At 73.3% G+C, this 80,987-nt stretch carries 84 protein-coding genes and 5 tRNA genes (1 of these 89 only partly in view); 55 read left to right on the top strand and 34 right to left on the bottom strand.

Features of this window, described 5'->3' with window-relative positions; translation table 11 throughout:
* Nucleotides 1–234: 234 nt before the first annotated feature.
* The 4 genes from VFG42_RS03585 to VFG42_RS03570 form a co-directional block, all read right to left on the bottom strand.
* Nucleotides 235–1,434: a hypothetical protein gene (locus VFG42_RS03585; RefSeq protein WP_324905328.1), complete on the bottom strand. Its 1,200-nt coding sequence runs from the start codon at nucleotides 1,432–1,434 to the stop codon at nucleotides 235–237.
* 134 nt (nucleotides 1,435–1,568) lie between these two features.
* A tRNA-Pro gene (locus VFG42_RS03580) sits at nucleotides 1,569–1,642 on the bottom strand.
* 19 nt (nucleotides 1,643–1,661) lie between these two features.
* Nucleotides 1,662–1,733, bottom strand: a tRNA-Gly gene (locus VFG42_RS03575).
* Between the two features lie 17 nt (nucleotides 1,734–1,750).
* Entirely contained in the window at nucleotides 1,751–2,572 is an 822-nt protein-coding gene (locus tag VFG42_RS03570; RefSeq protein ID WP_324905326.1) for an SDR family NAD(P)-dependent oxidoreductase, read from the bottom strand.
* A gap of 179 nt (nucleotides 2,573–2,751) precedes the next feature.
* On the opposite strand from VFG42_RS03570, the gene VFG42_RS03565 reads away from it, so the two are divergent.
* Both VFG42_RS03565 and VFG42_RS03560 read left to right on the top strand, forming a co-directional pair.
* A complete protein-coding gene (locus VFG42_RS03565) occupies nucleotides 2,752–4,740 on the top strand; it encodes an ATP-binding protein (protein WP_324905324.1) in 1,989 nt (662 codons plus the stop codon).
* A 57-nt stretch (nucleotides 4,741–4,797) separates the two neighbouring features.
* Nucleotides 4,798–6,021, top strand: a complete 1,224-nt coding sequence (locus tag VFG42_RS03560; protein ID WP_324905323.1) for a class E sortase — start codon at nucleotides 4,798–4,800, stop codon at nucleotides 6,019–6,021.
* Here VFG42_RS03560 and VFG42_RS03555 read toward each other — a convergent pair.
* Complete coding sequence (locus VFG42_RS03555; protein WP_324905320.1) at nucleotides 5,969–6,430, bottom strand: hypothetical protein; 462 nt, start codon at nucleotides 6,428–6,430, stop codon at nucleotides 5,969–5,971. The genes VFG42_RS03560 and VFG42_RS03555 overlap by 53 nt on opposite strands.
* Before the next feature lie 122 nt (nucleotides 6,431–6,552).
* Nucleotides 6,553–7,668 carry a patatin-like phospholipase family protein gene (locus VFG42_RS03550; protein ID WP_324905318.1) on the bottom strand — a complete coding sequence of 372 codons (1,116 nt, stop codon included), beginning with the start codon at nucleotides 7,666–7,668 and terminating at the stop codon, nucleotides 6,553–6,555.
* Nucleotides 7,669–7,793: 125 nt separating this feature from the next.
* Here VFG42_RS03550 and VFG42_RS03545 point away from each other — a divergent pair, with 125 nt between their 5' ends.
* Nucleotides 7,794–8,171 (top strand): hypothetical protein, encoded by a 378-nt coding sequence (locus tag VFG42_RS03545; RefSeq protein WP_324905316.1) that lies wholly within the window; start codon nucleotides 7,794–7,796, stop codon nucleotides 8,169–8,171.
* Between the two features lie 9 nt (nucleotides 8,172–8,180).
* Nucleotides 8,181–8,251, top strand: a tRNA-Trp gene (locus tag VFG42_RS03540).
* A 44-nt stretch (nucleotides 8,252–8,295) separates the two neighbouring features.
* On the opposite strand, the gene VFG42_RS03535 is transcribed toward VFG42_RS03540, so the two are convergent.
* Complete coding sequence (locus tag VFG42_RS03535) at nucleotides 8,296–8,910, bottom strand: response regulator transcription factor (protein ID WP_324905334.1); 615 nt, start codon at nucleotides 8,908–8,910, stop codon at nucleotides 8,296–8,298.
* Nucleotides 8,911–8,971: 61 nt separating this feature from the next.
* On the opposite strand from VFG42_RS03535, the gene VFG42_RS03530 reads away from it, so the two are divergent.
* From VFG42_RS03530 to crcB (VFG42_RS03520), 3 genes are read left to right on the top strand one after another with little or no spacing between them, the layout of a single operon-like run.
* Nucleotides 8,972–9,643 (top strand): sensor histidine kinase, encoded by a 672-nt coding sequence (locus VFG42_RS03530; protein WP_324905314.1) that lies wholly within the window; start codon nucleotides 8,972–8,974, stop codon nucleotides 9,641–9,643.
* Nucleotides 9,644–9,659: 16 nt separating this feature from the next.
* Nucleotides 9,660–10,040, top strand: a complete 381-nt coding sequence (gene crcB, locus VFG42_RS03525) for a fluoride efflux transporter CrcB (RefSeq protein ID WP_324905312.1) — start codon at nucleotides 9,660–9,662, stop codon at nucleotides 10,038–10,040.
* A complete protein-coding gene (gene crcB, locus VFG42_RS03520) occupies nucleotides 10,037–10,381 on the top strand; it encodes a fluoride efflux transporter CrcB (protein ID WP_324905309.1) in 345 nt (114 codons plus the stop codon). Before crcB (VFG42_RS03525) ends, crcB (VFG42_RS03520) begins: the two co-directional genes overlap by 4 nt.
* A gap of 25 nt (nucleotides 10,382–10,406) precedes the next feature.
* Here the strand turns inward: crcB (VFG42_RS03520) and VFG42_RS03515 are convergent, their stop codons facing one another.
* Both VFG42_RS03515 and VFG42_RS03510 read right to left on the bottom strand, forming a co-directional pair.
* A complete protein-coding gene (locus tag VFG42_RS03515; RefSeq protein ID WP_324905307.1) occupies nucleotides 10,407–10,787 on the bottom strand; it encodes a DUF6636 domain-containing protein in 381 nt (126 codons plus the stop codon).
* A 47-nt stretch (nucleotides 10,788–10,834) separates the two neighbouring features.
* A tRNA-Leu gene (locus VFG42_RS03510) sits at nucleotides 10,835–10,917 on the bottom strand.
* A 63-nt stretch (nucleotides 10,918–10,980) separates the two neighbouring features.
* On the opposite strand from VFG42_RS03510, the gene VFG42_RS03505 reads away from it, so the two are divergent.
* Both VFG42_RS03505 and VFG42_RS03500 read left to right on the top strand, forming a co-directional pair.
* A complete protein-coding gene (locus VFG42_RS03505) occupies nucleotides 10,981–11,457 on the top strand; it encodes a hypothetical protein (RefSeq protein WP_324905305.1) in 477 nt (158 codons plus the stop codon).
* A 19-nt stretch (nucleotides 11,458–11,476) separates the two neighbouring features.
* Nucleotides 11,477–11,559 (top strand) — tRNA-Leu (locus VFG42_RS03500).
* Between the two features lie 287 nt (nucleotides 11,560–11,846).
* On the opposite strand, the gene VFG42_RS03495 is transcribed toward VFG42_RS03500, so the two are convergent.
* On the bottom strand, nucleotides 11,847–13,172 hold the full coding sequence (locus VFG42_RS03495; protein ID WP_324905303.1) for a PAS domain-containing protein: 1,326 nt from the start codon (nucleotides 13,170–13,172) through the stop codon (nucleotides 11,847–11,849).
* 69 nt (nucleotides 13,173–13,241) lie between these two features.
* Entirely contained in the window at nucleotides 13,242–14,135 is an 894-nt protein-coding gene (locus tag VFG42_RS03490; RefSeq protein WP_324905301.1) for a phenylalanine 4-monooxygenase, read from the bottom strand.
* 105 nt (nucleotides 14,136–14,240) lie between these two features.
* Between VFG42_RS03490 and VFG42_RS03485 the strand changes: the two genes are divergently transcribed.
* Genes VFG42_RS03485 through VFG42_RS03475 form a run of 3 tightly spaced genes read left to right on the top strand, consistent with a single transcriptional unit; the run spans nucleotide 14,241 to nucleotide 16,179 of the window.
* Nucleotides 14,241–14,711 carry an Lrp/AsnC family transcriptional regulator gene (locus tag VFG42_RS03485; protein WP_324905299.1) on the top strand — a complete coding sequence of 157 codons (471 nt, stop codon included), beginning with the start codon at nucleotides 14,241–14,243 and terminating at the stop codon, nucleotides 14,709–14,711.
* The gene (locus tag VFG42_RS03480) at nucleotides 14,708–15,781 is read left to right on the top strand and encodes a hypothetical protein (protein ID WP_324905296.1); all 1,074 of its coding nucleotides are present in this window, start codon (nucleotides 14,708–14,710) and stop codon (nucleotides 15,779–15,781) included. Before VFG42_RS03485 ends, VFG42_RS03480 begins: the two co-directional genes overlap by 4 nt.
* Complete coding sequence (locus VFG42_RS03475; protein ID WP_324905293.1) at nucleotides 15,778–16,179, top strand: hypothetical protein; 402 nt, start codon at nucleotides 15,778–15,780, stop codon at nucleotides 16,177–16,179. Before VFG42_RS03480 ends, VFG42_RS03475 begins: the two co-directional genes overlap by 4 nt.
* A gap of 13 nt (nucleotides 16,180–16,192) precedes the next feature.
* Here VFG42_RS03475 and VFG42_RS03470 read toward each other — a convergent pair whose 3' ends face one another.
* Both VFG42_RS03470 and VFG42_RS03465 read right to left on the bottom strand, forming a co-directional pair.
* Complete coding sequence (locus VFG42_RS03470; protein WP_324905290.1) at nucleotides 16,193–16,963, bottom strand: inositol monophosphatase family protein; 771 nt, start codon at nucleotides 16,961–16,963, stop codon at nucleotides 16,193–16,195.
* A complete protein-coding gene (locus VFG42_RS03465; protein ID WP_324905288.1) occupies nucleotides 16,960–18,354 on the bottom strand; it encodes an amidase in 1,395 nt (464 codons plus the stop codon). Before VFG42_RS03465 ends, VFG42_RS03470 begins: the two co-directional genes overlap by 4 nt.
* Nucleotides 18,355–18,484: 130 nt before the next feature.
* Here VFG42_RS03465 and VFG42_RS03460 point away from each other — a divergent pair, with 130 nt between their 5' ends.
* The 4 genes from VFG42_RS03460 to VFG42_RS03445 all read left to right on the top strand — a co-directional run bounded on the left by VFG42_RS03460 (nucleotide 18,485) and on the right by VFG42_RS03445 (nucleotide 23,497).
* Entirely contained in the window at nucleotides 18,485–19,114 is a 630-nt protein-coding gene (locus VFG42_RS03460) for a hypothetical protein (RefSeq protein WP_324905286.1), read from the top strand.
* A gap of 25 nt (nucleotides 19,115–19,139) precedes the next feature.
* Nucleotides 19,140–21,119, top strand: a complete 1,980-nt coding sequence (locus VFG42_RS03455; protein ID WP_324905284.1) for an acetoacetate--CoA ligase — start codon at nucleotides 19,140–19,142, stop codon at nucleotides 21,117–21,119.
* A gap of 42 nt (nucleotides 21,120–21,161) precedes the next feature.
* A complete protein-coding gene (locus VFG42_RS03450; RefSeq protein WP_324905282.1) occupies nucleotides 21,162–21,863 on the top strand; it encodes a DUF4389 domain-containing protein in 702 nt (233 codons plus the stop codon).
* Nucleotides 21,864–21,958: 95 nt separating this feature from the next.
* On the top strand, nucleotides 21,959–23,497 hold the full coding sequence (locus tag VFG42_RS03445; protein ID WP_324905280.1) for a hypothetical protein: 1,539 nt from the start codon (nucleotides 21,959–21,961) through the stop codon (nucleotides 23,495–23,497).
* A gap of 11 nt (nucleotides 23,498–23,508) precedes the next feature.
* Here VFG42_RS03445 and soxR read toward each other — a convergent pair whose 3' ends face one another.
* From soxR to VFG42_RS03425, 4 genes are all read right to left on the bottom strand, one after another.
* Complete coding sequence (soxR, locus tag VFG42_RS03440) at nucleotides 23,509–23,949, bottom strand: redox-sensitive transcriptional activator SoxR (protein ID WP_324905278.1); 441 nt, start codon at nucleotides 23,947–23,949, stop codon at nucleotides 23,509–23,511.
* A 33-nt stretch (nucleotides 23,950–23,982) separates the two neighbouring features.
* Nucleotides 23,983–24,954, bottom strand: a complete 972-nt coding sequence (locus VFG42_RS03435; RefSeq protein WP_324905276.1) for a hypothetical protein — start codon at nucleotides 24,952–24,954, stop codon at nucleotides 23,983–23,985.
* Between the two features lie 48 nt (nucleotides 24,955–25,002).
* Nucleotides 25,003–25,839, bottom strand: coding sequence for an aldo/keto reductase (locus VFG42_RS03430; protein ID WP_324905273.1), 837 nt, complete (start codon nucleotides 25,837–25,839; stop codon nucleotides 25,003–25,005).
* 79 nt (nucleotides 25,840–25,918) lie between these two features.
* On the bottom strand, nucleotides 25,919–26,302 hold the full coding sequence (locus tag VFG42_RS03425; protein WP_324905271.1) for a thioesterase family protein: 384 nt from the start codon (nucleotides 26,300–26,302) through the stop codon (nucleotides 25,919–25,921).
* A 27-nt stretch (nucleotides 26,303–26,329) separates the two neighbouring features.
* On the opposite strand from VFG42_RS03425, the gene cofD reads away from it, so the two are divergent.
* Genes cofD through VFG42_RS03390 form a run of 7 tightly spaced genes read left to right on the top strand, consistent with a single transcriptional unit; the run spans nucleotide 26,330 to nucleotide 33,851 of the window.
* Nucleotides 26,330–27,259: a 2-phospho-L-lactate transferase gene (gene cofD, locus VFG42_RS03420; protein ID WP_324905269.1), complete on the top strand. Its 930-nt coding sequence runs from the start codon at nucleotides 26,330–26,332 to the stop codon at nucleotides 27,257–27,259.
* Nucleotides 27,256–27,957, top strand: a complete 702-nt coding sequence (gene cofC, locus VFG42_RS03415; protein ID WP_324905266.1) for a 2-phospho-L-lactate guanylyltransferase — start codon at nucleotides 27,256–27,258, stop codon at nucleotides 27,955–27,957. Before cofD ends, cofC begins: the two co-directional genes overlap by 4 nt.
* Nucleotides 27,954–28,703, top strand: a complete 750-nt coding sequence (gene cofE, locus VFG42_RS03410; RefSeq protein ID WP_324905264.1) for a coenzyme F420-0:L-glutamate ligase — start codon at nucleotides 27,954–27,956, stop codon at nucleotides 28,701–28,703. Before cofC ends, cofE begins: the two co-directional genes overlap by 4 nt.
* Nucleotides 28,704–28,712: 9 nt before the next feature.
* Nucleotides 28,713–31,511 carry an ABC transporter permease gene (locus tag VFG42_RS03405; protein ID WP_324905262.1) on the top strand — a complete coding sequence of 933 codons (2,799 nt, stop codon included), beginning with the start codon at nucleotides 28,713–28,715 and terminating at the stop codon, nucleotides 31,509–31,511.
* A complete protein-coding gene (locus tag VFG42_RS03400) occupies nucleotides 31,508–32,257 on the top strand; it encodes an ABC transporter ATP-binding protein (RefSeq protein ID WP_324905259.1) in 750 nt (249 codons plus the stop codon). Before VFG42_RS03405 ends, VFG42_RS03400 begins: the two co-directional genes overlap by 4 nt.
* Before the next feature lie 8 nt (nucleotides 32,258–32,265).
* Complete coding sequence (locus tag VFG42_RS03395) at nucleotides 32,266–33,318, top strand: serine protease (protein ID WP_324905257.1); 1,053 nt, start codon at nucleotides 32,266–32,268, stop codon at nucleotides 33,316–33,318.
* A 44-nt stretch (nucleotides 33,319–33,362) separates the two neighbouring features.
* Nucleotides 33,363–33,851 (top strand): hypothetical protein, encoded by a 489-nt coding sequence (locus VFG42_RS03390; protein ID WP_324905255.1) that lies wholly within the window; start codon nucleotides 33,363–33,365, stop codon nucleotides 33,849–33,851.
* A 3-nt stretch (nucleotides 33,852–33,854) separates the two neighbouring features.
* Here VFG42_RS03390 and greA read toward each other — a convergent pair whose 3' ends face one another.
* A complete protein-coding gene (greA, locus tag VFG42_RS03385) occupies nucleotides 33,855–34,316 on the bottom strand; it encodes a transcription elongation factor GreA (RefSeq protein WP_324905252.1) in 462 nt (153 codons plus the stop codon).
* 46 nt (nucleotides 34,317–34,362) lie between these two features.
* On the opposite strand from greA, the gene VFG42_RS03380 reads away from it, so the two are divergent.
* Nucleotides 34,363–34,719, top strand: coding sequence for a hypothetical protein (locus VFG42_RS03380; RefSeq protein ID WP_324905250.1), 357 nt, complete (start codon nucleotides 34,363–34,365; stop codon nucleotides 34,717–34,719).
* A gap of 10 nt (nucleotides 34,720–34,729) precedes the next feature.
* On the opposite strand, the gene cofH is transcribed toward VFG42_RS03380, so the two are convergent.
* A complete protein-coding gene (cofH, locus tag VFG42_RS03375) occupies nucleotides 34,730–36,946 on the bottom strand; it encodes a 5-amino-6-(D-ribitylamino)uracil--L-tyrosine 4-hydroxyphenyl transferase CofH (protein ID WP_324905248.1) in 2,217 nt (738 codons plus the stop codon).
* Nucleotides 36,947–36,989: 43 nt separating this feature from the next.
* Between cofH and VFG42_RS03370 the strand changes: the two genes are divergently transcribed.
* On the top strand, nucleotides 36,990–38,000 hold the full coding sequence (locus VFG42_RS03370; RefSeq protein ID WP_324905246.1) for an ABC transporter substrate-binding protein: 1,011 nt from the start codon (nucleotides 36,990–36,992) through the stop codon (nucleotides 37,998–38,000).
* A gap of 44 nt (nucleotides 38,001–38,044) precedes the next feature.
* On the opposite strand, the gene VFG42_RS03365 is transcribed toward VFG42_RS03370, so the two are convergent.
* The 3 genes from VFG42_RS03365 to VFG42_RS03355 are packed head-to-tail and all read right to left on the bottom strand — an operon-like array spanning nucleotide 38,045 to nucleotide 40,430.
* A complete protein-coding gene (locus VFG42_RS03365; RefSeq protein ID WP_324905244.1) occupies nucleotides 38,045–38,407 on the bottom strand; it encodes a hypothetical protein in 363 nt (120 codons plus the stop codon).
* A gap of 17 nt (nucleotides 38,408–38,424) precedes the next feature.
* A complete protein-coding gene (locus VFG42_RS03360) occupies nucleotides 38,425–39,753 on the bottom strand; it encodes an Nramp family divalent metal transporter (protein WP_324905242.1) in 1,329 nt (442 codons plus the stop codon).
* Entirely contained in the window at nucleotides 39,750–40,430 is a 681-nt protein-coding gene (locus tag VFG42_RS03355; protein ID WP_324905240.1) for a metal-dependent transcriptional regulator, read from the bottom strand. Before VFG42_RS03355 ends, VFG42_RS03360 begins: the two co-directional genes overlap by 4 nt.
* Nucleotides 40,431–40,504: 74 nt before the next feature.
* Here VFG42_RS03355 and VFG42_RS03350 point away from each other — a divergent pair, with 74 nt between their 5' ends.
* The 4 genes from VFG42_RS03350 to VFG42_RS03335 all read left to right on the top strand — a co-directional run bounded on the left by VFG42_RS03350 (nucleotide 40,505) and on the right by VFG42_RS03335 (nucleotide 43,897).
* Nucleotides 40,505–41,452 carry a YgfZ/GcvT domain-containing protein gene (locus VFG42_RS03350; protein WP_324905238.1) on the top strand — a complete coding sequence of 316 codons (948 nt, stop codon included), beginning with the start codon at nucleotides 40,505–40,507 and terminating at the stop codon, nucleotides 41,450–41,452.
* Nucleotides 41,453–41,551: 99 nt separating this feature from the next.
* Nucleotides 41,552–42,352, top strand: coding sequence for a hypothetical protein (locus VFG42_RS03345; RefSeq protein WP_324905237.1), 801 nt, complete (start codon nucleotides 41,552–41,554; stop codon nucleotides 42,350–42,352).
* Complete coding sequence (locus VFG42_RS03340; protein WP_324905235.1) at nucleotides 42,349–42,672, top strand: SH3 domain-containing protein; 324 nt, start codon at nucleotides 42,349–42,351, stop codon at nucleotides 42,670–42,672. The genes VFG42_RS03345 and VFG42_RS03340 overlap by 4 nt, the downstream gene beginning before the upstream one ends.
* Nucleotides 42,662–43,897 carry a sigma-70 family RNA polymerase sigma factor gene (locus VFG42_RS03335; RefSeq protein ID WP_324905232.1) on the top strand — a complete coding sequence of 412 codons (1,236 nt, stop codon included), beginning with the start codon at nucleotides 42,662–42,664 and terminating at the stop codon, nucleotides 43,895–43,897. The genes VFG42_RS03340 and VFG42_RS03335 overlap by 11 nt, the downstream gene beginning before the upstream one ends.
* A 374-nt stretch (nucleotides 43,898–44,271) precedes the next feature.
* On the opposite strand, the gene VFG42_RS03330 is transcribed toward VFG42_RS03335, so the two are convergent.
* Nucleotides 44,272–45,978, bottom strand: coding sequence for an exonuclease domain-containing protein (locus tag VFG42_RS03330; RefSeq protein ID WP_324905230.1), 1,707 nt, complete (start codon nucleotides 45,976–45,978; stop codon nucleotides 44,272–44,274).
* 90 nt (nucleotides 45,979–46,068) lie between these two features.
* Here VFG42_RS03330 and VFG42_RS03325 point away from each other — a divergent pair, with 90 nt between their 5' ends.
* From VFG42_RS03325 to VFG42_RS03275, 11 genes are all read left to right on the top strand, one after another.
* Nucleotides 46,069–46,272: a hypothetical protein gene (locus VFG42_RS03325; protein WP_324905228.1), complete on the top strand. Its 204-nt coding sequence runs from the start codon at nucleotides 46,069–46,071 to the stop codon at nucleotides 46,270–46,272.
* A 116-nt stretch (nucleotides 46,273–46,388) separates the two neighbouring features.
* Nucleotides 46,389–46,862, top strand: coding sequence for a hypothetical protein (locus VFG42_RS03320; RefSeq protein ID WP_324905226.1), 474 nt, complete (start codon nucleotides 46,389–46,391; stop codon nucleotides 46,860–46,862).
* Nucleotides 46,863–46,892: 30 nt separating this feature from the next.
* Complete coding sequence (locus VFG42_RS03315; protein WP_324905224.1) at nucleotides 46,893–47,429, top strand: hypothetical protein; 537 nt, start codon at nucleotides 46,893–46,895, stop codon at nucleotides 47,427–47,429.
* 88 nt (nucleotides 47,430–47,517) lie between these two features.
* Nucleotides 47,518–47,991: a MarR family winged helix-turn-helix transcriptional regulator gene (locus tag VFG42_RS03310; RefSeq protein WP_324905222.1), complete on the top strand. Its 474-nt coding sequence runs from the start codon at nucleotides 47,518–47,520 to the stop codon at nucleotides 47,989–47,991.
* Nucleotides 47,988–49,559, top strand: a complete 1,572-nt coding sequence (locus VFG42_RS03305; RefSeq protein ID WP_324905220.1) for an MFS transporter — start codon at nucleotides 47,988–47,990, stop codon at nucleotides 49,557–49,559. The genes VFG42_RS03310 and VFG42_RS03305 overlap by 4 nt, the downstream gene beginning before the upstream one ends.
* Before the next feature lie 61 nt (nucleotides 49,560–49,620).
* Nucleotides 49,621–50,559, top strand: coding sequence for a magnesium transporter CorA family protein (locus VFG42_RS03300; protein ID WP_324905219.1), 939 nt, complete (start codon nucleotides 49,621–49,623; stop codon nucleotides 50,557–50,559).
* 116 nt (nucleotides 50,560–50,675) lie between these two features.
* Nucleotides 50,676–51,929 (top strand): crotonyl-CoA carboxylase/reductase, encoded by a 1,254-nt coding sequence (gene ccrA, locus VFG42_RS03295; protein WP_324905217.1) that lies wholly within the window; start codon nucleotides 50,676–50,678, stop codon nucleotides 51,927–51,929.
* A gap of 13 nt (nucleotides 51,930–51,942) precedes the next feature.
* A complete protein-coding gene (locus VFG42_RS03290; RefSeq protein ID WP_324905215.1) occupies nucleotides 51,943–52,305 on the top strand; it encodes a hypothetical protein in 363 nt (120 codons plus the stop codon).
* 124 nt (nucleotides 52,306–52,429) lie between these two features.
* Nucleotides 52,430–52,966 carry a hypothetical protein gene (locus VFG42_RS03285; RefSeq protein WP_324905213.1) on the top strand — a complete coding sequence of 179 codons (537 nt, stop codon included), beginning with the start codon at nucleotides 52,430–52,432 and terminating at the stop codon, nucleotides 52,964–52,966.
* A 17-nt stretch (nucleotides 52,967–52,983) separates the two neighbouring features.
* Nucleotides 52,984–54,252, top strand: coding sequence for a sensor histidine kinase (locus VFG42_RS03280; protein WP_324905211.1), 1,269 nt, complete (start codon nucleotides 52,984–52,986; stop codon nucleotides 54,250–54,252).
* 16 nt (nucleotides 54,253–54,268) lie between these two features.
* Nucleotides 54,269–54,934 carry a response regulator transcription factor gene (locus VFG42_RS03275; RefSeq protein WP_324905209.1) on the top strand — a complete coding sequence of 222 codons (666 nt, stop codon included), beginning with the start codon at nucleotides 54,269–54,271 and terminating at the stop codon, nucleotides 54,932–54,934.
* Here VFG42_RS03275 and VFG42_RS03270 read toward each other — a convergent pair.
* The 3 genes from VFG42_RS03270 to VFG42_RS03260 form a co-directional block, all read right to left on the bottom strand.
* Nucleotides 54,931–55,707, bottom strand: coding sequence for a SigB/SigF/SigG family RNA polymerase sigma factor (locus VFG42_RS03270; RefSeq protein WP_324905207.1), 777 nt, complete (start codon nucleotides 55,705–55,707; stop codon nucleotides 54,931–54,933). The two genes, VFG42_RS03275 and VFG42_RS03270, sit on opposite strands and share 4 nt — an antisense overlap.
* Nucleotides 55,708–55,783: 76 nt before the next feature.
* Entirely contained in the window at nucleotides 55,784–56,071 is a 288-nt protein-coding gene (locus VFG42_RS03265; protein ID WP_324905205.1) for an ATP-dependent Clp protease adaptor ClpS, read from the bottom strand.
* Entirely contained in the window at nucleotides 56,071–56,916 is an 846-nt protein-coding gene (locus VFG42_RS03260; RefSeq protein ID WP_324905203.1) for an MBL fold metallo-hydrolase, read from the bottom strand. The genes VFG42_RS03265 and VFG42_RS03260 overlap by 1 nt, the downstream gene beginning before the upstream one ends.
* A gap of 353 nt (nucleotides 56,917–57,269) precedes the next feature.
* Between VFG42_RS03260 and VFG42_RS03255 the strand changes: the two genes are divergently transcribed.
* The 7 genes from VFG42_RS03255 to VFG42_RS03225 all read left to right on the top strand — a co-directional run bounded on the left by VFG42_RS03255 (nucleotide 57,270) and on the right by VFG42_RS03225 (nucleotide 63,758).
* Nucleotides 57,270–59,270: a protein meaA gene (locus VFG42_RS03255; RefSeq protein WP_324905201.1), complete on the top strand. Its 2,001-nt coding sequence runs from the start codon at nucleotides 57,270–57,272 to the stop codon at nucleotides 59,268–59,270.
* 125 nt (nucleotides 59,271–59,395) lie between these two features.
* Nucleotides 59,396–60,280, top strand: a complete 885-nt coding sequence (locus tag VFG42_RS03250; protein ID WP_324905200.1) for a GTP-binding protein — start codon at nucleotides 59,396–59,398, stop codon at nucleotides 60,278–60,280.
* Entirely contained in the window at nucleotides 60,277–60,429 is a 153-nt protein-coding gene (locus tag VFG42_RS03245) for a hypothetical protein (RefSeq protein ID WP_324905199.1), read from the top strand. Before VFG42_RS03250 ends, VFG42_RS03245 begins: the two co-directional genes overlap by 4 nt.
* Nucleotides 60,430–60,455: 26 nt before the next feature.
* Complete coding sequence (locus tag VFG42_RS03240; protein ID WP_324905198.1) at nucleotides 60,456–61,229, top strand: LLM class flavin-dependent oxidoreductase; 774 nt, start codon at nucleotides 60,456–60,458, stop codon at nucleotides 61,227–61,229.
* A 10-nt stretch (nucleotides 61,230–61,239) separates the two neighbouring features.
* Entirely contained in the window at nucleotides 61,240–62,130 is an 891-nt protein-coding gene (locus tag VFG42_RS03235) for a DUF72 domain-containing protein (RefSeq protein WP_324905197.1), read from the top strand.
* Nucleotides 62,127–62,696, top strand: a complete 570-nt coding sequence (locus VFG42_RS03230) for a uracil-DNA glycosylase (RefSeq protein WP_324905196.1) — start codon at nucleotides 62,127–62,129, stop codon at nucleotides 62,694–62,696. The genes VFG42_RS03235 and VFG42_RS03230 overlap by 4 nt, the downstream gene beginning before the upstream one ends.
* An 18-nt stretch (nucleotides 62,697–62,714) precedes the next feature.
* Nucleotides 62,715–63,758: an NAD(P)-dependent alcohol dehydrogenase gene (locus VFG42_RS03225; protein ID WP_324905194.1), complete on the top strand. Its 1,044-nt coding sequence runs from the start codon at nucleotides 62,715–62,717 to the stop codon at nucleotides 63,756–63,758.
* A 498-nt stretch (nucleotides 63,759–64,256) separates the two neighbouring features.
* Here the strand turns inward: VFG42_RS03225 and VFG42_RS03220 are convergent, their stop codons facing one another.
* A complete protein-coding gene (locus tag VFG42_RS03220) occupies nucleotides 64,257–64,805 on the bottom strand; it encodes a hypothetical protein (RefSeq protein ID WP_324905192.1) in 549 nt (182 codons plus the stop codon).
* Nucleotides 64,806–64,828: 23 nt separating this feature from the next.
* Here VFG42_RS03220 and moaA point away from each other — a divergent pair, with 23 nt between their 5' ends.
* Entirely contained in the window at nucleotides 64,829–65,824 is a 996-nt protein-coding gene (moaA, locus tag VFG42_RS03215) for a GTP 3',8-cyclase MoaA (RefSeq protein ID WP_324905190.1), read from the top strand.
* Here moaA and VFG42_RS03210 read toward each other — a convergent pair.
* Entirely contained in the window at nucleotides 65,821–65,994 is a 174-nt protein-coding gene (locus tag VFG42_RS03210; RefSeq protein WP_324905188.1) for a hypothetical protein, read from the bottom strand. The two genes, moaA and VFG42_RS03210, sit on opposite strands and share 4 nt — an antisense overlap.
* Nucleotides 65,995–66,110: 116 nt before the next feature.
* Here VFG42_RS03210 and VFG42_RS03205 point away from each other — a divergent pair, with 116 nt between their 5' ends.
* Nucleotides 66,111–66,698 (top strand): PilZ domain-containing protein, encoded by a 588-nt coding sequence (locus tag VFG42_RS03205; protein WP_324905186.1) that lies wholly within the window; start codon nucleotides 66,111–66,113, stop codon nucleotides 66,696–66,698.
* Here the strand turns inward: VFG42_RS03205 and VFG42_RS03200 are convergent.
* Nucleotides 66,676–67,275 (bottom strand): NTP transferase domain-containing protein, encoded by a 600-nt coding sequence (locus VFG42_RS03200; protein ID WP_324905184.1) that lies wholly within the window; start codon nucleotides 67,273–67,275, stop codon nucleotides 66,676–66,678. The genes VFG42_RS03205 and VFG42_RS03200 overlap by 23 nt on opposite strands.
* 59 nt (nucleotides 67,276–67,334) lie before the next feature.
* On the opposite strand from VFG42_RS03200, the gene VFG42_RS03195 reads away from it, so the two are divergent.
* Together VFG42_RS03195 and VFG42_RS03190 are read left to right on the top strand one after the other, a co-directional pair.
* A complete protein-coding gene (locus VFG42_RS03195) occupies nucleotides 67,335–67,886 on the top strand; it encodes a hypothetical protein (RefSeq protein WP_324905182.1) in 552 nt (183 codons plus the stop codon).
* Between the two features lie 81 nt (nucleotides 67,887–67,967).
* Nucleotides 67,968–68,903 (top strand): diguanylate cyclase, encoded by a 936-nt coding sequence (locus tag VFG42_RS03190; RefSeq protein WP_324905180.1) that lies wholly within the window; start codon nucleotides 67,968–67,970, stop codon nucleotides 68,901–68,903.
* Between the two features lie 72 nt (nucleotides 68,904–68,975).
* Here VFG42_RS03190 and VFG42_RS03185 read toward each other — a convergent pair whose 3' ends face one another.
* From VFG42_RS03185 to VFG42_RS03165, 5 genes are all read right to left on the bottom strand, one after another.
* The gene (locus VFG42_RS03185; protein WP_324905178.1) at nucleotides 68,976–69,515 is read right to left on the bottom strand and encodes an NUDIX hydrolase; all 540 of its coding nucleotides are present in this window, start codon (nucleotides 69,513–69,515) and stop codon (nucleotides 68,976–68,978) included.
* Nucleotides 69,512–74,239 carry an NAD-glutamate dehydrogenase gene (locus VFG42_RS03180; protein ID WP_324905176.1) on the bottom strand — a complete coding sequence of 1,576 codons (4,728 nt, stop codon included), beginning with the start codon at nucleotides 74,237–74,239 and terminating at the stop codon, nucleotides 69,512–69,514. The genes VFG42_RS03185 and VFG42_RS03180 overlap by 4 nt, the downstream gene beginning before the upstream one ends.
* Nucleotides 74,240–74,329: 90 nt before the next feature.
* Nucleotides 74,330–76,129, bottom strand: a complete 1,800-nt coding sequence (locus VFG42_RS03175) for a phosphoenolpyruvate carboxykinase (GTP) (protein ID WP_324905174.1) — start codon at nucleotides 76,127–76,129, stop codon at nucleotides 74,330–74,332.
* A 240-nt stretch (nucleotides 76,130–76,369) separates the two neighbouring features.
* Entirely contained in the window at nucleotides 76,370–76,894 is a 525-nt protein-coding gene (locus VFG42_RS03170; protein WP_324905172.1) for a MaoC family dehydratase, read from the bottom strand.
* Nucleotides 76,895–77,509: a biotin transporter BioY gene (locus VFG42_RS03165; protein ID WP_324905170.1), complete on the bottom strand. Its 615-nt coding sequence runs from the start codon at nucleotides 77,507–77,509 to the stop codon at nucleotides 76,895–76,897.
* A gap of 94 nt (nucleotides 77,510–77,603) precedes the next feature.
* Here VFG42_RS03165 and VFG42_RS03160 point away from each other — a divergent pair, with 94 nt between their 5' ends.
* The 4 genes from VFG42_RS03160 to VFG42_RS03145 all read left to right on the top strand — a co-directional run.
* Entirely contained in the window at nucleotides 77,604–78,662 is a 1,059-nt protein-coding gene (locus VFG42_RS03160; RefSeq protein WP_324905168.1) for a CoA ester lyase, read from the top strand.
* A 48-nt stretch (nucleotides 78,663–78,710) separates the two neighbouring features.
* On the top strand, nucleotides 78,711–79,922 hold the full coding sequence (locus tag VFG42_RS03155; RefSeq protein ID WP_324905166.1) for an ATP-grasp domain-containing protein: 1,212 nt from the start codon (nucleotides 78,711–78,713) through the stop codon (nucleotides 79,920–79,922).
* Between the two features lie 115 nt (nucleotides 79,923–80,037).
* On the top strand, nucleotides 80,038–80,964 hold the full coding sequence (locus VFG42_RS03150) for a succinate--CoA ligase subunit alpha (protein ID WP_324905164.1): 927 nt from the start codon (nucleotides 80,038–80,040) through the stop codon (nucleotides 80,962–80,964).
* On the top strand, nucleotides 80,961–80,987 hold the beginning of the coding sequence (locus VFG42_RS03145; protein WP_324905162.1) for a hypothetical protein. Its footprint extends 216 nt past the window's final position; only the first 27 of its 243 coding nucleotides appear in the window; the start codon lies at nucleotides 80,961–80,963; its stop codon lies beyond the right edge, outside the window. Before VFG42_RS03150 ends, VFG42_RS03145 begins: the two co-directional genes overlap by 4 nt.

The raw sequence follows: 80,987 nt of genomic DNA, 5'->3' as shown, positions 1-80,987 counted from the left end.
CGGCGACGGGCGACACAACCCCGCCAGGTCACAAAGACAGGCGCTTTACGAGTCAGCCCGCCGCCCTCCCGGAACCCAACAACCCCAAGCGGACACCACCACCATCCGCATCACCAAGCCTGACACTGAGGCGCTTTTCAGTTAGGGAGATTCCTCTCCGCACCTTGTAGCTGCGAGCGCTCGAATCTCTCCCCTCCTCCCACGTCGATCATCGTCCGGGACCGCCGACCTTCTTCAGGTCCCGAAGATCTCGGACACTGAGCCGAGACCTACTTCGCCAAGCGCCCAGTCCAGCCAGTCACTCTCCGCGTTCGTCAGCAACAGCCACAACTCGACGTGCTCTCGCCCAGCGTCCGTGAAGGGGAGGATCAGCGTCTCGCGCCCGCGACCGGGCGCAATGGCTCGACGGACCGCGATGCCGTCGTGACTTGTGACGATCTCATCGGCTTGGCCGTTGCTCCCACCCGCGGCGGAAGACAGCACCACACCATCCGGAACGTTGGCGCCGAGTTCGTGGGCGAGGGCCGAGGCCATGCTGGGCAGTTTGTCCCCGAGGGCGGCAAGGCCCCACTCCGTCGTCGCCCAGAGGCCGGTCAGGGCGGTCACCCGCAGCCAAGCAGCGCCAGATCCCCTCATCTGATGCGACTTCCTCCCCATCGCACCGACCATGCGCGGAAGGAGACGATCGGCGATGGGAGAGCTGCGGAGTCCGTGCCCCTCCGCCGCATCCCGAGGAACGAGATACAGCTCGATGCCTTCCATCCCGCTCAACTGCCGGCCGGCCGCACCGGACGTTGCGATCCACCCCTCGATCTTCCGCACCTCCTCGTCGGTCGGCATTCGATGCATTTGACCAGCAACCCAGAGGCCACGCGGCAAAGCGGCGAAGTGCAGATGATCGGTGAGCGCGCCGATCGCCTCCCGCTCCTGGCGGGTTCGCTCGCGCTCTCGAAGTGCCTTGGTCTCCACCGCCACGCGTCCGTTCCCTGGGACGTCGAACGCGACGTCGCCGGGCGAGGCGCTCCCAGGCGGTTCTAGACGCAATGGCCAGTCGTGGCGCAGCACGTGCCCGGCCAGCTCGAGCTGGAGTTGGGTGTGCAGCCCGCGAGCAGCTGTCAGATCCCGTCGAAGATCTCGCCGGACGTCGCCCATCCCGTCGAAGTCGGAGAGAAGCTCCAACCGCAGCGCCCACTCAAGCAGTTCGGCCGCGCCGGCCGGATGGGACATGGCATGCACGAGCGCTGCCCAAAGCGGATGCTCCGCGTCACGCTGCGCGACCTGCGCCGCCCAGTCTTCGCCGAGCGTCCTCCGAAGCTGGTCCACCGCCCAGCGGATGGCTGTCGTCCAGGCCTCGGGCCGATCGATGCGGGCGTGCATGTCCGAGATGGCGTCCCAGCTCGGGGGCGGCACCGCCGGTCTTGCCGCGCTGTCCATCGGCGGATGCTCTCCGATTCGGCGGCGGCGCGGCCCCCGTGCGCCCGTCCTCTGCAGAATTTGTTCCGCGAGCGTCGCGGTCGCGCGCGTTCGAGGAACGAAAAAGGCCCGCGTTTGCGGGCCTTTTCTAGTGATCGGGGAGACAGGATTTGAACCTGCGACCGCCCGGCCCCCAGCCGGGTGCGCTACCAGACTGCGCCACTCCCCGTGGCTATGAGTTGGGGTGAAGCGGGCGACGGGACTCGAACCCGCTCCTAGAGCTTGGAAGGCTCCCGTGCAGCCGTTGACACCTCGCCCGCAAGCCCGGTACCGAAGTCTACCGGGACGAAGGGGGCTTGTTCACCCGGACTCGCGTCTCGGTCGGGACGGTGCCGTCGGGGTCGGTGAGGTTCTGGGGTGGCCAGGCGCCGGGCCAGTTGTCGAGCGCGCCGTCCAGCGTCACGACGGTGCCGCTCAGCGCCTCGCCGAGGGGCGACGCGAGCATCGCGACGAGCCAGCCGAACTCGCGCATCTCCCCGAGGCGCTGCAGGGGCACCGAGGCCGCCGCGCCCTTCCAGAGCTGCTCGGGGTACTTCCTCAGCGACTCGGTGTCGAAGCGGCCGATGGCGGTCGCGACGACCGCCACACCGTCCTCCCGGAAGCGCGCCGCCAGCTCGCGCGTCAGCGCCTCGACCGCCGCGCGCGCCGCGCCGGTGTGCGCCATCGCGGGCATCCCGTGGTGCGGCGAGACCGTGACGTTCACCACGACGCCACCGCCGCCCTCCTCGCCCCCGCCCGCCACGAGCGCCGGGACCGCCGCGCCCGTCATGTTCATCGTCCCCTCGACGTTCAGCCGCGTGACCGCGCGCCAGCCCTTGGCCGAGATCGACTCCGCGGGCACGAAGTACTGGCCGCCGGCGTTGTTGACCAACACGTCGAGCCGGCCGTGCCGCTCGACGCACGTCGCGACGATCCGCGCGCAGTCCTCCGCCTCGCGGATGTCCCCGCCGACCCAGGAGCAGGCGTCGCCCACCGACGCGGCGGTCTCCCGAAGCACGTCCTCCCGCCGCCCCGCGATCACGACGCGCGCGCCGCAGGCGATCAGCTCCCGCGCCGCCTCGCGGCCGAGGTTCGTCCCGCCGCCGGTGACGAGCGCCACGCGCCCGTCGAGCAGCCCGTCCCGAAAGATCTTCGAAGAAGCACCAGACCCACCCATAAGGCTGGGAAGTCTAAGGACGACTCCTCATCAGTGGACTGGCATGGCAACCTTCAGGGCGATCGCCAACCGTGTCCAGCACCCTCGCCGAACGTCTCGCCGCCCGGGACGCGCAACGTTTCGTGGGCCGCGAGCGTGAGCTCGCGTTCTTCGACTCCCTGTTGGTCGACGACCCGCCCGCGCAGGTCGTGCTCGTCCACGGCCCCGGCGGGATCGGCAAGTCCACGCTGCTCCGGGAGGTCGCCCGCCGCGCGGCCGGCCGCGGCTACAGCACGCATCTCGTCGAGGGCCGCGACCTCGCGCCCGTGCCCGGCGAGATCGAGTCGGCCCTGGGCGACGTCAGCGCGGTCGCCCAGCCGCTGATCCTCTTCGACACCTACGAGCGCATGGCCGCCGCCGACGGCTGGCTGCGCGCCCGCCTGCTGCCGTCGCTGCCGGCGCGCAGCGTCGTCGTCCTCGCGGGCCGCACCACGCCCGAGCACGCGTGGTTCGAGAACGGCTGGGAGCGCCTGGCCGTCGAGCTCAAGCTGGAGCCGATGCCGCCCGACGCGGCGCTCAGCCTCGTCCGCGCCCACGGCCTGACCGACAGCGACCTCGCCGAGCAGCTCGTCGGCTGGGCGGACGGCTCGCCGCTGGCGCTCGCGCTGGCCGCCGACGCCGCGGTCCGCGACGGCGTCGCCTGGGCGCCGCACAACATCCACGAGCACCCCAACCTGGTCCAGGCGATCCTGCACCGGATCGCCAAGACGGAGCTGGACGGCAACAACCTCGACGTCGCCGCGGTCGCCGCGATCGCGCGCGTGTGCGACGAGGCGATGCTGCGCGACGTCCTGCCCGAGGTCGACGCGACCGCCGCCGACACGTGGCTGCGCGAGCGGACGTTCGCCGAGCCCGTCGCCGGCGGCACGGCGCTGCACGAGATCGTCCGCCAGGCGATGCGCGCCGACCTGCGCTCGCGCGATCCCGAGCGCGATCGCGAGCTGCGCCGCCGCATCGCCGACCATCTCTTCCTGAAGGGCCTGCGGGCCGGGCCGCGCACGGTCGTCGACCTCGCCGAGCTGGTGGAGAACCCGGCGATCCGCTGGGGCTTCGGCGCCGACGGCTCGACGACGCACCGCCCGGACCTGTGGCGCGCCGAGGACGCGGCGGTCGCGCGCGAGAAGTTCCTGTCCAAGCCCTCGGGCGCGGCGTGGTGGGACCTGACCGAGCCGATCCTGGAGCAGGCGCCCGAGCGCGTCGTCACCGTGCGCGACGCGCACGACACGCTGTGCGGCATCGCGATCGCGGTCACGCCCGACAACGCGTCGCCGGTGTGCGAGCAAGATCCTTGCCTCGGTCCTTGGATCGCCCACGCCCGCGCCGCGCACCCCGGCGAGGAGGTGCTGATCTGGCGCGACTCGGTCGACTTCGTCGCCCACGGCGAGATCACCTCACCGGTCCTGTCGATCCTCAACACCGCCGCGATCCTGCGCTCCGGCCTGAACAACCTGCGCTGGTCCTACATCCCGATCGACCCCGCCAACGCCGCCGCGGTCGCCTTCGCGGAGGCCGTCGCCACCACGCACCTGACCGAGCTGGACTGCCACGTCGGGGAGAAGGTCGTGCAGTGCCATCAGATCGACCACTCCGACGCCGGCCTGCTGGCCAGCATGCGCGCCGCGGTCTACGGCGAGCTCGGCCTGGGCGCGCCCGGACCGGTACGGCTCGGCGGCGACCTGGAGGCGCTCGGCGCCGCGATCCTCGCCGCCGAGGAGGCCGCCGCGCCGGTGGCTCCGCGCGCGCCGGTGACGTCCGAGCTCGTCCGCGACGCGCTGCGCAGCCTGCATCAGCCGCTGGAGCTGGCCGCCTCGCCGCTGGCCCGCGGGGCGACGCCGGAGGAGCGCGCGGCGTCGGTGCGCGCGGAGCTGGAGGACGCGGTCACGCACGCGTTCGGCGACTCGCCCGACGAGCAGCTGCTGCGGGCGATCGTGCGCCGCGGCTACCTCGACCCGGACGGCAGCCACGAGCTCGCCGCCGACGAGCTGCACGTCAGCCGCGCCACGTACTTCCGGCGCCTGAAGACGGCGTCCGCGCGCGTCGCGGACTACCTGATCGCCAAGCACTCCCCGTAGACCGTTCGGGCCCGTACACTCAACCGGCGGCCAGGAGGGCCGACCGAGTTGGTGTCGATGACGTGGGACGTCGCACATGCCGAGTGGGCAGGCGGTGGGCCGGGCTATGCGCTCGTCCGCCTGACCGGTGCTGCCCGCGGCCCGGGCCCGTTCGCGCCGCCGACGCTGCTGGTCGCCGACGGCGCGCGCTGGGCGCGGATCGCGCCCGAGCCCGGGACCCGGGCGATCACGGGCGGCGGCGCGCCGTTCGTCGTGGACTTCGCGCTGCCGCTGCACCTGGCGATCGAGGACGGCGCCGACTGGTGGCTGGAGCCGGGGCCGCGGCTGGCGGTCGCCGACCCCGCGCCGGATCCCCGCATCGACCGGATCGCCGCGCGCGTGGCCGAGCTGGCCGGGGAGATCGCGGCGCTCCGGGCGCGGCTCGACGCCGTCGCCGTCGCCGTCCCGCCGGACGGCGGCACCCCGCCGGACGCCCCCGCCCCCGCCGGCACCGCGCCCGTCCCCGTCCCGCCGCGCCGCCACCGCTTGCGCCCGCGCCGCCCCGGGCTGCCCGCGCTCCTGGTCGCCGCCGGCGCGCTGGCCGTCGGCGACGCGGTCGCGACCGTCGTCTGGCAGGAGCCCGTCTCCGCGCTGTGGGCCGCGCGCCAGCAGGACGCGCTGGAAGGCGACCTGCACCGGCTCGACGCGGCCTACGCGTCACCGGCCGCGAGCGCGGCGGCCGCCGCGGCCGCGAGCGGGACCGCCACCCCCCAGAACGACTCGAGCCAGACCGCGCCGCCGCCCTCCCCCGCCGCGCGCATGCGCGCGCTCGCGCACACGCTGGAGACCACGACCAAGTCCGGCCGCCCGCTCGGCGAGCTCCACATCCCGCACCTGGACGACCACTACGTGATCGTCGCCGGGACCGGCGCCTCCAGCCTGCGCAAGGGCCCCGGCCACTACGACGGCACCGCGCTGCCGGGCGAGCCCGGCACGGTCGGCATCGCCGGCCACCGCACGACCTACGGCGCGCCGTTCCGCCACCTCGACGCGCTGCGCCGCGGCGACCCGATCACGATCACCATGCCCTACGGGACGTTCACCTACAAGGTGGAAGGCACGCGGATCGTCACGCCGTCGGACGTGTCCGCGCTGCGCGCCGTCGGCCGCCAGCGTCTGGCGCTGACGGCCTGCCACCCGCTCTACAGCGCCAAGCAGCGGATCGTCGTCACCGCCGCGCTGGTGCGCGCTACGCCGCGCGGCGCTGCCGCCGGCGGTGCAGCGCGAGCCCGGCCAGCATGAGCCCGGCACCGGCGACGCCGACGAAGATCGGCTCCCCGCCGGTGAACGCCAGATGCGTCGGCCCGGGCCGTGTCGCGGTGGCCGTCGACGGCAGCGTGCGCGTCGAGCCGCCGGGCGACGTGCCGTGCGTCCGCTGCGGCTTGGTCCGGTGCGTCGAGGTCGGCGTGCCCGTGCCGGTCTCGGTCGGGGTCGTGGTGACCGTCGGCGTGGTCGACGACGTCGGGGTCGTGTAGGAGGACGTGGGCGTCGTGGACGGCGTCGTCGTCGTGTAGTCGCCGAGCGGGACCGTCGCGTCGGGGTCGCCCGACGGCGTCTGGCCGAAGGCGACGACGGCGACGCTCATCCCGCCCAGGCAGACGCCGAGGGCGACGAGCAGGACCACGACCGTGTGGCGAGACAGGCGCTTCATGACCAGCGGAACTCCCGAATCCGTTCAGGCGCGAGCCTCCCCGGGCTCGCGTCGCGTCAAAAGAGGGTAAACCGGTCCATACCCGCTCATCAAGCGGGCCGACCGCCGCCCTCCCCGATCGTTCAGGCCGCGCGGCGGCCCGCGGCGCCACCGCCACCGCGCCCGCGCCGCGAGCCACCGGCCGCGCGCTGCCGCGCCCGCGGCGCCGCCGTCCCCCGCCGCCGGTTGCGCTCGGGCATCAGCCGGCCGCTGCCGCGCAGCTCGCGCAGCGCCAGCGCGGTCGTCTTGCGCGCCCGCTCCATGACCTCCACGCGCCGTCCGCGCGCCATCAAGTTGAGGCCCATGCCGACCACGTCCTCCTCCGACGGCTGGACGAGCAGGAGCTCGGTCCCCTCGGCGCGCAGCTTGCGCGCCTCGCGTCCCAGCCGCCGTCCCGACAGCCCGCGCACCAGGCCGCCGACGCGCTCGGCCGGCGTTCCGCCCGCCAGCTCGGCCAGCGACGACGTCGGGTTGAGGCAGATCACGAGGTCCAGGTCGCGGCCCGCGAGCAGGTCGAGGTTCGACATCGAGCAGACGCCGCCGTCCACGTAGCGTCGCCCGTCCACCGCGACCGGGTGGTAGAAGCCGGGGATCGCGCACGACGAGGCGACGGCCGGGCCGACGCTCGCGCGCGGCGCGTCCTCGCGGCCGAACGCGACGCGCTCGCCGGTCCGGTAGTCGGCGGCGATCGCCCAGTAGTTGGGGTGGTCGGGCCACTCGCCGGCGACGAAGGTCTCGACGAGGTCGCTGATCGGCCGGGTCGACACGAAGCCGCGCGGCAGCCAGCCCGCGAGCATCGCGCTGGGCGCGTGGCGGCGCGGATGGCGCAGCGTGTTGATCGCCAGCCGCCACGAGCCCGGCCCGATCGGCGGCGGCGCGAGCTGCAGCCTCAGCGCGTCGCCGGTCATCCGCTCGGCGACCTCGTCGAGCTTCTCGGGTCCGCCCACGCGCGCGGCCAGGCGCGCGACGCGCCCGTCGACGTCGTCGACCTCGTCCAGCGTGCGCCCGGAGCTGTAGGCGGCCAGGTACTCGGGAGCGATCCCATCGGCGACCAGCGCGCCGACGACCGATCCGGCCGACGTGCCCACGACGAAGTCCGCCGAGGACGGGTCCCAGCCGGTCTCCGTGGCCAGCGCCTCCAGCGCGCCGATCAGCCACGCCGCGCCGACGACGCCTCCAGCACCCAGGACCAGACCCACCCTCATGTTCATGATCTGTCCACCAAGTTCCCTGCAGAAACCCGATTTCCGGAACCGAGGGGTTCCTGCGCCCCAGGTTCCGGAGCTGCGTGGTCGACGCCGGGACCGGCGATACTCCGTGCCACATGCCCACGCTCGCCATCGAAGGCCCCCGCGTCGTCGTCCACCTCAGCGGCCCCCAGGCCGTCATGGCGCTGGCCCGGCAGGTCTCGGTGCCGACCGCCGCCGTGGCGTCGGTGCAGCTGGTCTCCAACGGGGCCGACGTCGACCTCGGCTGGCGCGTCGGCGGCACGTCGATCCCGCGCCGGCTCTGGTTCGGCCGCTTCCGCCGCCGCGGCAAGGGCCGGACGTTCGCCGCGGTGTACGCCGGTCAGCCCGCGGTCGTCGTGCGGACCGCGCCCGGCGAGGCCGACTGGGACAAGCTCGTGCTGACGCTCGAGGACGCGCGCGACGCGGCCGAGACCATCCGAGCCGCCGCCGGGCTGCCCGCCGTCCTACAATGAGCCCCCGCTGGGGCACTGGTGTAGTGGTAACACGACGGTCTCCAAAACCGTAACTCGAGGTTCGATTCCTCGGTGCCCCGCTGCCGCGGCCGCCGCCCGTCGCGGCCGCCCCCGCGCCGGGGGCCTAGAGCACCAGCTCGCCCCGGCGCAGCGCCACGACGATCGCGTGGGCGCGCGTGCGGGTCCCGAGCTTGCCCATCGCGTTGCGGACGTGCGTGCGGATCGTCGCGACCGACAGCACCAGCTCGGCGGCGATCTCCTCGATCGACCGGCCCTCGGCCAGGTGGGCCAGGATCTCGCGCTCGCGGGCGGTCAGCACGCGCTCGGGCTGCGCCCCGGCGCCGTCGGCGGCCGCCGCGCGCAGGCGATCGCGCACGCCCGGGTCCACGAACGTCCCGCCCGCCGCCACGGCCCGGACGGCGTTGAGCATCGTGCGCGGATCGCTGGTCTTCAGCGTGAAGCCGCGAGCGCCCGAGGCCAGCGCGTCCTCCAGGACCTGCGGGTCCTCCATGCCGGTGTAGAGCAGGACGCCGAAGCGTCCGTCGCGGCGCAGCAGGCGGCGGGTCAGCTCGACGCCGCTGCCGTCCGGGAGGTCGACATCGACCAGCGCGACCGACGGCTGGGCGGCCACGATCGCGTCGTGCCCGGCCTCCGCGGTGCCCGCGCGGCCGACCACGGCGAAGCCCTCCCGCTCGAGCACGAGGCACAGGCCCTCGCGCACGGTCGGGTGATCCTCCACCACCACGATCGATCGACGTGTTTCCGGCACGCCGCTTCACGGTAGTTGACGGCTTGGTCTGATGACGCACGATCCAACCGAAGAACTCGACGCCGTCGCCGCGGCGCTGGCCCACGACCTGCGCGCGCCGCTGCGCGCGATCGACGGCTTCTCACGCATCCTGCTCTCCGAGGAGCGCAACGCCGAGCTGCCCGAGGACACCCGGCGCTACCTGGCGCTGGTGCGCGACGCGGGCACCGAGCTGGCCGAGCTGCTGGACGACCTCGTCGACATCGTCCGGATCGGCCGCAGGACGCCGGCGGTCGAGGAGGACGTCGACGTGGGGCAGCTCAGCCGCGAGCTGATCGAGGCGGTCCTGGCGCCGCGGGCGCAGGGCGTGGCGTGGACGATCGACGACGCGCTGCCGCCGTGCCGCGCCGACCCGGCGCTGCTGCGGCGGCTGCTGGAGGAGCTGCTGGACAACGCCGTGAAGTTCGGCGCGGGACACGTCGAGGTCGGGTGGGACGCCGACGCGAGCGCCTACGTCGTCGCCGACGACGGCATCGGCGTCCTCGGCGAGCTGCCCGCCCAGGCCTACGAGATCTTCGGGCGCCTGCACGCCCGCGACGCCTACCCCGGGACCGGCGCGGGCCTGGCGATCGCGTGCCGGATCGCCGCCCTGCACGGCGGTCGCCTGTGGGTGGCGGGACGCGACGGCGGCGGGGCCTGCGCGCGCTTCACCGTCGGTCGCTGATAGAAGCGGCGGTCGAATGCCGCCCGCGCTCGAGCTCCGCCTGCTCTCCGTCGTATTCTGCGGCGGCTGCGTGGGCACGCTGGCGCGGGCCGGGATGACCGAGGCGATCGCGCCGTCGCCGGGCCACTGGCCGTGGGCGACGTTCGTCGTCAACGTCGTCGGCGCCTTCGTGCTCGGGTGGATCGCGACGCATCGCGGGCCGGCCGACCACGCCCGCCAGCTGATCGGGACCGGGTTCTGCGGGGCGTTGACGACGTTCTCCACCATGCAGCTCGAGGTGTTGCGGATGCTCGACGCCTCGCGCGTGGGCCTGGCGCTGTTGTACGTGTCGGGCAGCGTGGCGGCGGGCCTGACGGCCGCCTACGCGGGCTCGTCCCGCCGGAGGTCGCGCGTGTGAGCGCCGGGACGTGGGTCGCGCTGACGCTGGCCGGCGGCCTGGGCGCGGTGGCGCGCGCGCTGATGACGCACGCGGTCAACACGCACGTCGGGCGGTCCTATCCGTTCGGGACGCTGGCCGTGAACCTCAGCGGCGCGTTCGCGCTGGGCCTGCTGTCGGCCGCCGGGCTGTCCGCCGCCGCGCTGGCGATCTGCGGGACCGGGTTCATGGGCGGCTACACGACGTTCAGCACGTGGATGTACGAGACGCGGCGCGCGACCCGCTCGTACGCGGTCGCCAACGTCGTGGCAAGCGCGATGCTCGGCGTCCTGGCGGTCTGGCTGGGCCGGACGATCGCGTAGGGCCGCGGCGCGGCGCCCGCGAGCGTCAGAACAGCTTCTGCGTCTCGCGCGAGAGGCTGAAGCCGTGGCCGGCCTTCGTCGCGCAGCGCAGGCCGGTCGTCCGCGACGTGCACGTGAACGGGCCGTGGTGCTGGGTCGTGCCGTAGGCGATGACCTTGGCCTTCGGATCGGCGACCGTGTCGCCGACGCACAGCCGCCGCGCACGCCCCTGGGCGTCCAGGCCGAACGCGTCGCCGTAGTCCAGCTCGCAGGACTTCGGCCGCTTCGGCCGATCCGCGACGTCGCGCACGTCGCAACGCAGCGACGCCGGCGACGTCGAGTACGCGCAGGCGATGCCGTGCGACGGCGTCTGGAACGTCGTGATCGACGACGCCATCGTCAGCGCGAGCAGGACCGGCGCGAGCACGCGGCGACCCTAGCGGGAACCGCGCGTCGATCAACCATCCTCTGTGATGCGGGCGGAGGGACTCGAACCCCCACGGCCAGTGGCCACGAGGACCTAAACCTCGCGCGTCTACCAGTTCCGCCACGCCCGCCGGAGCGCGACGACGGCCATGACCGTCGCGCGCGACCGGAAAGGATTGTAAGGTCGACCCGGGATGGAGGAGACGAACGTGATCATCGAGCACCCGAATCGCGAGAAGGCGTCCAGCAGGGCCGCCCGCGCGACGGTGCTGCTGCTGCTCGTCGTCAGCGTCGTGCTGATGGCGATCGTGACCATCGGCGGCTGGTCGGTGCTGGAGAGCGCGAAGTCGATCCAGATCGCCTACATCATCATCTACCTGATCATCGCCTACTACGTGGCGCAGTGGAACCGCGGCGTGCTGCCGATCGCGGCCGCGCTGGCGATCATCCTGGTGATCTTCGCGGCCGTCGCCGTCCCCGGCTGGGTCGACCGCGACGCCAACGGCTTCGCCCAGCCCGCGCTCGACTCCGGCGTCCTGGCGATCGTGACCGCGCTCATCATCCCGGTCCAGATCCTCCTCATCGCCTTCGCGATGCGCGCCTTCAACCAGGCCTGGAACGTCGAGGTCGAGCGCACGCCCGACTCGCGCTCCACCCCTCAGCCCGCCTAGACTCCCTCTTCCTTCACCTGCCCGGGTGGCGGAACGGTAGACGCAGAGGACTCAAAATCCTCCGCCTGCAAGGGCGTGTGGGTTCGAATCCCACCCCGGGTATTGACGCGCCGGCGCCGGCGCGGCGAGCGCCGCCAGGGCGAAGAGTGGGTTGATGATGTGGTCGGTGACGCGTGGCAGGCCGCCCACGCAGGTCGTCCCCGGCGGCCACCAGGAGAGCGTGCCTGGCCCGCTGAAGCCGTGGTCCTGGCACAGGCCCACGCCGGACGAGCCGCGGTGGAGGACGACGAACAGCGGGACGGGATCGTCAGGTAGAGCCCGGCCGCCGCGGCGAAGCGCCTCACGCGCCGGACGCCAACCGGTCGTCGCCCGGCGGGCGGGCCCTACGCCTACGCCCGCGCCAGCGCCAGCACGTGCTCGGCCGCGCCCGTCACCGACGACCGCACCGCCGCGGCGTCCGCGCGCGCGTCCTTGGCGTGCGTCGCGTCGCGCAGGGCGGCAAACGTCTTCAGCTGCTCGCGTGCGTCGGCGACCTGGTGGGCGATGGTGCCGAAGAGGTCGATGATCGCCTCGTCGTGCAGGCGAGCGCCCTCGACGCGGCCGTTGACCTCCAGCGCGCGGACGACGCGCAGATGCGAGTCGACCACCCGCACGCCGGACTCGACGGCCTCCAGGCGGGTGCTGAAGTCGGTGATGCTGACCGCCAGGCGCTCGCCGCCGTCGGCCAGGCCGTCGGCCAGCGCGGTCAGCTCGCCGGCCAGCGACGCCGGCTCGGCGCCGGTGGCCCGCAGGTCGGCCAGGAACGCTCCGACCATCTCGGTCATCAGCTTGCTGGCGGCGATCCGGAAGCCCATCGCGCCGAGCAGCTCCAGCGCGGCGTCCAGGTCGGTCTTCAGCGCCCGGATCGGCGGCTCGGCCTCGTCGGAGCGCCGCCCGAGGATCTCGGCCACCGCGCCCAGCGCCGCGCCCTCCTCCCCCAGCCGCGCGCTCGACAGCACGGCGTTGAGGGCAAACAGCCGGATCTCCTCGGCGAGGTCCAGCACGAACGCCGACTTCTCGCCCAGCGCGGTCGCCAGCTCGCCGTAGCGCTCGAGGTCGGCGACCAGCCGGTCGAGCGCCGCCTCGGCGTCGCGCACGATCGCGTCGGTCTCCCCCGCCGTCCCCAGGGCCGCCGCCCGCGCGGTCACCTCGGCCATCAGCGCCGCGTGCATGAACGCCCGGTAGGACGAGAAGCCGTGCTCGGCCAGCAAGGCCTCCAACTTCTCCACGCCCGCCGCGATCGACGGCTTGCGCCTGCGCACGTCGCCGCCCTCGACCTCGCGCTCGACGCGCGCGACCTCGCGGTAGATCTCCTGGGCGACGGCGAACAGCGGGCTCGTCGGCTTCAGCCGCACGCTCAGGTAGCCGTCCGCGATCGGCACGACGAAGGCCATCACCCAGTAGAAGCCGCCGTCGGCCGAGCGGTTCTTGACGTAGGCGGCGACGCCGCGGCCGGCGTGCAGCGCCTCCCAGAACGTCCGGAACACCGCGCGCGGCATGTCCGGGTGGCGGACCACGTTATGGGCCTTGCCGACCATGTCCTCCAACGGGATCGCCGAGACCCGCGCGAAGACCTCGTTGCCCGAGCGGATCACCCCCTTGGGATCCGTCGTGGAGAAGAACAGCTCGTCGAGCGAGAACGGGCGCTCGTGCCCGGTTACGGCGTGGGACGACATCTCTCCACGCCATCGGCCACCGCCCGCGCGGCTGGAGGCCGGGTGGACGATCGACGCGCGCGCCGGGTGTCAGCGTGCTGCCGCCGCGGCGGCCAGGCGCGCCGGCGTGTCGTCGTCGGCGCTCGCGAAGAACCCGCCGACCACGTCCTCCAACTCGCCCATCGACGCCGCCGCGTAGAGCACCGGCTGGTACTTGGTGATGTCGTACTCGATGGTCACCATCTCGGCCAGGTCCAGCGGCCGGATCCGCATGTGGCGGAACTCCTCGATCTCGCCGTAGGACGACAGGATGCCCGCCCCGTAGGCGCGCAGCTCACCGTCCTCCCGGACCACGCCGAACTCCATGGTGAACCAGAAGACGTCCGCGATCGCCTGCAGCGCCTCGTCGGTCGCCACGCGCTGCGCCGCGCGTCCCGCCTCGCGCTTGATCGCGGCGAAGCGCGGCGACGCCAGCAGGTTCCCGTGCCCGATGACCTCGTGGATGACGTCCGGCTCCGGCGTGTACAGCGGCTCGGACGGATGGCGCACGTACTGCGTCGAGTGGAACACGCCGTCGCCCAAGGACCCGTAGAACTCGCGCAGCGCCACCAGCCCGGGCGCCGGGTGGTAGGCGAAGCCGGTCAGCGGCGCGAGGCCGGCGGTGACCTCGTCGAGCTGCGGCACGCGGTCCTCCGGCAGCCCGAGCGCCGCCTTGGCCCGCAGGAACTCCGAGCACGCGTACCGCTCGTGCTTGGTGTGCAGCTCCCGCGACACCGTCCGCCAGACGGCGTTCTCCTCGTCGTTGTAGGCGATCCGCGGCAGCGGCTCGCCCGGCGTCCAGGCGACCGCCGCGGCGGCGATCTCGTTGCGCCGGGCGCGGTAGCGCTCGTCGTGGAAGCCGGGGTGGTCCTCGCCGAGGTGGACCTCGACGGTCCCGTCCTCCCCGGTCGTCACCGGCGAATACAGCTGGGCCTCTTCGAACATCCTGTCGTCAGTGGACCACCGCGCGCCCGCGCCGGCAAGATCGTCCACCGAGACTGGACAGTTCGTCCTGCTCTGCCCACAAGATGGGCATACTCGCTGGTCAAGATGACCATCGACGCGCTCGACGCCCGCATCATCGAGGTGCTCCGCCAGGAGCCGCGGATCGGCCTGGTGGAGGTCGCCCGCCGGCTGGAGGTCGCGCGCGGCACCGTGCAGGCGCGGCTGGCCAAGCTGCAGGAGCGCGGCGTGATCCGCGGACACGGCCCGGAGATCGACCCGGCGCGCATGGGGTACCCCGTGCTCGCGTTCGTGTTCCTGCAGATCGCGCAGGGGCGGCTGAAGGAGGCCGTCGCGGTGCTGACCTCCACGCCCGAGGTGCTGGAGGCGACGGCCACCAGTGGTCCGTCGGACCTGCTCTGCCGCATCGTCGCGCGCGACACCGAGCACCTCCAGGAGATCGTGAACCGCTTGTTGTCCAACAACGCCATCCGCCGCTCGACGAGCTACATCGCGCTGTCGCAGCCGATCCCGTTCCGCACCGGGCCGCTGGTCGCCGAGGCCGGGAGCGCGGCGTGATCGCGGCGTTCGCCGCGACGCTGGCGCTCGGCCTGGCGTCGCAGCCCGGGACCGCCGCGCACGTGCGCGCCGAGCACGCGACCTGGCGCTATCAGTACCTCACCGGCGGCGTCAACACCGGCCACGGGTGGAGCACGTGGAACCCGGACGGGACGTTCGCGTCGCGGTACGTGCGCGAGTCGCGCGACCACGGCCTGACGCCGGTGCTGACCTACTACCAGCTGTTGCAATCCCACGGCGCGGGCGACGGGCTCGGCGAGGCGGCCAAGGACCTCGCCAACCTGAAGGACAACGCGTTGATGAAGGCCTACTACGACGACCTCGCGCTGGCGCTGCGCCGGGCCGGCGAGGCGGCGGGCGGCAAGACGGTGGTGTTGCACGTCGAGCCCGACCTGTGGGGCTACGTCGAGCAGCGCGCCGGCGATCCGGCGCAGGTCCCGGCGGCCGTGGCGTCGACCGGCGACCCGCGCCTGGCCGGGCTGCCGGACACCGCGGCGGGCTTCGCGCAGGCGATCGTGCGGCTGCGCGACGCGGTGGCGCCGAAGGTGCGGCTGGGGTACCACATGTCCACATGGGGCACGGGCGTCGACCCGGTCCAGCAGAACCCGTCGCCGGGCGAGGTCGACCGGCTGGCGGCGCGCGGCGCGGCGTTCTACCACGCGCTGGGCGCGCGCTTCGACCTCGTGTTCAGCGACCCGTCGGATCGCGACGACGGCTTCGACGCCAAGGTCAACGGCGACCATGGGCGCAGCCGCTGGACGACCGGCGACTACCGGCGCGACGCGCGCTGGCTGGCCGACATGCATCGCGCGACCGGCCGTCCGCTCGTCATGTGGCAGATCCCGCTGGGCAACTCGACGCTGCCGAACGCCTGGGGCCGCTACCGCGACACGCACGTCCAGCGACTGCTCGGCCACGACCCACGCTGGCGCCGCGCCTACCGCGACGCGGGCGTGATCGCCTTCCTCTTCGGCGGCGGCGCGGACGGCACGACGACCGAGCGGACGGACGGCGGCGTGTTCAAGCGGCTGGCCGCGCGGTACTCCCGCGCTAGATTGCGCACCAAATGACCGCCACCATCAAAGGCCCCGCCCGGGCGATCGTCGCCGACAAGAACTACGCGCACCTCTCGGTCCCCCGCGAGGACGGCTCGATCCTCTCCGTCGTGATCTGGTCCGACCTGGACGACGACGGCAACATCTTCGTCAACTCCGCCGAGGGCCGGACCTGGCCGCGCCTCCTGCGCCGGGCCGGCCGCGCGACGCTCTCGTGGGCCAACGCGAGCAACCCCTATGAGTTCGTCTCGGTGACCGCCAAGCTCGTCGGCGACACCCACGACGGCGCCGACGCCGGCATCGACGCCCTGGCCAAGAAGTACATGGGCGTCGACACCTACCCGGGGCACTCCGAGGACGAGCAGCGCGTGCAGTTCACGCTCCAGCCGGAGCGCGTGACGCACAAGAGCTGAGCGCCGCCGCGCCTCAGACCACGATCGTCCGCAGGTCGTCCGCGATCGTCCCGTGCGCGGCAAGCACGCCGGAGGGCAGCTCGCCGACCGGCGCGAGCCGTTCCACGTGCAGCCCGGCCCGCGCGCAGATCAGCTCGCCCGCGGCGATGTCCCAGAGGTTGACGCCGCGCTCGTAGTAGGCGTCGAGGCGGCCCGCGGCGGCCCAGGCGAGGTCGAGCGCCGCGGAGCCGCCGCGGCGGATGTCGCGGGCGGCGGGCAGGACGCGGCCGGCCACCTCGGCCTGGAGGGCGCGGCGCCGGGCGTCGTAGCCGAAGCCGGTGGCGACCAGCGCGTGGGCGAGGTCCTCGGGCGCCGCCGGCGTCAAGTCCACGCCGTTGAGTCGCGCGGGCCCGTCGGCGGTCGCCGTGAACAGCTCGTCGCGGATCGGGTCGAAGACCGCGGCGGCCAGGCCCTCGCAGGCGACGCTCACGCACCACTGGGGCAACCCGTACAGGAAGTTGACCGTGCCGTCGAGCGGGTCGACGATCCAGCGCCGTCCGGAGGTGCCCGGCGTGTCGTCGCCCTCCTCCCCCATGATCGCGTCGTCGGGCGCGCGGCGGCCGAGGATCTCGCGGATCGCGGCCTCGGCGGCCAGGTCGGCGGCGCTGACCACGTCGGTCGACGTCGACTTCGTGGCCAGCACGCGCTCGGAGCCGAAGCGCTCCTTCAGCAGCGCGCCGGCCGTGCGCGCGCACTCGACGGCGACGTCGAGCAGCTCCTCGTGGCTCACGGCCGCGCCGCTCACGCGATCGCCCCCGGCCGACGGTCGATCCACGGGCGCGCGCGCTCCAACTGGGCGGCGAGCGCGACGAGCCGCTCGTCCTCCCCGTGGCGCCCGACCAGCTGCACGCCGACCGGCAGGCCGTCGCGGTCCAGCGTCGCCGGCACCGACGCGGCGGGCTGGCCGGTGATGTTCCAGGCGGGCATCCAGGTCAGGCGCTCGGCCCCGCGCAGCAGGTACGTGCCCGTGCCCCAGCGGCCGACGGCGCCGACGCGGTAGGGCCCGTCGGCGGCCGCGGGCGTCAGCAGGACGTCGACGTCGTCCCACAGGCGGGCCAGGCGCGCGGCCTGGTCGGCCTCCGAGGTCCGCATCCAGCGCACGAGCGCCGCCGGCAGCGCGCGGCCGATCGCCGCGACGTGGCGCGTGCGCGGCTCCAGGCGCTCGGGGTGCGGCATCGCGGCGGCGACGTCGTCGGCCACGCCGCGCGCGATCCGCAGGATCGCCGCCGGCCAGAGCGACGCCGAGTAGTCCGGGTCGCGCTCGACGACCTCGTGGCCGAGGCCGCGCAGCAGCTCCGCCGTGTCCTGGACCGCCTGGCGCTCCTCGCGTCCCAACCGCGGCATCGCGCCCGCCGGCGCCTTCGTGCTGACCGCGATCCGCAGCGGCCCCGGGTCGCCGGACGCGGCGGCCCGCGCGAAGCGGCCGTCGGCGTCGCCGGCCGTCGCGTCCAGGAACAGCGCCGCGTCGGCGACGCGACGCGCCATCGGCCCGTTAACCGACAGGCCCTGCCAGGCGTCGTCGTGCGGGGCGACCGGCACGCGGTCGCGCGTCGGCTTGAGGCCGAACAGGCCGGTCCACGCGCTCGGGTTGCGGATCGATCCAGCGCCGTCGGAGCCCAGCGCGACGCCGCACAGGCCCGCGGCCGTCGCCGCCGCGCTGCCGCCGCTGGAGCCGCCGGGCGTCCGGTTCAGGTCATAGGGGTTGCGCGCCGAGCCGAAGGTGGTGGTGTCGGTCGCGGGCAGCATCGTCAGCTCGGGCACGAGCGTCTTGCCGACGACGATCGCGCCCGCCGCGCGCAGGCGCGCCACGACCTCGGCGTCGCGCGCGACCGGTCCGGCGTGCGCGGCCGTGCCCCACGCGGTCGCCTCGCCCGCGACGTCGACGTCGTCCTTGATCGCGACCGGCACGCCGAGCAGCGGCCGCGTCGCGTCGCCGGCGCCCCGGCGCGCGTCGGCCTGGTCGGCGTCCAGCAGCGCCCGCTCGGCGAGCACCGCCCGGTAGGCGTTGAGCGTCGGGTTGAGGCGGTCGATCCGCGCGAGCGTGGCCTCGACGACCTCGCGCGCGGAGGCCTCTCCGTCGCGGATGAGACGGGCCTGCTCGGCGGCGCCGGCGAGAGCGAGCGTGGTGGCGTCCATGGACGCTGGACGGTATCGGCGCGGCGCCGCGACCGGCGGCGCCTTCGTGGCGCATGCCGACACGAAGGCGCCGCCGGTGGGCGGCCGCGGGGTTCAGGAGAACGCCGAACGCGCCGATGCTTCGCGGACCATGCCCCGCGGACTCCTCGTGCTGGCCGTCCTCGGCGCCTTCGCCGGCGCGGAGACCGCGCAGGCCGTGGCGAGGACGCACGGCAGGCACGCGCCGGCGAAGCGGCGCAAGGCGACGGTGCGCCCGGCGCGCGCGGTCAAGCTCGGCGGCGTCGCGTGGGTCCCGCCCGCGACCGCCGGCGCGTCGCGCCCGCCGCTGGCCGGGACGCCGACCGGCGTCGGCGGCGACACGACGACGACCGACGGCGCCGCCGCGCCCGGCATCCCCGCGCCCGCCACGACCACGACCACGGACGGCGGCGGCGCGCCCGACCCGCCCGCCCAGCAGGCCCTCGGCGTCACCGTCGACGAGCGCACCGGCTACACGATGGTCCTCTCTCGCACGCGCCTGTCCTCCGGCAGCGTGGTCGTCCAGCTCATCAACAACGGCGCCGACGCCCACAACCTCCGGATCGTCCGCACCGACCCGTCCGGCGACCCGCCGACCGACCTGCCCGAGGCGCCCAAGCAGTCTCAGACGTCCAAGGCGCTCACGCTCCAGCCCGGCAGGTACTACCTCTTCTGCACGCTGACCACGCCCAAGAGCCACGAGCAGGCCGGGATGCACGCGACGCTCCGCGTCGACCCGTGAGCTTCGGTGTGCAAGAGTCCCGCTCGTGGCCGAGACGGAGCCGGAGCTGCTGTGGACACCGACCCCTGAGCGGGTCGAAGCGGCGACGCTGACGCGGTTCGCGCGCTGGGTGCAGGCCACGCGCGGCGTCGACGTCGTCGACGCCTACGAGGACCTGCACCGCTGGTCGGTCGACGACCTCGACGGCTTCTGGTCGGCGGTCTGGGAGTTCTTCGACGTCACGGCCTCGACGCCGCCCGAGCGGACCCTCGGCGACCGCTCGATGCCCGGCACCGAGTGGTTCCCCGGCGCGACGCTCTCCTACGCCGAGCACCTCTTCCGCGGCAAGCCCGACTCGGCGCTCGCGCTCCAGCACGCCTCCGAGCTGCGCGAGCTGGACTTCATGACCTGGGGCGAGCTGCGCGACCTCACCGCGCGCATCGCCACCGGCCTGAAGTTCCTCGGCGTCACGCCCGGCGACCGCGTCGTCGGCTACATCCCCAACATCCCCGAGGCGATCGCCGCGTTCCTGGCCTGCGCGTCGCTCGGCGCCACCTGGTCGTCGTCCTCGCCGGACTTCGGCACCCGCAGCGTCGTCGACCGCTTCGCGCAGATCGAGCCGAAGGTCCTGATCGCGGTCGACGGCTACCGCTACGGCGGCAAGGACTTCGACCGCCGCGACGTCGTCGCCCAGCTGCGGCAGGAGATCCCGAGCCTCGAGCACACGGTCCTGCTCGACTACCTCGGCGCCGACGGCGACCCGCCCGCCGGCACCATGCCCTGGCGCGAGCTGATCCGCCAGCAGGAGCCGCTGGAATTCGCCCAGCTGCCGTTCGACCACCCGTTGTGGGTGGTGTACAGCAGCGGCACGACCGGGCTGCCCAAGCCGATCGTCCACGGCCAGGGCGGCGTCCTGCTCGAGCACCTCAAGGTGATGAACCTGCACCTGGACGCCCAGGCGGGCGACCGCGTGTTCTGGTTCACGACGACCGGCTGGATGATGTGGAACTTCCTGGTCGGGGTGCTGTTGACCGAGGCCTCGATCGTGCTCTACGACGGCAACCCGGGGACGCCGACGCTCGACCGCCTCTGGGACCTCGCCGCCGAGGCCGAGATCACGACCTTCGGGACGAGCGCCGCCTTCATCGCCTCGTGCATGAAGGCGGGCATCGATCCGAAGTCCAAGGACCTCAACAAGCTCGAGGCCGTCGGCTCGACCGGCTCGCCGCTGGCGCCCGAGGGCTTCCAGTGGGTCTACGACCACGTCGGCGCCGACACCTGGCTGTTCTCCACCAGCGGCGGGACCGACGTCGTCAGCGCGTTCGTCGGCGGCGTCCCGACGCTGCCGGTGTACCGCGGCGAGCTGCAGGCCCGCGCGCTGGGCGCCGACGTCCAGGCCTGGGATCCGGACGGCCGCCCGTTGACCGGCGCGGTCGGGGAGCTGGTGCTGGCCCAGCCGCTGCCGTCGATGCCGGTGTTCTTCTGGGGCGACGACGAGGAGCAGACGCGCCTGCGCGAGTCCTACTTCGACGTCTACCCCGGCGTCTGGCGCCACGGCGACTGGATCGAGATCACCGAGCGCGGCACGGCCATCATCTACGGCCGCAGCGACTCCACCATCAACCGCGGCGGCATCCGCATGGGCACCAGCGAGATCTACCGCGCGGTGCTGGCCGACGACGCGGTCGTCGACGCGCTCGTGGTCGACATCCCTGACCGCCCCGGCCACCCCGACGGCTGGATGCCGTTGTTCGTGGTCCTGCGCGACGGCGAGGAGCTGACCGACGACCTCGTCGCCCGGATCAAGGCGCGCATCCGCACCGACTGCTCGCCGCGCCACGTGCCCAACGAGGTCCAGCGGATCGCGGAGGTGCCCCGCACGCTCAGCGGCAAGGCGCTGGAGGTCCCGGTCAAGCGCATCCTGATGGGCCGGCCCCCGGAGGAGGCGGCCTCGCGCGACTCGCTGGCCAACCCCGCCGCGCTGGACGTCTTCGTCGCGATGGCTCCCGGGTCAGAGGGCGGTTAGCCGCCCTATCCACCGGCGGAGTTGCCGATTAGGCTCACCGCCGTGACCGATCAGCCCATGTACGACGTCGAGTTCGTCGAGGACCGCAGCCGTCTCTCGACGTTCTTCCGCTACCTGCTCGCCATCCCCCACTTCATCGTGCTGTTCGTGTGGGGGCTGGTCGCCTACATCGCGGTGATCGTCGCGTGGTTCGCGATCGTCCTCACCGGCCAGTACCCCGCCGCCCTCTACTCGTTCGTGTACGGGTTGGCCCGCTACGCGGCGGCGGTCTACGCCTACGTCCACCTGCTGACCGACGAGTACCCGCCGTTCGGGCCGGACGTCGAGAGCTACCCGGCGCAGCTGAAGCTCCCGGACCAGCCGCTGCCCGAGTACGACCGCATCAAGACGCTGTTCCGCATCATCTTGATCATCCCGCCGGCGATCATCGCCTACGCCATGTCGATCGTCGCGGAGATCGGCGCGTTCCTGGCGTGGGTCCTGATCGTCGTCACCGGCAAGCAGAACAAGGGCCTGCAGGACTTCACGCAGCTCGGCCTCAGCTACCAGGTCCGGCTGCTGCCGTACTACATGCTGATGACCGAGACGTGGCCGTCGTTCACCAACCCCGACGGCGACGCGCTGCCGGGCGGCTTCGGCGGCCCCGAGCTGCCGGGCGCGCCGGCCACGTCGCCCGCCCCGCCGGCCGCGCCCGAGGCGCCGCGCGGCGGCGGCCTCAGCGGCGGCGACCCCCTGAACGGCTGACCTGAGCCGCAGGATCGCGTGGAGGTTCGCGCCGCGAACCTCCACAGTGCCTGGCGATCAACAGGTGTTCGAGCGGCCCGACCGACCACCGGGCCATGCTCCTCCCGGCCCCTCGGCAGGTCGCGCTGGCCGCCGCGTTGGCGGCGCTGCCGCTCGTCGCGCCGACCGCGGCGCGCGCCGACCTGCTGACCACGCGCGCCGGGACCGGCACCGCCGGCGCGATCGGCGAGGGCGTCCCCGCGCCCGCCGCGCAGCTCAACGGCCCGCGCGGCCTGGCCCGCATGGGCGACGGCTCGATCCTGATCGCCGACACGCTCGACAACAAGATCCGCAGGATCGCCCCGGACGGCACGATCACGACGGTCGCCGGCAACGGCACGGCGGGCGACGCGGGCGACGCCGGCCCGGCCGGCGCCGCGTTCCTCGACGGCCCGCGCGACGTCGCCCTCGCGCCCGACGGCGTGACGATCTACATCGCCGACACCGGCAACCACCGCATCCGCAAGGTGACGCCCGACGGCTCCATCACCGCGTTCATCGGCTCCGGCGTGGCGGGCGACGCGGGCGACGCGCAGCTCGCCGGCGACGCGCGGCTCGACACGCCGTCCGGGATCGCCGTGGAGCCCGACGGCCGCGTGCTGATCGCCGACACCCTCAACAACCGCGTCCGGGTCTACACGCCGTCCGACGGCAGGATCTGGGCGGCGGCGGGCACCGGCGTCGCGGGCGCGCTCGGCGACGGCGGCGACCCGAAGGTCGCGCAGCTCAACGGGCCGCAGGACGTGAGCGTCACCGCCGACGGCGGCTACCTGATCGCCGACACCACCAACAACAGGATCCGCGGCGTCGACGCCGCGGGCACGACGATCGCGACGGTCGCCGGGACCGGCACCGCGTGCTCGGCGACGCTCGGGTCGTTGTGCGGTGACTACGGCCCGGCGGACGGCGCGGGGCTCACCGCCCCGGCGGCCGTGCGGGCCGACGCGACCGGCACCGGCTTCCTGATCGCCGACACCGGCGACGACCGCGTCCGGCGCGTGTCGGGGACCGGCACGATCACGACGGTCGCGGGCTCCGGCGTCGCGTGCGCGAGCCCGACGCTGCTGTGCGGCGACGCCGGCCCGGCGGCGCTCGCGCTGCTGAGGGCGCCCAGCGGCGTGCTGGAGCAGCCGGACGGGACGTTGTTGGTGGCCGACACCGGCGACCACCGCCTGCGGGCGCGGATCCCGGATCCGCGGGGGCCGGCGGGCGCGGCGGGCGCCGGCGGCCTGGACGGCGCCGCCGGGCTCAGGGGCGCCGACGGCCTGAACGGGCTCGCCGGCCAGGACGGCCCGGTCGGCCCGGTGGCCAAGACGCCGCTGGCGATCGCCTTCGCCTCGGGCAGGCTGACCGGCCGCACGGCGCGGCCGACGGCGCCGCGCGTGGTCCTGACCGCGCCCGCGACCGTGACCGTCCGCGTCAAGCTCGGCACCCGCACCGTCGTCGCCAAGCGCCTCACCTTCCAGACGGCCGGACGCAAGCAGCTCCCGCTCGGGACGCTGAAGGCCGCGACCTACGCGGTGACGACGACCGCCACCGACGGCGCCACCCAGGCCGTCGACCGCGCGGCATTGCGCGTCCTGCCGGGGCGCTGAGGCGCCGGCCGCTACGGCGTCGCCACCCAGAACCGCGGCCCCGACCCCGACCGGCCCGCGCGGTCGTCGGGGTTGGCGAGCTTGCAGCGGTCCAGCGACAGGCAGCCGCACCCGATGCACTCGGTCAGGCCTGCCTTCAGGCGCTCCAGCTCGGAGATCCGCTCGTCGATCCGGTCCGACCAGCCCGCCGACAGCCGCGACCAGTCCGCCCGCGTCGGCGCGCGGTCCGGCGGCAGCTTGCCCAGCTCCACCCCGATCTCCTCCAGCGTCAGCCCGATCTTCTGCGCGAACACGATGAACGCGATCCGCCGCAGCACCGGCCGCGGATACCGCCGATGCCCCGATCCCGCCCGCTCGGACGCGATCAGCCCCCGCTCCTCGTAGAACCTCAGCGCGCTCGCGGCCACCCCGCTCCGCTTCGCGACCTCGCCGATCGGCAGCAGCGTCGACATGACGCTGAACCTTACTTGAGCTTGAAGCCTGCGCTACCGCAGCGGCAGCGGCGGCGGCTCGGGCGCGTCGATGTCCGGCGGCGGCGGGGCGGGCGTCGTCGGACGCAGGCCGACGGCCAGGAGGAACGCGGCGGCGATCGCGAGCGCCAGCGGCCAGCCGACGAGCGTGGCGTGCACGATGCCGGTCGAGGTCAGCGTGGTGAAGAGCACGAGGTTGACGACGCCGAGGTAGGCGGGTCCCGGCTGGCGGTCGACCGAGCTGTAGGCGACGAGGCCGAAGCCGGCGGCGACGATCAGCAGCTCCCAGCCCCAGGGGACGCCGCCGCCCTCGAGCCAGAGCTCGCGCGCGCCGCCGTACGCGTGGCCGGAGAGCGAGACCCAGTCGGTGGCCCAGGCCTGCAGCGAGAACGACAGCGCGATGCCCAGGACGGCCAGCCCGGCGGCGTTCACGAGCGCCACGCCGTGCCGGGGACGGCGGTCGCGGTTGCCGATCGCGGCGACCCCGAAGACGGCCATCTCGGCCAACAGGAGCCAGCGAAACGGCGAGATCGAGTCGGGCGTCGCCACCCAGCCGAGGCCGGTCAGCGCCGCCGACCCCGCGGCGATCGCCCCGACCAGCGTGCACACGGCGCTGTTGTGGCGGACCGAGAACGCGAAGCCCAGCAGCGCGACCGCCAGGAGCACGAGCGTCGCCGCGCGCAGCACCGGCACCACGTCGTTGGCGCCGACGCATCGCACGAGCGCGAGCAGGACGGCCGCCCACAGCGAGATCGTCGCCAGGTACAGCACCGACTGGTAGGCGCGCGGCTGGTCGCCCTCCATCGGCGCCAGCGTCGCCATCGCGCCGACGAACGCGAGCGCGACGGCGCCGTAGGCCAGGTGCACGCCGGGCGCCCACGCCTCCTGGAAGCGGAAGGCCAGCGTCCACACCAGCGTCACGAGCACGACGACGCCCGCGGCGATCACGTCGCCACGGAACGGCTTCGGGGTCAGGAGGGCCAGCACGCGAGGGCCTTCGCCGTGCGCTGGGCGCCTCCTGCCGGGGCTCGACGCCTACCCGAACGTGTCCGGGTCAGGACCGATCCGCTCGCCGCGGTCCAGGGCCTCGATCGCGGACACCTCGTCGCCGGTCAGCGTGAAGCCGAAGACGTCGAAGTTCTCCGCGATCCGCGACGGCGTCACGGACTTCGGGAAGACGACGTTGCCGAGCTGCAGGTGCCAGCGCAGCACGACCTGGCCGGCGGTCACCCCGTGGCGCTCGGCGATCTCGACCAGCGCCGGGTCGTCGAGCACCGCGCCCTGCGCCAGCGGCGACCAGGCCTCGGTGACGACGTTGAGGTCGGCGTGCTCGCGCCGCAGCCCCGGCTGCTGGAGGTAGGGGTGCAGCTCGATCTGGTTGACCACGGGCGCCACGCCGGTCTCGGCGACGATCCGCTCCAGGTGCGCCTGCTGGAAGTTCGACACGCCGATCGAGCGGGTCAGGCCCTCCTGCTGCAGCTCGACCAGCGCCTTCCAGGTCTCGACGTACCGGTCCTTGGACGGGACTGGCCAGTGGATCAGGTAGAGGTCGACGTGCGACATCTCCAGGCGCTCCAGCGACGCGTGCAGCGCGCGCTTGGCCTGGTCGTGTCCGTGGTCGTCGTTGAAGCACTTGGTCGTGATGTACACGTCCTCGCGCGCCAGCCCGGCGGCGCGCACGGCCTGCCCGACCTCGGCCTCGTTGTTGTACGCCTTGGCCGTGTCGATGTGGCGGTACCCCGTCTCCAGCGCGCGCAGCGTCACCTCGACGGTCTCCTCCGGCGGGACCTGGAAGACGCCGAAGCCGAGCTGGGGGATCTGCTCGCCGTCGCGCAGCTGGACGGTGGGAACGGTGGAAGGGGTCGAAGCCATGTCCCTCGCGCTTCCCGGCCACCGCTCGGGCTAACCCCGACCGGGTGCGAGTGCGCGCCCCCTCATCGCTAAGAGATGCTCACGTGTGCTCGGTCGGGGCCGACTGCCGCCCCGGCGCGGGCACCACGCGCCGCTCGTGGGTCCCGACGCCGATCGTGCGGTCGCCGGCCAGGACCTCGACGTCGAAGCGGTACTTGCGCTCGTCGGCGACCTCGCGCAGGACCGCCCGCGCCACGCACGCCGAGCCCTCGAAGGCGGCCGCGACGTGCTTGACGTTCACCTCGAACCCGACGGTCGCGGTCCCCGGCGCGATGTGCAGCAGCGCCAGCGAGGTCGCGGCGTACTCCATCATCGCGATCATCCCCGGCGTCGAGAGGACCGGCGTCGCCAGCGCGCCTCGAACGTCGGTCAATAGCACTCCCTCGGCGACGAACGCGTGCTCGTGGATCTCGGTCGTGCTCACCGGCGGCACGTTATCGTCCGCCGCCGCATGGACTTCGACTCCCGCTCCCCGGTGGTCGTTCTGGCCGGAGGCACCGGTGGCGCGAAGCTCGCCCGCGGGATGGCCGACGTGGCCGGAGACGACCTCGTCGTGATCGCCAACACCGGCGACGACGTCGAGATCTACGGTGCCTACGTGGCGCCCGACCCAGACCTGGTCGCCTTCTGGCTGGCCGACCGCATCGACGAGCGCGGCTGGGGCCTGGAGGACGACACCTTCAACGTCATGGACGGCCTGCGCGAGCTGGGCGTCGACGTGTGGTTCAACCTCGGCGACCGCGACCTCGCCTACGGCGTGCGCCGCGCCGAGCTGCTGGCCGAGGGCGTCCGCTACACCGACGCCGTCGGAGAGCTGACACGCGCGCTCGGCCTTTCGTCCGCCGTCCTGCCGATGGCCGACGCGCCCGTGCGCACCACGATCCGCTCCGGCGACCGCACGCTCGCCTTCCAGGAGTTCATGGTGCGCGAGCGCGCCCAGCCGCCGATCGACGACGTCCGCTACGAGGGCGCCGCGCAGGCGTCGCTGAGCCCCGAGGTCGCCGCGGCGCTGCGCAACGCGCGGGCGATCGTCGTCGGCCCGTCCAACCCGGTGATCTCGATCGGCCCGATCCTCGCCGTGCCCGGCATGGCGGAGGCGCTGCGCGAGTCGCCCGCGCCGGTCGTCGGGGTCTCCCCCGTCGTCGGCGGCCAGATCGTCAAGGGCCCGTCCGCGCCGTTTTTGACCTGGGCGGGCGTGGAGGTCAGCGCCGCCGGCGTGGCCGAGTACTACGGTGACCTGCTGGACGGCATCGTCTGCGACGAGGAGCTTCCGGCCGGCGGGCTGCCGTCGCTGCGCGTCGATACGCTGCTCAACGATGTTGCGCAGCGCCGCCGCGTGGCCACCGACGTGCTGAGCTTCGCCGAGGGGCTGCGCGGATGACGCCGGCCCGTCGCGGCAAGACCGTCGCGGTCCTGCCGGTCAAGCGCTTCGGCGCGGCCAAGCAGCGCCTCGAGGGCGACCTCACCGAGGGCACGCGCCGCGCGCTGGCCGAGGCGATGGTCACCGACGTGCTGATCGCGCTGCGCCGCGCCCAGGAGGTCGACGAGGTGCTGGTCGTCTCCGGCGAGACGATGGCCGTCGCGCTGGCCGGCGGCTACGACGCCGCCGCGGTCGTCGACGACCCCGACGACGCCGGCCACAGCGCGGCCGCGCTGCGCGGCGTCGAGGCCGCGGCCGAGCGCGGCGCCACGCGCGTCGTGCTGGTCCCGGGCGACTGCCCGGCGCTGGACCCGGCCGAGCTGGATCGCCTGCTGGCCTCCGCTCCGGCCGTGGTCGACCCGGGCGCGCCCGAGGTGATCGTCGTGCCCGACCGCCACGGCGACGGCACCAACGCGCTCGTGCTCGCGCCGCCGGACGCGATCCGGCCCGCGTTCGGCCCCGGCTCGCGCGAGCGCCACGAGCGCCTGGCCGCCGAGGCGGGCGCGACCGTGCGCGCGGTCGAGGTCGTGACGCTCGGCCTGGACGTCGACACCGCCGACGACCTCGCCGCGCTGAGCGCGGCGCTGCAGGACGTCCGCGGCGGCGCCTCGCACACGCGCGGGCTGCTCGCGCGCTTCGGGCGGGTCGGCGGACGGTGATCGGCGCCCGCGCGCTCCCCGGGCTTCCCGAGGTCCGCGAGGGCGACGACCTCGCGGCGCTGCTGGCCGCGGCGCGGGGCGACGCCGGCTTCGCCCCGGGAGACGTGCTGGTGGTCGCCCACAAGGTGGTGTCCAAGGCCGAGGGCCGCGTGGTCGCGCTGGACGACGTGACGCCCTCGCCGCGCGCGCTGGAGCTCGCGGCGCGCCTCGGCAAGGACGACCCCCGTCACGTCGAGGTCGTCCTGCGCGAGACCGCCGAGGTCGTCCGCGCCGAGCACGGCGTGCTGATCTCCCGCACCCACCACGGCTTCGTGTGCGCCAACGCCGGCGTCGACGCCTCCAACGCCGCGCGCGGCGACGAGCTGATCCTGCTGCCCGTCGATCCCGACGCGTCGGCCCGCGCGCTGCGCGCCGCCCTGCCCGGCCATCCGGCGGTCGTCGTCGCCGACTCCTTCGGCCGCGCCTGGCGCCACGGCCAGTGCGACGTCGCGGTCGGGATCGCCGGCCTCGCGCCGCTGGAGGACTTCCGCGGCGCCACCGACCGCGCGGGCCGCGAGCTGAAGGCGACGTGGATCGCGATCGCCGACCAGGCCGCCGCGGCCGCCGACCTCGCGCGCGCCGGCAAGGACGCGGGCGAGCCCGCGGTCGTCCTGACCGGTTTGGAACGCCACGTGCTACCCGTCGGCGACGACGGCCCGGGCGTCCAGGCGCTGGTACGGGCCCGGGAGGAAGACCTGTTCGGCTAGGGTGGCCAAGTGCTTCGCCTGGTCGCCGCCGAGCTGCGCCATCGCCGCGGCCGAGCGCTGGCGCTGTTGGCGGGGATCGCGGTGGCGACCGCCGCGTTCACGGTCCTGACCGGCGCCTCGGAGTCCTCGCGCCTGGAGGTCCGCGGGGCCGTCGCCCAGCACTTCCGTGGCACGTATGACCTGCTGGTCCGCCCGCCGCGGACCGTCAACGCGCTGGAGCGCCGGGCGGGGCTGGTGCAGCGCAGCTTCCTGGCCGGCACGTTCGGCGGCATCACGCTCAGCCAGCTCGACACGGTGCGCCACGCGCCCGGCGTCGCGGTCGCCGCGCCGCTGGCCGTGTACGGCTACATCATGCCGACCGCCGAGATCCCGCTGCCGGTGGCCGACGACCTGGAGGTCGACCCGCCCCGCCCGCGCGCGCTGTACCGGATCTCCACGCGCTGGACCGCCGACCGCGGCACCGTCCGGGTCAAGGACCCCGACTCGTCGATCTACGTCACGACCAACACGTTCGCCGCGGCGCCGCCGCGCGCGCCCGGCCAGTCGTCGCGCGTGCGCGCCACCGAGAACTTCGACACGTACGCCAGCGGGCCGGTCTGCCCCACGGCCGCCCACGCCTCGTCGGCCTTCGCGCCGCCGTCGCGCGCCTGGATGTGGTGCTGGTCGACCCGGAGCGGCCTGGCGCGGTTCGACGTCGGCCCCGTCGCGCGGCCCGCCGCCGCGATCGCCGGCCGCGTCGAGTTCCCGTTCCCGCTGCTGGTCGCGGGCATCGATCCCGCCGCCGAGGCGGCGCTGTCGGGCGCCGACCGCGCGACGGTGTCCGGGCGCTACCTGCGCGAGGGCGAGAAGCCGGCGCTGTCCGGCGGCGGCCGCGTCCGGACCGCGCCCGTGCTGATGGCGGCCTCCAGCGGGATCGACCTGCGCGCGGACCTGACCGTGCGCCGGCTGCCGGCGAGCGCCGCCAAGGCCTTCATGAACGCCCGCGACAACGCGACGGCGGCGCGGCGTGCGATCGAGCGCGGGCACGGCACGCGCGTCGTGCTGCGGGCGACGGTGACCGCCGAGGACGCCTACGCCGCGCTGCTGCGCGCGCAGCGCGCCAGGCCCCAGGACGTCAGCGCGCGCTGGATCGCCGGACCGTCCCGCTACGCGCTGGTCGGGCCCGACCGCGTGCGCGCGCTGCCGACCGGGACCGACCGCTACGCCTGGGGCGCCCAGTACAGCGCCAGCGGCGCGGGCACGGGCTTCACGACCGCGCCGGCGACCGGCCACGACGTCGGCTTCCGGCACGACGTCGGCTTCCGGCGCTTCACCGAGCACGTCGTCGGCTTCAGCGACCGCGGCTTCGCGCCGCTGTACGACGTCGTCGGGACGTTCGACCCGGCCCAGCTGGCCGACGCGCTCGACCCCAACGCGGCGCCGCTGAACCCGTTCCACCGCCCGGGCGCGCCCGCCGCCGACCCGGCCGCGGCGCGCTGGCTGCGCGGCGGCACGCTGGCGCCCGACGGCAACATGGCGGGCTACCTGATCCCGCCGCCGGCGCTGCTGACGACGATCGAGGCCGGGAGCGTGTTCGACGACGCGGCGGTCTACGGCCACGAGACCGCCGCGCAGGCGGCCGCGCCGATCAGCGTCATCCGCGTGCGCGTCGGCGGCGTGACCGGGCCGGACCAGGTCTCGCGCGAGCGGCTGCGGGTCGCCGCCGAGACGATCGCCAAGCGCACGGGCCTGCAGGTCGACGTCGTCTCGGGCGCGTCGCCGACCGCGGTCACCGTCGACCTGCCGGCGTCGCGCCTCGGCCGCCCCGCGGTCGCGCTGCGCGAGAGCTGGATGAAGAAGGGCGTGGCGACGGTGATCATGGACGCGGTCGACCGCAAGTCCTTGATCCTGTTCCTGTTGGTGTTGGTCGTCTGCGCGCTGTTCTGCGTCAACGCGACCGCGGCTGCAGTGCGCACGCGCGCGACCGAGTTGGGGGTGTTGGCCTGCGTCGGCTGGCGCCGCCGCCAGCTGTTCGCCTACATGCTGACCGAGGTCGGGCTGGTCGGCGTCGCGGCGGGCGTGGCCGGGACGCTCGTGGCGCTGCCAACGGGCGCGCTGCTCGGCCTGCCGGTGTCGGGCGCGCGGGCACTCCTGGCGGTCCCCGGCGCGACCGCGCTGGCGCTGCTGGCCGCGGCGGTCCCGGCGGCGCGGGCCGCGCGCAGCGACCCGCTGGCCGCGGTGCGTCCGGCGGTCCGCCCGCCGCGCTCGGCGCGCGGCGTCCGCAGCGTGCGCGGGCTGGCCGTGCGCAACCTGCTGCGCGTGCCGGGCCGGACCGTGCTCGGCGTGGTCTCGCTGGCCGTCGGCGTGGCGGCCCTGACCGCGCTGCTGGCGGTGACGACGTCGTTCCGCGGCGCGGTCGTCGGGACCGTGCTCGGCGACGCGGTCGCCGTGCAGGTGCGCACGGCCGATTACGTGGCGGCCGCCGCGACGCTCGTGCTCGGCGGGCTGGCGTGCGCCGATGTGCTGTACCTCAACTTGCGAGACCGCAGCGCGGAGATCGCGACGTTGCGCGCGACCGGCTGGCGCGAGCGCCAGCTCACGCGGTTGATCGCCGTCGAGGGCGCCGGCCTCGGCGTGCTGGGCGGCGTGCTCGGCGCGGCGGCCGGCCTCGGCGCGGCCGCGTGGTTCGCCGGCCGGCTGACGGGCGGGATGGCCGCGGCCGCCGCCGGCGCCGCGCTGCTGGCCGTGCTGATCGCGGTCCTCGCCTCCCTCCCGCCCGCCGCGCGGCTGCGGCGCCTGCCCACCGCGACCCTGTTGGCCGAGGAATGACCGCGACCGCGCCCCAGACCACCGGATCCCGCGTCCTGCTCGAGGACGTCCGCAAGACCTACAAGCTGGACGACGGCGCCGCGCTGACCGCCGCGGACGGCGTCTCGCTGGAGGTCGAGCCGGGGGCGTTGGTGGCCTTGACCGGGCCGTCGGGCTCGGGCAAGTCCACCATGCTGCATCTGGTCGGCGGGGTCGACGACGCCGACGGCGGCCGGATCGTCGTCGACGACCGCGAGGTGACCGCGCTGCGCGGCGACGCGCTGGCCGAGCACCGCCGCCACGTCGGCTTCGTCTTCCAGCGCTTCAACCTGCTCGGCGCGCTGACCGCACGCGACAACGTGCTCGCGCCGGTCGTCCCGTTCAAGACGGGCTTCGACCGCGTCGCCCGCGCCGACGCGCTGCTGGAGGCCGTCGGCCTCGCCGGCCGCGAGCGCTCGTTGCCGTCGCGGATGTCGGGCGGCCAGCAGCAGCGCGTGGCGATCGCCCGCGCGCTGATCTGGGAGCCCGGGCTGCTGCTGGCCGACGAGCCGACCGGCAACCTCGACTCGCGCACCGGCGCGGCGATCCTCGACCTGCTGCTGGACCTGCGCGCCCAGCGCGGGACGACGATCCTGCTGGCCACCCACGACCCGGTGGTCGCGTCGCGCTGCGACCGGCTCGTGCGCCTCCAGGACGGGCGCGTGACCGACGACGTCGACCTGCGCGGTGGCGGCGTGGACGTCGCGGCGTTGCTGGCTGGGCGATGATGGCGCGTGTGCTCCGCCTCCCCGCCGCCGCCGCGGCCGTCGCCCTCGGCCTGGCCGCCGCGGCCCCGCCGGCGGGCGCGATCTTCCATGGTGCGCCCGTGGCGGCCGCCGACGCGCCGTGGTCGGTCGCGCTGACCGGGATGTCGCTGGCCTGCGGCGGCGCGCTGATCGCGCCCGACCGCGTGCTCACGGCCGCGCACTGCGTGCAGGGCGCCAACCCGGACAAGCTGCGCGTCCGGCTCGGCGGCGACCGCTGGCCGACGGGACGCAAGCTCGCCTGGCGCGGCGCGTTCTTCCCGAAGGCCTACAGGATCGTGCCCTCGCCGGAGGCGCCCGGCGACCTGTCGCGCTCGGCGACGTTCGCCGACGTCGCGGTCATCGTCCTGCGCGACCGCGTGACGGACGTCGCGCCGCTGCCCCTGGCGACCGACGCCGCGCGGCCGGGCGAGGCCGCGCGCACGGTCGGCCGCGGGCGCACCGGCCCGCGTCCGGCACCGACGAGCGAGAGGCCGCGGGCCGCCGACCAGCAGGTCCTCGACCCGGCGGAATGCACCAAGGCCTACGGGTCGCTCTTCGCGGGCGGCGATCAGCTCTGCACCGAGGACCTCACGGCGACCGCCGCCCAGGCCTGCGCCGGCGACTCCGGCTCGCCCGTGCTCGTCCAGCGCGACGGCGCGCCCGCCGTCGCCGGCGTCGTCGCGTGGGGCAACGAGACCCAGGGCGACGACTGCGGCGACGGCCTGCCCGACGTCTCGGCGCGCGTCGCCGCCCACGCATCGCTGATCACCGGCGCCGCGCCCGCCCGGTTGGCGCCCCACGCCCGGCGCCGCGTGCGCGTCCGCCGCGCCGGCCACACGCTGCGCTGCGTCGTCGGCGCCTGGACGCCCTCCGACGCGACGTTCTCGATCCGCTGGTGGCGACGGACCGACCAGGCCCGCGTCATCACCGTCGGCGGCACCCGCCGCACGCGCCGCGCCTCGCCGACCGCCAAGCTCGGCTGCTCGGTCACCGCCCGCACCGCCGGCGGCTGGGCGACCGAGGACTCCTACAACCTGCTCTAGCGCTCAGGCTCCTCGCGTGGAAGGATGCGCAGCGGATTCGACCGATGCGCCGCCGCCTCCACACCACGCTGGTCTACTTCGGGCTCGCCGAGGATCCGGACCTCGACGCCCGGCTCCGCGAGCGCGAGCTGTCCGGCGCCTGGGAGATCGTGGGCGGCGTGGGCGGCGTCGCGCTCCCGATGCTCGCGGTGGCGGCCCTCTGGGCGCTGGCGAGGCTCGTCGGCGTCGACACCGGCCTGACCGAGCTGGCGATCGCCGAGGGCCTGCTCGTGCTCCTCTTCGCGATGGCCCAGCTGCTCGGCGACGAGCAGACGTCGGAGCGGCGCGCGCGGCGCTCGCCGTGGCGCGAGTGGGGCGAGCACCTGAGCGGGATCGTCGTCCTCTGGTCCCTCGTCTTCCTCGCCGTCGCCCTGCTCGGCCACCGCCCCACCGCCGAGAGCCTCGGCGCGATCGGCTTGTGGTGCGCGAGCATCACGGTCGTCGACGCCGTCCGCTTCGCCTGGCGCGCGCTGCGCGGCGCGCGGACGAGCTAGCTGCTAGCCCAGCGACTCGACCTTCAGGTCCCGCGTGCCCGAGGGCGTCGAGACCTGCACCACGTCGCCCGGCGCCGAGCCGATCAGGGCCTTGGCGACCGGCGACTCGGCGGAGAGCTTGCCGGTCTTCAGGTCGGCCTCGGTCGGGCCCACGATCGTGTAGGAGTTGGTGCGGCCGGAGGTGACGTCGGTGACGTTGACGGTCGCCCCGAAGGTGACGACGGTCGCGTCGGCGTCGGACTCGACGACGGTCGCGTTGCGCAGGCGCTCGGTGAGACGGGCGATCTTCGTCTCGAGGTGCGCCTGGTCCTCCTTGGCGGCGTGGTACTCCGCGTTCTCGGAGAGGTCGCCGAGCTCGCGCGCGACGAGGATGCGCTGCGCGATCGCACGACGGCCCTCGCCCTCGAGCTCCTCCAGCTCGTTCTTCAGCTGTGCCAATCCCTCGCGGGTGATCGCTTCGGCCATCCGGACAACCTATCGCGGACGCGTCAGCAGCTACCGTCCAGGGCGTATGGGCCGTTCCCGTCGTCGTGCGCGCGCCGCTGGCGCGCCCGTCACCTCCCCCGCTCCCGCCACCGTCGACCCGCGCGTGCTGCGCAAGACGCTCGGCGCCTACCTCGCGGGCGCGGTCGTCCTGGCGGTCCTCGTGCTGCTCGGGATCCTCATCCTGCAGGGCACGCTCGGCCCGTGGGTGGTCCTCGTCGCCGACGCGATCGCGGGCTTCGCGCTCTACCGATGGGCCCAGACGCGCCTGGCCGACCTGCCGCTGTCCGACGAGGACCGGATCATGCAGACGCTCGCCGGCGGCCTGCTCGCCATGGTCTTCCTGTTCGCCGCGGTCGCCGCGGTCGTGATCACCGTCAGCTAGCGGCGCGCGCCTACGCCACGCGCGCGGCGCCCAGCGGGTGCTCGTGGAGGATGTCGTACAACGTGCTCCGCTCCGCCGCCGGGCGCCCCGCGGCGTGCGCGGCGGCGATCAGCTCCGGGGGGTCGAGCTTGACGCCGTGGTAGCTGCCGGCCAGGCGGCTGATCGACTCTTCCATGAGGGTGCCGCCGAGGTCGTTGACGCCCCAGCGCAGGGCCTCGGTGGCGGCGTCCAGGCCCATCTTGACCCAGGAGGCCTGCACGTTGGTGATGGTCTTGCCCAGCGCCAGGCGGAAGACGGCGGTGTGCTTGAGGTTCTCCTCGCGGGAGATCTCCTCCACGCCGTGCGTGCGGCCCAGCAGGGTCATGAACGGGATGAACGACAGCGGGACGAACTCGGTGATCCCGCCGGTGCGCTCTTGCAGCTCGCGGATCACCGTCAGGTGCTGGGCCAGCTCCCACGGCTCCTCGATGTGCCCGAACATCACCGTGCTCGTGGAACGCAGCCCGGCGCGGTGGCTGGCCTCGATGACCTCGACCCAGCGGGCCACCGGCAGCTTGTTGGGGCTGATGCGCTCGCGCACCCCGTCGTGCAGCACTTCGGCCGCCGTGCCGGGGGTGGAGCCCAGCCCGGCGTCGCGCAGGGCGGCGAAGATCTCGCTCAGCGGCGCTCCGGAGATGTCCTGCATGTGGGCGATCTCCATCGGCGAATAGGCATGCAGGTGCAGGTGCGAGGCCTCGTCCTTGGCCACGCGCAACCACTTCAGGTACTCCTCGAAGTCCCAGTCCGGGTGGATGCCCGACTGCATGCACAACTCGGTCGCCCCGTAGTCCACCGCCTCCCGCACGCGCCGGCGGAACTCCTCCTCGGAGTGCTGATAGGCATCGGGCGAGCGCTTGCCTTGGCCGAACCCGCAGAACGCGCAGCCGACCGTGCACACGTTGCTCACGTTGATGTTGCGGTTGACCACAAAGGTCACCGTGTCGCCCGCCAGCTCGGCGCGCAGCTCGTCGGCCGCGGCGCGCATCTCCTCGATCGCGCCCGCGTCCGTGGTCGCGAACATCGCCGTCAGCTCCTCCAACGACAACGCCTCGCCGGAGCGGGCGCGCGCCGTCGCCGGGCCGACCAAGTCGTTGTTGATGACAAACGGCGCCTCGGTCCGCCCCGAGCCCCGCCGCGGGATGAACGACCAGTACTTGACCGTGATCGTGTCCAACACCGCCCGCGAGACCCAATCGGCATCGATGTACTTGCCGTAGACGCACAGGCGCTCGGTCAGCGCGACGCCATCGGCCGCCAGGCGCTTGCGCACCTGATGCGGCGACGGGAACGGATGCTCCGGAGAGATGTGGTCGCCGTTGGCCGACAGCCCACCGAGATCGGTCGCGCCCGCCGCCACCAGCTCCGGCCAATGCTCCGACAGGTTCGGCGGGACCTGGATGCCGACGTCGGGCATCAGCTCGCGCGCGACGCGGATGACGTCGACGATGTCCTCCAGCGAGACGGGAGTCGCCCAGTCGGGCACGCCGTGGACGGGCACGTCACGCAACCCGGTGCGCCAGAAGCGCTCCGCGGCATCCGAAGCGATGTCGGCGGGCTCCTCGCCGTAGTACTTCCGGTGGGGGACGAAGTTCTGGAGGATGACCTCCTGCAGGTGCCCGTGCTCGGCGTGCACCTCCGCCAACGCGCGCAGCGCGTCGTGGCGATCCTCGCGCGTCTCGCCGATCCCCAACAGGATCCCGCTCGTGAACGGGATCTTCAGCTCGCCCGCCCAGCGGATCGTCTGCAGGCGCAACGCCGGGTCCTTGGTCGGCGACCCCTGATGAGCGACGAGGTCGTCCCGGGTCGACTCCACCATCAACCCCTGCGACGCCGTCACCTCACGCAACCGCCCAAGCTCCTCACGCGTCACCGCGCCGAGGTTCGTGTGCGGCAACAACCCACGCTCCAACGCCCGCTCGCAACACCACACCACGTAGGCGACGAAATCCTCGAAGCCCAACTCCGCCAACCGCGCCCGAACCCCCGCATGATGCCCCGGGTCGTCGCCGGTCAGGATCAACAGCTCCTTCACCGACCGCTTCGACGCCCGATCCAGCAGCGCGATGACCTCATCGGGCGTGTGCAGATGGGTCTGGTGCGTCTGGAAGGCGCAGTACTTGCAATGCGAGACACACGTCCGCGACAGCGACAGGGTCACGTTGCGCGAGAAGGTCACACGACGACGCACCTGCCTGATCCTACGACGCGGCCGTCGCTACCCTCCCGCGCCGATGTCGCGCCGCCCCCTCGTCCCCATCCTGCTGACCGCCTTGCTCGCGCTCGTCGCGGGCGGCTGCGGCACCTCGAACCCCAGCGACAGCCGTCCCGATCAGGACGCCAAGCTGCTGCTGGACTTCTCGCCCAACGCGGTCCATGCGGGCATCTACCTCGCGATCCAGCGCGGCTACGACGACGCCGAGGGCGTCCATCTCGACGTCCAGCCGCCCGGCCAGTCGACCGACGGGATCAAGGCGGTGCTGTCCGGCCAGGAGGACATGGCGCTGGTCGACATCCACGACCTGGCGATCGCGCAGGGCAAGGGCAAGGACGTGGTCGGCGTGATGGCGATGGTCCAGACGCCGTTGGCCGCCGTGCTCGCGCAGCCCGACGTGCGGCGCCCGCGCGACCTCGAGGGCCGCAAGGTCGGCGTGACCGGCCTGCCCTCCGACGACGCCGTGCTGGCCTCGATCGTCAAGGGCGACGGCGGCGACCCCGCCAAGGTCAAGAAGGTGACCGTCGGCTTCAACGCCGTCCAGGCGCTGCTGAGCCGCAAGGTCAGCGGGGCGACCGCCTTCTGGAACGTCGAGGGCGTCGCGCTGAAGGAGAAGCGCCCCGGCATGAGGTCGTTCCAGGTCGACGACTACGGCGCGCCCTCCTACCCCGAGCTGGTCCTCGTGACCTCCCGGGAGACGTTGGAGACCAACGCCCCCGTCGTCCGCGCCACGATCCGCGCCCTGCGTCGCGGCTACGAAGGCGCGATCAACGACCCCGAGTCGGCCGTGAGCGCCCTCACCGACGCCGACCCGACGCTCAAGCGCGACCTGACCTCCAAGGAGCTCGACGCGGTCTCGCCCTCCTTCACCGCCGGCGCCGACTTCTACGGCCAGCTTCAGCCCTCCGTCCTGGCCCGGTGGGCGACCTGGGAGCAGCGGTTCGGGATCGTCACGGCCAAGCCGGACATCGCGAAGATGTTCGACACCTCGATCGCCAAGACCGGGCTGAAGCAGGACCCGGACGCGTAGGGGGCGTCCGGCGCGGGCCTCGCGGGGCCGTCGGGAGCCGCGCGCTACTGCGAGCGGATGCGCTGGAACTCCTGGCGCACCGACTCGGGCCGACCCCACATCTGGACGACCTCGACGCGACCGGAGCGGACCTCGCGGACGGCGATCTCGCCGTCGAGGCCGGCCTGGTCGAGGAGCTTGAGGGCGCCGTGGACGGCGGGGGCGGCGGAGGCGTGGCCGAAGCGGTGGGCCACGAGGATGCGCCAGTGCCAGTCGTGCTTGGAGTAGGGCTGGGCGTTGACCGTCGCGAGGTAGACGGCGGCGTCGACGTAGCGCTCCTCGTCGAAGATCCGGACGTCGATCTCCAGATCGGTCCAGTCGTCCGGCAGGGAGGCGAGAACTTCGTTGAAGGTGTCGGCGAGGCCCATGGTGCCCTGCAATGTAGCTAGAACGACACCAGGCCGAAGGCGTCCAACAACAGGAGCACGTTCAGCACGCTGATGATCGCCGCGACGATGCCCGCGACCGCCGTCGTCAGCGGCCGGTTGACCAGCGCGCCCATCACGTCCTTGCGGCGCGTGAGCAGCACGAGCGGGATCAGCGCGAACGGGATCCCGAACGACAGCACGACCTGGGAGATCACCAAGGCCTTGGTCGGGTCGACGCCGATCGCCAGCACGACCAGCGCGGGCGCCATCGTCACCGTGCGCCGCAGCGCCAGCGGGATCGTCCGCGCGATGAAGCCCTGCATGACGACCTGGCCGGCGTAGGTGCCGACCGACGACGAGGCGAAGCCGGCGGCCAGCAGCGCCAGCGCGAAGGCGATCGCGGCCGACGGCCCGACCAGCTGCTTGAACCCGGCGTGGGCCTTCTCGATCGTGTCGACGTCGCCACCGCCGTGGCCGAAGAACAGCGACGCGGCGATCACCAGCATCGACATGTTGATCAACCCGGCGAGCGTCATCGCGATCGTGACGTCCACGCGGTTGAAGCGCAGCAGCACGCGCTTCTCCGCGTCGTCCTTGGCCGGCACCCGGTTCTGGGTCAGCGCCGAGTGCAGGTAGATGACGTGCGGCATGACCGTCGCGCCGAGGATGCCGACGGCCAGCAGCAGCGAGTCGGAGCCGTCGAACTTCGGGACGAAGCCCTTGGCCGCCTCCCCCGCGTCGAAGCCGATCTTCAACGTGTCGTACAGGAAGCCGAGCAGGATGACCGCGAGGAAGCCCATGATCGCGGTCTCGAAGCGCCGGTAGCCCTTGGACTGCAGCCCGAGGATCGCGAACGCCGCGACCGCGGTGATCAGGCCCGCGGGCAGCAGCGGGATGTCGAACAGCAGGTTCAGCGCGATCGCCGCGCCGACGAACTCCGCGAGGTCGGTGGCCATCGCGATCAGCTCGGCCTGGATCCAGAGCCCGTAGGTGACCGGGCGCGGGAAGTGCTCGCGCGCCAGCTCGGGCAGGTTGCGCCCGGTCGCGATGCCGACCTTCGCCGAGAGGTTCTGGATCAGCATGGCCATCAGGTTGGCCCCCAACAGCACCCACAACAGCAGGTACCCGTACTTGGAGCCGCCCGCGATGTTGGTGGCGAAGTTGCCCGGGTCGACGTAGGCGATGCAGGCGACGAACGCGGGACCCAGCAGCGCGAGGCGCGCGGCCAGGCCGCGGCGCGTGGTCAGCCGGTGGCGGTCGGCACGGCGCAGCGCCTGCGGCGTCGGGAGCGCGGCGGCGTCCGCGCCGCCGCCGAGGCCCTCGCCGCCGGGCGGCGGAGCCGTCACGCGCCCACCTCCACGCGCATCGCCGCGGCCAGCCGGCCGCCGAGCGGATGGACCTCGTCGGAGTCGCCGAAGCGGGCGAAGACCGGCCCGCCGAAGGGCTGCTTGTCGATGATCGCGAACGTCTCCCCCGGCGAGATCCCACGGGCGCCGAGGTAGCGGAGCATCTCGGGGTCGGAGTCCGACACGCGCACGAAGCGTCCGGTGTCCCCGACCGTCAGCGTGTCCATGCCGACGGTGGCGAGCTCGACGATCCGCAGGTCCGCGTCCGGGATCGGGTCGCCGTGCGGGTCGTGCGTGGGATGCCCGAGCTTGGCGGCGATCAGCTCCTCCAGCTCCTCGGACAGCACGTGCTCGAGCACCTCGGCCTCGTCGTGGACGCGGTCCCACGGCACGCCGAGCTCCTCGGCCAGGTAGCGCTCCAGCAGGCGGTGGTGGCGCAGGACCTCCAACGCGACGCTGAGCCCGCGCTCGGTCAGCACGACGCCCCGGTAGGGCACGTGCTCGACCAGGCCGAGGCCGTCGAGCTTCTTGACCATCGACGACGCGGATGCCGCCGAGACGCCCATGCGCTCGGCCAGGGCGTTGGTGGAGACCGCGCTGCCCTTCTCGCAGCGCTGCTCCAGCGAGTAGATGGCCTTGGCGTAGTCCTGGACGGCGGAAGAGACTTCGAGCGTCATCGTGAAACAGAGTTTAGCCAAGACTGAAAAAGTCTTCAACGGACGTCCGACCGGCGCCTCGTATGCTCGGAGCCATGGCCACCGTCGATGCCCTCCGAGCCGGCTACGACGCCTGCGTCGCCGGCGCCGCGCTGGTCGACCGCTCCGAGGCCGGCAAGCTGCTGCTGACCGGCCCCCAGGCCCGCGAGTTCCTCGACGGCCAGGTCTCCAACGACATCGCCAAGCTCGACGCCGGGCACGGCCGCTACGCGACGTTGTTGACCAACAAGGGCCGGATGCTCGCCGACCTGCGCGCGCTGGCCCTCCAGGACGACGCGCTCCTGCTCGTCACCGAGCGCCCCGCGCTCCAGGCGCTGTTCGACCAGATCCGGCGCGGGCTGATCGGCTGGCAGGCGCAGCTGCACAAGCGCACGCTCCAGCTCGCGCTCTTCTCGCTGATCGGGCCGAAGGCCGAGGACGTCGCGCGCGCGGCGGGCCTGCCGATCCCGGGCGCCGAGGAGCACGACGTCGTCGCCTATGACGGCGACGGCGCGGTCGTGCGCACCGACCTCGGCCTCGACGTCCTGCCCACCGCCGAGCACGCCGACGCCACGCGCGACGCGCTGCTGGCCGCCGGCGCGGTCGCGACCTCCGAGGACGCCGCGGAGATCGTCCGCGTCGAGTCCGGCCGCCCGCGCTTCGGCCGCGACGCCGACGAGAGCGCGATGCCCGAGGAGGCCGGCATCGTCGACCGCGCGGTCTCGTTCCAGAAGGGCTGCTACGTCGGCCAGGAGACCGTCGCGCGCCTGCACTGGAAGGGCAAGCCGAACCGCCACCTGCGCGGCCTGCGCGCCGACGCGCCGCTGACGCCCGGGACGCCCGTGCTGCTCGGCGACCGCGAGATCGGCCGCGTCGGCACCGCCGTCGTCTCCCCGCGCCTGGGCCCCATCGCCCTGGCGATCCTGCGCCGCGAGGCCGAGCCGGGCGGGACCGTCCGCGCCGGCGACGCCGACGTGCGGGTCGTCGCCCTGCCGTTCGCCTGACCGACGTTTCTCCCACCAGGGGCAAAACGCCCGCCGTGAGCCTCCGGTCTCCATCGGTGAAGCACCTGCTCACAAACCAACACGGAGGTGTCGCACACGATGCAGCGCAAGGGATGGTCGGCCGGAGCGGTCGCGGCGGTGGCCGCGCTGGGCCTCGCGGCAGGCAGCGGGACGGCGTTCGCCGCCGACAACGGCGTGCCGGCGGGCAAGGCCGAGCACGCGGTCTGGGATCTCGACGTCACCGGGACCTACACGGTCGCCGGCGCGGTCCCGACCCACCAGCGCGAGGAGCGCTGGGTGACCGCCGACGCCGGCCACACGGTGGTGACCGACGTGGCGAGCGGCACGATGTCCAGCGAGGCGTTCCAGGACGCGACCGGCATCTTCAACTACAACGCCGGCATCGACACGGTGTTCTCGTCCGGGCCGCAGCCCGAGTGGCTGTCGATCTGGTCGCGGGCCGTCGAGGCGCAGTTCGAGCGCTACAAGCTCAACAACGGCCGCCTCAAGAAGGCCGGGCTGACGACCTTCCAGGGCAAGACCGTCCTGCGGCTGAAGTCGCCGGGCGACGTCTCGGGCGACGAGCCGGGCGACAAGGTCCGCCTCGACGACCTGGTCGATCCCGACACGCTCGCGCCGCTGCGCAGGATCACCGACGTGACGACCGCCGGGGGCAAGACGCTGCACCAGGTCTCCACGCAGGTCTCCTTCGAGGTCGTCGACACGGCGAGCCTCCCGCCGCAGGCGCTGCGCTTCGGCGACCACCCGGGTGCCAAGCACTCCGGCGGCGCGGCGAGCGCGACCAAGAACAAGGCCAAGACCAAGGCCAAGGTCAAGGTCAAGAAGAAGACCAAGGCCAAGCACAAGGCCGCGACCCGCAAGGCGAGCAGCCGGCGATGACCACCGCGGCCCGGGCGGGCGGCGCTTCGCGCGCCGCCCGCCGCCGCCGGCTCGCCACGGCCGCCGCGGGGCTCCTCGCGGCGGCGGTGCTCGTCGCGCCCGCGGGCGCCCAGGCGCGTGGCGGCGGCCCCGCGCCCGTCCGGGTCTGCGCGGAGCGGGCGATCGTGCGCGAGACGCCGGGCGGCCTGGTCATCGGCGTGCTCGAGGAGGGCGACCCGGTGCGGGTGCTCAAGCGCAGCCGCGATCGCGTCTGGGTGCGCGTCGCCAACAACCTGCCGGCCGTCGGCTGGATCAAGGCCAAGGCGATCCGTGGCCGCTGACGCCCACCCCACCCCTGCGCCGGGCGGCCGGCGGCTGCGCGGCGTCGACGACGAGCGCCTCGTCGCGCTCGTCCGCGACGGCCGCGACGACGCGTTCGTCGAGCTCTGCCGCCGCCACGAGCCGCGGCTGCGCCGGCTGGCGACCCGCATCCTCAAGGACCCGCACCTGGCCGAGGACATCGTCCAGGAGGGCCTGTGGCGCGCCCACCGCGCGCTGCTGCGCGACCGCCGCGAGGTCCGCCTCAAGCCCTGGCTGGCCCAGATCGTGCGCAACTGCGCGCTGGACGAGCTCGGCCGCCGCCCGCAGGTCCTCGTCGAGCTGCACGACGAGCACGCCGCGCGTGACGCCGACCCGCACGACACGCTCGGGCGGCGCGCCGACGCCCGGCAGCTGCTCGCCGACCTCACCACGCTGCCGCCCGCCCAGCGCCACGCGCTCGTCCGGCGCGAGCTCGACGGCGTGCCGCACGAGCAGATCGCCGCCGAGCTGGACATCACCGCGGGCGCGTCGCGGAACCTCGTCCATCGCGCGCGCACGAACCTGACGCGGCTCTCGCACGCCCGCGAGGCGGCGTGCGTCTCCGTCCAGCGCGACCTGCTCGCCGCCCACGACGAGCGCCGCCGCGCGTCGGTGGCGACCTACCGCCACCTCGCGGGCTGCCCGAGCTGCCGCGCCTACCGGCGCCGCCTGCACGTCTGCCGCCAGGTGATGGCCGCGACGCTCCTGCCTCCGGGCCTGCTCGTCGGCGCGGCGCTGGCGGTCAAGGCGGGGGTCTTGGGCGTCCTGCCGGGCGCGGGCGCGGGCGCCGGCGTCTCGGCCAAGCCCGCCGCGCTGGCGGCCGCCACCGCGCTGGTGGCGGGCGGCGCCGCGACGCTCGGCGCCGTCCACGTCGCGATGCCCGGCGACCGCAGCCCGCTCGCCGTCCAGAGCGCGGCGATCCCCGGCCACCGCGTCGAGCGCGGCCAGCCCCTGCCCGCCGCGACCGCCGTCGTCAGCCACCGGCTCGAGGCGGGCGCGACCGTGCCGCGCCAGATCCGCCTGCGCTGCCCGGCGGGCATGGTCGCCGCGGGCCTGATCCCGAACCCCGACACCCGGCTCTCCCGCGCCTACGACCCGTCCAGCCACCCCGGCGACCGCGTGGTGACGATCAACCTCCGCGCGGCGAAGCCGCTGCGCACCGCGGCCACGATCGCGACCGTCTGCCGCACGCACGTCGGGCCCTGAGGCAGGCGAGCGCGCCGGCCCCTGGCGCGAGGCGGTCGCGTCCGTCCGAGCGACCGGCCTCGCGCCAGCGACCGGAGCGCTGCCGCCGGACCGCGCGCCCAGCCCCTCAGCCGCTGCTGGGCGCGCGTCCTGCGACCGGCGTGACGAACCCCTTGCGGGAGGTCCCTCTCGTCGTTTCCGCTCGCGGCGATCCTTGCCGCGTCAACCGACACGCCGTCGCCCCGAGGCTCCGGCAGCACGGCTGCAACTTCCTTGGCAGATCTTGCACAACTTCTTGCGGCTGCGCGCTCGAACATACGCTGACCCGTCCCCCAGATCGGGGGAGTCGACCTGTCCGGACGCGGACGGCCGGTACGGGGCCGAAGCGCGTGATGCTAGCCCGCGGCCAGCGCGCGGCCCACGAACCTCTCGACCCGCGCACGCCCCGTCTCGCCGCTCAACGGCAGCTCCAGCGACGGATGGCCGGCCAGCCACGTCGTGGCGATCCGCAGCGCGGCGACCTCGTCGGGCGTCGCGGTCGCCGTCGCGCCGCGACCGTCGCCTCCGCGCAGCGCCGCCTCGGTACGCGCCCACACGTCGTCGGGCGACGTCAGCGGCGCCCAGCCGGCCACGCGCCCGCCGACCAGCCAGAGCGCGTCGAAGACCGCGCGCTCCGGGTGCGAGGCCAGCACGAGCCGCGGCCGCGCGTGCGTCGCCGACACCGCGTCGCCCAACCGCTCCAACAACACCGCGATCCGCGCGCGGCGGCGGCGCAGCCACGCCGCGCGCTCGAAGCGCTCCTCCGCGGCGGCCGCGCGCATCTCGGCGTCCAGGTGCGACAACAACGCCGGACGGCCGGACGACGCGTCGTCGGCCGTGAACAGCGCCAGCGCCGCGTCCAGCCGCCGCCGGTAGGCGTTGGGGTCCAGGTCGCCCAGGCACGGCGACAGGCAGCGCCCCATCTGCCCGTAGGCGCTCGGGAACTCGCGCCGCTTCATCCCGCGCCCGCAGTGGCGCAGCGCGAACAGCGACTGCAGCTGCTCCATCAGCTCCAGCGCCGCGAACCGGCCGCGCAGCGGCCCCACGTTGACCGCCAGCCCGGGCGCCGGCTCCGGGGCCACCTCCAGGACCGGGAACGCGATGTCCAGGCGGCAGCGCAGGTACACCCACGTGTCCTCGTGCTTCATCCGCTCGTTGCCCGGCGGGCGCAGCTCGCGGATCAGCTCGTGCTCGCGCAGCAAGGCCCCCAACTCGGACCGCGTCTCCTCCCAGTCGACCGTCTCGGCCTGCGCGACCCAGCCGGTGTCGGGCGACGACGGCCGGAAGTGCGCCTTGGCCCGCGCGCGGATGTCCACCGACTTGCCCACGTACAGCGGCTGGCCGGCGGAGTTGCGGAAGATGTAGACGCCCGGCTCGGACGGCAGCGCCGAGCAGTCGACCTTGCGCCGCCGCGTCCCGAGCATCGACACGCCGCCGTCGGTCCGCCCGCCCCGCGACGTCCGCCGCCGCCTGGATCGCAGCAGCGACAGCGCGCCCGCGACCGACCCCGCGTGCGCGCACAGCCGCGGGAACAGCGCGCAGAACACGCGCGCGCACGTCTCGGCGTCGGCCAGCGCGCGGTGCGTCGTCTCGACCTCGATGCCCAGCGACTCGGCCAGCGGCGCGAGCTTGCGCTGCCGGGCCAGCGGGTGCAGCTGGCGCGCCAGCGCGACCGTGCACAGCGTCGGCGGATCCGGCCACGCCGCGCCCGCGCGCGTGAAGGCCTGCGCGAGCACGCGGCGGTCGAACGACGCGTTGTGGGCCACCAGCACGCGCCCCTCCATCTGCTCGGCCAGCTCGGGCAGCGTCGCCTCCGCGGGCGGCGCCGCGTCGACCATGTCCTGCGTGACGCCGGTGAAGCGCTGGATCCCGCGCGACAGCGGCATCCGCACCGGCACGAGCGTCTCCCAGCGGTCGTGCAGCTCGCCGCCGCCGACGAGCACCGCGCCGATCTCGGTCACCTCGCAGCGGTCGCCGCCCAACCCGTTGGTCTCGGTGTCGACCACGAGGAACTCCGTCGTGGCGAGCGGGGCGTCGAGCAGCGATGAGGCGGTGGCGAGCATGCGAACGTGTGTTTGTACTCCGGCCCCCGGACGCCACGGATCCGACCTTGCGCGACGGTGTGACCGCCGATGCGGCTACCGTCACAGGGCATGACCACGTACGCCCCGCACGACGCGACCCTGGACGAGCGCACCCGCACGGCCTGGGGCGCCTACCGCGACGAGCTCGCGGACCTCAGCGGCAAGGCGTACGACGAGGCCGAGAACACGGCCTGGGAGCGCCTCCAGGAGACCCTCCGAGACATCGAGGGTGACCGCGCCGCGCTGCACATCGGTGGAGACACCGAACACTAAGATCCTCCCTGACCAACCGGACGATGGCGCGAAGCGCGCCGACCGGCTAGGGTTCCGCGCGGGTTGCTCGTTCACCGGCCTTCGGGCGAGGGTACGGACGACGATCCGGGTCGAGGATGAGGAGCCATAGGCCACCACTGCTGAGCGGGACCGGACGCCGTGCGTCGGCGCTGACCTGCGCGTTGATCGCCGCGGGCGCCCTCGCGTCGTGCGGCAACGGCGGTCGCGACAAGTACGCCAACGCGCAGCGGCCCCCGCGCCCGATCGTGATCTCGGCGTCGATCAACGACAGGTCGATCGTCGTCTCCCCGCGCAAGTTCGGCGCGGGCCCGATCACGCTGATCATCTCCAACCAGTCGGCCGCCTCCCAGCAGGTGACGCTGGAGACCGAGGACGATCCCGGCGGGTCGAGCCCGGGCGAGAAGGCGATCGAGACCGGCCCGATCAACCCGCGCGAGACCGCGTCGGTGAAGGGCAGCGTCAACCAGGGCACCTACACCCTCCACGTCGGCGGCGACGACATCCACGCCGCCCGCGTCGTCGTCGGCAAGGAACGGCCGTCGGCGCAGAACGACCTGCTCCAGCCGTAGCGGTCGCGACGGCGTGCGAGGATGTCGGCCGTGCGCCTCCTCGCCGTCCCGCTGACCCTCGCCGTCGCGCTCGCCGGCACCGCGGCCGCGCCCCTGGCCGGCGCCGCGCCGACCGACTCGCAGAAGGTCTTCACGCAGAAGCTGCTCGACGACGCCAAGACGAGCGCGGGCGTCAAGAAGATGCTCACCGACAAGACCGCGATCGTCGATCCGCGGTCGGGCTTCGTGGACGTCACCGGCGACGGCCGCCAGGACGCGGTCATCCTCGTCTCGACCGGCGGCGCGGCCGGCAACGTCGCGCTCTACGTCTTCTCCACCCACGGCCAGGCGACCGGCGACACCGACAGCTCGACGTCGCTGAAGGTCGTCTTCCGCCTCCAGTCGCTCTACGACGCGTCGCTGCGCATCAACGGCACGACGATCTCGGTGCTGGAGCCGCGCTGGTCCAAGGGCGACGACCTCTGCTGCCCCAAGAAGCTGCGCGAGCGCGACTACGCCTTCGACGCCAAGGCGCTGACGTTCCGGCGCGTGGCCGACAAGGACACGCCGTTCACGAGCGGCAAGTAGGCGCGGCCGCGGGCCGCGCCGCACCGGTCACATAGCCGGCGCAAATCTTTGCTTGCGCAACGGCTGCACATCGGCAACACTTGCTTTCGTGCACGCAAGCGATGCGTCGACGGAAGCGACCCGGGAGGCGACCCCCGCCGCCCTGGCGGCCGAGCTGCTGGACCTGTGGCGCGTGATCCTCAAGGGCTCCACGCGCGACCTGTACAAGCTGCTGGCCGAGATCGACCTGTCGATGACGCAGCTGAAGCTGCTGCACGTCCTCGTCGAGTGCGAGACCGAGATCTCGGTCAAGGAGCTCGCCGAGGCGATGAGCATGTCCCTCCCCAACGCCTCCCGGACCGTCGACGGCCTGCTCCAGCGCGGGCTCGTCGAGCGCCGGGAGGACGAGCACGACCGGCGGATCAAGCGCGTGGGCGCCACCGAGAAGACCCGCGTGCTGGTCGATCGCGTCGACACCGCGCGGCTCCAGGGCCTCGAGTGCTGGGCCGCCGACCTCTCCCCCGTCCAGCGGCGCAGGCTGCTGGACGCCCTCTCCGACCTCCCCAAGGAGCGCTCTCAGTGACCTCCCGTTCCGCGCTGCGCACACGCTTCGTGAACGAGGACAACCGCCGCTGGTGGACCCTCGCCGCGATGTGCTTCGCCCTGTTCATGATCATGTTGGACAACACGGTCGTGAACGTCGCCCTGCCGTCGATCCAGAAGGACCTCGGCGCCTCGATCTCCGGCCTCGAGTGGACCGTCAACGCCTACACCCTGACGTTCGCCGTGCTGCTGGTCACCGGCGGCCGCCTCGGCGACCTCTTCGGCCGCCGCCGGATGTTCCTCTTCGGCGTCGTCGCGTTCGCGGCGTCCAGCGCGATGATCGCGCTCGCCCAGTCCGACGCGTGGCTCGTCACGTTCCGCGCCGCCCAGGGCATCGGCGCGGCGTTCATGATGCCCGCGACGCTGAGCATCATCACCAACGCGTTCCCGCCCCAGGAGCGCGGCAAGGCGATCGGCACCTGGGCCGGCGTCTCCGCGCTGGCGCTGGCGATCGGCCCGGTCGTCGGCGGATTCCTGGTGGAGAACGTCTCCTGGCAGTCGATCTTCCTGCTGAACCTGCCGGTCGCCGCCGTCGCGGTCGTCGTGACGCTGTTCGCCACGCACGAGTCGCGCGACGAGACCGCGCCGCCGTCGATCGACTACGCGGGCGTGTCGACGATCACGGTCGGCCTCGCGGCGCTCGTGCTGGCGCTCGTGCAGGGCAACGCGTGGGGCTGGGGCTCGGCGCGCATCCTCGTGCTGCTGGCCGTCGCCGTCGTCGGCCTGGCCGCGTTCGCCGTCGCCGAGACGCGCGTCGCCACCCCGATGGTCGACTTCAAGTTCTTCCGGTCGCGGTCGTTCGCGGGCGCCAACGTGGTGGCCTTCATCATCAGCTTCGCGATGCTCGCGACGTTCTTCTTCTTCGCGCTGTACCTGCAGAACGTCCGTGGCTACTCGCCGCTGCAGACCGGCGTCCGGTTCCTGCCGACGACCGTGGTCATCATCTTCGTCGGGCCGATCGCCGGCCGGCTGAGCGACAAGATCGGGCCGCGCCCGCTGATGACGATCGGCCTGCTGCTCAACGCGATCAGCCTGTTCTGGCAGGGCCACGTGCAGGCCGACACGTCCTACGGCTTCCTCGTCGGCGCGTTCGTGCTGATGGGCTTCGGGATGGGCCTGGTCATGTCCCCCATGTCGACCGCCGCGATGAACGCGGTGGACCGCACGAAGGCCGGCGTCGCCTCCGGCGTGCTCTCGATGAGCCGCATGGTCGGCGGCACGTTCGGCGTCGCGGCGATGGGCGCGCTGATCAGCGGCCTGGGCCGGCACAAGCTCGACGAGTCGCTGCCGCATCTGCCCGCGGGCGCGCGCGAGAAGCTCGCCGACGGCCTCGGCGCCGGCGGCGGCGCCCACGGCGCGGGCGGCCAGGTCCACGACGCGGTCACCAACGCGTTCCTGTACGCGTTGAACGACTCGCTGCGCCTGGCGGCGGTCGTCTCCGCGCTCGGCGCGCTGCTGGCCTGGCTGCTGATCGAGCCGGGCGCCCCGGCGGCCCAGGCGACCGACGAGGCCGAGGTCGCCGCGGCGGCCGAGGCGATCGCGGCCTGAGCCCGAACGCCGGGCGGGCGTCCGACGCGTTCCGACCTGCACGGCGGGGAACATCCTCGCCGTGCAGATCCTCCACGAGGTCGAAGATCCGCGGATTCCCGAGCTGCTCGCTCGGGACGAGTTCTTCTGGCTGAAGCTCCAAGGCTGCTCCGACGCGCAGATCGCGGAGATGGGCCAGAAGTTCGGGCTGCACCCGCTCGCCATAGAGGACAGCCAGGAGTTCGGCCAGCGTCCCAAGCTCGACGACTACGACACGACCGCGCTGCTCGTGTTCTACGGCGTCGACCCCGACGGGACGCCGGTGGAGGTCCACATGCACGTCTCCGGGTCGTGGATGATCACGATCCACGAGCGCGACCACCAGCTGTTCAAGCACGCCGAGGAGCGCATCCACCGCGAGCCCCCGAAGACCGAGGAGGAGGCGATCTACCGCGTCGTCGACGCGCTGACCGACTCGTTCTTCCCGGTCCTCGACGGCATCGACGAGCGCATCGACGACCTGATGGACCAGATGCTCGAACGGCCGCGCCAGGACCAGCGTCAGGACCTGTTCCACCTGCGCCGCCGGCTGATCGAGCTGCGCCGGGTCGCCGCGCCGCAGCGCGACATCCTCGCCCGCGGCGGCGACGTCCTCGGCCGGCTGCCGGGCCTGGAGGCCGACCACGCGCGCGACTGGTTCCGCGACGTCTACGACCACCTCGTGCGCATCGCCGAGCTGATCGACTCCTACCGCGACCTGCTCAGCGGCGCGCTGGACCTCTACCTCAGCACGGTCTCCAACCGCCTCAACGCGATCTCCACCCAGCTGACGATCGTCGCCTCGATCTTCCTGCCGCTGTCGTTCATCACGGGGTTCTTCGGCCAGAACTTCGGCACGCTCACGCGCCACATCGACACCGCCGCGGCGTTCTACGGCTACGGCGTCGGCTCGATGGTCCTCTCGGCGGTGGTGCTGCTGTGGTACTTCAAGCGCCACGGCTTCCTGAACACCGACGACTGAGCGTGGGCCGTTTCGGCGTCACCGGGCCAACGGTTTAACCCGATCTGGCGTAATCTCCCGCCCCCGCAGCACCCCCGAGACCGTACCCCGACTTCCCAAAGGGTCTGAGCGAGAACATGGCCGTTGATGTGACGCAGGTCGCCACCGTCGACACCGAGCCCGGCACGCTGCCGGAGAAGATGACCGCGTGGGTCATCCGCCAGGAGCGCGAGGGCGAGCCGGTAGACGCGTTCCAGCTCGAGGAGATCGAGGTACCCGAGCCCGCCGCGTTCGAGGTGATCGTGCGCGTCATGGCCGCCGGCGTCAACTACAACAACGTCTGGGCGGCGCTCGGCAAGCCGATCTCGGTCATGAAGTACGGCGACCACCCCGAGTACGGCCACCACATCGGCGGCTCGGACGCCTCCGGCGTCGTCTGGAAGGTCGGCCCCGGCGTCACGCGCTGGAAGGTCGGCGACGAGGTCGTCATCCACTGCAACCAGGCCTCCTACGAGGACCCCGAGGTCCACGGCCTGGACCCGATGGCCGCGCCGTCGCAGCGGATCTGGGGCTACGAGACGACGTGGGGCTCGTTCGCGCAGTTCACGAAGGTCCAGGCGCAGCAGCTGCTGCCCAAGCCGGAGAACCTCACGTGGGAGGAGGCCGCCTCCTACGGCCTGACGTACTTCACCGCGTGGCGCATGCTGATGACGCGCTGCAACCTGCAGGCGGGCCAGAAGGTCCTGATCTGGGGCGCCGCCGGCGGCCTGGGCGTCTTCGCCGTGCAGATCTGCAAGGCCGCGGGCGCGGAGTGCGTGGGCGTCGTCAACTCCGACGAGAAGGGCAAGCTCGTCATGGAGCTCGGCGCCACGGGCTACATCAACCGCAACGACTTCAGCGGCATGATGCGCAAGGGCGGCGAGACGCCCGAGGAGGAGAAGGCGCGCTTCAAGGAGTCGCGTCGCTTCGGCAAGGCGGTCGAGGAGATCCTCGGCACCGCGCCCGACATCGTCTTCGAGCACGTCGGCACCGCGACGTTCCCGACGTCGGTCCTCACGGTCAAGCCGTTCGGCAAGGTCGTCATCTGCGCGGGCACCACGGGCTTCAACCTCGACTTCGACGTCCGCTACCTGTGGATGAAGCAGAAGGAGATCATCGGCTCGCACTTCGCCAACGCGTACGAGTGCCTGAAGGCCAACGAGCTGATCGAGTCGGGCGCCATCCGACCGGTGTTGTGGCGTACCCTGGGGTTCGATGGCGTCGCCGAGGCCCACCAGCTGATGAAGGACAACAAGCACGCGGGCAAGATCTCCATCTTGGTCGGCGCCGAGAAGGAGGGCCTGGGCAAGACCGCCGAGGGCCCCGGAGCGATCTACGCGGAGGTGGGCTAAGCCCATGGCAGGTGTGGTTCACGTCCCCTGGTACGCCACGGTGTTCCGCGGGGACAAGCTGGAAGCGGCGCTGCAGGAGATCGCCCCGTTGGCGCTGCGGTACGGCGCCACGTGGTACGCGGTCCACCGCAACCGCGACGATCCCTACAAGCTGCTGCAGATGGCGGCGTTCGAGTCCAAGCAGGACTGGGAGCGCTACTGGAACGGCCCGGACATGATCCGCTTCCGCGCGGTCAACCAGGCGCTGTACCAGGTGCCGCTGCTCTACTCCTGGGGCGACATCACGGTCGAGGGCTCGCTGGCCACCGAGGGTGGCGTCACCCACGCGGGGCTCCAAGCCACCACCGCGGGCTCCGGCACCGGCGAGATGAACTGACGAGAAGCCGCCCTCCGGGGCGGCTTCTCCCGTTCGGGTGGACCCTGGGCCTCAACCCGGGATCCACCCGAAGATCAACCCTGGCGCCGATGTGCGGCGCGTGGCCCGGCGGCAAGCTGGGTCCATGACCACCTTCGACTACGCCATCGACATCGCGCTGATCGCGATCGTCCTCCTCCAGATCAAGGAAGCCCCCGTCACGCTGCGGGGCCTGCTGCGTCCGCTGGCGCTGATCGGCGTCTCGGTCGCCCACTACCTGACGTCGGTCCCGACCGCCGGCAACGACCTCGTCCTGGAGCTGTCGCTCCTGGGCGCGGGCCTGTCGATCGGCGTCGCCTCGGGCCTCGTCGCCCACATGCGCCGCTCGGAGACCGGTGACGCGCTCGTCCGCGCCGGGTGGGCGTCGGCCGCCTTCTGGGTCCTGGGCATGGGCGCCCGGATGGCCTTCATCTACGCGATGACCCACGGCTGGCGCGCGCCGGTGGCGACGTTCTCGATGCACCACGCGATCACCAGCGACCAGGCCTGGGTCGTGGCGCTCCTGCTGATGGCCGTCGCCGAGGCCGTCGGCCGGATCGCGGTCATCCAGACGCGCGCCCGGCGGATCCGTCGCGGCGGCGCCGCCACGGTCGGCGCGACCGCCGCCCCGGTGGCCGCGTGATGGATGATGCGGGGGCGATGCCCAGCCCCCGCCTGCAGCAGGCGCGTGCCGACGCCGACGCCCGCGCTGACCAGCGCGGGCGTCGCCTGCGTCCGATCGCGTGGGCGCTGGTCGCGCTGACGGTCGCGGCGAGCCTGTCCGGCGACGACGGGCCCGCGCTCCACGGACGCGGGCTCGGCGTCCTGGCGGCGCTCGTGGTCATCGCGGCGGCGCTGTACGACGCGGGCGGCCCGGGCCGCCCGCCGCGGCGCGTCGTGCTCGACGGGCTCGCGTTGGTCGTCGGCGGCGTCGCGCTGAGCGCGCTGCGCGGCGGCGACTCGACCTCGATCGTCTCGACGATCGGCGTGTTCCTGGTGGCCTATCGCCTGCCCGCCGACGTCGCGCCGTGGGCGTCCGGGGCGCTGAGCGTGGCGATCGCCGTGGCGGCGCTCGTGCTCGACCCGACCGACGCCGGCAGCGCCGCCGCGCTGTTGATGCTCTGCGCGCTGCTGGCGGTGGTCGCGCTGGCGATGCGCCGCGCCAACGAGAGCCAGGACCGCGCCGAGGAGCTGCTGGCCGAGCTGCGGGACGCGCGCGACGAGGTCGCCCGCACCGCGGCGCTGGAGGAGCGCGCGCGGATCGCCGGTGAGCTGCACGACATCCTCGCCCACTCGCTGTCGGGCGCCGCGCTGCAGCTGCAGGGCGCGCGGCGGCTGCTGGAGCGGTCGACCGAGCCGGGTGACCCCGCGACCGCCGCGGTCGCGCGCGCGGCCGAGCTGGTCCGCGACGGCCTCGGCGACGCGCGCGCGGCGGTCGCGGCGCTGCGCGGCGACGAGGGCGAGGGCGACGCGCCGCCGACCGGCGGCTCCGCGGGTCCACGGCATGCCGGGGGCGCGGACCGCCCCCAGGCGGCCGTCGACCAGCTCGGCGAGCTGGTCGCGCGGGCGCGACGCGACCTCGGCCTCGACGCGTCCCTGCGGACGACCGGCGCGGCGGCGGCGCTCCCGCCGGAGGCCGGCGCCGCGCTCTACCGCGGCGTGCAGGAGGCGCTGACCAACGCGGCGCGCCACGCGCCGGGGGCGCGCGTCGAGGTCGATCTGGAGTACAAGGACGACATGGTGGTGTTGACGATCGCCGACGACGGCCCCACGGCGGGCGCCGGAGCGGACCTCTCGCACGTGGGCGGCGGCGCGGGGCTGGGCGCGATGCGCGAGCGCGTGGAGCGCGCGGGCGGGCGCGTGACCGCCGTCGGGCCGCGCGACGACGGGCATCCCGGCTGGCGCGTGGCGCTGGAGATCGACCGGTGATCCGGGAGATCGACCGGTGATCCGCGTCGTGCTGGCCGACGACCAGCGGATCGTCCGCGAGGGCCTGGCGCTGGTGATCGGGACGCTGGACGGCGTCGAGCTGGTCGGGACCGCGGCCGACGGCGCCGAGGCGGTGGCGGCCGCGCTGGAGCACGCGCCCGACGTGCTGGTGATGGACCTGCGGATGCCGGTCATGGACGGCACGGCGGCCACGCGCGCGATCCGCGAGCAGGCGCCGGCCGTGCGCGTGCTGGTGCTGACGACCTACGCCGACGACGCGTCGCTGCTGCCCGCGCTGCAGGCCGGCGCGCTCGGCTACCTGACCAAGGACGCCAGCGCCGAGGACATCGAGGCGGCGATCCGCGCGGTCCACGAGGGCCGCACGCACCTGGACCCGGCGGTCCAGCAGCGGCTGGTGGAGCTGGCGACGGTGGGCGCGGGCGCCGACGCCGGGTCGGGCGCGGGCGCGCCGCCCGCGGAGGGCCTCGACGACCTCACGCCGCGCGAGGTCGAGGTCCTGCGCCTCATCGCCGCGGGCCGCAACAACGCCGAGATCGCCGACGACCTCGTGCTCTCGGCCGCGACCGTCAAGACCCACATCAACCGGATCTTCGCCAAGACCGGCGCGCGCGACCGCGCGCAGGCGATCCGCTACGCCTTGGACCGCGGCCTGGCCGGCTAGTTGTTCGCCGCGGGCGACTTGTCGATGTCCAGGCGCAGCTTGGCGATCGACTGGCGGATGATCCGCGACACCTGCATCTGCGAGACGCCGATGCGCGAGGAGATCTCGGTCTGGGTGAGGTCCTCGGCGAAGCGTAGGCGCAGGACCTCGCGGTCGCGCGTGGAGAGGACCTCCATGGCCTCGTCGAGCAGGACGCGCATCTCGGCGCGCTCGAGCTCGACGTCGCGGCCGCCGATCGAGTCCGCGAGCGTCATGTCCTCCCCCGTCGGCTCGTCCAGCGAGCGCGTGCGGCGGGCGCCGACGGACTGGATCGTCGCCAGGACCTCCTCGAACGGCGCGTCGATCGCGTCGGCCAGCTCCTGGACGGTCGGCGAGCGACCGAGCGCGCCGGTCAGCTCGTCGCGCTTCTTGGCGACCTCGAGCTGCAGCTCCTGCAGGCCGCGCGGGACGCGCATCGCCCACGTGCGGTCGCGGAAGTGGCGCTTGATCTCGCCGAGGACCGTCGGGGTCGCGTAGGAGCTGAAGCGCACGTCGCGCGTCAGGTCGAAGCCCTCGATGGCCTTCATGATCCCGACGCAGGCGACCTGGACGAGGTCGTCCATCGGCTCGCCGCGGCCCGCATAGCGCCCGGCCAGCGCGCGGGCCAACGGCAGCATCTCCTCCGCGAGCTGGTCGCGTGCCCGGGTGTCGCCGCCGTGGTGGTAGCGCCGAAGCAGCTCCTGCTCGCGTGCGGCCCGAGCGGCCGTTTCGATGTGCCCCCCTGGCTCGGCCATCCACCACAGAGGGTATAGGGCCCGCGGTCAGGGGGCAGACGGTTGGGCGCCTTATGACACCCAACCGGCGCCGGTGCTAGGACTGCTCGAGCGGGGCCATCGTCAGGCCCGCGTCCCGCAGCTGGCTCCAGTAGTGCTCGGCCAGCTCCTTGTGGCCGCTCCAGACCACGGCCAGGCCGGACGCGTGGATGCGATCGGCGATCGCGAAGCCCTTGTTGACGTCGATGCCCGGGATGAACCGCGCGAGCGTCGTGGCGACGTGCTCGAACGTGTTGTGGTCGTCGTTGCGGACGATCACCCGCCAGGCGCCCCCCAGCGCGCCGTCGGGTCCCGCGGTTCTCGGTAGCTCGATGGTCTGGCTCATTACGAGGCGGCAGTATCGCGCTTTTTCCAGTAGCGGGCCAGCCCGCCGTAGAGCGTCTCGGGCGGCATCGCCTTCAAATAGCCCTGCTCATGGTCGGATCCGGCCAACGCGGCCCGGATCTCGGCCTCGAAGCCCGCCGCGTCCGTCCGGTGGGCGACCTCGGCCCAGCGGTCCAGCTCCTCGTGGAGGGCCTGGAGATGCTCGGCGACGTCGGCGTCGAACGTGCCGAAGTGCGTGATCGCCAGCGCCGACGGCTCCCACGCCGCGATCCGGTCGATCGACGCGTGCCAGGCCTCGACGTCGATGTCCGGCGGCGGGGTCGGCGGCAGGATCGGGCCGTCGCCGATGCGCACGCCCGCGACGTCGCCGGACAGCACGATGCCGGAGTCCCGGTGGCGGTAGGCGGCGTGGTGGATCGCGTGCCCGGGCGTCCAGGCCCACTCGAACGGGCCGGCCTCGCCGCCCTCGCCCTCGAGGATCCGCACGTTGGCCTCGGGCACTGGGACGATCCGGCCCCACAGGCGCTCCATCGCGTCGCCGTAGATGCGCGTGGCCGAGGCGACCAGGCGGCTGGGATCGATCACGTGCTTGGCGCCGTTGGCGTGCACCCAGACCTCCAGGTCCGGCCACTTCTCCACCAGCGCGCCCGCCCCGCCCGCGTGATCGAGGTGGATGTGCGTCAGCAGCACCCCCTCCGGCCGCTCGTCGCCGAGCTGCTCCAGGAGCGTGCCGACGGACGAGTCCGGACCGGGATCGACGACGTACCCGTCGACCACATGGGTGCAGACGGCCTGCTCGGCGCCCTGGAAGTGGACGTCGATCTCACGATGCGTGGGGCTGGACACGGGTCGGGACGCTATCGAGCGGGCCTCGGACGACGGACGCCGATCGGAACGATGTCCGCGCGGAGCCGCCGCATTTGTCCGCCATCTCGCGCGACTCTCCGCGCAGCTCAAGGCCTGGCGTCACGGCACCGCAAGCCCCCACTGGGGACATACCGTCACCGATACCGACCGCGAGGACGGCGTCAACCACACGCCTCGCCCGGCGTGGAGGCCGGTCAGGTCTTCGACCGCGTGCAATTGCCGCTGAAGACGCTCAAGCGGTTCGTGACCAGCTACATCGCCTGGCGGAAACGGCACGGCATCTCGGTCGGCCAGTAGCCCACATGGGTGCATCCGCAAGTACGATTCCGCTCATGGATCACCGTCTGCCGGAGCGCGATCGACCCTGGATGATGCGGACCTACGCGGGTCACTCGACCGCGAAGGCGTCCAACGAGCTGTACCGCTCGAACCTGGCGAAGGGCCAGACGGGCCTGTCGATCGCGTTCGACCTGCCGACGCAGACCGGCTACGACCCCGACCACGAGCTGGCCAAGGGCGAGGTCGGCAAGGTCGGCGTGCCGGTCGCCCACAAGGGCGACATGCACCAGCTGCTGGACGGGATCCCGCTCGGCGAGATGAACACGTCGATGACGATCAACGCGACGGCGGCCTGGCTGCTGGCGCTGTACATCGGCACGGCGGAGGAGAACGGCGTCGACCAGGCCCAGCTCCAGGGCACGACGCAGAACGACATCATCAAGGAGTTCCTGGCGCGCGGGACCTACGCGTTCCCGCCCGGTCCCTCGATGCGGCTGATCGCCGACATGGTGGCCTACACGGTCACCGAGGTCCCGAAGTGGAACCCCATCAACATCTGCTCCTACCACCTGCAGGAGGCGGGCGCGACGCCGGTCCAGGAGATCGCCTACGCGATGTCCAACGCGATCGCGGTGCTCGACGCGGTCCGCGAGCGGGTGCCCGAGGACCGGATGGGCAAGGTCTTCCAGCGCATCTCGTTCTTCGTCAACGCGGGCGTCCGCTTCATCGAGGAGCACGCCAAGCTGCGCGCGATGTCGGTCCTCTGGGAGGAGCTGGGCCGCACGCGCTACGGCGTCACCGACGAGAAGCAGCTGCGCTTCCGCTACGGCGTCCAGGTCAACTCGCTCGGGCTCACCGAGTCGCAGCCGGAGAACAACGTCCAGCGGATCGTGTTGGAGGCCTTGGCCGTCACGATGGGCCGCAACGCGCGCGCCCGCGCCGTCCAGCTGCCCGCGTGGAACGAGGCGCTCGGCCTGCCGCGCCCGTGGGACCAGCAGTGGTCGCTGCGCATCCAGCAGGTGATGGCCTTCGAGACCGACCTGCTCGAGTACCCCGACATCTTCGAGGGCTCGAAGGTCATGGACGGCCTCGTGGAGGAGCTGCTGGAGGGCGCGCGCGCCGAGATGGCGGTCGTCGACGAGCACGGCGGCGCGGTCAAGGCGGTGGACTACATGAAGTCCTCGCTGGTCGACTCCCACCGCGAGCGCATCCGCCGCATCGAGAGCGGCGAGCAGATCGTCGTCGGCCTCAACAAGTTCACGGAGACCAACCCCTCGCCGCTGATCGACGAGGAGGGCGGGATCATGACCGTCGACCCCGAGGTCGAGGCCCAGCAGCGCGAGGCGGTCAAGGCGTGGCGCGCCGGGCGCGACGACGACGCGGTCGAGGCGGCGCTGGCCGAGCTGCGCCGCGTCGCGGGCTCCGACGAGAACATCATGCCCGCGACGATCGCCGCCGCGAAGGCCGGCGTGACGACCGGCGAGTGGGCCGCGGCGCTGCGCGAGTCCTTCGGCGAGTTCCGCGCCCCGACCGGCGTCGGCGAGGCGGCCGCGGGCTCCCGCGACGAGGAGGACCTCGCCGCGCTGCGCGAGGAGGTCGAGCGCGTCGCCGACGCGATCGGGCGCCGCCCGAAGATCCTGGTCGGCAAGCCCGGCCTGGACGGCCACTCCAACGGCGCCGAGCAGATCGCCGTCCGCGCCCGCGACATCGGGTTCGACGTGGTCTACGAGGGCATCCGCCTGACGCCGTCGCAGATCGCGGCGAGCGCCGAGCAGGAGGGCGTCCACGTGATCGGGCTGTCGATCCTGAGCGGCTCGCACAAGGAGCTGATCCCCGACGTCGTCCAGGCGCTGCGCGGCCGCGGCGTCGACGCGCCGGTCGTCGTCGGCGGGATCATCCCGGCGGCCGACGTCCAGCCGCTGAAGGACGCGGGCGTCGCCGCGGTCTACACGCCCAAGGACTTCGACCTCGGGCAGATCATGCGCGACATCGTGGCCTTGGTGGCCGAGAAGCACGCGGCCACGCCGGCCGAGGCAGCGGATAGCCTCGCCTAGAGGCTCGGCCATCCGGGCGGCAGCTCGCCCGGGGGCTCGCTCCCGCGGCCACGGAGGACGTCATCTCGAACGGTGAACAACTAGGCGCGCGCCTGCGCGACCAGGACCTGAGCGCCGCGCCCGCGGTGCTCAACCTGGTGGAGTCGCGCGCCGCGCGCGACCGCGCGGCGGTGGCGGAGCTGTTGAAGGCCGTCTCCCCCGCGGCGCTCGGCCGCGAGGCGCCGGGGCATGTCGTCGGCGTCACCGGCCCGCCGGGCGCGGGCAAGTCATCGCTGTTGAGCGAGCTGTGCCGCGCGTGGCGCGCGGACGGCCGGAGCGTCGCGGTGCTGGCGGTCGACCCGTCGTCCAAGCGCTCGGGCGGCTCGCTGCTGGGCGACCGCGCGCGGATCAGCTTCGACCCCGACGACCGCGCGCTGTTCATCCGCTCCACGGCCGCCGGCGACCGGCTCGGCGGCCTGGCCCCGGCGACGCGCGCGGCGGCCCAGGCGCTGGCCGCGGCGTTCGACGTCGTCGTGATCGAGACGGTCGGCGTCGGGCAGTCGGAGACCGAGGTCGGCGAGGTGGCCGATACCGTGGCCGTCATCGTGCAACCCGGATCCGGCGACGTCCTGCAGTTCCTCAAGGCGGGGATCATGGAGATCCCCGACGTCCTGGTCGTGACCAAGGCCGACCTCGGCGACATCGCGATGCGCGCCCGGCGGGACATCAACGCCGCGCTGCGCAGCGCCGGCTCGCGCGACACGAAGGTCGTCGCGGTGTCGAGCGTGTCGCCGGTCAGCGGCATCGACGACCTGGTCGGCGCGCTGGACGAGCACCGCGCCACGCTGGACGTCGAGACCCGCCGTCGCGACGCCCGCCGCGCGGGCGCCCTGGCCGACTTCGTCGTCGAGCACGGCGAGCGCGGCCTGCGCGCCGTCGGCGGCCGCCGCACCGCCACCAAGCTGCTGGCCGACGCCGATCCCGCCGCCGACGAGCCCACGCTCGTCGCCACCCTGGAGTCCCACCTGTGACCCGCGACCTCATCACGCTCCTCGGCGTGTTCATCCTCGCGACCGCGCTGGCCGCGGCGCTCGGCGCCATCAACTTCGGCACCGCGCTGACCTTCGGCCAGATCGCCTTCGCGGCGACGCTGGTCTGGGTGCTGATCAAGCGGCCGTAGGCCGGGACGGCGATAGGGTCGGCCCCATGTCGACGCCTGCCCGCCGCGCGCTCTTCGTCGCCCCGTTCGACGAGCTGGCGGATCCGCGAATGCTGGCGGGGTTGGCCGCCGACGCGGAGGCCGCGGGGTTCGACGGCTTCTTCCTCTGGGACCACATCGTCTACAGCGCGCCGGCGAGCGCCGTGCTCGACCCGTGGGTCTGCATGGCCGCGATCGCGATGGCCACCGAGCGGATCGTCACCGGGCCGTTGGTGACGCCGATCGCCCGGCGGCGGCCGCACAAGCTCGCGCGCGAGACCGTCACGCTGGACCTGCTGGCGGGCGGCCGGACGATCCTCGGCGTCGGGCTGGGCTCGGACATGCACGGCGAGCTGGGCCCGTTCGGCGAGGAGACCGCGCCGCGCGAGCTGGCCCGGCTCCTCGACGACGGCCTGGACAAGGTGATGGACTACTGGTCGGGCACGTTCGTGCCGCGGCCGGTCCAGGAGCCCCGGATCCCGATCTGGGCCGCCGCCCGCTGGCCCAACCGCCGCCCGGTCCGCCGCGCCGCGCGCCTGGACGGCCTGTTCCCGATCCAGCTGCCGGACCCCGAGGCGCTGGCGACGCTGCGCGACGAGATCGCCGCCCAGCGCGCGGAGGAGGGCCTGAGCGGGCCGTACGACCTGGTCGTCACCGAGGACCAGCCGTATGACCCGGCGCCCTGGGAGGCGGCGGGCGCGACCTGGTGCCTGCGCGGCTTCGGGTCCACCCCGCGGCTGGCCGAGGTGCGGGCCGCGATCGCCGACGGCCCGAACGGGTAGCGCCATCGATGTGAGTCCGATCGTCGTCGGCACGTCGAGCTGGGCGGACCCCGGGTTCGTCGAGGAGTGGTATCCGCCGGGCCTCCCGGAGCGCGAGCGGCTGCCCTGGTACGCCGAGCGCTTCGAGGCCGTCGAGGTCAACAGCACGTTCTACGCCGTGCCGTCGCCCGCGACCGTCCGGCGCTGGGCGCGCGCGACGCCCGAGGACTTCACCTTCGACGTCAAGTTGCATCAGTCGCTCTCGCGCCACAGCGCGACCGTCGACCACCTCCCCAAGGACCTGCGCGACCGCGTCGACACGACGCCGCGCGGGCGGGTCCGGCCGTCGGCCGACCTGGACCGCGAGCTGGCCAAGCGCTACAAGAAGGCGGTCAAGCCCCTGGTCGACGCGGGCAAGTTGTCGTCCTTCCTGCTCCAGCTCACGCCGGCGTTCAAGCCGGGCGCGCACGACCTCGACGAGTTGGACACCCTGATGGCCGAGCTGGCGCCGCACCCGGTCGCGATCGAGCTGCGCCACCGCGGGTGGCTGGACGACGACCGGCGCGAGGAGACGCTGGAGTGGTTCGCCGACCACGCGGCCGCGTTCGTCGCCGTCGACGCGCCCCACGGCGCGCCGCCGACGATGCTGCCCGCGCTGGACGCGGTCACGCGCGACGACCTCGCCTACCTGCGCGCCCACGGCCGCAACGCGCGCGGCTGGGTCAAGGGCCGCGGCGTCGCCGAGCGCTTCGCCTACCGCTACGACGACGCCGAGCTGGAGGAGATCGGCCGGCGCGCCGAGGGTCTCGCCGAGGAGGCCGATACGGTGCGCGTGATGTTCAACAACAACCGTGGCGACGACGCGCCGGTGGCGGCCGCGCGGATGCGCGAGCTGCTCGGCCAGGAGGTCCACGCGTCGTGAGCGCGGCGGCCGAGGAGCGGCTGGAGGCGCTGGCCGACGAGATCCGCGCGCACAAGGGCGCCCGGTGCGGCTTCGAGGTGTGCGAGACGTGCACGCAGCTCGTGCCCGGCGTCGGCCCGGCGAGCGCGTCGATCGTCATCGTCGGCGAGGCGCCCGGCGCCAAGGAGGACGCGGCCGGCGTCCCGTTCGTCGGCGCGGCGGGCAAGGTCCTGGACTCGCTGCTGGCCGAGGCGGGGATCGCGCGCGACGACGTGTTCATCACCAACGTGGTCAAGGCGCGTCCGCCGAAGAACCGCGATCCCAAGCAGCCCGAGGTCGCCCACCACTGGCCGTGGCTGGAAGCGCAGTTGGACATCATCAAGCCGCAATGGCTGGTGCCCCTGGGCCGGCACGCGCTGGCGCGCTTCGCGCCGGACGCGAAGATCGCCGAGGCGCACGGAACGCCGCTGGAGGTCGACGGGCGACGGCTGTTCCCGCTCTACCACCCGGCGGCCGCGCTCTACAACGGCTCGCTGCGCGCGACGCTGGTCGAGGACGCCAAGGCGCTCGGCCGCACGCTGAGTTGAGCTTGTAGAACTCTGCGCATGACCACCACCGCCCGCGCCCTGCAGGCGCCGAGCGCCCAGGCGCCGTTGGAGCCGACCACCATCGAGCGCCGGGACCTCGGTCCGACCGACGTCGCGATCGACGTCAAGTTCTGCGGCATCTGCCACAGCGACATCCACCAGGTCGAGGGCGACTGGGGCCGCAAGCTGTTCCCGATGGTGCCCGGGCACGAGATCGCGGGCGTGGTGACGGCGGTCGGCTCGGACGTGACGCGCCACGCCGAGGGCGACCGCGTCGGCGTCGGCTGCTTCGTCGACTCCTGCGGCGCGTGCGACTCCTGCCAGGCGGGCGACGAGCACTTCTGCGCCAAGGGCGTCGTGGCGACCTACAACGGCCTCGACTACGACGGCGAGCGCACGCTCGGCGGCTACTCCACGCACATCGTGGTCGACGAGCGCTTCGTGCTGCGCATCCCGGACGGGCTGGAGCTGGACGCCGCCGCGCCGCTGCTCTGCGCGGGCATCACCATGTACAACCCGCTCAAGCGCTGGGGCGCGGGACCGGGCAAGGCCGTGGCGATCGTCGGCATGGGCGGTCTCGGCCACGTCGGCGTGCAGCTCGCGGCGGCGATGGGCGCCGAGGTGACGGTCCTGTCGCAGACGCTGTCCAAGGAGGCCGACGGGCGGCGCTTCGGCGCATCGGCGTACCACGCCACGTCGGATCCCTCGACGTTCAAGTCGCTGCGGGGCCGGTTCGACCTGATCCTCAACACGGTCTCGGCGAACCTGCCGCTCGACGCGTACTTGGGGCTGTTGAAGCCGCGCGGCGCCATGGTCTCCGTCGGCCTGCCGACCGAGCCGGACACGTTCCACGCGGGATCGTTGATCGGCCGTGATCGCGTGCTGTCCGGGTCCAACGTCGGCGGGCTACCGATGCACCAGGAGATGCTCGACTTCTGCGCCGAGCACGGCGTGGCGCCGGCGATCGAGGTCATCGGCGGGGACGCGGTGAACGAGGCGTACCCGCGGGTCGTGCGGAGCGACGTGCGGTACCGGTTCGTGATCGACGTGGGGACGCTGTAGGGGGACGGCGGCGCGGCGGCGGCGGCGCGGCGGCGGCGGCGGCGCGGCGGCGGCGCGGGCGCTTGTGGCGCTGGCGCGCTCAGGGTTGGGTGGTGGCGCGGGGCGCTGGTGGCCGAGTCACCGAGGGGAACGAGGCCGGGTTGGCGTGGCCACCGCCTGGGGTTGGCGAGGGCGGCGTCTCCGGGCTCGGGCGGGGCGATTCGGGGCCGAACCGTTTCCGCGCCCGGAGATCCGCCCGCCCCGGCGCCAACCGATGGCGCCTTCGTGTCGCCCAGGAACACAAAGGCGCCATCGGTCACCCAGGAGCGGCGAGCCCGCAGGTCGGCGGCACGGCGCTGGTTCGGCCCCGAACCGCCCGCCCTGAGCCCGGAGACGCCGCCCAGGTGCCACAAGCGGCCGCCACGCCGCCCGGGCTCGTTCCCCTCGGTGACTCGGCCACCGCGCGCCGCGCCACCACCCGCCCTCCAGCGCGCCAGCGCCACGAGCGCCAGCGGACCCTCAGCGGTGCTTGGTGGTCCGCGTCGTCTTCGACGCCGGCGGCACCGTCGTCCCCGTCCTCGCGGGCGGCACCGTCGTGCTCGGCGGCGGCACCGCCGCCGTCGGCGGAACCACCGACGACGCCTGCCCGCCCGACGGCGCCGCGAGCGAGGCGATGCGCCATTGGCCGTCCTGCTTGACGACCTGCAGCGCGTCGTCGGACGGCTCCTGGCCGTTGGCCGTGGTGTGCACCGACACGAGCGCTCGCGAGCCGGCGATCGAGACGTCGGTGATCTCCAAGGTGGGGTTCTTGACGTCGCCGAGGCCCTTCTCGACCGCGGTCTCGCAGGGCAGGCCGACGTCCTCGATCTTGTCGACGAGCGTCTGGGACAGCAGCTCGTCGCAGATCGTCTGCCAGTCGTGGTCGCGCGTCGCGACGCCGAACTTCGCGACGGTCGCGCGGACCGCGGTGGTCGCGTCGGCGCCGCCGCCGTTCTCGGTGTCCGCGCCGCAGCCGGCGAGGGCGAGCGGGACCAGGAGCAGCGACAACAACGACGTTCGACGGGGCACCGCGGGAGGGTAACCTGCCCGCGATGGCGCGCGACCCGCTCCACGACGGGCATGGCCGCCGGATCACGGACCTGCGGATCTCCGTCACGGACCGCTGCAACTTCCGGTGCCAGTACTGCATGCCCGCCGAGGGCCTGCCGTGGCTGGAGCGCGACGGGGTCCTGACCTTCGAGGAGATCACGCGCCTCACCGCGCTGTTCGCGGACCTCGGCATCGCGACGGTGCGGCTGACCGGCGGCGAGCCGCTGGTGCGCCGGGACTTCCCGGCCCTGGCCGCGATGCTCACCGCGATCGACGGCCTCGACGAGGTCGCCGTCACCACCAACGGCTATCTGCTCGAACGCGACGCCCGGGCGCTCGTCGACGCCGGGATCGCCCGCTTCAACGTCAGCGTCGACTCCCTGCAGCGCGACCGCTTCTTCGCCCAGACCCGCCGCGACGCCCTCCCCCGCGTCCTGCGCGGCCTGGAGCACCTCGCCTCGTTCCCCGAGGCTCATCCGATCAAGGTCAACGCGGTGGCGATCCGCGGCTTCACCGAGACCGAGCTGATCCCGTTCGCGGAGTTCGCCCGCGCGCACCCCTACGAGGTGCGGTTCATCGAGTACATGCCCTTGGACGGCGACCGCAGCTGGGACATGACCCAGGTCCTGACCGGCGAGGAGATCCGCGCCGCGATCCACGCGGTCCACCCGCTGGCGCCGGCCGAGCGCGCGCCCCACGCCACCGCCCGGGTCCACCCGTTCGCCGACGGCCGCGGCGCCATCGGCTTCATCAACCCGGTCTCCGAGCCGTTCTGCGGCGACTGCGACCGCATCCGCCTCACCGCCGACGGCCGCCTGCGCACCTGCCTGTTCTCCCTGAACGAGACCGACCTGCGCACACCCCTGCGCGCCGGCGCCACCGACGACGACCTCGAGCAGGTCATCCGCGACGCGGTCTGGCGCAAGGAGCTGAAGCACCGCGTCAACGAGCCCGGCTTCATCCAACCGGAGCGCACCATGTCCGCGATCGGCGGCTAGGCCGGGACGAGCACCCGCGCGTCGGCGGGCGTCCAGGCGCTGACCGACAGCACGACGAACGTGCAGCCGCAGTCGCAGGCGGCCGCGTCCAGCTCGACCTCGTGGCCGACGATGCGCTCGGTCAGCTCGGCGCAGTCCTCGTCGGAGCAGATGACTTCGGCGATCAACATGGCGTCCACGGTCCCGCGCGGCCCAGACGGACTGCACGGGCGCTTGCACCGGTCGTCCGCGCGCGGACGACGCGGCTGAACCGGCGTCGACCGCGTCCGATCACCCTGATGTGGAGGTGCTTCTGGAGCGCGACACGCCCGTCGACATCACGCTCGACGGCGGCTGGCGGATCACGGCGCGCGTCGCCGCGGTCGGCCAGGACTACGTCGACCTCGGCCCGGTCGGGCCGCCCCTTCAGCTTCCCGCCCAGCTGCGATGGTGCGACGCGACGATGGCGTGGAAGACGCGCCTGGGCGCCGCGCGGCGCCGCGGCGTGCTCGTCCACGCGCCGGACGCCGGCGTCCTGCGCATGCACCCGCTCGGCGACCCGATGAAGGTCCAGCGCCGCCGCTTCGTCCGCGTCCCGGCCGAGCTGAGCACCGCGGTGATCGCCCCCGACTACCGCCTGACGACGCGGACGCTCGACGTCAGCGTCGGCGGCATGCTCGTCGCGCCCGCCGAGTCGCTGGCGCTGGAGGACACGGTCCGCTTCGCGCTCGACCTCGGCGCGATCACGATCGCCGGCGACGGCCGCGTCGTGCGCGGCACCACCGACGGCGCGCGCGGCATCCTCTTCTCCGACCTGCAGGGCCGGGCCGAGCGCCGGTTGAGCCACTACGTGGCGCAGCGCCAGCGCGAGCTCATCGCGGGCTCGCGCCCTTGATCAGCACCGACGCCCGCAGCACGTCCTCGGGCGCGTTGACGTTGAAGAACGCGGTCTCCTCGAGGCCCTCGACGACGCGCACGCCCAGGGACTCCACCACCTCGATCGTCCGCGCGGACGGGTCGAAGCGGTTCAGCCCGGCGGCCAGCGCGCCCGGCGTGTAGAGCGCGCACAGCGGCTGCAGGCGCCCGTAGGCGAGCGGCGCCACCACGGTGGCGCCGGACGGGCCGGGATCCGCGGCCATGATCGTCCGCAGCACGGCGGCGTCCACCAGCGGCAGGTCGACCGCCACGACCAGGATCGGCCGCCCGACCGCCAGCCCCAGCGCGTGCGCGACGCCGACCAGCGGATGGCGCGGCTCGTCGGGCTCGATCCAGAGGTCGGCGATCCCGCTCAGCGACGGCAGCAGCGTGTCGCGCTTGGCGACCACGGCGACGTCGTCGCAGACCGAGTGCAGCGCCTCGATCGGGTAGTGGACGAGCGCGCGGCCCTCCAGCTCGACGATCGCCTTGTCCCCGCCCAGGCGCCGTCCCCGGCCACCGGCCAGGACCACCCCGACGGGAGCTGTGCCGCCCATGCGTGCGGACCCTACACGCGCGGGGAACTTCTATCCTGGGGTGCCTTATGGGAGAACTGATGGGCGCTCATCCCTGGCTGCGGTGCTACCGCTGCTGGTCGCAGGACCTGGAGGTCCAGGTCCACTACGAGGGCATCCACCGGATCGACCCGCAGACCGGCGAGCGCGCCGAGGTCGTCGACGAGATCCAGGAGGCCGTCGTGCAGTGCCTGGAGTGCATGCACGACCAGCCGCACCTGACGTTCAACAACAACCGCGTCGAGGCGGTCGAGGACCGCTGGGAGCGGATGATCGCCGGGACGCCGTGGGTCGCGTCCTGCACGGTGACCGTCGACGCCGACGACGTCGAGACCTGCAGCGGCCCCGAGGCCGGCGACGCGCTGTCCTACGCCGCCTTCGGCGACCACGGCACGCGCGAGTTCTTCACGCACGTCCGCTTCCACAAGCACGAGGACGGCAACCGGATCGTCGTCCACCTGCTCGTCGAGCTCTACGCGCGCAACGTCGAGGAGGCCACCGACGTGCTGGAGGAGGCCGCGCGCGGCCGCCTGACGATCACCTCGCTGGCCGAGGAATCCCGCCCGCCGGCGGCCGCTGAAGAGCGCCACTGAGCGCCGCTCAGTAGGACATCCCCTGATCGAGGGATCTCACCCCTCCAGTTCCAGGGGATTCGTGCCGATTGACCGGGGCGAATGGAGCAGGCTCAGCGCATCTTGGTCGCCGAGGACTCCGCCTTGCTGCGGAAGATGATCGGCGACGTCCTGCGCCAGAACGACTGGGACGTCCTGGAGGCGGGCGACGGCCCGACGACGCTGGAGCTGGCGCGCGCCGCCAACCCCAGCGTGGTCCTGATGGCGCGCGAGATGGAGGGCCTGGACGGCCTCGCCGTGCTCGACACGCTGCGCGCCGATCCGCGCACCGCCGACATCCCGGTGGTCTTCGTCACCGGCCACACCGACGCGCGCGACCTGGCCGAGGGCCTGGAGCGCGGCGCCCACGACTACGTGCGCAAGCCGGTCGACCCGGTCGAGCTGGTCGCGCGCATCCGCACGGCGCTGCGCCTGCGCTCGCTGCACGACGAGCTGGCGCGCCGCAACGCCGAGCTGGAGAAGCTCGCGCGCACCGACGTCCTCACCGGCCTGGCCAACCGCCGCCACGCTGACGACGTGCTGCGCGCGACGATCGCCTCCGCCCGCCGCCACGACCGCATGCTCTGCGCGGTCCTGATCGACGTCGACCGCTTCAAGGCCGTCAACGACGGCCACGGCCACGCCGCCGGGGACGCCGTCCTGCGCGAGATCGCCGTCCGGCTGCTCGCCGGGCTGCGCGAGGAGGACCTGGCCGCGCGCTGGGGCGGCGAGGAGTTCCTGCTGCTGCTGCCCGACTCGGCCGACGCGGGCGTCGTCTGCGAGCGCTTGCGCTGCGCGATCGCCGGGCGGCCGATCAACGTGCACGGCGTACTCCAGCTGGCGGTCTCCGCGTCGTTCGGCTGGGCGGCCTGGAGCGGCGAGGAGACCGGCGAGTCGCTGGTGGCGCGCGCGGACGCGGCGCTGTACGCCGCCAAGGGCGGCGGCCGGGACCGCGTGGTCTGCGCGGCGCCGGCCGGGCCGCTAGCGGACGCGGCCTAGGCGAACGCCCGGATCCGGGTCGGTCTATGACGAACTATTCGTCATAGACCGACCCGGATCCCGAAATCGGCCCTACGCCGCGAACGCTCCCAGCGCCAGCGCGAGCGCCGCCACCGTCGGCGCGTCCTGGATCCGCCCGTCGCGCACCATCGCGCGCGCCTCCTCGACGTCGAAGCGCCCGACGACCAGCCCCTGCTCGGTCTCCTCCAGCGCCTGCGGACCGGGCACGAGATCGCGCGCGGCCCAGACGTCGAAGGGCTGGCTCATGATCCCGTAGGCGAAGAACAACCGCCCCAGCCTGTCCATCCGGCCCGCGCGCAGGCCGGTCTCCTCGGCCAGCTCGGCCCGGGCGACATCCTCGGCGCCGAGGGCGTGGTCGTCGTCGGCGGCGCCCATCGGCAGCTCCCAGAACCGCCGGCCGACCGGATGGCGGTACTGCTCGACCAGCCACAGCGCCCGGTCGCCCTCGTCGAACGGGACGACGACCGCGGCCGGCGGCTTCTCGACCACCGCGTAGAGCCCGGGCGAGCCGTCGGGCAGGACGGTCTCGTCCTCGCGGACGCGCATCCAGCGGTTCTCGTAGACGATCTTCGACGACGTGACCCGGATCACCCGGCCAGCCCCCGCAGGTGCCGGATCGCCAGCGTCAGGCCCGCGAGGTCGCCGGTGCCCTCGACCCGCAGCGCGCGCGAGACCGACTCCAGCCGCCGCAGCGCCGACGACCGGGCGTCCAGGAACGCGTCGACCGCCTCGCCCGGCGCCAGGTCGGACGGCGCCTCGCGCAGCGCCTGCTCGCTCAGGACCCGCCGCGCGTCCAGGACGTCGTCCAGCAGCGCCTGCTGCGCCCAGCGCTGCACGCGCGTGCCCGCCGGGAGGTCCAGCACCTCGTTCTCCAGCCACTCCAGGCCGAGGCGCTCGCCGAGGTCGAAGAACGCGGCCGCGACCTCCACCTCGTCGCGCCGCACCGACTGCGCCACCGCGACGATGTCCGGCGCGTGGCGCAGCGCGCGCTGGAACGCGTGGCGCCGGGCGACCTCGTCGGGCACGCCCGCGTCGATCAGGTCGACCGCCAGCGCCTCGTGCTCCTCGCGCCAGCGCTCGGAGCGCAGCGTCGGCATCGCCTCCGACAGCCGCACGAACGCGTCGCCGACCGACTCGACGGTCTCCTCGACGTCGGCGTCCGGCGCGTGCAGCAGGTACCAGCGCGTCACCCCGGCGACGAGGTCGTCGACCCCGTCCAGCAGCTGCCAGGCCGCGTCGGCGTCGATGTGCGCGACCTGCCCCTCGATCTCCAGCCACCGCTGCGTCGCGCCGGTGATCTCGCGCGCGATCCGGTAGGCGCGCACGACCTCCGCGGGCGACGCGCCGAGCTCGCCGCTGAGCCCGGAGACGAACGTCGGCCCGAGCGCGTCGACGGCGTCGTTGGCCGCCAGCGTCGCGATCAGCTCGCGCCGCAGCGGGTGCTCGGCCAGCAGGTGCCCGAAGCGCGCGATCACCGGCCGCGGGAAGTACGCGCGCAGGTCGTGCTCGAAGGCGCTCTCGTCGGGCAGGTCGGAGTGCAGCAGCGCGTCGGTCAGCAGCCGCTTGGCGTAGGCCACCAACACGGCCAGCTCCGGCCGCACGAGCCCGCGCCCGGCACGTCGCCGCTCGGCCATGTCGTCGCTGGTCGGCAGCGCCTCGTCGCGTCGGCGCAGGATCCGCGCGTCCTCCAGCGCGGCCATCAGGTCCTCGTAGGCGAAGACGCGCGCGGCCGACGAGCGCACCTCCTGCGACAGGATCTGCGCCTGCAGGAACGAGTCGTAGAGCACGTGCGCGACGACGTCGTCGGTGACCTCGGCCAGCAGGTCGTCGCGCGACTCGCGGTCCAGCTCCCCGCGCCGCACGGCGAGGTCGAGCAGGATCTTCAGGTTGACCTCGTGGTCGGAGCAGTCGACGCCCGCCGAGTTGTCGATGAAGTCGGCGTTGATGAGCCCGCCGTGGCCGTCGTGGCCGCCCTCCGACGCGTACTCGATCCGCGCGCGGTGGGTGAAGCCGAGGTTGCCGCCCTCCCCCACGACCCGCGCGCGCACGTCGCGGCCGTCGACGCGGATCGCGTCCGACGAGCGGTCGCGCGCGTCCGCGTCGCTCTCGGTCGACGCCTTGACGACCGTGCCGATCCCGCCGTTCCACAGCAGGTCGACCGGCGCGCGCAGGATCGCGCGGATCAGGTCGGTCGGCGCCAACGCGTCGTCCTCGACGTCCAGCGCCCGGCGGATCTGCGGCGTCAGCGGGATCCGCTTGGCGTGACGCGAGAAGACGCCGCCGCCCTCGGAGATCACCGAGCGGTCGAAGTCGTCCCACGACGACCCGCTCATCTCGAACAGCCGCTCGCGCTCGGCGAACGACCGCTCCGGATCGGGGTTCGGGTCCAGGAAGACGTGGCGGTGGTCGTAGGCCGCGACGAGCTTCAGCGACCGCGACAGCAGCATGCCGTTGCCGAACACGTCGCCCGACATGTCGCCGACGCCGACCGCGCGGACGACGTCGGTCTCCGGGTCGACGCCCAGCTCGCGGAAGTGGCGCTTGACCGACTCCCACGCGCCCTTGGCCGTGATCCCCAGGCCCTTGTGGTCGTAGCCCGCCGAGCCGCCGGAGGCGAACGCGTCGCCGAGCCAGAAGCCGCGCCGGACCGCGATCTCGTTGGCGGTGTCGCTGAACGCCGCGGTGCCCTTGTCGGCCGCGACGACGAGGTAGGAGTCGGGCTCGTCGTGGACGCGCACGCCGGTCGGCGGCACCGTCGAGCCGTCCTCGGGCGCGAGGTCGTCGGTGACGTCCAGCAGCGCCTCGATGTAGCGGATGTACTGGCGCTTGACCTCGTCCTTCAACGCCGCCGGATCCTCGGGCCGTGCCTTCAGGAAGAACCCGCCCTTGGCGCCCGTGGGCACGATGATGGAGTTCTTGGTCATCTGCGCCCGCATCAACCCGAACACCTCGGTCCGGTAGTCCATGCGGTCGCTCCAGCGCAGGCCGCCGCGCGCGATGCGCCCGCCGCGCAGGTGGATGCCCTCCATGTCGGGCGCGTAGACGTAGATCTCGAACAGCGGCGCGGGCTGCGGGATCGCCGGGACCTCGGCGGACCGCAGCTTGAAGGCCATCGCGTCGCGCCCGTCCTTGAAGACGTTCGTGCGGACGGTCGCGTCGATCAACCCGAGCTGGTTGCGCAGGATCCGGTCGTGGTCGAGCAGCTCGACGGCGTCGAGGTCCTCGCGGATCTCGGCGCGCAGCGCCTCCTCGTCGGCCTCGCCGCCGCGCCGCTCGTCGAGCGCGAAGCGCAGCTCGAAGAGCCGGATGAGCTTGCCGGTGATCTCCGGGTTGGCGGCGATCACGTCGTTCTGGAAGCCCTCGGTGTAGCGCGAGCCGATCCGCTGGCGGTAGCGGCGGTAGGCGCGCAGGACCTGCACCTGCGGCCAGCGCAGGCCGGCGCGGACGACCAGGCGGTTCAGCGAGTCCGACTCGGCGTCGCCGCGCCACACCGCCTCCAGCGCGTCGGCCACGCGCGCGGCCACGGCGTCCAGGTCCAGCGGCCGGTCGTCGCCGGCGCCCAGCACGCCGAAGGCCTGGACCCACAGCTCCTCGTCGGACTGCAGCCGCGCCGGGACCTCCTCGATCACGCGCAGGCCGAGGTGCTCCAGCATCGGCGTGGCCTGCGACAGCTCGACCTTCGGCCCGCGCCGGTAGAACGCCACGCGCGTCCGCCGGACGCCGTCCGGCCCCCGTTCGTCCTGCAGCCCCACCAGGAAGTCCGCGCGGCCGGTGGCCAGCTCCTCGAAGCGCTCGACGTCCTGGGCGGCGATCTCCGGCGCGGCCGCGGCGCGGTAGGACTCCGGCAGCCGCTTCAGCCAGCGCGCGGCGAGCATTCGCCCGCGCTCGGGGCCGTGCTCGGCCACCAGCACGTCGCCGACGCGGTCGCGCCACGTCCGCGCCTCCAGCGCCAGCCGCCGCTCCAGCTCGCCGACGTCGACGTCCGGCAGCCCGCCGCCGGAGCGGACCGTGAGGTGCAGGTAGACGCGGTCGTCCTCGCCGAAGACCTCGTGCTGCTCGACGTGGTCGGTCGCGTACGCGCGCGCGACGAACCCGGCGAGGCGCTCGCGCAGCGTCTCGCTGTAGCGGTCGCGCGGCAGCGTGGCGACCAGCGACGCGCCGCGCCCGTCGGCCGCGCGCCGGCCCAGCAGCCGGACCTCGTCGGCGCGCAGCGCCAGCAGCGTCGCCAGCTGCGCGCGCAGGTCCTCCACCGGCGCGCCGAACAGCTCGCCCTTCGGGTAGCCGTCGAACAGCGCGATCGCGGCCTTGGAGTCGTGGCTGCCGTCGATCAGGTCCTCGGCGTCGAGGATCCGGCGCAGCTTGTCGCGCAGCAGCGGCGTCGAGGACGCGGGCTCCGAGTACGCGCGCGTGGTGAACAACCCCAACAACCGCGCGCTGCCCGCCAGCAGCACGTTCATCGGCTCGCGCCGGTGCACGGGCGACAGCGCGTGGGTCTTGGTGATCTCCAGCGCGGGCGCCTCGTCGCCGCTGCCCGCCGGCGGGTCGTGGGCGGGCACGCGCAGCTCGCCGGCCTCGCGCTCCTCGCGCAGGAGGCCGAGGCCGCTGCCCGGCACCGCGTCGTCGCGGAAGCCCAGGAAGACGAAGTGCGACTCGCCGACCCAGCGCAGGAACGCCTGCGCCTCCTCCAGCTCGACGTCGAGCCGGTCGGCGTTGGCCGCGACCAGCTCGGCCAGCCGGTCGAGCGTGTCGCGCAGCGCCTGGTGGTCGTCGACGACCGCGCGCACCGTGGCCAGCACGTGGCGCGCGGCGTCCTCCAGGTCGGCGAGCTCCTCGGGCGTCAGCCGCCGGTCCAGCTCGAAGTGCATGACGGACTCGCGCGGCGCGTCGCGCGGGTGCTCGATCGCCGTGATCCGGCCGCTGTCGGCGTCCCGGCGCACGCCGACGATCGGGTGCGTGATCCGGATCGCCCGCAGGCCGCGGGCCGCCAGCTCGGCGGCGATCGAGTCCACCAGGAACGGCAGGTCGTCGGTGTTGGTCTCCAGGACCGAGCCCTGCGTCTCGTAGCCGTGCTCGTCGCGGCGCGGCGTGAACGCGCGGACGGCCGCGACCGCGCCGTCGCGCGCGTCGGCCAGCGCGAAGGCGCCCTCCACCTCGGCCAGCAGCGCCTCGGGCGCCTCGTCCCCGCCGTCCGGCGACGGCGCGCGGTGCAGATAGGCCCGCGCGAATCGGGCCAGCGCGTCGGAGCCTCGCTCCCGCGCCAGCGCGACGACCTCGTCGGCCGACCCGGCCGGCGACGACTCCTCCTGAAGGCTCACCCGCAGAACGTACCCCGGAGACCGGCTGCAGAACGCAAGAAGGGGCGCCCACCGTGGGCGCCCCTCCGTCCAACCGAGGTCCGGTGCGGGTCAGGCGCCGAGGCGCTGCTCGAGCTGCTCGAGGTGCGCGCGGATCTCGCCGGGCAGGTCGTCGCCGAACTTGGCGAGGTGCTCCTTGACCTGCGGCAGCTCGTCGCGCAGCGCGTCGACGTCCACCGACAGCACCTCGGACAGCGCCTCGTCGGAGATGTCGAGGCCCGCGACGTCGATGTCCTCCTTGCGCGGGACCAGGCCGACCGGCGTCTCGTCGGCCTCGACCTTGCCCTCCAGGCGGCGCACGACCCACTCCAGGACGCGCGAGTTGTCGCCGAAGCCCGGCCACAGGAACTTGCCGTCGGCGCCCTTGCGGAACCAGTTGACGTAGAAGATCCGCGGCGGCTTGGCCCCGGCCTTCTTGCCCATCGTCAGCCAGTGCTCGAAGTAGGACGCCATGTTGTAGCCGCAGAACGGCAGCATCGCGAACGGGTCGAAGCGCAGCTGGCCGACCGTGCCGAACGCGGCGGCGGTCATCTCCGAGGACATCGTCGCGCCGAGGAACACGCCGTGCTCCCAGTCGAACGCCTCACGGACGAGCGGCACCACCGACGCGCGGCGGCCGCCGAACAGGAACGCGTCGATCGGCACGCCCGCCGGGTCCTCCCACTCCGCCGCCATCGACGGCACCTGCGAGGCGGGGACCGTGAAGCGCGAGTTCGGGTGCGCGGCCGGGTGGTCGGCCTCGGGCGTCCAGTCGTTGCCGTGCCAGTCGATCAGGTGCGCGGGCGCCTCCTTGGTCATCCCCTCCCACCAGGTGTCGCCGTCGTCGGTCAGCGCCGTGTTGGTGTAGAGCGCGCCCTTGTCGAGGGCGGCCATGGCGTTGGGCGTGTTGCTGTAGCCCGTGCCCGGGGCGACGCCGAAGAAGCCGTTCTCGGGGTTGATCGCGCGCAGGCGGCCCTCGTCGTCGTACTTCATCCAGGCGATGTCGTCGCCGATCGTCTCGACCTTCCAGCCCTCGATGGTCGGGACCATCAGCGCGAGGTTCGTCTTGCCGCACGCCGACGGGAACGCGCCGGTGACGAACTTGACGTCGCCCTCCGGCGAGGTGAGCTTGAGGATGAGCATGTGCTCGGCCATCCAGCCCTCGTCACGGGCCATGATCGACGCGATGCGCAGCGCGAAGCACTTCTTCCCGAGGAGGGCGTTGCCGCCGTAGCCCGAGCCGTAGGACCAGATCTCGCGGGTCTCGGGGTAGTGGACGATGTACTTGACCTCGGCGTTGGTGGGCCACGGCACGTCCTCCTGGCCCTCGGCCAGCGGCGCGCCGATCGAGTGCACGCACGGGACGAACTCGCCGTCCTCGCCGAGGACCTCCAGGGCGCCGGCGCCCATGCGCGTCATGATCCGCATCGAGACGACGACGTAGGGCGAGTCGGTGATCTCGACGCCGACGTGGGACTTGTCGGAGCCCAGCGGGCCCATCGAGAACGGGACGACGTACATCGTCCGCCCGCGCATGGAGCCGGCGAACAGCTCGCCCATCGTCTCGCGCATCTCGGAGGGCGCGCGCCAGTTGTTGGTGGGGCCGGCGTCCTCCTGCCGCTCGGAGCAGATGAACGTCCGGTCCTCGACGCGAGCCACGTCGCTGGGGTCCGACCACGCCAGATAGGAGTTCGGCCGCTTGGCATCGCTGAGGCGCTTGAACGTCCCAGCATCCACGAGCTGCTGGCAGAGGCGGTCGTACTCCTCCGCCGAGCCGTCACACCAATGGATCTCGTCGGGCTGGGTGAGGGTGGCGATCTCCTCCACCCACGCCGTCAGCCTGGCGTTCTTCGTCGGAACCGTGATGCTCACGTCACTTCCTCGGTGTCGGATTCAAGGAGGCGGGCGGAGAAAAGGGAAAGACGGCCCACCTCGGTGCGCATTCCCGAAAGCTACCCGTTCGGGCTATTGGAGGCATCCCGGTCTGGCTGAACCTTTGACCGGTCTGTAGGGCGTTTTGTCCCTTAAGGACGACGGGGCGGCGGACGATTCCGCCGCCCCGTCGGGCACGTTCCCCCCGGATGGCGGGGGTGGTCAGCAGGATGACCTCCGCTAGGCGGCGGGCGCCTCGCCCGGGTTCTTGCGCGGGATCAGCACCAGGCGCTTGAACTCGGCGACCAGGACGCCGTCCTGGTTGAAGACGCGCGTGTGGACCTTGACCGTGCCGCGGTCGAGCTTGGTCTTCGACTCGCGCTTCTCCAGCACCTCGGACTCCACGAACAGCGTGTCGCCGTGGAAGACCGGAGCCGGGTGGCTCAGCTCCTCGGTGGCGAGGTTCGCGATGGCCTTGCCGGAGACGTCCGAGACGCTCATCCCGAGGGCCAGCGAGTAGACCAGCGGCCCGACCACGACGTTGCGCCCCTGCTGCGACTGCGACGCGTACACGTCGTTGATGTGCAGCGGGTGGTGGTTCATCGTGATGAGGCAGAAGAGGTGGTCATCGGACTCGGTGACCGTCTTCGCGGGCCAGTGCTTGTAGACGTCGCCGACCTCGAACTCCTCGAGGTAGCGACCGTACGGGTGGCCGCCGGTGGACTCGCGCTCGCGCTGGTCGGTGGTGAAGCCGGTGTCGGTCATCTAGTTGTCGTCTCCTTGGTGGGTGCCGCGCACGAGGCGCCACGCGGACGGCAGGACCGCCGCGCCGATGGCCGCCTTGACGAGGCCGCCGTAGATGAAGACCGTGAAGCCGTAGTGGATCGTCCAGCCCCAGTCCTGGCCGGCGGCGATCTTGAGGCCGATGACGCCCGGGACGAAGATCAGCAGCTGGCCGACGGCGAACGCCAGCGCGGCGGTCGCGACCTTGCGGTCGGCGCCCCGCTCGGCGAGCCACCCGACGAGGGCGGCGGCGAGCACGAAGCCGACGAGGTAGCCGCCGTTGGCGCTCCAGACGACGCCCCAGCCGGACGCGCCGTCGGCGTAGATCGGCAGCAGCAGGCCCATCAGGACGTAGAGCAGCAGCGACGACGCGCCGCGGCGCAGGCCGAGCGTGGCGCCGACGAGGCCGACGCCGAGCGTCTGGCCGGTGATCGGGACGGGCGACCCGGGCACCTTGATCGAGACCTGGGCGAGCAGGGCCATGAGGCCGACGCCGCCGAGGACGAGCGCGAGGTCACGGACGCGAGAGCCCGGCAGCGCGTCCGCGAGGACGCCCCGCCGCGGCGCGGTGGTGGGGATGGCGAAGGTGGCGTTCATCGGCGCGGACCCTAGACGAGAAGGCGTGTCGTTCGACCGCTGCCCTGCCACGACGGCGACGCTTCGTTGACTCGCCAGTCAATATCTTTCGCCTATGCGCAGCCCCCGAGACTTCTTCCAGCCGCTCGCCGTCGGCGCTCCCGAGCCGCTTCGCGAGATCCCGTTCCCGCCCTCGCGGATGATCCACTTCTTCGACGCCTCGAACGAGAAGATGGTGGCCAAGCTCCCGGACACGATCGCCAAGGCCGACATCGTGCTCGGCAACCTCGAGGACGCGGTGCCGGTCGATCGCAAGGAGGCCGCGCGCGAGGGCCTGGTCAAGGTCGGCAAGACCGTCGAGCTGGGCGAGACGCAGCTCTGGACGCGCGTCAACTCGCTGGAGTCGCCGTGGGTGCTCGACGACCTGACGACGCTCGTCACCGAGATCGGCGACAAGCTCGACGTCATCATGGTGCCCAAGGTCGAGGGCCCGTGGGACATCCACTACGTCGACCGCCTGCTCGCGCAGCTGGAGGCGCGCGCCGGGCTGACGAAGCCGATCCTCGTCCACGCGATCCTGGAGACCGCGCAGGGCGTCGCGCACCTCGAGGAGATCGCGCAGGCCTCGCCGCGCATGCAGGGCATGTCGTTCGGCCCCGCCGACCTGGCGGCCTCGCGCCGGATGAAGACCACCCGCGTGGGGGGTGGCCACCCCGGCTACGTGTCGATCAGCGACCCCGACCTGTCGGATCCCGACGCCCCCCGAGCGACCGCCCAGCAGGACCCGTGGCACTACTCGATCGCGCGCATGGTCGACGCCTGCACGTCCAACGGGATCCTCCCCTTCTACGGCCCGTTCGGCGACATCAAGGACACGGTCGCCTGCGAGGCGCAGTTCCGCTCCGCCTTCCTGCTCGGCTGCGTCGGCGCCTGGTCGCTGCACCCGGTGCAGATCGACATCGCCAAGAAGGTCTTCTCGCCCGACCCCGACGAGGTCAAGTTCGCCAAGAAGGTCATCGAGGCGATCCCCGACGGCCGCGGCGTCCACATGATCGACGGCAAGATGCAGGACGACGCGACCTGGAAGCAGTGCAAGGTCATGGTCGACCTCGCCGAGCAGCTCGCCGCCAAGGACCCGGAGCTGGCCGAGGCCTACGGCTTCGTCGCCGTATAGGCTCCGGCGGCTTTTCCTGACCCTCCCCCTGACCGGAGGCAATAACCCTTGAGGTTCTTCGAATACGAAGCCCGCGAGATCGTCAAGCGGGCCGGAATCCCTGTCACCGACTACGGGTTCACCACCGACGCGCAGGAGGCCAAGGAGATCGCGGCCCGCATCGGCGGACCCACGGTCATCAAGTCCCAGGTGCTGTCGGGCGGCCGCATGAAGGCCGGCGGCGTGAAGTTCGCCGACACCCCGGAGGAGGCCGAGGCGCACGCCGTCGACATCCTCCAGCTCGAGATCAACGGGCACAAGCCGCGCGGCATCCTGGTGGACCCGCGCGCGGAGTTCGAGCAGGAGTACTACGCGGGCGTCGTCTGGGACGGCACGCGCAAGCAGCCGGTGATGATCTTCTCCCCGGTCGGCGGCATCGACATCGAGCAGGTCGCCGAGGAGCAGCCCGACAAGGTCGGGCGCCGCCACTTCTCGAACATCCTGCCGTTCGGCGACTTCGAGGCCAAGGAGGTCATCGCCTCCACCGGCGTGACCGGCTCGGCGCTCAACAAGCTGGTGCCGATCCTGACCAAGCTCGCGAAGCTGTTCGTCGAGAAGGACATGACGTTGGCGGAGATCAACCCGCTGGCGCGCATGGCCGACGGCTCGTTCATCGCGCTCGACGCGCACATGGACATGGAGAACGAGGCGCGCGGCCGGCACAAGCAGCTGCTCGCCGACCTCGGCGTCGGCGACGAGGAGACGCGCGAGGCGCGCGAGCCCACGGAGTTCGAGCTGGCCGGCGAGGCCGTCGACTCCCAGGACCACCGCGGCGTGGCGGGCAACGTCACCGAGTTCGACGGCAACCTCGGGCTGGTCATCGGCGCCGGCGGCGGCTCGCTGACGCTGTTCGACGCGGTCCGCAAGTACGGCGGCAACCCGGCCAACTACTGCGAGATCGGCGGCAACCCGTCGGTGTCCAAGGCCAAGGGGTTGGCCAAGTTGGTGCTGAGCAAGCCGGGCGTCGACAAGATCGCGGTGATGATGTCGATCGTGTCCAACACGCGCGTGGACATCGTCGCGCGCGGCGTCATCGCGGCGTGCCTGGAGCTGGGGATGGACCCGGCCGAGAAGATCGCGATCTTCCGCATCCCGGGCGCGTGGGAGGAAGAGGGCTTCAAGATCCTCGAGAAGTACGGCGTCGAGTACGCCGACCGCAGCGTGTCGCTGCACGAGGCCGCGTCGCGCGCGGTCGAGAAGATCCAGGGGGCGGCGGCATGACTCGCGCACGAACCCGAGCGCTCCACGCGAGCGGTTCGGCGAGCGCATCGCATGCCGGGCGCGAGCTCGCCCAGGGGCTCGCTCGCACGCTGACGGCGAACACGGAGGTCGGGGCATGAGCATCCTCGTCAACGCGGACACGACGTTCATCGTCCAGGGCATCACCGGCCGTGAGGCCGTGAACCTGACGCGCGAGTGCCTGGACTACGGCGCCGGCGCGAAGATCGTCGGCGGCGTGACCCCGGGCCGCCTCGGCCGCGAGGTCCACGGCGTGCCGGTCTTCGACACGGTCGCCCAGGCCGTCGCCCACCACGGCGCGCCGATCGACGGCTCGGTCGTGACGGTCCCGCCCGCGTTCACCAAGGACGCGGTCTTCGAGGCGCTGGAGAACGGCATCAAGATCATCGTGATCGTCACCGAGCGCATCCCGCGCCGCGACGTCGCGCAGATGGTCGAGCTGGCCAACCTCCGCGGCGCGCGGATCATCGGCCCCAACTGCCTGGGGATCATCGTCCCCGACGTCATCAAGATGGGCGGCATCGGCGGCCCGGCCAAGGACGCGGCCAAGTCCTACTCCAAGGGCTCGATCGGCGTCATCTCGCGCTCCGGCGGCATGACGACCGAGATGTCGTCGACGCTGAGCGCCGCGGGCCTGGGCATCTCGACCGCCGTCTCGATCGGCGGCGACGCGATCATCGGCTCGACCTACGCCGAGCTGATGCCGCTGTTCGAGGCCGACGAGGAGACCGAGGGCATCGTCATCTACACCGAGCCGGGCGGCCGCATGGAGGCCGAGCTGGCGCGGTGGGTGACCGAGAACGACTCGCGCCTGCCGATCGTCGCGTTCATGGCCGGCCGGTTCATGGACGAGATGCCGGGCATGAGCTTCGGCCACGCCGGCACGATCGTGGAGGGCAAGGAGGACACGGCGACCGAGAAGATCGCCCGCCTCGCGGAGGCTGGCATCACGGTCGCCGAGGAGATCTCCGAGATCCCGAACATCATGAAGGCGAAGCTCGCGGAAAGGAAGGTCAGCGCATGAGGGTCGACGGCACGTTCATCGGC

The organism is Baekduia sp. (genome assembly GCF_035685985.1).
Lineage (GTDB): Bacteria > Actinomycetota > Thermoleophilia > Solirubrobacterales > Solirubrobacteraceae > Baekduia.
Note: the sequence above shows the minus strand (reverse complement) of the source record. Positions and strands in the feature narration are given on the sequence as shown.

Excerpts from the sequence above, each read along its gene's own strand:
- VFG42_RS03355 (WP_324905240.1), bottom strand. The coding sequence starts at position 40,430 with ATGACGCTCGAAGTCTCTTCCGCCGTCCAGGACTACGCCAAGGCCATC.
- VFG42_RS03530 (WP_324905314.1), top strand. The coding sequence starts at position 8,972 with ATGACGCACGATCCAACCGAAGAACTCGACGCCGTCGCCGCGGCGCTG.
- VFG42_RS03505 (WP_324905305.1), top strand. The coding sequence starts at position 10,981 with ATGGAGGAGACGAACGTGATCATCGAGCACCCGAATCGCGAGAAGGCG.
- VFG42_RS03485 (WP_324905299.1), top strand. The coding sequence starts at position 14,241 with ATGACCATCGACGCGCTCGACGCCCGCATCATCGAGGTGCTCCGCCAG.
- moaA (WP_324905190.1), top strand. The coding sequence starts at position 64,829 with ATGGCGCGCGACCCGCTCCACGACGGGCATGGCCGCCGGATCACGGAC.
- VFG42_RS03320 (WP_324905226.1), top strand. The coding sequence starts at position 46,389 with ATGAGGAGCCATAGGCCACCACTGCTGAGCGGGACCGGACGCCGTGCG.
- ccrA (WP_324905217.1), top strand. The coding sequence starts at position 50,676 with ATGGCCGTTGATGTGACGCAGGTCGCCACCGTCGACACCGAGCCCGGC.
- crcB (WP_324905312.1), top strand. The coding sequence starts at position 9,660 with ATGCCGCCCGCGCTCGAGCTCCGCCTGCTCTCCGTCGTATTCTGCGGC.
- VFG42_RS03265 (WP_324905205.1), bottom strand. The coding sequence starts at position 56,071 with ATGAGCCAGACCATCGAGCTACCGAGAACCGCGGGACCCGACGGCGCG.
- VFG42_RS03285 (WP_324905213.1), top strand. The coding sequence starts at position 52,430 with ATGACCACCTTCGACTACGCCATCGACATCGCGCTGATCGCGATCGTC.
- VFG42_RS03430 (WP_324905273.1), bottom strand. The coding sequence starts at position 25,839 with ATGGCTTCGACCCCTTCCACCGTTCCCACCGTCCAGCTGCGCGACGGC.
- VFG42_RS03345 (WP_324905237.1), top strand. The coding sequence starts at position 41,552 with ATGCAGCGCAAGGGATGGTCGGCCGGAGCGGTCGCGGCGGTGGCCGCG.
- VFG42_RS03460 (WP_324905286.1), top strand. The coding sequence starts at position 18,485 with ATGCCCCGCGGACTCCTCGTGCTGGCCGTCCTCGGCGCCTTCGCCGGC.
- VFG42_RS03350 (WP_324905238.1), top strand. The coding sequence starts at position 40,505 with ATGGCCACCGTCGATGCCCTCCGAGCCGGCTACGACGCCTGCGTCGCC.
- VFG42_RS03390 (WP_324905255.1), top strand. The coding sequence starts at position 33,363 with ATGCGCCGCCGCCTCCACACCACGCTGGTCTACTTCGGGCTCGCCGAG.
- VFG42_RS03170 (WP_324905172.1), bottom strand. The coding sequence starts at position 76,894 with ATGACCGACACCGGCTTCACCACCGACCAGCGCGAGCGCGAGTCCACC.
- VFG42_RS03160 (WP_324905168.1), top strand. The coding sequence starts at position 77,604 with ATGCGCAGCCCCCGAGACTTCTTCCAGCCGCTCGCCGTCGGCGCTCCC.
- greA (WP_324905252.1), bottom strand. The coding sequence starts at position 34,316 with ATGGCCGAAGCGATCACCCGCGAGGGATTGGCACAGCTGAAGAACGAG.
- VFG42_RS03150 (WP_324905164.1), top strand. The coding sequence starts at position 80,038 with ATGAGCATCCTCGTCAACGCGGACACGACGTTCATCGTCCAGGGCATC.
- VFG42_RS03365 (WP_324905244.1), bottom strand. The coding sequence starts at position 38,407 with ATGGGCCTCGCCGACACCTTCAACGAAGTTCTCGCCTCCCTGCCGGAC.
- VFG42_RS03200 (WP_324905184.1), bottom strand. The coding sequence starts at position 67,275 with ATGGGCGGCACAGCTCCCGTCGGGGTGGTCCTGGCCGGTGGCCGGGGA.
- VFG42_RS03555 (WP_324905320.1), bottom strand. The coding sequence starts at position 6,430 with ATGAAGCGCCTGTCTCGCCACACGGTCGTGGTCCTGCTCGTCGCCCTC.
- cofC (WP_324905266.1), top strand. The coding sequence starts at position 27,256 with ATGACGCCGGCCCGTCGCGGCAAGACCGTCGCGGTCCTGCCGGTCAAG.
- VFG42_RS03255 (WP_324905201.1), top strand. The coding sequence starts at position 57,270 with ATGGATCACCGTCTGCCGGAGCGCGATCGACCCTGGATGATGCGGACC.
- VFG42_RS03495 (WP_324905303.1), bottom strand. The coding sequence starts at position 13,172 with ATGTCGTCCCACGCCGTAACCGGGCACGAGCGCCCGTTCTCGCTCGAC.
- soxR (WP_324905278.1), bottom strand. The coding sequence starts at position 23,949 with ATGTCGACGCTGCTGCCGATCGGCGAGGTCGCGAAGCGGAGCGGGGTG.
- VFG42_RS03195 (WP_324905182.1), top strand. The coding sequence starts at position 67,335 with ATGGGCGCTCATCCCTGGCTGCGGTGCTACCGCTGCTGGTCGCAGGAC.
- VFG42_RS03475 (WP_324905293.1), top strand. The coding sequence starts at position 15,778 with ATGACCGCCACCATCAAAGGCCCCGCCCGGGCGATCGTCGCCGACAAG.
- VFG42_RS03330 (WP_324905230.1), bottom strand. The coding sequence starts at position 45,978 with ATGCTCGCCACCGCCTCATCGCTGCTCGACGCCCCGCTCGCCACGACG.
- VFG42_RS03560 (WP_324905323.1), top strand. The coding sequence starts at position 4,798 with ATGACGTGGGACGTCGCACATGCCGAGTGGGCAGGCGGTGGGCCGGGC.
- VFG42_RS03165 (WP_324905170.1), bottom strand. The coding sequence starts at position 77,509 with ATGAACGCCACCTTCGCCATCCCCACCACCGCGCCGCGGCGGGGCGTC.
- VFG42_RS03465 (WP_324905288.1), bottom strand. The coding sequence starts at position 18,354 with ATGGACGCCACCACGCTCGCTCTCGCCGGCGCCGCCGAGCAGGCCCGT.
- VFG42_RS03210 (WP_324905188.1), bottom strand. The coding sequence starts at position 65,994 with ATGTTGATCGCCGAAGTCATCTGCTCCGACGAGGACTGCGCCGAGCTG.
- VFG42_RS03585 (WP_324905328.1), bottom strand. The coding sequence starts at position 1,434 with ATGGACAGCGCGGCAAGACCGGCGGTGCCGCCCCCGAGCTGGGACGCC.
- VFG42_RS03370 (WP_324905246.1), top strand. The coding sequence starts at position 36,990 with ATGTCGCGCCGCCCCCTCGTCCCCATCCTGCTGACCGCCTTGCTCGCG.
- VFG42_RS03190 (WP_324905180.1), top strand. The coding sequence starts at position 67,968 with ATGGAGCAGGCTCAGCGCATCTTGGTCGCCGAGGACTCCGCCTTGCTG.
- VFG42_RS03445 (WP_324905280.1), top strand. The coding sequence starts at position 21,959 with ATGCTCCTCCCGGCCCCTCGGCAGGTCGCGCTGGCCGCCGCGTTGGCG.
- VFG42_RS03270 (WP_324905207.1), bottom strand. The coding sequence starts at position 55,707 with ATGGCCGAGCCAGGGGGGCACATCGAAACGGCCGCTCGGGCCGCACGC.
- VFG42_RS03400 (WP_324905259.1), top strand. The coding sequence starts at position 31,508 with ATGACCGCGACCGCGCCCCAGACCACCGGATCCCGCGTCCTGCTCGAG.
- VFG42_RS03225 (WP_324905194.1), top strand. The coding sequence starts at position 62,715 with ATGACCACCACCGCCCGCGCCCTGCAGGCGCCGAGCGCCCAGGCGCCG.
- VFG42_RS03545 (WP_324905316.1), top strand. The coding sequence starts at position 7,794 with ATGCCCACGCTCGCCATCGAAGGCCCCCGCGTCGTCGTCCACCTCAGC.
- VFG42_RS03280 (WP_324905211.1), top strand. The coding sequence starts at position 52,984 with ATGCCCAGCCCCCGCCTGCAGCAGGCGCGTGCCGACGCCGACGCCCGC.
- cofD (WP_324905269.1), top strand. The coding sequence starts at position 26,330 with ATGGACTTCGACTCCCGCTCCCCGGTGGTCGTTCTGGCCGGAGGCACC.
- VFG42_RS03490 (WP_324905301.1), bottom strand. The coding sequence starts at position 14,135 with ATGTTCGAAGAGGCCCAGCTGTATTCGCCGGTGACGACCGGGGAGGAC.
- VFG42_RS03240 (WP_324905198.1), top strand. The coding sequence starts at position 60,456 with ATGTCGACGCCTGCCCGCCGCGCGCTCTTCGTCGCCCCGTTCGACGAG.
- VFG42_RS03325 (WP_324905228.1), top strand. The coding sequence starts at position 46,069 with ATGACCACGTACGCCCCGCACGACGCGACCCTGGACGAGCGCACCCGC.
- VFG42_RS03340 (WP_324905235.1), top strand. The coding sequence starts at position 42,349 with ATGACCACCGCGGCCCGGGCGGGCGGCGCTTCGCGCGCCGCCCGCCGC.
- VFG42_RS03380 (WP_324905250.1), top strand. The coding sequence starts at position 34,363 with ATGGGCCGTTCCCGTCGTCGTGCGCGCGCCGCTGGCGCGCCCGTCACC.